The organism is Billgrantia bachuensis (assembly GCF_011742165.1).
Classification (GTDB): Bacteria; Pseudomonadota; Gammaproteobacteria; order Pseudomonadales; family Halomonadaceae; genus Halomonas; species Halomonas bachuensis.
Genome location: NZ_JAAQTO010000049.1, coordinates 55649 through 143505 on the forward strand (window position 1 = coordinate 55649; position 87857 = coordinate 143505).

Annotated in this window: 82 protein-coding genes (1 of these 82 cut by a window edge); 51 read left to right on the forward strand and 31 right to left on the reverse strand. The window is 64.0% G+C overall.

Features of this window, described 5'->3' with window-relative positions; translation table 11 throughout:
- Together HBJ55_RS17085 and HBJ55_RS17090 are read left to right on the forward strand one after the other, a co-directional pair.
- Positions 1-125, forward strand: partial view of a 2-hydroxyacid dehydrogenase gene (locus HBJ55_RS17085; RefSeq protein ID WP_167117724.1) — the final stretch only. It extends 886 nt beyond the left edge of the window; the window shows 125 of its 1011 coding nt (coding positions 887-1011); the start codon falls outside the window, past its left edge; the stop codon is at positions 123-125.
- Entirely contained in the window at positions 122-1288 is a 1167-nt protein-coding gene (locus tag HBJ55_RS17090) for an alpha-hydroxy acid oxidase (protein WP_167117727.1), read from the forward strand. Before HBJ55_RS17085 ends, HBJ55_RS17090 begins: the two co-directional genes overlap by 4 nt.
- Before the next feature lie 16 nt (positions 1289-1304).
- Here HBJ55_RS17090 and HBJ55_RS17095 read toward each other — a convergent pair whose 3' ends face one another.
- The gene (locus HBJ55_RS17095) at positions 1305-1526 is read right to left on the reverse strand and encodes a hypothetical protein (protein WP_167117730.1); all 222 of its coding nucleotides are present in this window, start codon (positions 1524-1526) and stop codon (positions 1305-1307) included.
- A 375-nt stretch (positions 1527-1901) separates the two neighbouring features.
- Between HBJ55_RS17095 and HBJ55_RS17100 the strand changes: the two genes are divergently transcribed.
- The 6 genes from HBJ55_RS17100 to HBJ55_RS22300 all read left to right on the forward strand — a co-directional run bounded on the left by HBJ55_RS17100 (position 1902) and on the right by HBJ55_RS22300 (position 7527).
- Positions 1902-3095, forward strand: coding sequence for an MFS transporter (locus HBJ55_RS17100; protein WP_167117733.1), 1194 nt, complete (start codon positions 1902-1904; stop codon positions 3093-3095).
- Positions 3096-3104: 9 nt separating this feature from the next.
- Positions 3105-4043, forward strand: coding sequence for a pca operon transcription factor PcaQ (gene pcaQ, locus HBJ55_RS17105; RefSeq protein ID WP_167117736.1), 939 nt, complete (start codon positions 3105-3107; stop codon positions 4041-4043).
- A 97-nt stretch (positions 4044-4140) separates the two neighbouring features.
- Positions 4141-4881, forward strand: coding sequence for a protocatechuate 3,4-dioxygenase subunit beta (pcaH, locus tag HBJ55_RS17110; RefSeq protein WP_167117739.1), 741 nt, complete (start codon positions 4141-4143; stop codon positions 4879-4881).
- 31 nt (positions 4882-4912) lie between these two features.
- The gene (locus HBJ55_RS17115) at positions 4913-5605 is read left to right on the forward strand and encodes a protocatechuate 3,4-dioxygenase subunit alpha (protein ID WP_167117742.1); all 693 of its coding nucleotides are present in this window, start codon (positions 4913-4915) and stop codon (positions 5603-5605) included.
- 410 nt (positions 5606-6015) lie between these two features.
- Positions 6016-6696 carry a hypothetical protein gene (locus tag HBJ55_RS17120; RefSeq protein ID WP_167117744.1) on the forward strand — a complete coding sequence of 227 codons (681 nt, stop codon included), beginning with the start codon at positions 6016-6018 and terminating at the stop codon, positions 6694-6696.
- A gap of 117 nt (positions 6697-6813) precedes the next feature.
- On the forward strand, positions 6814-7527 hold the full coding sequence (locus HBJ55_RS22300) for a hypothetical protein (RefSeq protein ID WP_206022731.1): 714 nt from the start codon (positions 6814-6816) through the stop codon (positions 7525-7527).
- A 141-nt stretch (positions 7528-7668) separates the two neighbouring features.
- Here the strand turns inward: HBJ55_RS22300 and HBJ55_RS17130 are convergent, their stop codons facing one another.
- A complete protein-coding gene (locus HBJ55_RS17130; RefSeq protein ID WP_167117747.1) occupies positions 7669-8562 on the reverse strand; it encodes a LysR family transcriptional regulator in 894 nt (297 codons plus the stop codon).
- 95 nt (positions 8563-8657) lie between these two features.
- On the opposite strand from HBJ55_RS17130, the gene HBJ55_RS17135 reads away from it, so the two are divergent.
- Entirely contained in the window at positions 8658-9824 is a 1167-nt protein-coding gene (locus HBJ55_RS17135) for an MFS transporter (RefSeq protein WP_167117750.1), read from the forward strand.
- A 391-nt stretch (positions 9825-10215) separates the two neighbouring features.
- Here HBJ55_RS17135 and HBJ55_RS17140 read toward each other — a convergent pair whose 3' ends face one another.
- A complete protein-coding gene (locus HBJ55_RS17140) occupies positions 10216-12435 on the reverse strand; it encodes a putative bifunctional diguanylate cyclase/phosphodiesterase (protein WP_167117753.1) in 2220 nt (739 codons plus the stop codon).
- 245 nt (positions 12436-12680) lie between these two features.
- Between HBJ55_RS17140 and HBJ55_RS17145 the strand changes: the two genes are divergently transcribed.
- A complete protein-coding gene (locus HBJ55_RS17145; protein ID WP_167117756.1) occupies positions 12681-14411 on the forward strand; it encodes a PilZ domain-containing protein in 1731 nt (576 codons plus the stop codon).
- Positions 14412-14830: 419 nt separating this feature from the next.
- Here the strand turns inward: HBJ55_RS17145 and HBJ55_RS17150 are convergent, their stop codons facing one another.
- Positions 14831-15574: an SDR family oxidoreductase gene (locus tag HBJ55_RS17150; RefSeq protein WP_167117759.1), complete on the reverse strand. Its 744-nt coding sequence runs from the start codon at positions 15572-15574 to the stop codon at positions 14831-14833.
- 177 nt (positions 15575-15751) lie between these two features.
- Positions 15752-16135, reverse strand: a complete 384-nt coding sequence (locus tag HBJ55_RS17155; protein WP_167117761.1) for a DoxX family protein — start codon at positions 16133-16135, stop codon at positions 15752-15754.
- A 128-nt stretch (positions 16136-16263) separates the two neighbouring features.
- Here HBJ55_RS17155 and HBJ55_RS17160 point away from each other — a divergent pair, with 128 nt between their 5' ends.
- A complete protein-coding gene (locus HBJ55_RS17160; protein ID WP_167117764.1) occupies positions 16264-17175 on the forward strand; it encodes a LysR family transcriptional regulator in 912 nt (303 codons plus the stop codon).
- Here the strand turns inward: HBJ55_RS17160 and HBJ55_RS17165 are convergent.
- Positions 17144-18043 (reverse strand): LysR family transcriptional regulator, encoded by a 900-nt coding sequence (locus HBJ55_RS17165; protein WP_167117767.1) that lies wholly within the window; start codon positions 18041-18043, stop codon positions 17144-17146. The two genes, HBJ55_RS17160 and HBJ55_RS17165, sit on opposite strands and share 32 nt — an antisense overlap.
- A 105-nt stretch (positions 18044-18148) precedes the next feature.
- Between HBJ55_RS17165 and mdlC the strand changes: the two genes are divergently transcribed.
- The 3 genes from mdlC (at position 18149) to HBJ55_RS17180 (ending at position 22336) form a co-directional block, all read left to right on the forward strand.
- A complete protein-coding gene (gene mdlC, locus HBJ55_RS17170) occupies positions 18149-19729 on the forward strand; it encodes a benzoylformate decarboxylase (RefSeq protein ID WP_206022732.1) in 1581 nt (526 codons plus the stop codon).
- Between the two features lie 42 nt (positions 19730-19771).
- The gene (locus tag HBJ55_RS17175; RefSeq protein ID WP_167117770.1) at positions 19772-20791 is read left to right on the forward strand and encodes a TRAP transporter substrate-binding protein; all 1020 of its coding nucleotides are present in this window, start codon (positions 19772-19774) and stop codon (positions 20789-20791) included.
- A gap of 93 nt (positions 20792-20884) precedes the next feature.
- Positions 20885-22336, forward strand: coding sequence for an aldehyde dehydrogenase (locus tag HBJ55_RS17180; protein ID WP_167117773.1), 1452 nt, complete (start codon positions 20885-20887; stop codon positions 22334-22336).
- A gap of 48 nt (positions 22337-22384) precedes the next feature.
- Here the strand turns inward: HBJ55_RS17180 and HBJ55_RS17185 are convergent, their stop codons facing one another.
- Entirely contained in the window at positions 22385-22843 is a 459-nt protein-coding gene (locus tag HBJ55_RS17185; RefSeq protein ID WP_111414999.1) for a MarR family winged helix-turn-helix transcriptional regulator, read from the reverse strand.
- A 337-nt stretch (positions 22844-23180) separates the two neighbouring features.
- Between HBJ55_RS17185 and HBJ55_RS17190 the strand changes: the two genes are divergently transcribed.
- A complete protein-coding gene (locus tag HBJ55_RS17190) occupies positions 23181-25019 on the forward strand; it encodes a feruloyl-CoA synthase (RefSeq protein ID WP_167117776.1) in 1839 nt (612 codons plus the stop codon).
- Positions 25020-25185: 166 nt separating this feature from the next.
- Here the strand turns inward: HBJ55_RS17190 and HBJ55_RS17195 are convergent, their stop codons facing one another.
- On the reverse strand, positions 25186-26103 hold the full coding sequence (locus tag HBJ55_RS17195; protein WP_167117779.1) for a LysR family transcriptional regulator: 918 nt from the start codon (positions 26101-26103) through the stop codon (positions 25186-25188).
- 132 nt (positions 26104-26235) lie between these two features.
- Here HBJ55_RS17195 and HBJ55_RS17200 point away from each other — a divergent pair, with 132 nt between their 5' ends.
- The 6 genes from HBJ55_RS17200 to HBJ55_RS17225 all read left to right on the forward strand — a co-directional run bounded on the left by HBJ55_RS17200 (position 26236) and on the right by HBJ55_RS17225 (position 33417).
- Positions 26236-27237, forward strand: a complete 1002-nt coding sequence (locus HBJ55_RS17200; protein ID WP_240936169.1) for a TAXI family TRAP transporter solute-binding subunit — start codon at positions 26236-26238, stop codon at positions 27235-27237.
- A 183-nt stretch (positions 27238-27420) separates the two neighbouring features.
- Positions 27421-28419, forward strand: a complete 999-nt coding sequence (locus HBJ55_RS17205; RefSeq protein WP_167117782.1) for a porin — start codon at positions 27421-27423, stop codon at positions 28417-28419.
- A gap of 260 nt (positions 28420-28679) precedes the next feature.
- A complete protein-coding gene (locus HBJ55_RS17210) occupies positions 28680-30632 on the forward strand; it encodes a TRAP transporter permease (RefSeq protein WP_167117785.1) in 1953 nt (650 codons plus the stop codon).
- Between the two features lie 17 nt (positions 30633-30649).
- Positions 30650-31405 carry a sulfite exporter TauE/SafE family protein gene (locus HBJ55_RS17215; protein WP_167117788.1) on the forward strand — a complete coding sequence of 252 codons (756 nt, stop codon included), beginning with the start codon at positions 30650-30652 and terminating at the stop codon, positions 31403-31405.
- Between the two features lie 93 nt (positions 31406-31498).
- Positions 31499-33079: a sulfatase-like hydrolase/transferase gene (locus HBJ55_RS17220; protein WP_167117791.1), complete on the forward strand. Its 1581-nt coding sequence runs from the start codon at positions 31499-31501 to the stop codon at positions 33077-33079.
- 179 nt (positions 33080-33258) lie between these two features.
- Positions 33259-33417, forward strand: a complete 159-nt coding sequence (locus HBJ55_RS17225) for a hypothetical protein (RefSeq protein WP_167117794.1) — start codon at positions 33259-33261, stop codon at positions 33415-33417.
- Between the two features lie 117 nt (positions 33418-33534).
- On the opposite strand, the gene HBJ55_RS17230 is transcribed toward HBJ55_RS17225, so the two are convergent.
- From HBJ55_RS17230 to HBJ55_RS17245, 4 genes are all read right to left on the reverse strand, one after another.
- Positions 33535-35097, reverse strand: a complete 1563-nt coding sequence (locus HBJ55_RS17230) for a sulfatase family protein (protein WP_167117796.1) — start codon at positions 35095-35097, stop codon at positions 33535-33537.
- Positions 35094-37052, reverse strand: a complete 1959-nt coding sequence (locus HBJ55_RS17235; protein WP_167117799.1) for a TRAP transporter permease — start codon at positions 37050-37052, stop codon at positions 35094-35096. Before HBJ55_RS17235 ends, HBJ55_RS17230 begins: the two co-directional genes overlap by 4 nt.
- A 22-nt stretch (positions 37053-37074) precedes the next feature.
- Positions 37075-38100 (reverse strand): TAXI family TRAP transporter solute-binding subunit, encoded by a 1026-nt coding sequence (locus HBJ55_RS17240; RefSeq protein WP_167117802.1) that lies wholly within the window; start codon positions 38098-38100, stop codon positions 37075-37077.
- 138 nt (positions 38101-38238) lie between these two features.
- Entirely contained in the window at positions 38239-39513 is a 1275-nt protein-coding gene (locus HBJ55_RS17245) for a LysR family transcriptional regulator (RefSeq protein WP_167117805.1), read from the reverse strand.
- 214 nt (positions 39514-39727) lie between these two features.
- On the opposite strand from HBJ55_RS17245, the gene HBJ55_RS22470 reads away from it, so the two are divergent.
- Complete coding sequence (locus HBJ55_RS22470) at positions 39728-40024, forward strand: glutathione S-transferase N-terminal domain-containing protein (protein WP_240936170.1); 297 nt, start codon at positions 39728-39730, stop codon at positions 40022-40024.
- Positions 39997-40350 carry a glutathione binding-like protein gene (locus HBJ55_RS22475; protein WP_240936171.1) on the forward strand — a complete coding sequence of 118 codons (354 nt, stop codon included), beginning with the start codon at positions 39997-39999 and terminating at the stop codon, positions 40348-40350. The genes HBJ55_RS22470 and HBJ55_RS22475 overlap by 28 nt, the downstream gene beginning before the upstream one ends.
- Positions 40351-40354: 4 nt before the next feature.
- On the opposite strand, the gene HBJ55_RS17255 is transcribed toward HBJ55_RS22475, so the two are convergent.
- The 9 genes from HBJ55_RS17255 to HBJ55_RS17290 all read right to left on the reverse strand — a co-directional run bounded on the left by HBJ55_RS17255 (position 40355) and on the right by HBJ55_RS17290 (position 47383).
- Positions 40355-40825, reverse strand: a complete 471-nt coding sequence (locus tag HBJ55_RS17255) for a MarR family winged helix-turn-helix transcriptional regulator (protein WP_167117808.1) — start codon at positions 40823-40825, stop codon at positions 40355-40357.
- Between the two features lie 85 nt (positions 40826-40910).
- Positions 40911-41558, reverse strand: coding sequence for a maleylacetoacetate isomerase (gene maiA, locus HBJ55_RS17260; RefSeq protein ID WP_167117811.1), 648 nt, complete (start codon positions 41556-41558; stop codon positions 40911-40913).
- Entirely contained in the window at positions 41555-42262 is a 708-nt protein-coding gene (locus HBJ55_RS17265; RefSeq protein WP_167117814.1) for a fumarylacetoacetate hydrolase family protein, read from the reverse strand. Before HBJ55_RS17265 ends, maiA begins: the two co-directional genes overlap by 4 nt.
- A gap of 32 nt (positions 42263-42294) precedes the next feature.
- Positions 42295-43170, reverse strand: coding sequence for a gentisate 1,2-dioxygenase (gene gtdA / locus HBJ55_RS17270; protein WP_240936172.1), 876 nt, complete (start codon positions 43168-43170; stop codon positions 42295-42297).
- Positions 43157-43297: a hypothetical protein gene (locus HBJ55_RS22480; protein ID WP_240936173.1), complete on the reverse strand. Its 141-nt coding sequence runs from the start codon at positions 43295-43297 to the stop codon at positions 43157-43159. Before HBJ55_RS22480 ends, gtdA begins: the two co-directional genes overlap by 14 nt.
- Before the next feature lie 25 nt (positions 43298-43322).
- Complete coding sequence (locus HBJ55_RS17275; RefSeq protein WP_167117817.1) at positions 43323-44513, reverse strand: 3-hydroxybenzoate 6-monooxygenase; 1191 nt, start codon at positions 44511-44513, stop codon at positions 43323-43325.
- 30 nt (positions 44514-44543) lie between these two features.
- Positions 44544-45803, reverse strand: a complete 1260-nt coding sequence (locus tag HBJ55_RS17280; RefSeq protein WP_167117820.1) for a TRAP transporter large permease — start codon at positions 45801-45803, stop codon at positions 44544-44546.
- Positions 45804-45806: 3 nt separating this feature from the next.
- Positions 45807-46361 (reverse strand): TRAP transporter small permease, encoded by a 555-nt coding sequence (locus HBJ55_RS17285; protein ID WP_167117823.1) that lies wholly within the window; start codon positions 46359-46361, stop codon positions 45807-45809.
- Positions 46362-46366: 5 nt separating this feature from the next.
- Positions 46367-47383: a TRAP transporter substrate-binding protein gene (locus tag HBJ55_RS17290; RefSeq protein ID WP_240936174.1), complete on the reverse strand. Its 1017-nt coding sequence runs from the start codon at positions 47381-47383 to the stop codon at positions 46367-46369.
- 260 nt (positions 47384-47643) lie between these two features.
- Here HBJ55_RS17290 and dctP point away from each other — a divergent pair, with 260 nt between their 5' ends.
- The 6 genes from dctP to HBJ55_RS17320 all read left to right on the forward strand — a co-directional run bounded on the left by dctP (position 47644) and on the right by HBJ55_RS17320 (position 54739).
- Positions 47644-48777: a TRAP transporter substrate-binding protein DctP gene (dctP, locus tag HBJ55_RS17295; RefSeq protein WP_167117826.1), complete on the forward strand. Its 1134-nt coding sequence runs from the start codon at positions 47644-47646 to the stop codon at positions 48775-48777.
- 60 nt (positions 48778-48837) lie between these two features.
- On the forward strand, positions 48838-49356 hold the full coding sequence (locus HBJ55_RS17300; RefSeq protein WP_167117829.1) for a TRAP transporter small permease: 519 nt from the start codon (positions 48838-48840) through the stop codon (positions 49354-49356).
- Positions 49357-49361: 5 nt separating this feature from the next.
- Positions 49362-50660, forward strand: a complete 1299-nt coding sequence (locus tag HBJ55_RS17305; protein ID WP_167117832.1) for a TRAP transporter large permease — start codon at positions 49362-49364, stop codon at positions 50658-50660.
- Between the two features lie 123 nt (positions 50661-50783).
- Complete coding sequence (locus tag HBJ55_RS17310) at positions 50784-52346, forward strand: malonate decarboxylase subunit alpha (RefSeq protein ID WP_167117835.1); 1563 nt, start codon at positions 50784-50786, stop codon at positions 52344-52346.
- Between the two features lie 11 nt (positions 52347-52357).
- Entirely contained in the window at positions 52358-53548 is a 1191-nt protein-coding gene (locus HBJ55_RS17315) for a thiolase family protein (RefSeq protein WP_167117837.1), read from the forward strand.
- A 126-nt stretch (positions 53549-53674) separates the two neighbouring features.
- Positions 53675-54739, forward strand: coding sequence for a hypothetical protein (locus HBJ55_RS17320; RefSeq protein WP_167117840.1), 1065 nt, complete (start codon positions 53675-53677; stop codon positions 54737-54739).
- Positions 54740-54885: 146 nt separating this feature from the next.
- Here HBJ55_RS17320 and HBJ55_RS17325 read toward each other — a convergent pair whose 3' ends face one another.
- From HBJ55_RS17325 to HBJ55_RS17350, 6 genes are all read right to left on the reverse strand, one after another.
- Positions 54886-56670, reverse strand: coding sequence for an acyl-CoA dehydrogenase (locus HBJ55_RS17325; protein ID WP_167117857.1), 1785 nt, complete (start codon positions 56668-56670; stop codon positions 54886-54888).
- A gap of 172 nt (positions 56671-56842) precedes the next feature.
- Positions 56843-57628 carry a 3-hydroxyacyl-CoA dehydrogenase gene (locus tag HBJ55_RS17330; RefSeq protein ID WP_167117860.1) on the reverse strand — a complete coding sequence of 262 codons (786 nt, stop codon included), beginning with the start codon at positions 57626-57628 and terminating at the stop codon, positions 56843-56845.
- 10 nt (positions 57629-57638) lie between these two features.
- Positions 57639-58409 carry a crotonase/enoyl-CoA hydratase family protein gene (locus HBJ55_RS17335; protein ID WP_167117863.1) on the reverse strand — a complete coding sequence of 257 codons (771 nt, stop codon included), beginning with the start codon at positions 58407-58409 and terminating at the stop codon, positions 57639-57641.
- A 207-nt stretch (positions 58410-58616) separates the two neighbouring features.
- On the reverse strand, positions 58617-59639 hold the full coding sequence (locus tag HBJ55_RS17340; RefSeq protein WP_167117866.1) for a TRAP transporter substrate-binding protein: 1023 nt from the start codon (positions 59637-59639) through the stop codon (positions 58617-58619).
- A 35-nt stretch (positions 59640-59674) separates the two neighbouring features.
- A complete protein-coding gene (locus tag HBJ55_RS17345; RefSeq protein ID WP_167117869.1) occupies positions 59675-60643 on the reverse strand; it encodes a PDR/VanB family oxidoreductase in 969 nt (322 codons plus the stop codon).
- Entirely contained in the window at positions 60640-61722 is a 1083-nt protein-coding gene (locus HBJ55_RS17350) for a Rieske 2Fe-2S domain-containing protein (RefSeq protein WP_167117871.1), read from the reverse strand. The genes HBJ55_RS17345 and HBJ55_RS17350 overlap by 4 nt, the downstream gene beginning before the upstream one ends.
- A gap of 176 nt (positions 61723-61898) precedes the next feature.
- On the opposite strand from HBJ55_RS17350, the gene HBJ55_RS17355 reads away from it, so the two are divergent.
- The 4 genes from HBJ55_RS17355 to HBJ55_RS17370 all read left to right on the forward strand — a co-directional run bounded on the left by HBJ55_RS17355 (position 61899) and on the right by HBJ55_RS17370 (position 65592).
- Entirely contained in the window at positions 61899-62603 is a 705-nt protein-coding gene (locus tag HBJ55_RS17355) for a GntR family transcriptional regulator (protein WP_167117873.1), read from the forward strand.
- Positions 62604-62753: 150 nt separating this feature from the next.
- The gene (locus HBJ55_RS17360; RefSeq protein WP_167117875.1) at positions 62754-63782 is read left to right on the forward strand and encodes a TRAP transporter substrate-binding protein; all 1029 of its coding nucleotides are present in this window, start codon (positions 62754-62756) and stop codon (positions 63780-63782) included.
- Positions 63783-63785: 3 nt separating this feature from the next.
- Positions 63786-64313, forward strand: coding sequence for a TRAP transporter small permease (locus HBJ55_RS17365; protein ID WP_167117876.1), 528 nt, complete (start codon positions 63786-63788; stop codon positions 64311-64313).
- The gene (locus HBJ55_RS17370) at positions 64303-65592 is read left to right on the forward strand and encodes a TRAP transporter large permease (RefSeq protein WP_167117878.1); all 1290 of its coding nucleotides are present in this window, start codon (positions 64303-64305) and stop codon (positions 65590-65592) included. The genes HBJ55_RS17365 and HBJ55_RS17370 overlap by 11 nt, the downstream gene beginning before the upstream one ends.
- 51 nt (positions 65593-65643) lie before the next feature.
- Here the strand turns inward: HBJ55_RS17370 and HBJ55_RS17375 are convergent, their stop codons facing one another.
- Positions 65644-66561: a helix-turn-helix domain-containing protein gene (locus tag HBJ55_RS17375; RefSeq protein ID WP_167117880.1), complete on the reverse strand. Its 918-nt coding sequence runs from the start codon at positions 66559-66561 to the stop codon at positions 65644-65646.
- Positions 66562-66702: 141 nt separating this feature from the next.
- Between HBJ55_RS17375 and pobA the strand changes: the two genes are divergently transcribed.
- The 5 genes from pobA to HBJ55_RS17400 all read left to right on the forward strand — a co-directional run bounded on the left by pobA (position 66703) and on the right by HBJ55_RS17400 (position 72460).
- Positions 66703-67887, forward strand: coding sequence for a 4-hydroxybenzoate 3-monooxygenase (pobA, locus tag HBJ55_RS17380; protein ID WP_167117882.1), 1185 nt, complete (start codon positions 66703-66705; stop codon positions 67885-67887).
- A gap of 186 nt (positions 67888-68073) precedes the next feature.
- The gene (locus HBJ55_RS17385; RefSeq protein ID WP_167117884.1) at positions 68074-69060 is read left to right on the forward strand and encodes a Bug family tripartite tricarboxylate transporter substrate binding protein; all 987 of its coding nucleotides are present in this window, start codon (positions 68074-68076) and stop codon (positions 69058-69060) included.
- A 74-nt stretch (positions 69061-69134) separates the two neighbouring features.
- The gene (locus HBJ55_RS17390) at positions 69135-69635 is read left to right on the forward strand and encodes a tripartite tricarboxylate transporter TctB family protein (protein ID WP_167117887.1); all 501 of its coding nucleotides are present in this window, start codon (positions 69135-69137) and stop codon (positions 69633-69635) included.
- A 38-nt stretch (positions 69636-69673) separates the two neighbouring features.
- Positions 69674-71179 (forward strand): tripartite tricarboxylate transporter permease, encoded by a 1506-nt coding sequence (locus tag HBJ55_RS17395; RefSeq protein WP_167117889.1) that lies wholly within the window; start codon positions 69674-69676, stop codon positions 71177-71179.
- A 57-nt stretch (positions 71180-71236) separates the two neighbouring features.
- Entirely contained in the window at positions 71237-72460 is a 1224-nt protein-coding gene (locus HBJ55_RS17400; protein ID WP_167117891.1) for a CaiB/BaiF CoA transferase family protein, read from the forward strand.
- Between the two features lie 7 nt (positions 72461-72467).
- Here the strand turns inward: HBJ55_RS17400 and HBJ55_RS17405 are convergent, their stop codons facing one another.
- On the reverse strand, positions 72468-73184 hold the full coding sequence (locus tag HBJ55_RS17405) for an SDR family NAD(P)-dependent oxidoreductase (protein ID WP_167117893.1): 717 nt from the start codon (positions 73182-73184) through the stop codon (positions 72468-72470).
- Between the two features lie 184 nt (positions 73185-73368).
- On the opposite strand from HBJ55_RS17405, the gene HBJ55_RS17410 reads away from it, so the two are divergent.
- From HBJ55_RS17410 to HBJ55_RS17420, 3 genes are all read left to right on the forward strand, one after another.
- Positions 73369-73764: a GFA family protein gene (locus HBJ55_RS17410; RefSeq protein WP_167117895.1), complete on the forward strand. Its 396-nt coding sequence runs from the start codon at positions 73369-73371 to the stop codon at positions 73762-73764.
- Between the two features lie 173 nt (positions 73765-73937).
- Positions 73938-74561, forward strand: coding sequence for a LysE family transporter (locus HBJ55_RS17415; RefSeq protein WP_167117897.1), 624 nt, complete (start codon positions 73938-73940; stop codon positions 74559-74561).
- Positions 74562-74606: 45 nt separating this feature from the next.
- A complete protein-coding gene (locus HBJ55_RS17420; protein ID WP_206022734.1) occupies positions 74607-75218 on the forward strand; it encodes a class I SAM-dependent methyltransferase in 612 nt (203 codons plus the stop codon).
- Between the two features lie 19 nt (positions 75219-75237).
- Here the strand turns inward: HBJ55_RS17420 and HBJ55_RS17425 are convergent, their stop codons facing one another.
- Positions 75238-76140, reverse strand: a complete 903-nt coding sequence (locus tag HBJ55_RS17425; RefSeq protein WP_167117899.1) for a LysR family transcriptional regulator — start codon at positions 76138-76140, stop codon at positions 75238-75240.
- Between the two features lie 102 nt (positions 76141-76242).
- Between HBJ55_RS17425 and HBJ55_RS17430 the strand changes: the two genes are divergently transcribed.
- The 10 genes from HBJ55_RS17430 to HBJ55_RS17475 all read left to right on the forward strand — a co-directional run bounded on the left by HBJ55_RS17430 (position 76243) and on the right by HBJ55_RS17475 (position 86940).
- Positions 76243-77361 (forward strand): muconate cycloisomerase family protein, encoded by a 1119-nt coding sequence (locus HBJ55_RS17430; RefSeq protein WP_167117901.1) that lies wholly within the window; start codon positions 76243-76245, stop codon positions 77359-77361.
- Between the two features lie 15 nt (positions 77362-77376).
- The gene (gene catC / locus HBJ55_RS17435; RefSeq protein ID WP_167117903.1) at positions 77377-77667 is read left to right on the forward strand and encodes a muconolactone Delta-isomerase; all 291 of its coding nucleotides are present in this window, start codon (positions 77377-77379) and stop codon (positions 77665-77667) included.
- Between the two features lie 52 nt (positions 77668-77719).
- Positions 77720-78688: a catechol 1,2-dioxygenase gene (catA, locus tag HBJ55_RS17440; protein ID WP_167117906.1), complete on the forward strand. Its 969-nt coding sequence runs from the start codon at positions 77720-77722 to the stop codon at positions 78686-78688.
- A 110-nt stretch (positions 78689-78798) separates the two neighbouring features.
- Positions 78799-80181 carry a Rieske 2Fe-2S domain-containing protein gene (locus HBJ55_RS17445; protein WP_167117909.1) on the forward strand — a complete coding sequence of 461 codons (1383 nt, stop codon included), beginning with the start codon at positions 78799-78801 and terminating at the stop codon, positions 80179-80181.
- A 10-nt stretch (positions 80182-80191) separates the two neighbouring features.
- Positions 80192-80683 carry a benzoate 1,2-dioxygenase small subunit gene (benB, locus tag HBJ55_RS17450; protein ID WP_167117912.1) on the forward strand — a complete coding sequence of 164 codons (492 nt, stop codon included), beginning with the start codon at positions 80192-80194 and terminating at the stop codon, positions 80681-80683.
- 33 nt (positions 80684-80716) lie between these two features.
- Positions 80717-81760, forward strand: a complete 1044-nt coding sequence (benC, locus tag HBJ55_RS17455; protein WP_167117915.1) for a benzoate 1,2-dioxygenase electron transfer component BenC — start codon at positions 80717-80719, stop codon at positions 81758-81760.
- Entirely contained in the window at positions 81757-82533 is a 777-nt protein-coding gene (gene benD, locus HBJ55_RS17460) for a benzoate diol dehydrogenase BenD (protein WP_167117918.1), read from the forward strand. Before benC ends, benD begins: the two co-directional genes overlap by 4 nt.
- A gap of 68 nt (positions 82534-82601) precedes the next feature.
- Positions 82602-83855 carry a benzoate/H(+) symporter BenE family transporter gene (locus HBJ55_RS17465; protein ID WP_167117921.1) on the forward strand — a complete coding sequence of 418 codons (1254 nt, stop codon included), beginning with the start codon at positions 82602-82604 and terminating at the stop codon, positions 83853-83855.
- Between the two features lie 88 nt (positions 83856-83943).
- Positions 83944-85152 carry a benzoate/H(+) symporter BenE family transporter gene (locus HBJ55_RS17470; RefSeq protein WP_167117924.1) on the forward strand — a complete coding sequence of 403 codons (1209 nt, stop codon included), beginning with the start codon at positions 83944-83946 and terminating at the stop codon, positions 85150-85152.
- 81 nt (positions 85153-85233) lie between these two features.
- Positions 85234-86940: a DEAD/DEAH box helicase family protein gene (locus HBJ55_RS17475; RefSeq protein ID WP_167117927.1), complete on the forward strand. Its 1707-nt coding sequence runs from the start codon at positions 85234-85236 to the stop codon at positions 86938-86940.
- A 66-nt stretch (positions 86941-87006) separates the two neighbouring features.
- Here HBJ55_RS17475 and gfa read toward each other — a convergent pair whose 3' ends face one another.
- Positions 87007-87747 carry an S-(hydroxymethyl)glutathione synthase gene (gene gfa / locus HBJ55_RS17480; protein WP_240936175.1) on the reverse strand — a complete coding sequence of 247 codons (741 nt, stop codon included), beginning with the start codon at positions 87745-87747 and terminating at the stop codon, positions 87007-87009.
- Between the last annotated feature and the right edge of the window lie 110 nt (positions 87748-87857).

An 87857-nucleotide genomic window follows, 5' to 3' on the forward strand; every position in this document is an offset into this window, starting at 1 on the left:
GCGAGGCCATGGCCCAACTGGCGGTGGACAACCTGGTGGGCGCCCTGGCCGGCCGCGGTCCGCGCACCGCCGTCAACGAGACCGTCTTGCGACGGGCCACCGGTGAATCCAGGGAGGCACAATGATGTCGCGGCGTCTGGAGCGCATTCTGTGTCTCGATGACTTCGAGCGGGCGGCCCGCCGACACCTGCCGCGGCCGCTATTCGGTTATGTGGCCAGCGTGGCCGAGGAGGGCGGCACCGCCCGGGCCAGCCGTGATGCCTTCGATGACTACCGGTTCCTGCCAAGGGCGCTGGTGAACGTCGCCGAGGTATCTACCGAGGCCGAGCTCTTCGGCCAGCGCTACGCCTACCCCTTCGGCATCGCGCCCATGGGCATCAGCGCCCTGACGGCCTATCGCGGCGACCGGGTGCTGGCGCAAGCGGCGGCCGACGCCGGGATCCCCATGGTCGTCAGCGGCACCTCGCTGATGCCCATGGAGGAACTGGCGGGGTCGGGCGGCTCGGACTGGTTCCAGGCCTACCTGCCCGGAACGGCGGAGGAGATCGATGCCCTGCTGGCCCGGGTCGAGCGGGCCGGCTTCACGAAGCTGGTAATCACCGTGGACTATGCCGTGCCGCCGAACCCCGAGAACCACCGGCGTGCCGGCTTCTCGTCGCCACTGCGGCCCAGCGTGCGCCTGGCATGGGATGGCGTGGTGCGACCGCGCTGGCTGTTCGGGACTTTCCTGCGCACCCTGTGGCGCCACGGCGTACCGCATTTCGAGAACAATGCTGCGACCCGCGGCGTGCCGGTGCTGGCCAGGAACGTCAACCGGGACTTCTCGGGCCGCCGGCATCTCGACTGGTCGACCCTCGAGCGGGTCCGGGCACGCTGGTCCAGCACCCTGGTGGTCAAGGGCATCCTGCACCCCGAGGATGCCAGGCGGGCGGTGGCGGCAGGGGCCGACGGCCTGATCGTCTCCAATCACGGCGGGCGTCAGCTCGACGCCACCGTGGCGCCATTGACCATGCTGCCCGAAGTGCTGGCGGCGGTGGAAGGGGCCATACCGGTGATGATCGACGGCGGCTTCCGGCGTGGCAGCCAACTGCTGAAGGCGTTGTCGCTGGGGGCGAGCTTCGTGTTCCTGGGCCGCCCCTTCAACTATGCGGCGAGCATCGCCGGCGAGTCCGGTGTCGCCAGGGCCGTGACCCTGCTCGGCGAGGAGATCGAGCGCAATATGGCCCTGCTGGGCGTCACCAGCCTCGATTCGCTGGGCCCGCAGTGTCTGCGTAGGCAGAGTGCCTGATCCTGGAGTTCGAAATTCACCCTCCCAGGAAGGGATTTGGCTCGCTGTTGGTGGAGATATGTAGCAGTTTGATGGCGCGGGTGGCGGTTACATGGAGCAGAGCGCGCTCGTTGAGTTCGCGGTGGCATTTCTCCACCGTGTCTTCCGTTCGGCCGGTGTGCTTCTCCAGCAGGGCCTGGAGGCGACCGGACCAGCGGGTGTCCGGGCTGATCTGGGTGGTGAGGTGAGTCAGCACCATCAGGACGGTGAAGAGGCGGCGGGGGCACCCCTTCCCGCCTGAGGTGGCGGAAAATCGAGGTGTTTCGGCCAACTGGGCGGAATGGAGAGCTCGCGGTTCCATAGCCGGAAATGATGCGCACAGACATTTCTAATGACGGGGAGCCAATGAAGGGGGCGTACACCCGTGCAGTAACGTTGCTTGCTGCAGAGCGCTTTAGTAAAAGCTTATCGTGACGAAGGGCTATCAGGCTATTGGCAGCTCCCTTTCCTGGCCAGCTGTCTCTAGGACTTTCGTTAGAGTGCTAACAAGAGGTGCCGCATGGCATCATCCCGAACCGGCCTTTGGCCGGTTTCGGCTTTATGGGCTGGGCGTTTGCAATCAGGAGAGCAGGGCATGACTCAGGACACCACCACATCGCCGCCGAGCGAGTTGCGTCAGGCGCTGCTGGCCTACGGCCTGCTGTGGTGCCTGGGGCTCTACCTGCGCCTCACGGTGCTGGTGGTCCCGCCGCTGATTCCCCAGCTCAAGGCGGTGCTGGGCTTCTCCAGCAGCGACGTGGCGATTGCCACCAGCCTGCCGCTGGTCACGCTGGCCCTCGGTGCGCTGCTGGCCGGTTGGCTGCTGGCGCGGGTCGGTACGCGCTCAAGCATGCTGCTGGGGCTCGCCATCATGGCGTTGGGCAGCGCGCTGCGCAGCCTGCCGGAGGGTTTCCTGCCCTTCCTGCTGGCGACCGTACTGATGGGTACAGGCATCGCCTTCATGCAGACGGCGATGCCGGTACTCGCCAAGCTGTGGGCGCCCGGCCGTATTGGGCGCGCCTCGGCGGTGTACACCAACGGCCTGCTGGTGGGCGAGCTGCTGGCGGCGGGCGCCACCGGGCCGATGGCCGCGGCCTGGCTCGGTGCCCAGTGGCAGTGGGCCTTCGCCCTATGGGTCGCCCCGGTGCCGCTGCTGATGCTGGCGCTGATCGTCGGCTGTCGGCACCTGCCGGCCATGGCGAACGGCTCCCGCAGCGCGAGCCTGACCCTGCCGGACCCCCACGACGCTCGCACGTGGCGCCTGGTGGCCCTGCTCGGCGCGGCGGCAGCGCTCTACTTCACCGGCAACGTGTTCCTGCCTCCGCTGCTCGAGGCCAGCGAGCGCCTGTCGCTGCTGGCCCCCAGCCTCACCGCCCTCAACGGCGCCCAGATGCTCTCCTCGGCGCTGTTGATCTACTATGCCGACCGGCTTATGGGCCGGCCCCGGCCGCTGATCGGCATCACCGCGCTGGCGCTGCTGGCCCTGCCGCTGATGCTGTGGCTGCCGGGCGGCCACGTGGTGTGGGCGGCGGGCGTGTTCGGCTTCTTCACCAGCGCGCTGTTCATCTTCGTGCTGGCGCTGCCGGCCTGGCTGGTGCGCCTCGAGGCGCTGCCGCGGCTAATGGCCGGCATGCTGTTCTTCGGGTACCTTCTGGTATTCGGCATCACCGTGGTCGGCGGCTGGCTCAACGACCTTTCCGGCACCGTGGCGCTGGCCTTCCTGCCCACGCTGCTGATCAGCCTGGTGGCCATGGCCGTCACCCCGCGGCTGCTCGCATCCCGTCAGTAGGAAACCCGCATGCTTAACGCCCGCATCAAGCTGCGTCATCTGCAGGCCTTCCTCGAGGTGGCCCGCCAGCGCAGCTTCGCCCGGGCCGCCGAGCGCTTGGCGATCACCCAGCCGGGCATCTCCAAGGCCATTCGCGAACTCGAAGAAAACCTCGGCGCCGCGCTGTTCGAACGCACGCCCCAGGGTGTGGCGCTGACCCAGGCGGGCCTGACCCTGCTGCGCCACGCCGGGCCGGCCATGCGCGCCCTGGAGGAGGGCGTGGCCGCCGTCGGCGATACCCACCGCGGCGACCGCTGGCTGCGCGTGGGCGCGCTCTCCACAGTGGAGAGCCAACTGCTGCCCGAGGCCATCCGGAGCTGGCATGCCGAGCCCGACGGGCAGAACGACGTCGGTGTGAATGTGGTAACCGGCTCCAGCGCCTTTTTGCTCTCGCGGCTGCGCCGCGGCGAGCTCGACCTGGTGGTGGGGCGCATGACCGAGGCCCGCGAGATCAGCGACCTGGCCTTCGAGCACCTCTACTACGAGCCGCTGATGCTCAGCGTGCGCAGCGGCCACCCGCTGGCCGGCATCGCGCCGCTCGAAGCCGAACGACTGGGCGACTTCCCCTGGGTACTGCCGCCGCCCCAGACCACCCTGCGCCAGCAGGTCGACAGCTTCTGCGTGCGCCACTCGCTCACGCTGATGAGCCAGCGCCTGGAGACCCTCTCGCTGCCCGTCAGCCGGCGCTACACCCTGGAGAGCGACGCCATCTGGGTCGCGCCCGAGGAGGCCATCGCCGAAGACTTGGCGGCGGGGCGGTTGTGTCGGCTGGCCATCGACCTGGAAGCGCAAGGCGGCTCCGTGGGGCTCTGCTTCAATGCCAGCATGGAAGCCTCGCTGGCGCGGGAAGCCTTCTGCGAGGTACTGCGCGAGGTCAGCGCCAGGCGCGGCTTCGGCAGCGCAACATAACCCAGAGGTTATGAGGGCTGCCGAGTCGTCAATTGGCGCACCTGCGGCAAGGCGCCACACTGGGCGAGACAGAACCACTCTCCCAAGAGACGACACCATGCAAGATCACAACAAGCGCTTTGTAGAGCGCGACCGTAACTGGCACCCCCCGGCCTACGCTCCCGGCTACAAGACCAGCGTGGCCCGCTCGCCGCAGCAGGCATTGGTCAGCATGCAGCAGCCCAGCGCCTCCGAGCTCACCGGTCCGAGCTTCCGCCAACTGCGCATGGGCTCCCACGACAACGACCTGCTGCTCAACTACCGCGAAGACCCCGCGTTGGCAGGGGCGGTCGGCCTGCCCGTGGGCGAGCGCATCATCATGTTCGGCCGCGTCGTCGACCAGTTCGGCAAGCCGGTACCGCATACCCTGGTGGAGATGTGGCAGGCCAACGCCGGTGGCCGCTATCGCCACAAGAAGGATGGCTACCTTGCGCCGCTGGATCCCGGCTTCGGCGGCGTGGGCCGCACCCTGACCGATGAACAGGGCTGGTACCGCTTCCGCACCATCAAGCCCGGCCCCTACCCCTGGCCCAACGACCCCAACAGCTGGCGCCCCTCGCATATCCACGTCTCGGTGATGGGCCCCTCGATCTCCACCCGCCTGATCACCCAGATGTACTTCGAAGGCGACCCGCTGATTCCGCTGTGCCCCATCGTCAACACCATCAAGGATCCGGCCGCGGTCGAAACCATGATCGGCCGCCTCGACATGGCGCGCAGTAAGCCCATGGACTGCCTGGCCTACCGCTTCGATCTGGTGGTGCGCGGCGAACTGCAGACCTTCTTTGAAAACCAGTAAGCGGGTTCGAGAACCAGCAAGGGGCAACCAGATGAAACAGCCGAATTCCCAACCCTGCAGCGAGCTGATGCTGCGCGAGACCGCTTCCCAGACCGCCGGGCCCTACGTGCACATCGGCCTGGCCCTTCACGTGGCCGGCCTGCCCGAGCGAGACGAGGAGATCTGGAGCCGGATGGCCAGTCCCGAGGCCGAGGGCGAGCACATCGAGGTGGTCGGCACCGTGATCGACGGCAACGGCGACCTGGTGCGCGACGCCCTGCTCGAGGCCTGGCAGGCCGACAGCCAGGGCCGCTACCAACCCGAATTCGACCTCAAGAAGCCGTTCAACAGCTTCGGGCGTACCGCCACCACCGCCGACGAGGGCAGCGAGTGGTCACTGACCACCATCAAACCCGGCCGCGTGCGGGTCGACGGCATCGACGAAGAACACGGCGTCATCGACGACAAGGACTCCCACCTGGCGAATGCCCGCAGCGCCCTGAAGATGGCACCGCACATCAACCTGGCGATCTTCGCCCGCGGCGTGAACATCCAGCTGCAGACCCGCCTCTACTTCGAGGACGAAGCCGAAGCCAACGCTGAATGCCCGGTGCTCTCCCGCATCGAATCGCCGACCCGCCGCCAGACCCTCATCGCCAAGCGCGAAGAGGCCGACGGCAAGGTGCGCTACCGACTCGACATCAAGCTGCAGGGTGAGGGCGAGACGGTGTTCTTCGATTTCTGATCTAGCGCCACCGTAGCTAACCCGGTCCCGTTAGGGGGCCGGCAGCAAGAGAGCCAGCGCAATGCGCTGGCTCTCGTCTTTTTGGCTTACGTTGGCTTGGATCGCTGGTGCAAGCCTGCGATAGCGTATAGGCTGAGGTATGTATTTATTTGTAAGCGGATTTTGGCGAGCTTGATAGATAAGAGCCGAGGTTAACTGAGTGATGGTTGGTGGTGGCAAAGGGGAAGTATACCGGCCGCTAACGACCCAAAGCGGACCTGGCAGCAAAGGCGGCATGCTCGTTCATCCTTGTTATGCGACATGCGCGGTGACTGGTGTTATGTGGCCGAGGTACTCTTGAATGTGCATGCGTGTTCATCCGATATCAGACCGTGCGGTCTAATACCTGTTAGCCATAAGACGCCGTCGACATGACATTACCGATAGCCACGAACATTCCCGAAATTGACTTCAATATCGGAGGACTCAGAAGTCATGCCATCCTGAACATTTTTGTTCAAGAACTAGGCCTGTCCGCAGAAGAAATGAAGTTCCGCGGCTGGTTGCTGCATACGGTTTTCTCGGCTGCTCGGCATTATTCAAGCGCACGACAACTGGTAGTCCAACAGAATAATTCCGACCAACAACGAGATGGTGGTTTGGTTCTGCATTTATTGGATGTATCGGAAAATTTAGAGGGTTGCGTTACAGGTGTTTATCGATCATGCATGGCAGTGCGCAGAATGCACAGCAAGAGCGAACCATGCAGAGTTTTTGTTGAATCGTATAGTGGGAAAGTTGATAGCCTTGCTAGGCTTAGAAATCAGTTTGAACACATGCATGGGCAGATTGTATCGGGTGAAACAGGTGACGGTCCGATCTCAATTATCCTTTCAGGGCAAGGTAGGAGTTTAAGCTTTCGAAGGCTAAAGCTTGACATCACATCTTTGTATGATTTGATACATGGTTTATATCAGGTGGTTGCCAGTATGTATCCATCATTTTCGAGCAACGTTCCTGTTTCAAATAGACCATGGGAGCCCAAGAAGCTCACTATCTCTGCCTCCATGAGTGCAACGGTAATGAGAAAAGGAGAGTCCTCCGATGGCTAACCAGGCCAAGCACAGCGACAGCTTTTCCGTTGCGGCTTCGCCTCCACTACAAAGCTGCGCGTGTTGGCAGCGTTAGTGCGAATACTCGCTGCTGAAGGTCGGATATAAGGGGGAATAGTGGTCAAGACGGAAATCCTATCGGTCAGGGATCCGCAGTGGGTCGACGAGAACCGCACCGCGATCAACTGCTGGGTTAGAACGAACACGCTCGTGCAGGAGGTTCCCTTTACGGCTACGCCTTATGATCCGGAGCCCCACGGGAGAGAGCTTTTCGCGAGGTGCCTAGCTGGCGAGTTTGGAGATATTGCTGCGCCGGAGGCACAGCGCTTGCCTGCCCCCATGCCGCCGGCAGAGGTTCCCGTCCAGCTAAAACGGCTGGAGAGGTTTCTGAGCCACGCAAACCTCGAGAATGCTAGGAAGTCATTTCGCAGTGTCGTGATTGTTTGGGCGTCATTTCTCGACGGCCTTCTAGATGAGTTGCTAGAAATTGAGGCTTTGCGCGCTTCCGCTGCGGGCGAAGCAGTGGGAAAGCCGCCGCACACCTTCGATGACCGGATCAAGCGAGCCTTCGCCGCCGGATTAATCGATCAGGAAGAGACTGACAGGTGCCTCCACATAAGGCGTATACGGAATGCGGCGGCTCATGATTGGGAGCTTTCCCTTGAGACAGAAAGTGTACTGCCGGGTCTGCGAGCGCTCCATGAGGCGGATCACTCTGAGGTGTTGGTTTTTCAAGATGACTTAGATTATTTGCTCCAGCGGGTTTACAGTGCCTCTTGCGCCATGCTCATCATGCGGCTGCTTGAGCGCCTGCCAGTCGAGGCGGCGTAAAAGCGCTAACAAGTCCATTGAGCGAACGGACAAAAAAGCTGGCGTTTTTCGTCCGTCGCTTATGTCCAGCGTTACATCAGTATTTATTAAATGTCCGCTTATGGCCGAAAGCCATCACTCACCCTCGGAGCTATCGCCTGTTCACATGCGGTGATTCTCTAGTAGGAAGTCCACGAACAATCGCACCCGCGCCGGCATCGCCGAGCCACCCACGAACACCGCATGAATGGGTTCCCTATCACCGGGATTGAAGGCTTCCAGCAGCGGCACCAGGTCGCCGCGCTGCAAATCCTCGGCCACGCTGAATTCGCCGATGCGCGCGATGCCGGCGCCCACCCGTGCGAATTGCGCCAGCGCCTCACCGCTACTGCATTCGATATTGCCGCATACCTTGAGGGAGAATGCCTGGTCGTCGCGGATGAACGGCCAGTTGGGTTCAGCACGTCGGAAGTTGAAGCGCAGGCAGTTGTGTTGCAGCAGGTCTTCCGGTTGCTGCGGCGTGCCGTGGCGCTGGAGATAGGCTGGGGAGGCCACCACCACCTGGCCGGTATCGCCTATGCGGCGAGCGGTCAGTGGGCTGTCGGGCAGATGGCCAAAGCGCACGGCTACGTCGGCCTGGCCGCCGAGAATATCGACTACTTCGTCGCCCAGAGTGAGGTCAACAGTGATGTTCGGGTAACGCGCGCTGAATGCGGTCACCAACGGCACGATGGCCAGCCGCCCGTGGCCGAGCGCAGCACTTACGCGCAAGCGGCCTTTGGGCACGCCCTGGTCAGCAATGGCCTCTTCGACCTCGGCCATATCGGCAAGGATGCGTCGAGCACCACGCAGATAGGCCTCGCCTTCGGCGGTAAAAGTGATCGCGCGGGTGGTGCGCAGCAACAGGCGGGTACCGAGGCGTTGTTCGGTGCGCGCGATGATTCGGCTGACGGCCGAGGGTGTCAGCCCCAACGCTCGCGCAGCGGCCGACAGGCTGCCTTCCTCCGCCACGCTGGCGAACACGACCATTTCGCCTGACCTGCCGCTAAAGTCCATTTGTTCCTCTTAAGCAAAGGTGTTTGCCGTAAAGGCTATCTACCGCTTGCAATGTCCGAATTGTAGCATTCTCGGCATAGATGAGGAGCCTTTCCATGCGTATAAATCCCCCCCTTGTTGCGCTAGCCATCGGTGCCTTCGGCATCGGTGTCACCGAGTTCTCCCCCATGGGCTTGTTGCCGGGCATCGCGCTTGATCTCGGCGTTTCCATTCCTGCTGCCGGCCTGCTGGTCAGCGCCTATGCGCTGGGCGTGCTGCTCGGCGCGCCCCTTATGACTCTGACCACGGGCAGGATCCCCCGGCGTTACCTGCTGATCGGACTGATGGCCATCTTCACTCTGGGCAACCTGATGTCGGCGCTGGCGACTGACTACTACAGCCTGCTTGTCGCCCGGCTGGTGACCTCGCTTAATCACGGCGCCTTCTTTGGCGTCGGCTCCATCGTCGCCGCCAGTCTGGTCGCGCCGGACAAACGGGCGGGGGCGGTGGCGGCGATGTTCATGGGCCTGACCCTGGCGACCATCGGTGGCGTGCCGTTGGCAGCCTGGTTTGGCGAGGTGTTCGGCTGGCGCACGGCGTTCTGGGGCATTACCGCCCTTGGTGTGTTGACCATGTTTGCGCTGTGGTTCGCATTGCCCAATGTGCCTCTGCCGAAAGGCGGCGGCGTGCTGGCTGAAATTCGCGTGCTGGGTCGTGGCTCTGTGCTGGCAGCCTTGGCCCTGACCGTGATCGGGTCCAGTGCGATGTTTACCGTATTCACCTATATCGCGCCGATCCTCAGCAGCGAGACCCAGGCGTCCACCACCTTCATCACCGCCATGCTAGTGCTATACGGCATCGGCCTGACGTTGGGCAACATATGGGGCGGAAAGGCGGCGGATCGCTCTGTCGACCACACCCTGATCGTCTCGCTGAGTGCGCTGATCTTGGTATTGCTGGCGTTCACGGTGCTGATGCGCTGGCCGCTACCGGCTGCTGCGGCCATTCTGATCTGGGGTATCGCCAGCTTCGCCATTGTGCCGCCGCTGCAGATGCGGGTGATGGAAGCCGCCAAGGACGCGCCCAACTTGGCCTCGGCTGTGAACATCGGCGCCTTCAACCTGGGCAATGCGATTGGCGCGGCGCTGGGTGGTGCGGTGATCAACGTCGGCCTGGGCTACCCGGCGATTTCCCTGGCCGGTGCGGCGATGGCCATGCTGGGGCTGTTGATGGTGTTGGGGTTTGCCTGGCGTTCCAGGGCGGTGGCGGCTGCAGTGGTGTAAAGGCCGGCCTGTGTCAACTGGGGAAGCCACGGTTTGAATGAATCGTGGCCTGTCCCCGATTCATTGCTGGCCTACGGCGCATCCTTGCTTTCGCAGGCCTGAGCAGTCGCAACGGGGATTGGCCTAGCTAGCTTATGGCCTGGCGTCAATCGAGCCCATTGAGCGGCAGCTTCTGGCCGATAGCAGCTATGTACAATATCGTCGTTTTCTATCTCTCGCAGACCGCCCTCCAGGAAGCCTTGGTGGGCGGTTTTACGTAAAAAGGTTACGTTTGGCTTTCTACGTGTAGAAATCGCGGGTTTGCGCAGCATGAGCCAGACGGATCGATCGCCACGAGGAAGTCGAGAAGACCTTATACAGCCACGCGACGAGATCACTCGGCGAGTCCGCTCTAGGCCCACTCTAGGTAATGCTTACCCATCATCCGATACACTTCCTCCGCTGCGATGGGGTGCGATATCACATAGCCTTGCGCAGTATCGCAACCCAGCTCGGCCAGTGCCTCCAGGGTGGCTTGATCCTCGATGCCTTCTGCGGTCACCTTGAGACCTAAGGTATGGGCCAGTTCGATTGTTGATGCGACGATGGCATAATCGCGCCGGTTTTCACGCATATTCCGAATAAAACTGCGGTCCAGCTTGACCTCTTCGATGGGGAATCGACTCAGGTAGGAGAGAGACGCATAGCCGGTACCGAAATCATCGACGGCACAGTCGATACCAATTTCCCGCAACGTGGCGATGACCCTCTGGGTATGATCATGGTCTTGGATCACCCCGGTCTCGGTAATCTCCAGCCGTAGGCCCTGTAGGCTGGTCGTCCTCTTGTCGCGGAGGAAACCCACCAGACCGGCTCCATCGGATAAATCCTGGGCGGCTATATTGACGCTGATGCCAAAGTCGGGATCTCGTGTGCGACAGCGAGCCAGCTCCTCGATGGCTTCATCGATTACCCAGCGGGTGAGGCGGGTGATCATGCCGGCCTTTTCCAGGAGGGGGATAAAGTGACCTGGCGATATGAAGCCCAGCCGCGGGTGTTCCCAACGGATTAGCGCCTCGGCCTCGCGGATGCGGCCGCTGGCCAGATCCAGCTTGGGTTGATAGACCAGACGCATGTCACGAGTGCCATGCTGGCGAAAATCGTGCAGCAGGATCAAGTCTCGAGGATCGGGCTGTAACTGAGGCGTATAAACACACCAAGTGTTGCCCTTGGCGTGTGCCGAGGCATAAGCCGTGACAGCGCGGCGTAACAGCTCTTCGGCGTGAATGGAGGCGGAGTCTTTGCCACCGTCGCCGGCACGTCCGATGCTAATGCCCATTACGACCCCCGGATCGACATAGAGCCCTTCGATATAGAAGGAGGTAGTCAGTCGAGCCATCGTTTCTTCCGGGGAAAGCTCCTGCGGAGTGATGAGAGCAAAGGTGCCTGTGCCGAGATGGGATACCAGAGGGAAGCCCAAGTGTTCCACATGGTAGCCATAGTCTTTGATCAGTTTCTCGTGACCGGTGCGACCAAAAGTGCTAGTGACCGAATCCAGACTCTGCAACCGCAGGAAGACCAAGGTAGGTGACCAGTCGGGTGCTTCATTTAGCCTACGTTCCAGGTCGTCGATAAAGGCTTGCCGGTTGGGCAGGCCGGTCGCTGCATCATACTCCGCTTGGTCACGCAGCTGTTTCTCCAGGCGGCGACGGGACTGCAACTCCGTGGTCAGTTGACGAGTTTTCCGGGCCACCTGACGCTTCAGGACCCAGGCGCCAATCAGTCCGAGCAAGGCCAACAGCAGTATCGGCGCGATGATCCAGGCCAAGGTATTCAGATGATCGGCTATGGTCGGTTTACGCCACTCCAGCTCGGGGAGCCACTTCTGATAAATGGCGAAGTAGATACCGTCGGACTGCATGGCCGCGAGTTGAAAGTTCAGCCACTCCAGCAGATCGCTGTTGCCCTTGCGCACGGCGAAGACATAGGGGCGCGGCCAGAAAGGCGAACTGGTACTCCGCACATCGTAATCGGCGGCAAGGCGTTTGGCGCTAAGCGTAGCTTCAACGCAGGCATCGGCTTCCCTGGCATGTACTGCCAGAATGCAGGCCCGCTCGCTTTTCACGGGGTACAGGCGGATATCGGGATGCTCTTCTGCCAGTTGCTCCTGTGCATAGCCAGCCGTCGTGACAGCGACAGTTTTTCCTCTCAGGGCGTCCAGGTTGCTGAAGCGCTCACCCTCGGTATGAGAAAATATGCTGTGGAACTGGTGATAAAAGGGGTTGGTGAAATCATATTGCTGGCGACGGCGCTCCGAAGCGAAGAGAGCAACCGCATCGGCCTCACCACTCTCGACAGCATGCAAGGCTGTCTCCCACGCCGTAAGCCGATGCTCCGCCGTTACCCCACCCTGCTGTGCCATGGCGTCCTGCAGGTCGATAACAAACCCCTTGGCTTGCCCTTGGGCGTCGAGCCATTGGAAGGGCGCATAAGTGGCAGAACCCGCGAAGACGATATCTTCGCTCCGGTCGGGGTGCAGGTTTCCCAGCGCGCTCTTGGGGAGGAGCCCAACGAGAAACAGGCCGGCCGCTAGCATCAGGAGGCAAAGTAGGCCGGCACGGTTGGCAAGCATCAGCGTTCCTTGATCGCTAGAGAATTTTGTTAGTTTGTTAAGTACACTTTACCTTGCACAGTACGATCTACCAAGTGGCTCTAGGTCGGATGGGCGAGAAGCTGGCCGTCCTTCTTCCTAGCACTCCAAGGAGCAGATCTAGGTTTCCATGCCAAGCGAAGAAGGAGCTTGCCGGCAATCTCTCTGAGCTTAAAGAATTATTCTAAGATTTTCTTGATATCCTCCCGACGACAGCAGGAAACACCATGGTTACTCCTCGCTCTGGAAACCCCTCCGCACACGTGGTTCGGTCATTGCTACAACACCGGCATGAGCTATCGGTGTATTCGAAATATGCGCGCTATGCCCTGCCAGCGGAGGTCACGGAGCTGGATCTGGAGGCAGGCCACCTGGTGCTGGAGGCGGAGTACGGCGGCGCCGACATGGACCACTATATCAGCGATGGCTGCTTGAGCTTTGATATCGAAGCGCTCAAGGTCCCTGAGATCAGCGAGCGCGAGGTGTTCACTCTCAGCAACGTGCCGGTGAAAGTCCTGAAGACGGATAGCACGACCTATCGCCTGGAGTGTCAGCTGCCGGAGTCGGTCTTCGTGAAGGAGAGTCGCGGGGCGGTTCGCATCCCCTTTATCTTGGGGATGCAGGCGCGCGTTAGCGTCGAGGTGTATCTCCATGAGCTCAGCATCCCGGGACGGTTGCGGAACCTCTCCGTCGGCGGCTGCATGGTGGATATCGCGCTTGCCGATAGCATCGCTATTAGCGTGGAACAGATCGTACCCGGGGTCACCCTGGAGTTCCCCAACGGAGAGAGCTTCTTCGCCGAAGCCAGCGTTCGCCATATGCGCCCATTTGGTAACCATGGCTACGCCGCCGTGGGTCTACAATTCATCAACCTGTCAGCGACTCAGACGGAAGCCCTTTACCATTACGTGTCGGAAGCGGAGCGCGAGGCTGCTTATCGATCAGGCGTCAACGACAAGGTGTCCAGCCACTCCCCACTGTTCATTCCTGGAGCCAAGGAGACAAAAATCCTGCAGCGCGAAGAGCAGGAGCGCCAGAAGCGCGCTCATCAAACCCCCATGCAGCGCGGTGTCAAGGAAGTGGCTCATCAGCTTCAGGTTGGGCTTATGTACATGAAAACGCGTGACTTTTTTCCAGAAGAGACGCTGTACGATTGTGCAGACACGTTGCTGTACCTGGTAGGCCAGGATCGCAAGGGGTTCCTCTATGCACTGACCTTTCTGCGCGACGAGCCGGACTGGGTACGTCACGCCGTTCAGGTTGCCGGACAATTGGCCGACATGTTGCTGCTACGTGACCCCCACTCGCCCCAGGTACGTGAAGCTGTCTTGGGCGCTCTGCTACATACCATGGGCAAACCGCTATTGGTCAGCCAAGAGCTTCCATCGCTCAAGGTGCACATGAAGCCCCACCAGAAAGAAATTTTGAAAGGTCATGTGGGGGCGCTCCGGAAGAAATTACAGACACTTGGCTGGATGCCGAGCCCGACCTGTCGCGATGTGTTTGAGAATTCCAACGAACGGCTCGATGGATCCGGCTACCCAGCTGGCAGACGAGGTGATCAGCTTTCAGAAGTGGCGAAGCTGGCTTCGGTACTCAAGGCGGTGAATAAACTCACCCATGAACGCAACGGGATTCCTCCTCGATCACCGCTCGATGCCTACCGCTGGGTGAATGACGCTGCCGGCGCTTACGACAAGACGATACTCGTCGAGTACATCCAACACTACGGCCTCTATCCGATCGGCAGTCTGGCGAAGTTCTCGGGTGGCTTCCTAGCCTGGATCATGGACATCGATGCCAAAGGAATGCCTATCAAGGTAAACGTCGTCAAGAACCTATCGTTCAAAGACACGAATATCGATTATGTCTTGAGTGCAGGCGACTTCTCTCAAATAGGAAAGCTCGAAGGCGTAGTCAATCCAGCAGACTACGGTGTGCGACTCATCAAAGCATGACGCTAAGCCGATCGAGGGCACTCTGTCCGGACAAGGCTTGATTGCACATCATGTCTTGCATCCCGAAAGGAGACCCGGCCATGCGGCCGGGCCCATCCCGTTGGGGTGACTGATACGTCTTCCATGACGCACCTTTCCGTGTCCTTCATCTCCTGACCGTACAGACTGCCACGCAGGTGCTGGCCTGGTCAGGATGAAAATCCTGCCAAAGATGGCTTAGTAAGCTGCCTTCGAACGCTGTGCTGTCGATTGGCATGACAATCCGTTCAGGGCACTATGCAAAAAGAATGAAGGTTTCCGTGTCTGGGAAGCAGAGCAAACAAACGTCCTGCTCCCAACCTCACCTCCCTCTCACTCAATCACCTCATAATGCTCGCGCAGAACCAGCGCTGCGACGGGGAGCGGTGGAAACCCGGCAATCAAAGAGCGTTGAGAGCTTCGATGGCTTGGTCGAAATTATCATCTCTTTCCGCCCAGCGCAGGGGTCGCACTTGTCGTACGAGTATCTCCGCGGGGGTCGGTTTCTCGCTGAACAGTGCCATTGCCTCTTCAATGAACTCGTCGAGGGTCATAAACCCCTCGCGGCCCGACTGGCCGGGCTCGAGTTCGGTTTGAACCCCGGGAGGCGCGAGTTCGATCACCTCGACCTTGCCTTTGAGCTGTTCACGCAACGATAGCGTATAGGAATGGAGCGCCGCCTTGCTCGCGCAATAGGTCGGCGCCCAACTCAGCGGCACGAATGCCAGGCCCGACGTCACATTGACGACCGCGGCATCGGGCTGGTGTGCGAGGTGATCGATCAATGCATTAGTGAGGCGGATCGGTCCCAGGAGATTTGTGACGATCGTCTTTTCGGCATCGTGCAAGTCACGGGGCCTGGTCAGGTCCTCCCGGCGCAAGATGCCGGCATTGTTGATCAGCACATTCAGCGACGGATGATCGGCGAGGAGCTGCCGGGCGCACGCGGCAATCGCTTGCGGATTCTCCATGTCGAGCGTGATCGCGTGCATACCTTCGCGACCGGCGATCGTTTGCTCAAGCGCCTCCTTGCGGCGGCCGGCGACTATTACCGTGTTCCCGAGCGCGTGGAAGCGCGCCGCCAGTTCACGGCCGATGCCGGACCCTCCGCCCGTGATGAGAATCGTGTTTCCTGCGGTCTTCATTGTTCTTACTCCTTTTCCGGTAAAGCAACCTAGCGAATTCGCTGTTCGTGAATTGTTATGACCTGGGCAGGCTCAGGCGAGCCGCCCTTCGCGGCGCAGACTCGCGCCGATACGCTGAATCTCGGCTTCGCACTGCGCCAGCGCCGCTTTGTTGAGTGAAAAGAGCGAAGTGAAAGTTCAGCGCACTCCGCCCAACCGCAGGCTGGGGCGTAGCCGCCAGGCCACGAACGCCGACAGCAGGCCGAGCACCAGCGCCGGCACGGGACTGCCGCCAATCAGCAGCAGATGCGTCGCCGTGCCGCCAACCATGGTGGCGAACAGCAATAGGCCACCGACAAAGCCGAAGGCGGGAATCAGGAGCAGCACGGCTCCTGTGATTTCGACGACGCCGGTGACATAGCGAAACCACTGGCCGAAGCCGATGGCATCGAACACCTCGACCATCTGCGGTACACCGGCCAGCTTGGCGATGCCGGCGGCGCCAAACACCAGGGCGAGAAGAATGCGAACGGCCCAGACGATGCGGCGCTGGGCCAGGGAAAGTGACGAGGTGGTGGCCATGGATGCGATACCTTGTGACGAGAAGTGAGGGCTTGCGCCCGGTTGCCAGAAGGATAGGGTGGGCCTGATTGTTTGATTAGATGGTATGGTTGGATTGAATTCATCCAGATTTGGAAGTAATCGAGCCGATGCTGGACCTGAACGACATCGCCCTGTTTGTGCGGGTCGTGCGCCATGGAAGCTTTGCCGAGGCGGCAAGGCAGCTTGGGGTGCCGCCCAATACGCTGAGCCGGCGCGTCCAGACACTCGAAGCACGGCTGGGCACGCGCTTGTTGCAGCGCACCACCCGCAAGCTCACGCTCACTCATGCAGGCCTGGCGTTCCACGAACGCTGCGCGGCAGCGGTGGAAGGGCTGACCGAAGCCGGACAGGAATTGATGACCGGCAGCCAGGAACCCAGTGGCCTGGTCCGTGTTGCGGTGCCGGCTGATTTCTTCGACTTTTTCCAGATGAAATGGGTAGCGGAGTTTCTGGCTGCGCACCCACGGGTGCGGCTCGATTTCGTGCTCAGCGATGCCAAGGCCGATCTGATTGCCGAACGGATCGACGTGGCGTTTCGCAACGGGCCGTTGCAGGACTCCAGTTATGTCGGCCGCCAGCTTCTGGCCGCCAGCAGCGACTGTATGGTGTCGAGTCCCGCCTACCTCGCCACGCGCGGCGTCCCCGGCGCGCTGCAGGATCTGGCGAATCACGACTGTGTGGCCTTCTCCCACGCCAGCGGATACGCCACCTGGCGCTTTCTCAATCGCGATGGCAACGACGAAGAAGTGCAGGTTGCCGCGCGCTTCAGCGGCAACACGGCGCAGGCGCTGCGCAGGGCCGCGATGGCGGGGCTCGGCATCGCACTTCTTCCTCAGCTGATCGTTAGACAGGACCTCGAGGCGGGCCTGCTCGTGCCGGTACTGCCGCAATACCAACGCAAGGGCTATGGCATGCACGTGCTTTACCCGAGCCGGCGGCATCTCCCTTTGGCGGTGTCGGCGTTTATTGATCTGGTGGTGGAAAAGCTCACCCCTCCCTCTCCCCAATCGCTTCAATAATGCTCTCGCAGAACCAGCGCTGTGAGGGGGAGCGGCTAGCCTGGGCCTGCCAGTGCAGCGCGACTTCGAACTCGGGCACGTGAAAGGGAAGTTCGTGGATGGTCAGGGGCGAGCCTTCGGTGAAGCTGGCGGCGACCTGTAGCGGCATGATGGCGATCAGGTCGCTGTCGTGGAGTACCCGTGGCAGCACCGAGAAGTGCGGGATCTCGAGGCTTGCCTTGCGCTGGATGCCCTCCTGACGCATCACTTCTTCGGCCATGCCATGCCCGGAGGAGGAGGTCACGGCGACGTGGCGTGCGGCGATGAAGCGTTCGCGGGTCAGTGGGCCTTCCCCGAAGCGTTCCTGGTTGAGCAGGCACACGTAGCGGTCCCTCAAGAGTACATGGCGAGCAATTGCCGCACCCGTCAACGGTCGGCTGCAGATCAGCGCGTTGACCCGGCCGGCGGCCAGCCACTCCTCGGCATGCTCGATCTCCAGCGGTACCACTTCCAGCTCGGCTTGCGGCGCCTGGTCATGCAGGTGGCGCATGAGCTTCGGCAGCAGCGCCATTTCACCCAGGTCGGTCAGCGCCAGCCGGAAGCGGCGGGTGCAGGTCGCCGGGTCGAAGTCGCGGCTGCTCTCGATGGTGTCCTGGAGCTGCTGCAGGGCGTCGCGCAGCGAGGGGTAGAGCTGGCGGGCGGCAATGGTGGGTTCCATGCCCTGGCGGGTGCGCACGAACAGGCGGTCCTCGAAGAGGTCGCGCAGCCGGGCCAGCGCATAACTGACCGAGGGCTGGGTGACGTATAGCCGCTCGGCCGTCTGGGTGACGCTGCCGGTTTCGTACAGCAGGACGAAGGCGCGCATGAGGTTGAGGTCGATGTGATTCATCGCATAGACACGCTTTATTTTTGATAGAAAGAATATCGATTTGCTTGATTGTAGCAGCGACGACTAGCGTGAAGGCACGTACTGCACAAGAACAAGGAATCGAGCATGCCGAGCGTTCACGCCATCACCTATTCGCTCCTGCGTCGCCAGGGCATTACCACCGTTTTCGGCAACCCCGGCTCCAACGAGCTGCCCTTTCTCAAGGGCTTTCCCGAGGATTTTCGCTACATACTCGGCCTGCACGAAGGGGTGGTAGCGGGCATGGCCGACGGCTACGCGCTGGCCAGCGGCCGGCCGGCGTTCGTCAACCTGCACGCCGCGGCAGGTACCGGCAATGCCATGGGTGCGCTGACCAATGCCTGGTACTCCCACTCGCCGCTGGTGATCACCGCCGGGCAGCAGGCGCGCTCAATGATCGGCGTAGAGTCGATGCTGGCCAACGTCGAGGCGCCGCAGCTGCCCAAGCCGCTTGTCAAGTGGAGCTACGAGCCCGCCTGCCCCGAGGACGTGCCGCGCGCGCTGAGCCAGGCGATCCACAGCGCCTCGCTGCCGCCGCGCGGGCCGGTCTATGTCTCGATACCGCATGACGACTGGGACCGCGAAGCCGGCGACGATGCCGAGCTGGTGGTCGAGCGCGAGATCGACCACGCCGGCGTGCCATCGAGCGTGCAGCTCGAGCGGCTGGCGCAGCGGCTCAATGCCGCCGAGAACCCGGTGCTGGTGCTGGGGCCCGAGGTCGACGCCCGCCGGGCCAACGGGCTGGCTGTGGAACTGGCCGAACGCTTGAGTATGCCGGTGTGGGTGGCGCCTTCCGCCTCGCGCTGCCCGTTTCCCAACCGTCACCCGTGCTTTCGCGGCGTGCTGCCGGCGGCCATTGCCGGCATCGCCGCGCAGTTGGAAGGGCATGACCTGGTCGTGGTCGTGGGCGCCCCGGTATTCCGCTATCACAAGTACGCACCGGGACGTTACCTGCCCGAGGGTGCGAAGTTGGTGCATGTCACCGGCGACGCCAACGAGGCGGCCCGCGCCCCCATGGGCGATGCCCTGGTGGGCGACGTTTACGCCACCCTCGAGGCGCTGCTGCCGCACATCACGCCGAGCGAGCGGACCGTGCCCGAGCCGCTGCCCAAGCCGGCAGTGGTCGAGGATGGCGAAGGGCGCCTGGCCCCGGCGAACGTGTTCGATACCCTCGATGCGCTGGCCCCGGAGGACGCCATCTACGTCAAGGAGTCGACCTCGACGGTGGAGATCTTCTGGGAGCGCGTCGAGATGCGCCAGCCCGGCAGCTACTTCTTTCCCGCCGCGGGCGGGCTCGGTTTCGGCCTGCCGGCGGCGCTGGGCGTGCAGCTCGCCCAGCCGCAGCGTCAGGTGATCGGTGTGATCGGCGACGGTTCGGCCAGCTACGCCATCACCGCGCTGTGGAGCGCTGCGCAGTACCGCATTCCGGCGGTGCTGATCATCCTCAGGAACGATACCTACGGCGCCCTGCGCGGCTTCGCCCGCCACATGGCGGTAGACGATGCCCCCGGGCTCGACGTGCCGGGAATCGACTTTTGCGCGCTGGCCCGCGGCTACGGGGTCGAGGCGCGCCTGGCCGACTCCCGTGAGGCCTTGGAGGCTGCCTTGCAGGAAGGCTTCGCGATGGACCGGCCGCTGCTGATCGAGGTGCCGACCCTGCCCACCTGAGCCCCATCAAATAACCAATACAACGACAAAGAGGACACCGTCATGAAACACGCCATCTCACGCCTGCTGCTCGCCACCTCCGCGCTGGGGCTGTGCGCCTCGGTCGGCGCGGAAACCACATTGCGCATGGCGCATCTCTGGCCGGAGGGTTCGGCGGTCAACCAGGAGATCTACCGGGCCTGGGCGGAACGGGTGGAGCAGGATTCCGGCGGCGAGCTCAAGGTCGAGATCTACCCCTCGCAGACCTTGAGCAAGGCCGACCAGGCCTATGACGCGACGGTCAACGGCATCGCCGATATTGCCGTCACGCTGCAAGGCTATACCGCCGGGCGTTTCCCGCTCACCGAGATCGTGCAGTTGCCCGGGATCGTCAACAGCGCCTCACAGGGCGCGTGCATCCTGCAGACGCTCTACGACGAGGGCGACATCGCCGGTGAATACGACGACACCCGCGTGCTGTTCCTGTTCACCATCGGGCCGGCCTACCTGCATACCCGCGACACTGAGATCCGCACCCCGGCCGACCTCGAGGGGCTGCGCATCCGCCGCCCCAGCGAGGTGGCCGGCGAGATGCTCGCCAGCATGGGCGCTCAGCCCTTGGGCATGCCGGCGCCGGACATCTTCACCTCGCTGCAGCGCGGGGTGATGGATGGCCTGAGCTTTCCCTGGGAGGCGATGAAGGTGTTTCGCATCAACGAGCTGACGAAGTATCACCTGCAGGTGCCGTACTACGCCGGTGCCATCGTGGCGACGATGAGCCAGGCGAGCTACGAGCGACTCTCCCCCGAGATGCAGGCGGTGATCGACGAGAACAGCGGCATGGAATGGGCTCAGCAGGCGGGGCGGGTCTTCGACGAGCTGGACGAGGCAGGTCGCGAGGAAGCCGTGGCCCAGGGCGACACCATCCACGTGGTGGAGGATCCGCTCAACGACCCCGACTGGGCCGAGCCGCTCAACCAGGGCACCGAGAACTATCTCAAGCGGCTCGAGGAGCGTGGCCTGAGTAATGCCCGCGCCATCTACGAGAAAGCCATGGCATTGCGCGAGCAGTGCGAGGCGTAAGTGCTAGGCTCTGTTCGTAAAGTGCCTGCGCTCGGCCATACGGCGTTCAGAATCGCCACGAGAACATTCCACTACAACAATGAGGAGCACGCCATGAATACCCTGGACCTGCTGATCGGCGGCCAATCCCGGCCCGCCCACGAATCCACCACCTTCGAGCGCGCCAACCCCTTTACTGGCCAGGCCACGACCACGGCGGCGGCCGCTTCGGTCGATGATGCCAAGGCGGCGGCCGATGCAGCGGGGGCGGCTTTTGCCACCTGGTCGCAAACGGGCCCCGGCGAGCGGCGAATGAAGCTGCTCAAGGCGGCGGAGTTGATGGAAGCGCGCCAGACGGAGTTCATCGAGCGAATGGTGAACGAGACCGGCGCCACGCCGGGCTGGGCCGGCTTCAACGTGATGGTGGCCGCCGGCATGCTGCGCGAGGCGGCGTCGCTGACCACCCAGATCCAGGGCGACGTGATTCCCTCCAACGTGCCCGACAACATGGCCATGGGCGTGCGCGTGCCCTGCGGCGTGGTGGTGGGTATCGCGCCGTGGAACGCGCCGATCATCCTCGGCACCCGGGCCGTGGCCACGCCGCTGGCATGCGGCAACACGGTGATTCTCAAGGCCTCGGAGCAGTGCCCGGCGACCCATCACCTGATCGGCGAGGTGCTGGTCGAGGCGGGGCTCGGCGAGGGCGTGGTCAACGTGATCACCAACGCCCCGGCCGACGCGCCCGAGGTGGTGGAGGCGCTGATCGCGCATCCCCAGGTCGCTCGGATCAACTTCACCGGCTCCACCGCGGTGGGGCGCATCATTGCCGAGAAGGCGGCCCGCCACCTCAAGCCGGTGCTGCTGGAGCTGGGCGGCAAGGCGCCGTTCCTGGTGCTGGACGATGCCGACCTGGACGCCGCCGTGGACGCGGCGATCTTCGGCGCATTCTTCAACCAGGGGCAGATCTGCATGTCCACCGAGCGACTGATCGTCGATGCCTCGGTGGCCGACGCCTTCGTCGACAAGCTGGCCACGCGTGCCCGTGAACTCAAGGCCGGCGACCCGCGGGGGGAGGGCAATGCGCTGGGCACCCTGATCAACGCTGAGTCAGGCGAGAAGCTCAACGGCCTACTTGACGATGCCGTGAGCCACGGGGCGAGGCTCGCCAGCGGCGGCAAGGCCGAAGGAGTGGTCATGCCGGCCACGGTGGTGGATGGCGTGACGCCGCAAATGCGCCTCTATGCCGAGGAGTCCTTCGGGCCGGTGGTGGCGGTGATGCGCGTCGAGGGCGAGGAGGAGGCCGTTCGGGTCGCCAACGACAGCGAGTACGGCCTGTCGGCGGCGGTGTTCAGTCGCGACACGGCACGCGGGCTCAGGGTGGCCGGGAAGATCCGCTCGGGCATCTGCCACATCAACGCCCCCACGGTGCACGACGAGCCGCAGATGCCCTTCGGCGGCACCAAGTCGAGCGGCTACGGGCGCTTCGGCGGCAAGGCGGGTATCGAGGAGTTCACCGAGCTGCGCTGGATCACGATCCAGCTCGGGCCCCGGCACTACCCCATCTAGGCCCATTTAGCCGATCTGGCTATATCCGATGATGAAGGGAGGTGGGCATCAGCCTCCCTTGCGGGCCGCGATGATACGGTCGAGAAGGTCGAGTAGCCACTCGCGCTCGCCTTCTTTCATGAAGCTGTCGAAGTTGTCTTCGCCCGCGGCGACCTTGCGGTTGAGCCGCTCGGTGAATTCCTTGCCCTTGTCGGTGAGGTAGAGGGCGTAGGAGCGCCGATCGTTCTTCGACTTGCGCCGTTCCACCACCTCCATGCTCTCCAGCTTGTCGATGGCCGCCACCATGGCGGAACGGTCCACGTCCAGGGCGGTGGAGACCGCCGACTGGGTCAGCCCCGGGTTGTGGTAGATGATAGCGAGGATGCTGAACAGACCGGGCGTAATGCCCTCCTGGGCGCAAGCCTCGAAGAACACGTCGAAGTAGACGAGCTGCGCCCGGCGTAGCTTGTAGCCGAGGCGGGACTGCAGCATGGAGTAATCGATACCGTTCTGGTCGTCGTTGCTCATAGGTTGGTCGGCCCTGAGGTTGGGTGAGCCACGAGGCGGCAAGCAGCAAACAGCCTATCGGATAGCGGACGGCGAGGCCTGTCACGGTCTCCAACTTTAGTCGTGTCTCGGCCGTGAGAATCGTCACGGCGACACGACGTTATGAGCGTATCTTTTTGATGCTGAATGCTTATTCCGCCTTTCTTCGGTTCCCCGAGGATAATGTTATGCTGGCGAAATGTTTGACACGCCAACAATTTAAAAAAATACTGGACTCCATGTTACCAAGGCTCCCATGCCGAGGGTAGCGAGATGCCCCTTTCGATGCTGATAACGATCACAAACAGCCGGAGCGCCCATGTCTCACTCCTTTCGCGATGTCCACCTGGGCACCGCCACTGCCAAGCTGACTCTGCGCGATGACGGGACCCGACTTCTCAGCGTCGAGGAACCCCTCGGCGCCTATCCCGACACCTTGCTCGATTGCCTGGAGCGCTGGGCCCACGAGGCGCCGGATCGCAGCTTCGTGGCGCGCCGAGACGGCGCCGGCGAGTGGCAGCGCCTGAGCTATGCTGAGACCCTGACGCGGGTACGTAGCCTGGCGCAGGGGCTGCTGAACCACGGCCTGAGCGTCGAGCGGCCGCTGGCCATCCTCAGCGGCAACTCCATCGAGCACCTGCTGCTGGCGCTGGCGGCAATGTACGTGGGCATCCCCTTTGCCCCCGTATCGCCGGCCTATTCGCTGGTCAGCCGCGACTTCGGCAAGCTGCGCCATATCGTCGAGCTGCTCACGCCGGGCCTGCTGATGGTCGACAAGGCCGAGAACTTTGCCCCGGCCCTGGCGGCGGTGCAGCCCGCCGACTGCGACTGCGTGGCCGTGGATCCGGCAGGATTTCCGGGCGTGAGCGCCTTCGACACGCTACTGGATACGCCCGTGACTGCGGCGGTGGAGGAGGTCCGTGCGGCCGTCGGCCCCGAAACCATCGTCAAGTTCCTGTTCACCTCAGGCTCCACCGGCATGCCCAAGGGCGTCGTCAATACTCACCGCATGCTCTGCGCCAATCAGGAAATGCTGGCCTCCCTGATGCCTTTCATGCGCGACGAGCCACCGGTACTGGTGGACTGGCTGCCCTGGAATCACACCTTCGGCGGCAACCACAACGTCGGCATCGTGCTCTACAACGGCGGCAGCCTCTACATCGACGACGGCCGCCCGGTGCCGGGCGAGTTCGAGACCACCATCGCCAACCTGCGCGAGATCGCACCGACGGTCTACTTCAACGTGCCCAAGGGCTTCGAGATCCTGGTGGATTACCTGAAGCGCGAGGATGACCTGCGCGAGACCTTCTTCTCACGGCTCAACCTGATGTTCTTCGCCGCGGCGGGGCTCTCTCAGCACATCTGGGACGAGCTCGACCGCCTGGCCATCCGGACCCTGGGTTGCAAGGTGGGCATGCTGACCGGCCTGGGAGCTACCGAGACCGCTCCCTCGGCGATGTTCGCCTCGCTGGAGGAGTCCCGCTCCGGCGTGGTGGGCCTGCCCGCCCGCGGAGTGTCGATCAAGCTGGTGCCCAACGGCGGCAAGCTGGAGTGCCGGGTGAAAGGGCCCAGCGTGATGCCGGGCTACTGGCGCCAGCCCGAGGTCACCGCCAGGAGCTTCGACGAGGAGGGCTTCTACTGCCTGGGCGATGCGGTCAAGTTCATCGACCCGGACGACCCCCAGCGCGGCATGTGCTTCGACGGGCGCATCTCCGAGGACTTCAAGCTCGACACCGGCACCTGGGTCAGCGTCGGGCCGCTGCGGGCGCGCATCATCGAAGCCGGCGCCCCTCATGTGAAGGACGTAGTGATCGCCGGGATCGACAAGCCCTATGTCTCGGTCATGGTGTTCCCCGACTTGGAGAAGTGCCGCGAACTGGCTGGGCTGGGCGGCGCGGCCGATGCCGCCGCGGTGCTGGCAAGCGAGCCGGTGCGCGAGCGCTTCCTGCAGATGCTGCGCGACCTGGACGCCCACAGCACGGGCAGCTCCACCCGGGTACGTCGCCTGGTGCTACTCGCCGAGCCGCCGCGCCTGGACGCCCACGAGATTACCGACAAGGGCTCGATCAACCAGCGTGCCGTGCTGGAGAACCGGGCCGGGATCGTGGCTGAGCTTTACCGCGAGCCACCGCCTCCGAACGTATGGCGGTTCGACTAAGCGCTCATGGGGTATCACTTATGCTGACCCATGCCCACGCCGGAAAGCGAGTAGGGCGACTGCGACCACATCGACAACAACGTGGTGTCAGCTTCTGAGATGGGTGTTCATAGGAAGGTTCGACTAGCTTACTTCGGCCCGGCGAGTGCGCGACTCGCCGGGCTTTTTACGCTGGCTGAACCGCAGTGGCCGCTTCCAGTGTCGCCATGAAAGCACCAGCGACGGCGTCCAGCATGGCGTCGCCGGCCAGGGAGGGTGGGTGCCAGAGGTGCATGTTGCGCTCGCCGAAGTCGGCTTCCACGGGCAGGCTCTGCAGGCCGAAGCGTGGGGCGCCTATATCGGTGACGCGCTTGGGCATGATGCTGAGATAGTCGCCTGTGGGCAGGATGTTCAGGCAGATCATGGCATCGCCGGCCAAGGCGATATGGGTATTCACCTGCTTTAGCCCGGCCTTCTGCAGGCGCTCTACTGGCGACTCCTCGAACTTTGCATAGGTGGCGATATTAACCCAGGGGTAGCCGACCAGGTCGCCGATCTCGACGCGCTCCTTCTGGGCCAGGGGGTGATGCCGAGAGGCGAAGATAGCCAGGCGATCCTCGAAGAGGGTGATGCGGTCCAATTCCTGGCTCGCCGAGATCACCGTCGGGGCTACGGCGATGTCCAATTCGTCATCGTTGATCTGTTCGAACAGTCGGTAAGGGGTATCCACGCGGATCAGTAGCGAGAGGCTGGGGTAGTCGCGCATCAGCGCTTCGGTGACGGTGTGCATCAGCAGACTGGCCACCAAGGGACCGACTCCGATGCGTAGCTCACTCTGCATGCCCAGGCCGAAGCGGGTTGCGGAATGCTCGGCTGCCCATACCGATGTAGCAATGGCACGTCCCTGCCTGGCCAGCACTCCCCCCAAGGCCGTTTGTCGGACCCCGTGGCGGCTGCGGGTGAAGAGGCTTCCGCCGGCCTGCATCTCCAGCGTTTGCATGTTCTTGGTCAACGTCGGCTGGCTGATGTGCAGCTTGCTAGCAGCCTGACTGATGGAGCCACAGTCGAGGATGATAGCCAGCTGCATCAGGTGTTTGGCTTCCATGATGGTCCCGTTATTAATATTCAAAAATTTATTTCAAAGATATTAAAAAGGAATTTTTGGAATCGCAATGCCTGAGTCATGATACCCAAGGTGCACGCTACGTTTACTCATCAATAAATAGGTATTACAACAATGCGTATGAGAATATTTGGGGCTTCCCTGGCCCTCTGGGCCGTGACCGCCACGGCCCAGGCTCAGACCCTGCAGCTCGATGGCGGTGGTGTCGTCTCGATCACCGGCATCGTTCCCCAGGCCATGGCTACCCATACCCCCAAGGAAGGGATCAGTCTGCAGGTGATAACCGGGCAGACCCTGACCCGCTCGCTGATGCGCGTGGCCGCCGGCCAATTGGACTCCTCGGTGGTGCCCACCCCGGCATTCAGGGCCATGCAGGAGGGTGTCGGTCCCTACGAGAGTCACGGCGACCAGGCTCGCCAACTGGCCGGAAATGTGCGCGCCTTGAGTGGCCTGCCCGGCAGCACTTTCCATGCTATCGCCTGGGCCGACTCCGGTATCGAGTCTTGGGAGGACCTGCGCGGCAAGTCGGTTTACATCGGGCCGCCGGCCGGGATTGCCAGCCTGCAAATCACCGGCATGATCGAAGCGGCCTCCGGCCTGGTCGAGGGCGAGGACTACGAGGGGGAGCGTGCGCCCTGGGGCATCGCCACCCAGAGCTTCCAAGATGGCCATTACGACGTCCTTGTCATATCCGCCCCGGTGGGCCAGCAGTCGCTCAACGAGCTGAGCCTTCAGCGCCCCATTCGCATCCTGGGCATTCCCGAGGCGGTGGTCGACACACCGGCGTGGGATGCCTACACCGAGCGGGCCGGGATGACCTATTCCACCATCCCGGCGAGAACTTACGAGGGGCAGGTCAACGCCGACGAGGATCTGCTCACCGCCTCCAACGTCATGTTCCTGGCGGTACACAAGGACATGAATGAGGACGTCGCCTACCGCTACACCAAGGCCTATCGCGAGAATATCGACGCCATGAAGGGTTCCAACGCCCTGCTGCGCGCGGCCGAGACGAAGGATCCTTTTCTCGGCGTCAATGCCCCCTTGCACCCCGGCGCCGTGCGCTACTACCGGGAGCGGGACGTGGAGATTCCCGAGTCCCTGCTAGCCGAATAACTTCGGGCCCACCGTCTCCGCACACCATGCTGCTGGGGTGACAAACAACCGACTGTTAGCCGGTGCACTAGCATTTGCCTCCTTACTAACGGTTACACAGATTCCCGCAGCGATCTTTAGCTGAGGGAGCGGCCACTTGCAGTGCAAAAAAACATACAACATCAACAAGATTGGTAGCACACTATGACGACAGCGACACGACTGGCGCTCGCGCCTCTGACCCTCTCTCTTGCGGTAACCTTCTCCGGCGCGGTAGTGGCCAACGATCATCACGCCGGCCCGAATTTCTCCGGTACTCTGACGGGGGGCGTGCTGAACGTCCAGGATCGCGATGCCGACCTCTGGGCCTTCAAGGCCGAGGCTGGCCTGGGTGGGGTCTATACCGTCAATGATGGATTGCGCATTCGCTATGATTTGGTAGCCGATTTCGCCAATGCCATCAACTCCGTGGACGAACAGACCTGGACGCCGGGCGGCCATCGCCAAGATGACGGCGAAATCTACATGCGCACCGCCCGAGTTTTGCTGATGACCGATTACGGCACGATTGGCCTTCAGCCGCGGGTGCCTTCCGGCTTCTGGGGGCATATCTATCGCAACGTGGATGTCTTCGAGTACAACCGCTTCCACGGCCAGACGGGACAGAACGCCATCTTCGGGCAGGCCGAGCAGGGCAGCGACGTATTCTCCTACGGTTCCCCCCGCTTCGGCGGTTTCCAGTTCATCGGCGCCGTGCTGACCACCAATGCTCAGAACGACCAGGATTTCGATGTCGTGACGGGGCGCCTGGTCTACGACCAGGGACCGCTCAACTTCGGTGTCGGACATACACAGGTGCGCCGCCCGGGTATCGATGACCTGCATCGCACCTCCTTCGGTATCGGCTACGACTTCGGCATGATTCAACTGGGCGGGGTCTACGAGCACAACGACGATCGTGAGAACAACGAGAGCCCGGCCGACTTCGATGCCTGGGGCGTCAATGTTTCGGCCAGTCTGAGTGATGCCTGGTCGGTCTCACTCGGCTACGCCGAGAACGACAAGAATCTCGAACTCGACAACGACGCCTTGGTGGGCACTATTCGCCGCCACTTCAACCACAATGTCTATGCCTTCCTCGAGGCGGGCCGCTACGACCGTACCGACAACAACGTGGCGGCGGGCCTCAGCGTCAGCTTCTGAGGTCGGCTTCGCAGAAAGAATTCGCTAGTTTGCTTCGGTCCGGCGAGGTGCATACTCGCCGGCCTTTTTGCTACCAATCCTATTCAAAAACTTTTATTGGAGAATCCAAAAATGAATTTTTGGAATGGTAATGCTTGAGGCATTATGACCAAGGAGCACTTCGTTTATTTCTCGATATATAGGTTTACAACAATGTACATGAGAACTCTTGAAGTGACAGTCTCCGCCCTCCGGTCTTGTCGAGAGCGAGGGCGAAGCTCATGACAATCGATAACACGCGCTGGATAAAACGCCTCAGCAACCTGCTCTGGATACTCGGCGGCATTGTTGCCCTGCTAGGGCTCGCCAACGTCATGCCGAGCTATCAGATGCTGCCGCGTATTGGGCCCTTCTCCCTGGAGTGGTTCCGCCCCACCTTCTTCGCCTTCTGCGTGACCATCGCTATCGTTTACTGTTGGCGGGAGCGGTTGGTGAGCGGCCAGTCGCTGTCGACGCTGCGCATCGCGGGTGACCTGGTGCTGTGGGTGGCGGCGCTCTACAGCTGCTACCGCTACTACGAAGTCGGCATGGAGATGCTCTATTCCATCGTCTTCTTCGGCCTGCAGGATGCCGTGATCGCCATTGTCGGCGTGGCGGTGGCTATCATTACCTGCTGGCGGCTGTGGGGGGCACCGATCGCCATTATCGGCATCCTGGCCTTTCTCTACCTGGCCACCGGCCACTACTGGCCAGGCGCGCTGCAGACCAGCGGCGGCGATATCCTCGACAAGCTGGCCGAGAACCTCTGGTTCGGAGCCGACAACGGCGTGCTCGGTAGTATCTTCGGTATCATCCTCAGCACCGTGCTGCCCTTCATCATTCTCGGGGCCGTGCTGGATGGCTGTGGCGCCGGCGGCTCGATGATCCGCATCTCCTTCTCGCTGATGCGCGGGTTTCGCGGTGGTCCGGCCTATTCGGCGATTCTCGCCTCCGGCATGTTCGGCACGGTGTCGGGTAGTGCCGTAGCCAACGTGGTGGGCACCGGAGTGGTCACCATTCCGATGATTCGTCGACGCGGTTTCTCCGGCAACTTCGCCGGTGGCTTGGAGGCCAGCGCCTCGGCCGGTGGCCAGATCCTGCCGCCGATCATGGGCGCCGCGGCCTTGGTAATGGCCGACTATGTCGGTGTGACCTACTTGACGGTCATCACTGCCGTGTTGATTCCCGCCGTCGCCTACTATTTCAGCCTCTTCCTGGCGGTCTACTTCGAGGCGCGCAAGCTCGGCGTCGCGGCCAATGAGGATGAAGTGGCCGAACACGTCGAGCTGCAGGACTGGCTCAACCTGCTGCTGATCGTGGCTCCGCTGGCGATCATCGTCTTCCTGCTGATCGGCGGCGCCTCGCCGGCCGGGGCGTCCATCACCGCGATCTTCGCCCTGATCCCGCTGAGCCTGATCAACCCCAGCATCCGGCGGCAGCCCCAGCGCCTGGCCATTGCCATGGCGGAGGGCGGGGTCACCGTGGCGCGGCTGTCCATGGCGATCGCCGTGGTGGGCATCATCGTCGCCGCCCTGGCGGCCACCGGCATTCCTTCCAAGTTCGCCGTGCTGCTCTCGGGGGCTTCCAACTACTCGCTGTTCGCGGCGCTGGCGATTACCGCTCTGGGCTGCATCGTGCTGGGCATGGGCATGCCGACCCTTCCGGCCTACATTGCCATCATCGTGGTCATGGGTCCGACCCTTCAGGCCTTCGGCCTGGAGCTGCTCACCGCCCATATGTTCGTGTTCTTCTTTGGCATCGCTTCGGTCATTACGCCACCGGTGGCCATCGCTGCCTATGCAGCGGCGGCGATCTCCGGCGGCAAGCCGATGGCCACGGCAGTCACCAGCACGCGCATAGCGGCGATGATCTTCCTGATCCCCTTCGCCTTCGTCTACAACCCGATCATGTTGACGGTGGGGGCCGCCGGTGCCGACTTCAGCCTGGCCGCCTACCTGTGGATGATCGTGCAGCTGGCGCTGGCGATCTACCTCACCGCTTCGGCGCTGGCTCGCTTCGACCGGCAGCGGATCGCCCTGCCCGAGGCCGGCATACGCTTCGCTGCAGCCGTGGCCCTTCTTTCACCCTATCCACTGGTCAGCGTCGCCGGCCTGGTGCTCGGTCTCGGCATGATCGCGCTGCATGCCCGGTTGCCAGTGAAGCCCGGCGGCTGCCAAGCCGTGCCGGAAACCTGAGCCCAAGGAGTTTGCCGATGTTCGAAGTCACGGCCCTGCTGTTCGGCGTCCTCTGTGGCCTGCTGATCCTGCTCTCAGGGGTCGGCGCCGGTGTGATCATGGTCCCGGGCCTGATGCTGCTGTTCGGTGTGGCGCCCGCCACGGCGGTGGGCACCGCCAGCCTGGTCTCGGTGCTGATCAAGGTGGTGGCGACCTATGCCCACGGGCGTGACAGCCGCGTTGACTGGATGCTGTTCAGGCGCTTCTCGCGCTGGGCGGTGCCCTGCTGCCTGCTGTTGGCGCTGGCGATCACTCTGCTGCTGCGCACCCCTTGGGGGGTGGGCGTGCAGCATGGCCTCAAGTTGGCGGTGCTGGCCGCCGCCAGCTTCGCGCTGCTGGCCAGCTTTCGACCCCAGGTGCTGCAGCACATCGGCCAGTGGCTGGGTGGGCTGATGCCCTCGGCTTGCGGGGCCATGGTGGGCGCCACCGGGGTGGGCGGTGGCGTGTTGATCGTGCCGACCCTGAGCGCCATGAGTAATGCTGACATCAAGGTGGTGGTGGGCACCTCTACGGTCATTGGCCTGCTGCTATCGGCCTGCACCGGCTTGGTGTTCGGCGGCGGCGGGCATCTCGAGCCAATGCTCGCTCTGCTGGTGACCCTGGGCGGCGGCGTAGGGGTGGTATTGGGCCGGCCCTTGGTCGCTCGGCTGTCGAGCCGTGCTGTCAGCGCCCTTGTTTATACCCTGATCGGTATCTCACTGCTCAACATGACCTACGACCTCTTCCTGGTGTGATCAACAGGTTTTGTGCGCGAGGAGTGTGCTGAGAACTCCTCGGCTTGTCGTCAAGGCCGACACTGATTGGATTCGGTTTCACCGGAGGATTTCATGACCCGACCGCCCAACTTGCTATTCATCATGGCCGACCAGCTGCGCGCCGATTATCTCGGCTGCAACGGCCACCCAAGCATCAAGACCCCGCACATCGACGCCTTGGCCCGGCGCGGCGTCAACTTTACCCGCGCCTACTGCCAGGCCCCTGTATGTGGCCCCTCGCGGATGTCCTTCTACACCGGTCGTTACGCCGCCAGCCATGGCGCCAGCTACAACGGTGTGCCGCTGCGTGTCGACGAACGCACCCTGGGCGATTACCTGCGACCCCTCGGCTATCGGGTCGGCCTGGTCGGCAAGACTCATATGAAGCGCGACGACGACGGCATGGCCCGCCTGGGCCTTGACCCTGATTCGTCGCGTGGCGTGCTGGTCAGCCAATGCGGCTTCGAACCCTACGAGCGCGACGACGGCCTGCACCCCGATCAGTTGGCCAACCCCGACCTGCCCTACAATCGCTATCTGCGCGAGCAGGGCTATGAGGGCGCCAACCCCTGGCACAGCGTCGCCAACTCGGCGGAGGGCAACGACGGTGAGCCACTCAGTGGCTGGTACATGCGCCACAGCCACCTGCCGGCTCGGGTCCAGGAAGCGCATTCCGAAACAGCCTACACCACGAATCGCGCCATGGACTTCATTGAGGAGGCCGGCGACTCCCCCTGGTGCCTGCATCTCAGTTACATCAAACCTCACTGGCCGTATATGGCGCCGGCGCCCTACCATGCCATGTATGGCCCCGAGGACATTCTGCCGGCAGTGCGCAGCGACGCCGAGCGTGAGCGCCCGCATCCAGTGGTCGAGGCCTTCATGGGCCATGGCGAGTCGGTCGAGTTCTCCCGCGATGAGGTGCGAGAGCGGGTGGTCCCCGCTTATATGGGGCTGATCACTCAGCTTGACCACCATATCGGCCGGCTGGCCGACTTCATCGAGGCCAAGGGCCTGCGCGACGACACCGTGATCGTGATCACCTCGGACCACGGCGACTACCTGGGCGATCACTGGCTGGGCGAGAAGGAGTTGTTCCACGAGCCCAGCGCACGCATCCCGATGATCGTGGTGGATCCGCGCCGCGGTGCCGACGCCAGCCGCGGCAGTTGCGATGACCGTCTGGTGGAGGCCATTGACCTGGTGCCCACCTTCACCGACCTGGCCGGCGGCGACAGCCGGACCCTGGACCATATACTGGAGGGACGCTCGCTGACGCCACTGATACGCGGGGAATCGGTCGCCGACTGGAGACGCTATGCCTTTAGCGAGGCGGACTACGCTTGGCGCCCGGCAAGAATGGAGCTGGGATTGGCGCCAGACGAAGCCAGGGCCTTTATGGTCACCGATGGGCGCTGGAAGTACGTGCACTACGCCAATTATCCACCGCAGTTGTTCGATCTGGCACGCGACCCCGGCGAGATCGTGGACCTGGCCCACTGTGACGACTGCCGGACGGTGCGCGGCGAGCTGGAGGCAGCGCTCAATGAGTGGTTCCGGGCGCGCCGCCTGCGCACCACTATCAGCAACGCCGAGGTGGAACGCCGAACCGGCACGGCTCACAAGCGCGGCATTTTGTTTGGCGCCTGGTAGCGGCTGCTCGATAGTGGCCACACTTATCGTTCATCTATGACACACCGAGCCCCTGCCACGTCTGGCAGGGCTGGGTGTGTCGGCCATGCGGGATAAGCGACTAAAGGTTAATGTATTGGACTAAAGTCTAACTCCTGGTTATTCTATTAGCATCCTTATGAAATGACCGGGTCCATACCATGACTACCCACACGATTTCCTTTGAAGCGACCGCCACCGCTCCCAAGGCATCCTTGTTCAAGCGGATCGGCCTGGCCGCCTATCGGCTGCTCGAGCAGATGACCGAGAGCGCCTACCGCCAGAACCAGGGCCGTTTGCGCTACAACTTTTATATTTAACTGAAGAAATATTTAACGGAAGAGATTTCGCCCGCATCGAGGCGGGAGGGCAGCGCCATACAACGAGAAGAGCCAGCGCTGTGCGCTGGCTCTTCTCGTTATGGGGTGAGGGCTGGCTCAGGCGATGCGCTTGGGCCAGGGGCTAGTTTCGCTGGCAGTGAGCATCTGGCGCAGCAGCGCTTCGGTCAGGGCGTGACGCTGCTCCCGATAGTCGGGGTCGTCCCAGAGGTTACGGGTCTCGTGGGGGTCGCTCGGCAGGTGATATAGCTCACCCCATTCCTGGTCCTGGAACAGCGTCAGTCGATAGCCGTCCCGGAGCAGGGTGCGCGAGTGGGCCGGCCGTTCGAAGCCCCAGTGGGCGATATTGTCCTCATGTTCGATCAGCAGTGACCGCCGCTCCCAGGCCTCGCCGCGCAGCAGCGGCAGCAGGCTTTTGCCCTGGACGCCGTGGTAGGGCGTGATGCCGGCGCGCTCGAGGATGGAGGGAGCCATGTCGATCGCCGACGTCAGCGCCGTGGTTCGGCGCGCCTCTCCCTGCCCGGGCTCGGCCCAGATCAGCGGCACTCGGGTAATGCTGCGCAGCGGGGCGGGGCCCTTCAGCAGCAGGTTGAAGTCGCCCATGTAGTCGCCGTGGTCGCTGGTGAAGATCACGACGGTGTCATCGGCAAGCCCGTTGTCTTCCAGGCATGAGAGTAGGCGGCCTACGGCGTCATCAATCATGCCGATCATGCCGCAGGTCAGGGCCATGGCCTCGCGGATTTCCCGCTCGCTTGCCATGAAGGCCTTCTCGGTGCGCGCGTTGCGCTCCCCGCGGCGGTACTGCTCGGCGACGAAGCGCAGGTGCGGGGGGGGATTGTGGTGGGCGTCATAGGGCACCGCCACCTCGAAATCGTCGGGATCGTAGAGGTCCCAGTATTTGCCAGGCGGGCAGAAGGGGTGGTGCGGGTCGGGGAAGGAGACGAAAGCGAAGAAGGGCGCTTCCTCGCCCCGGCGGGAGGCTAGGTAATCGCAGGCCTTGAGCTCCACGTAGCGGGTGGGGTGCAGCTCCTCCGGCATGGCGGTGCGATAGGCCTGGGGACAGATGTAGTCGTGGGGCAACTGGTGCGCCGGGCCGCGCAGCTGTTCAGGGTCCTCGACTTGACGGCGCAGCCATCGGTCGTAGTGGCCGCCGCAGTTGTCGCCGTGCTTGGTAACGATGTCGGCATGGACGAAGCCGTAATAGGGCAGTTCGACGCGATACTCCGCCTCGCTACTCCAGCGCTCCGGCTCCTCGTTGCGCCAGTCCTCGTCGCTCTCCTGATGAGCATCCGGCACGCGAGCCCCGGCCGCGGGGTTCTGCTGGGGGACGTCGCGGCCGGTGAAGGGTTGCAGGTGAGACTTGCCGATCAGCGCCGTGTGGTAGCCCTCCAGGCGCAGCGCCTCGACAAAGGTACTGTTGTGTCGGGGCAGGTGCAGGCCGTTCTTGCGCAGGCCGTGGACGCTGGGATAGCGGCCGGTGACCAGCGAGGCACGGTTAGGCATGCACACCGGGCTTGCTGTGTGGAACTCCTCGAAGCGGGTACCCCGCGCTGCCAGGCCATCGATATGTGGTGTCTTGAGCAGCGGATGCTCCATGCATCCGAGGTAATCGGCGCGCTGCTGGTCGGTGATGATGAACAGGAAGTTGGGTCTGCGAGTCATGTCAGGGCTCCCTTCTTTAGGCTGGTTTGGCGGTGCACCACCAGCAGGGCGACACCAAGTAGGAAGGCCGGCCAGTGCATCAGCGGGAAGATCACCAGCATGGCGATGGCCGCAACCACCCGCAGTGCCGCCTCGACCAGTGACAGCCGGCAGCGGTCATGGCAGGCCAGTCCCGAGGTAATCAGCAGCACCGCCAGGGAGAGACGCAGCAGGATCGAGGCCATGTCGTACCAGGCGCCCGAACCGCCAGCCTCGGGTACCAGCAGAAGCTCCGGATAGAAGGCGAAGGTGAAGGGCAGCAGGAATATCACCAGGCCGATGCGGGTCGCCTCCAGGGCAGTCTTGAGCGGCGAGGCCTGGCTGATGGAAGCCGCCGCGAAGGCCGCCACCGCCACCGGTGGGGTGATCGCCGAAGCGACCCCAAAGTAGAAGACAAACATGTGGGCGACTAGCGGTTCCAGGCCCAGGCGCAACATGGCCGGGCCCATGATCAGGATGATGGTCAGATAGGCCGGCAGGGTCGGCATGCCCATGCCCAGTACCAATGCCGCCATCATGGCCATCAGCAGCGAGACCAGCAGGCTGCCCCCGGTGGAGGCGCCGATCACCTGGGCAAACTTGATCGGCAGGCCGGTGGAAGAGAGCACGCCGACGATGATACCGACTATGCCAACCGCGATCAGCAGCGTGGCGAAGCTGTTACCGCCCCGTGACAGGGCATGGACCAGCGTCAGGGGTGCGCAGCGGGTCGCCGGATTGAGCGTTAGGCTCAGCGGTACTACCGAGAAGAGTGCGAGGATGCCGGCGCCGGCTGGAGATAATCCGGCGATCAGCGCGACCACCACCACCGTCAGCGGCACGAAGACCATGGTCAGGTTGATGTAATCCTGACGCACGGGCCGGTCGGCCGGGTCCATGTCGACGGGTTGGCTCTCGATGCCCAGGCGGCGCGCCTCGTAGACGACGGCGGCGAACAGCGAGCCGTAGTAGAAGAGGGCGGGGATCAGCGCAGCGACGATGATGGTCAGGTAGGAAATACCGGTGAAGTCGGCCATCACCAGGGCCGCGGCGCCCATGATCGGTGGCATGATCTGGCCGCCGCTGGAGGCGGTGGCCTCGATGCCTCCAGCGAAGGTGGGGCTGAAGCCGCGCCGGCGGATCATCGGGATGGTGATCACGCCGGTGCCCACCACGTTGGCTACGGCGCTGCCCGAGACCGAGCCAAACAGCCCGGAGGAAAGAATGGCGGCGTGGGCCGGGCCGCCGCGGGCGCGCCGGAAGGCGTGCAGCGAGACCTTGATCATTGAGCCCCCGGCGCCGCTGCCTTCGAGCAGGGCGCCCAGCAGTATGAAGGGCAGAATGGTGTTGATGACGATGGCCAGCAAGGAGCCCAATACGCCGTTGGTGCTGTTGTACCAGAGGGTGTCCGCGGTGCCGTCAATGAAATCGATGGGGGCCATGCGGAACAGCCCCGGCCAGTGGTGGCCGGTGTAAAAGTAGAGCAGCGCCACCCCAGCCACGGCGGTCAGCGCCAGCCCCCACTGGCGCAGGCAGATCAGTAGCAGGGCGACTACGCCGGCCAGCGCTGTCCAGGCGTGAGCGGCGTCGAAGAAGAACAGGCCTCCCTTGAGGCGTTCCATGGTGACGTAGTAATCGTGCAGGGCATATATCAACACGGCCAGGACGATGACATCCACCAGACCGCCTGCCAGGCGCCAGGAGGAGCCTGCGTTCAATGGCTTCCTCAGCAGCGTCTGGCGGATGACCACCGTTAGGCACGCCAGGCCCAGCATCAGCGGATGCATGTACTCATAGCCAAAGGGCCCCAGGCGAGGGATCGGGCCGAAACTCGGCATGCTGTTGACGATACCCAGCAGGGCGATACCGAGGCCGACCGTGTAGGCCAGGACCTCCCTGAGGCGGACCTCGGAGAGCGGAAAGAGAGCGAAATTCATGTGGCAAGCCTGTCGAGTCGGATCAGGGGATCAGTCGCTCGGGCACCTCGACACCACGTTCTTGATAGTAGCGGTAGGCGCCAGGGTGCAGGGGAGCATCGACGCCGATGAAGGCATCCTCGATCGTCAGACCGGCGAAGATCGGGCTGGAGGCGCGGATCTCATCGATGTTGTCCCACACCGTGCTGGTCAACTGGTAGGCGGTCTCCTCGTCAAGGCTCTGATTGACCAGCGCCATCATGGTGAAGGCCAGCAGGGTGATGCTCTCTTCTTCGTTAACGGTGTTGGCGTAGGTATCGTTGGCAATCTCCACCGGCAGCATGCCGGGGGTGGCCATCAGTTCCTGCCAGGTGTCGCTTGCCAGACCCTCTTCGCTCATGCCGAGAAAGCGGATCGGGTTGACCAGCGAGTACTGCTCGATGGAGGCGGAACCGATCTGCGAGCCGCTCACCAGCACGTCCACCTGGCCGTCGGAAAAGGCCTGGCCGGAGCCGCCCCAGCCGAGGGTCACCGCCCGATAGCCTTCGTTGGGACGCATGCCGGTGTTGGCGTGGATCACCTGCTCGATGGCGGTGCTGGCGGCACTGGCGGCCGGCCCGATATAGACGTTCTTGCCGGCGATGTCGTCCCAGCTCTCGATGCCGCTGTCGGCCCAGGTGAAGACATGGTAGGCACCGTGGACGAAGCCGAACAGCGAGCGCAGGTTCTCTGCCGCCTGTATGGCTTGGTCGCTCATTTCGCCATACATGCGGGTGCCCTCTCCCATGTAGCCGTAGAGCTCAGTTGGAATCATCGTCAGGTCGATGCGCCCGGCGCCCAGCTTGACGCCGGTCATGGCCAGGTTCTGGCCGGTGCTGAGCTGGATGTCGAGGTCATGGTCTCGGCTGGCCAGAGTGCTCATCAAGGTGGCCAGTTGAGAATTGAAGGTGGCAGGGTTGCCGCTTTCGGCGCGCAGGGGCTCGGCCTGCGCTTGGGCGTTGGTGAAAGCCAGGGTTCCGGCCAGCGCGGTGGTGGTGAGGGTGGCGGTGAGTAGTGTCTTGAGCGTCATGGGGGCTCCGGGCGTGTCGTTGTGGGTTGTTATCGTCGCCGCGACCGGGTTAGCCGCCGGCGTCACGGTTGATGTCAGTCTGGTCTGGTGCGCTGGTCGGGGACCAATGACATTACACGGCTTGGGTATGCGTTTTTTCTATTGGGGGGTTGGCGAAAGTGCTCGACTGGCCATTATCAGGGCACTGCGCAGGGCACGCAGGGCCTGGCTGGGGGCGCTGTCCTCGCGCATGGTGAGACCGATGGCCCGGGGCGGGCCTTGCAGGCGCAGCGGCAAGTAGGCGAGATGCCCATCCTGCACTTCATAGTGCACTTGGTAGGGGGAGATCAGGGCGAGGCGGTCGCTGTCCCGCAGCAAGTCGCGGATGACCCCCAGGTTGCCGGCCTCCACCACCGGCGTCGGCGGGGTGATGCCCAGAGTATTGAATTGCTGGTCGAAGCTGTGGCGGGCAGGCGTGCCTCTGGGAGGGGCGATCCAGGGCCAGTCGAGCAGTGTCTCCAAGGTGAGGTCGGTGTGCTCCATCAGGGGATGATCGGGACGCGTCACGGCGACCAGTCGGTCGTGCAGCAGCACCTGCTGGCTCATCTCTTCCTCGGGATCGATACGGTGCAGTACCCCCACCAATACATCGATCTCGCCGCTGCGCAGCGCCTCGAAGAGGACGTCATAGGTACCCTCGTGAACGGTGACGGCAAGCCCTGGATACTCACGCAGCAGGGTGTCCACGGCGCGCGGCACCAACAGGGAACTGGTCAGCGGCAGAGCGCCGATGACCACCCGCCCCAAGGCCTCGCCGCGCCAGGCGGTGACTTCGTCCTGCAGCAGCGCTATCTCGCGCAGTGCCACCTTGACGTGTCGGGTCAGCAGGCTGCTGCCGGGGGTGGCGATCAGCCCCCGCTGGGTGCGCAGGAACAGCGACGTGGCGAGGCGTCCCTCCAGGTCGCGCAGGCTGGCGCTGACGGTGGGCTGGGTGAGGGCCAGGCGCCGGGCGGCCAGGCGTTCGTTGCGGGTCTCGGCCAGGGTCACCAGCACGCGAAGGTGACGCAGGGAGAGGCGCTGGGCCAGGCGTTGAAAGTGGCCGTCGAGCTGCAATTGGGTTAGCTGGCGCTCGGCGCGGTCGAACTGGTGGAGGACGCGGCGACAGCGATGGGCCACCAGCTCGCCCACCTCGGTACAGAGCATGCCGCCGTGGTGGCGTTCGAACAGCGATAGGTCGAGGGCTTTCTCCAGGTCGCGGATCGCACGCGAGACTGCAGGCTGCGAGAGGTTGAGGGATTCGGCGGCGCCGAGCACGCTGCCCCGCTCGACGACGGCAGCCAGGGCACGCAGGCAACGCAGACTGGGCAGGCTGTCCATGGTCTCAGCGGATGCGGTGGCTCGGGCCGAGGTGGGGATCTCTCCCGAGGCGATCATCTTCGCTGAGCTCCGGTAGCTGAACGAGGGGCAAGGCATTCAAGGCGCATTCGACAAAGTTTCGGGTGCCGGAGTGGGCGATGCAAGTCTGGAACGAAAGGCCTTTGAGCAGGGAACGTCGTCTTCGCTGGGTGGTGTCAATTCCTCAGGTTCCCGTTCGACTGGATCAAGAGTCAAGGAAACTGCGAATCCATGCCAATCGACGGAGCTGATAATGATCACACTCTACGGCACGCCTCCGACCCGCGCCCTGCGGGCCATATGGCTGCTCAACGAACTGGGCCTGGAGTACAGGGCGCGCCCGGTGGACCTCATGCAAGGTGAGCACCAACAGCAGGATTTCCTCTCACTCCACCCCTCCGGCAAGGTTCCGGTGCTGGTCGATGGGGATCTCGTGGTAACCGAATCGGCTGCGATACAGCTCTACTTGGCCAATACCCACAGGCGGGATTCATCCCCGAGGCCGTGGAGGAGAGAGCCCAGATGCATCGCTGGAATTTCTTCCTGGTGACCGAGATCGAGCAGCCTCTGTGGCGCATTGCGCGTCACACGTTCATTTACCCGGATGAGAAGCGATTGCCTCAGGATGTCGAGCAGGCGAGGCAGGAGTGCGTGGAGATGGTGACCGTGCTCGAGCGCCACATGAAGGAGCGCGAGTACCTGGTAGGCGACCGGCTCAGCGTAGCCGACTTCAACGCCGCCTATACCCTGGACTGGGCGAACGAAGAGGACATGCTCGATGATGCGCCGCGGTTGAGAGAGTTTCTGAAGACGATGTACTCCCGCCCAACGGCCCCACCCACCATCGCCGAGGCGTTCGCGGCGATGGTGAGCTAGCGCCTCAACCGGCGCTGCGGATCGGCACTCGGCTCAGGGCGTTGTTTTCGTCGGCCATGCGCTGCAGGAGGCCACAAAGGAGCTCGCGTTCCTCCTCGTTCAGGGGGCCGAGGATGTCGTCCTGGGCCTTGAGCACAGCGGCTTCGGCCTCCATGCGCAGGGCTTCGCCTGCCTCGGTGAGGGTGACCACCATCGAGCGGCGATCTTCGGGATTGCGCTGGCGGGTGACCAGGCCGCGCTCCTCCAGCTTTCGCACCACTACCGCTACGGTATTGCGGTCCAGTGCGGTGCAGCCGCCTAGGGTGATCTGATCCAGCGGCCCTCTCTCGTCCAGGGCGGCGAGCACTACGTACTGCAGCTGGGTGAGATTGTAGGCCTCGCACTGGCGCAGGAAGATCGCCACGCTGATCTGATGGCAGCGCCGCAGCAGGTTGCCGGGCAGCGAGTTGGCCTTGGTGAGGGGCGTTCCGGTCATGGTCACGGATCCTGAAATGTAAAATCATGAGCCGCGGCCAAGGGTTGGCCACGGCTCCATGGTAGCGGCAAGTGGTGCGGGAGAGTCACCCCGCGTGGGGGTGATTCTCCGGCAGCGCATCGACGAAGGCCGGCAGTTGCAGACAATTGTCATAGATGCCCTGAAGTGTCGGGTAGCGCGCCATGTCGACGTTGAAGCGACGATTGTTGGCCACCTGTGCGAATAGGCAGAGGTCGGCCAGGCCCGGCGCGTCACCATAGCAGAACTTGCCACGCCGGGCATCGCCGGCCAGCTGTTGCTCCAGGGGCGCGAAGCCCTCGTCGACCCAATGTCGGAACCATTCGTTCACTCCTGTCTCGTCGATTCCCAGCTTGCCGCCGAGATACTGCAGCACCCGCAGGTTGTTGACCGGGTGGATGTCGCAGGCAACGGCCTGGGCCAGCGAACGTACCCAGGCACGGTCCAGGGGGTTATCGGGGAGCAGGGCCGGCTCGGGATGGATTTCCTCCAGGTACTCGATGATCGACAAGGACTGGCCGAGCACCGTGCCGTCTTCGAGTTGCAGGGTCGGCACCAGGCCCTGCGGGTTGAGCGAGAGGAACGCCTGCGACCGATGCTGCTTGTCGCGCAGCACATAGGAGACGTGCTCGTAGGCCAGGCTTTTGAGGTTCAGGGCCGCACGGACCCTGACCGAGGCGGAGCTGCGGAAAAAGTTATGCAGGACCAGGCTCATAGCCCCTCCCGCGGCGCCACGATGGTGATCGAGTGATCGCCCACGCCGTCGATGCCGCCGGTGACCCTGTCGCCCACCTGTAGCGGCCCGACACCGGCCGGGGTGCCGGTGTAGATCAGATCGCCGGGGCGGATGCGCATGGTGTGGGAGAGGATCGAGACGATCTCCTGGACGTCCCAGATCAGGTCGGCGATGTCCTGGTCCTGCTTGATCTCGTCATTGACGGCGAGCCAGATGCGGCCGCTGGTGGGGTGTCCGATCGCGCTGGCCTTGCGGATCGGCGAGATTACCGCGGACTCGTCGAAAGCCTTGCCCCAATCCCAGGGCCGCCCCTTCTCGCGGGCCTCGAGCTGCAGGTCGCGACGGGTCAGGTCGTTGCCGACGGCGTAGCCGTAGATGTGTTCATGTGCCTTGTCAGTAGGAATCTGGAAGCCGGCCTTGCCGATGGCCACGACCAGTTCCATCTCGTAGTGAAAGTTCCGGGTCTCCGGCGGATAGGGCACCTCGCCGCCATCGGGTACGATGGCATCGGCTGGCTTGGTGAAGAAGAAGGGAAACTCGCGGCTCGGGTCACGGCCCATCTCGCGGGCGTGGGCCTCGTAGTTGCGGCCCACGCAGAAGATGCGGCGCACCGGGAAGCGCTGCTCGTCACCCTCGATGGCGACGCTGGTGACGGGCTGGGGGGCGAAGACATAGTCGGTCATGCTCGTTACCTCTCGGTTCAGGGGAGTCGTTATCAATCGGCGTCGCGTTGTTCGCGCCATATGCCAAGCTTCTGCTGGGCGACGCGGTCGGAGTAGCTGAACAGCACGGCATCCTCGTCGGCCTCGTGGACCACTTCATGCCAGCTGGGCACCACGAAGATGTCCTTGGGTTTCCACTCGAAGGTCTTGCCGCCGATGGTGGTGCGGCCGGTACCCTCGATGACGCTGAACACCGTGGCGTCGGTGGAGCGATAGCCGGCGGTCTTGAAGCCTTTGGGCAGCAGCTGCACGAAGGGGGCAATGGTGGGCATGGCCCAGCCGCCGTCCGCCGGGTTGACGTAGCGCATCTTGAGCCCGTGGCAGGGGTCCCACTCGTCGCGCTGGCGCATGGTCTCCAGTGCCTCGCGGGTGCGCGCATAGGGGTAGTTGAAGATCGGCGAGGCCAGGCCCTGCTTCTCGAAGTCCACCGGCAACATGTTGGCGCCGTAGCGGGCCAGGGAGTCGCCGGTGGGCTTGGTGATCTCCTGCATGTCCTCACCCAGGCCCTCGGCGAAGGAGGCGTCGAAGAACGAGAGCATGGGGATGTCCAGGCCATCCATCCAGATCATCGGCCGGTCTGATTCGTTGCCATGATCGTGCCAGGCCCAGGGCGGGGTGATCACGAAGTCGCCTTCCTGCATGATCGTGCGCTCGCCGTTGACCGCGGTGCAGGCGCCGCCGCCGTCCATTACGAAGCGCAGTGCCGATTGGCTATGGCGGTGGGCCGGGGCCACCTCGCCGGGCAGCACCAGCTGCAGTCCGGCGTAGAGCGAGGTGGTGATGCGGCTCTGGCCGCGCAGGCCGGGGTTCTCGAGGATCAGCACCCGGCGCTCGGCTTCCTTGGCGGTGATCAGCTCACCGGCTTCCATCAGCAGCTCGCGGGCCGGGGCGAACTCCCACAGGTGGGGAATGCAGGGCGCTGAAGTCCTGCCTGGTGATCTTCTCGTAGTAGGCCTCGCGCTCAGGCGAGCTCTGCGGCTTTTCGGTCAGTGACATGGATAATCCTCCTGTCGGGACGTGCTTATTGGGTGACGTTGCTCAGGCCACTGCCGCCGTAGAGCCACTCGATGCGGTCGTAGAAGTCCTCGGGCCGCATGGCGCGCATGGTGGCGTTGCGCATGGCAGCCTTGCCGTCGGCCGGGTGGTAGATGTACTCGCCCATCAGCCGTGAGTAAGTCTGTACGCGGGCGGTGCGGGCGAAACGGTCGTTGCGGTAGGCCTCGAAGGCTGCGGCGAGGTCGGCCTTGTGGCCTAGGTGATAGGAGAGGCAGACGGCATCCTCCATGGCCATGCAGGCGCCTTGGGCCATGTACTGCAGCATCGGGTGGGCGGCGTCGCCGAGCAGTACGACGCGACCGTCGATCCAGTGTTCGTTGGGGTCGCGGTCGCACAGCACCCACATCTTCCAGTCCTGGCCGTGCTCGATGATCTGCCGCGGGCGTTCGGCGATATGGGCGAAGCCGCGGTAGACCTCCTCCTTGGTCACCGGCTTGCCGGCCACCGGTTTGGGAGCATCGTTGTGGTAGGTCACCACCAGGTTGTAGACCTCGCCCCCCTTGAGCGGGTAGTGAACGATATGGCACTTGGGGCCGGCCCACAGGGTGGCGGCGTTCCAGCGCAGTTCCTCGGGCATCTGTGTGGTGGGGATTACTGAACGGTAGGTGGTGTGACCGGAGACCCGCGGGTCGCCGTCACCGACCAGCTTCTGGCGAATCGGCGACCACAGGCCCTCGGCGCCGATCAGGGCGCGGCCGGTAAAGCGTTCGCCGTCGGCGAGGATGGCAGTGACCCCTTCGGCGTCCTGCTGGTAGTCCTCGACCCGCGAGTTGGTGCGCAGTTCGACCAGCTCGTTGGCCTCGCAGGCATCCAGCAACACCCTGTGCAGGTCGGCGCGATGCACTACCGCGTAGGGGTTGTTGAAGCGCGCGCGGAATGCCTCGTCGAGTGGGATGGCGGCGATCCGGCGATCCTCCATGGCATCCATCAGCAGCAGGTTGTCGATGTAGACCGCCTTGGCCCGGGTCTCGTCGCCGACGCCCAGGTAATCGAAGGCGTGAAAGGCGTTGGGGCCGATCTGGATGCCGGCGCCGATCTCGCCGAGTTCTGGCGCCTGCTCAAGCACCAGTGAAGGAATGCCCTGGCGGGCCAGGCCCAGGGCGGCGGCCAGGCCGCCGATGCCGCCACCGGCGACGATGATGGTGTCGTTGTTCATGATTCACCTTATTGCGCGTGGTTCGGGCGTCTAGCGGAAGACGGTCACTGCCCAGGGGTTGAGAATGGTGGCGACGATGACCACACAGGCCGCCAGAATGAAGGGCATGATCCACAGGGTGATGCGCTGCAGGCTGACGTTGCTGATCGCCGAGGCCACGTAGAGCCCGGCGCCCACGGGTGGCGTCAGCAGTCCAAGAGTCAGCGTCATGCAAGTGACGATGCCGAAGTGGATGGGATCGATGCCGTAGCTGCCTTGGGCCACCGGCAGCAGGATCGGCACCAGGATGATCAGAGCGGCAATGCCGTCGAGCACCATGCCCACCAGCAGCAGCATCAGGAACACCAGCAGCATGAAGATCAGCGGACTCTCGGTGGCGCCCTGCATCAGCCCGGCTACCTGCTGCGGGATCTGGTTGTAGACCAGCACCCAGCCGAAGGCCTTGGCCGCGGCGATCAGGAACAGCACGATGGCGGTGTTGCGCGCAGTCCGGGCCAGCACTCCGGGCAGGCTCGAGGCCTTGAGGTCGCGGAACAGCAGCCCGCCGATGATTAATGCCAGCAGGGTGGCCGCCGCCGCCGATTCGGTGGGGGTCACGATGCCGAAGGCGATGCCGCCGACGATCACCAGCGGAATGCTGAGCGTCAGGATGGCGTTACGAGTAGCGAGCCAGCGGTCGATGGGTTCCCGCTCGCCCTGGGGCACCTTGTGGGCGCGGCGGGCGATCAGCGCGATCAGGCCGCTGATCAGCACGAAGAGCACCAGGCCGGGAATGATGCCGCCCATGAACATGGCACCGATGGAGACCTGGGCGATGACGCCGTAGATGATGAAGATCATCGAGGGCGGGATGATCGGCCCGAGCAGGCCGGCACCGGCGGTCAGGGCCGCAGCGAAGCCCTTGTCGTAGCCGTCGCGCTCAAGCTCCGGGGTCATCACGCGGCTCATGATGGCGATCTGCGCCGTGGCCGAACCCATGATCGAGGCCAGCATCAGGTTCGAGGTCAGGGAGACGTAGGCAATGCTGTGGGGAATCCAGGCGAACCAGGCACGGGCCGCCTGGATGATGCGTCGGGTGATCCCGCCCTCGTTCATGATCTCTCCAAGAAGGATGAACAGCGGGATGGCCAGCAGATCGAACACTTCCAGCGAGCCGAACAGCACCTGGGGGAGACCTTCCAGGATGCGGTAGTTGCCGGTGCTGAACACGAAGGCGAAGGTCGAGGCGAGCAGCACGAAGGCGATCGGCATGCCCAGCAGCATCAGCAGGATGAAGACGGCGAGTGTCATGGCTCAGGCCTCCTCGTCGTTGTCGACCAGGGCGAAGGTAGTGCGGGAGCGATCCGTGAGCCTGGCGAGGATATGGAACATCGCGGTGGCGCAGAAGATCGGCACGACCAGATAGAAGTGCCACTTGGGCCAGTCCAGCGTGAGGGCGATGTCATAAGTGACTGAGGGCGAACGAATCCAGCCCACGGAGTACCACAACAGGATGGCCAGCACCGCCAGGCAGACGAGTTCGGTGAGCCAGTAGCTGAAGCGCTGCCAGCGTTCGGATAGTTGGCCCGCCAGCATGGTCAGGCGCACGTGCTGGTCATGATGAATGGCCACGGATATAGCCAGGAATGCCATCCACACCAGGATGTAGACCGCCAGTTCCTCGGCGAAGAAGAGCGGCCTGCCGAACGCGTAGCGAGCGATCACGTTGACGATCAGCAAAACGCTGAAGGCGACGATCAGCAGGCCGCAGAGCAATTGCTCGAACTGCGCCAGCCGACGGTTGGCGCGGGTCAGGAAAGGTGTCTGCATGGCATTCACCCGCGTGTTGGGGAGGGAGGTCGTGGCCATGTGGCTCATTCGCCGTTGAGGCGGGTGGCGACGTCCTGCTGGAAGGCCTGGATGACGGGATGCTCGCCGAAGCGCACCTGGAAGGCCTGGTTGGCGGCGTCGAAGACGCCCTCGGCGTCCTCAAGGGTGAAGACGTCGATGCTCTCCTCCAGGTAGGCCAGGTTGCTGGCTTCCGCCGCGATCTGGGACTGCGTGGCCCAGACCAGGGTCTCCTGCATGGCCTCGTCGAGCAGCGTGCGCTCCTCTTCGGAAAGCGACGTCCAGGTGGTCTGGCTGATCACCGAGACGGCGGGGAAGGCCATGTGGCTGGTCAGGGTGAGGTGCTCGGCGACCTCATAGAAACCGGAACCGACCAAGGCATCCAGGTCGATATCGACGCCATCGAGCATGCGGTTCTGCAGGCTCTGGTAGACATCGGGCAGGTGCACCGGGGTAGGTGTGGCGCCGGCCTCACGCCACCAGGTCTGCATGGCCGGGATCGGAATGATGCGCACCTTCTCGCGACTCACGTCGTCGAGGCTTTCGACCCGGCCATCGCGCATCAGAATGTGGCGCATGCCGGCGAAGGTATAGCCGAAGGCGTGCAGCCCCTTGTCCTCGAGGCTGACCAGCATTTCGTGGGCGGCTTCGGTCTCGGTGGCGTCGGCGGCCTCGGCGACGCTGTCGAACAGGAAGGGAGTGAACCAGCCGACGAAGGCGGGCTCACGCTGGCTGGTGATGGCGGCGGTCATGATGCCCAGGTCCAGCAGGCCGGTCTCCATTTGGGAAAACATTGCCGGCTCGTCGCCCAACTGGCCGGCCGGGAATATGGCAATGGTCAGCTCGCCTTCGCTGCGCTCGGCGACTGTCTCGGCAAGGCGCGCGGCGGCTTGGGTCCAGATGTGCTGGGGTGGCGTGATGAGGCCCATACGCAGCTCGGTAGCCAGGGTAGGGGTGCTGACGAGTAATGAAATGCTCAGCAAAGTAGAAGTCAGCAGGGCGGTGGAGAACAAGGAGCGTGGCGTGCGTTGGACGTGCGTCATGGAGGTTACCTCGGTTGGCATCAGGTTATTGTCATGATCAAGATCAGTAATGATCACTATTGTGATGATCAGTATTGTGATCATCACAAGGGCTCGCAATTATCCTAAAGTCGTAATGGCGGAGCGAGCAGCGTTGAAGAATGCCTATACCAAAGTCGGGTATCGGGAGGGGTTGCTGACTGGACTATAATCGGCTCACAGATAGATGATATTCACTATTGTTTTGTACGCAAACAAATATAAGCCGCTGAGGTACCCCCATGACACGTCGTACGCTGCTCAAGTCCCTTGCCGTCGCCGCTACTGCCGGCAGCCTGGTGCTGACCGTCCAGGCCCAGGCCCGTGATCTACGCATGGCCCCCGGGGTGCCGCCGGCGCATCCCGCCTACGACCCGATGTTCACCGAATTCGCCGAGCGTCTGGCCGAGAAGACTGATGGCGACTTGACGGGCAACCTGCTGGGGACCGAGGTGGCCAACATCGGCAACATGCGTAACGCCATCCGCAGCGGCCTGGTGGAGGTCGGCCTGTTCCTGCCGGCCTACTTCCCGGCCGACCTGCCCGAGATCAACCTGGTCGGCGACCTGGCCTTCCTGGGCACCAATCCCCACGCCATGGGCGCGGCGGTGACCGAGTACATCGCCACATGTGACGAATGCCAGCAAGAGCTCAAGCAACTGGGCGTCGTCTATACCAGCTCCCATGCCTCGGATCTCTACCGAATACTGAGTACCGAGCCGGTACGCTCTCTCGACGACCTCCAGGGGCTTCGCATGCGAGTGGGTGGTCCCCAGTATTCTCGCTGGGCCGAATCGGTGGGCGTGTCGCCGGCTTCCATACCGGTGGGGGAGACTTACGAATCGCTCTCCCAAGGGGTGATCGAAGGCACCATCGCTTCCGTTGCCGACATCATCTCCTTCCGACTGGATGACGTGCTGAACTATGTCACCGATGTCGAGCTGGGCACGTTCCATAGCACCATTTCCCATGCAGTCGGCCAGCAGGCCTGGGACTCTCTCTCTGCCGAGCAGCGTGAGGCACTGGTGCATGCTTCGGTCGAGGCATCCGCCGCCATCACCCAGCGCTGGGGCTACGAGATGGCCGACGAGGCTCGCGAGGTCGCACTCGAAAACGGTATCGAGATTCTGGAGCCCGAGCCCGAACTGCTGGAGGCCATCGAGGCTTTCCTCGAGGAAGACCTGGTCTATGCCGCTGAACAGGCGGAGAGCCGCCACGGTGTAGAGGATGCGGCGGCCAAGATCGAGCGCTTCCAATCATTGGTGGAGAAGTGGACTGCTATCGTCGAGGAGGTCGGCGCGGACCCCGAGGCGGTTGCCGAGGCCATGAACCGCGAGATCTGGGACGGGGTGGATTTCTCCACCTACGGGACCTGATACCACGTCTCCGAATGCCGGCATGCCGGCATTCGGTAACGCCTCTCACGGAGACTCGTCATGGACGCTCTCTACCGCTTCACCAATCGGGCCGCCGTCGGTCTGGCCCTGCTGGGGACGCTCGGCATCCTGTTGATGGTGATCCACATCACCCTCGATGTGCTGCTGCGCGCCACGCTGTCCGTGTCGATCCCCGCCACCGTGGAGCTGGTGACCCGCTACTACCTGATCACCCTGGCATTGTTGCCGTTGGGGTGGGTGGAGTGGCGCCGGGAGATGATTGCCGTGGAGGCCCTGGAGGGGCTGATGAAACCGTGGCTGGTGCGCCTGTCCGATGTGCTGGTGTCGCTGCTCTCGACCGCGGTCTATGCCGTCCTGGCCGTGGCCACCTGGGGCAAGGCCATGGAGCAGTACGACATCGGCGCCTATGTGATGTCGCTGAACTTCCCCATGCCGGTCTGGCCGACCTATTTCGCCCTGCCCGTCGCCTTCGCCCTGGCGGCGGTGGTCTGCGTGGTGCGCCTGCCGTTCCTGCTCAGAGATACAGCCCCTCCTTCCGGTACGCCAGATGAAAGGTGATTTCCATGTCCGTTGACGTCGGCTTCTACGGCCTCGCCATCCTGATGCTGCTGCTGGCGCTGCGGGTGCCGGTGGCGCTCTCGCTGGTCGTGGTTGCGCTGGGCGGCATGACGGTGATGTTCGGCTGGAACACCGCCATCGGCATGCTCTCCTCTGCGCCCTATGAGTTCATCGCCAAGTGGACGCTCAGCGCGGTGCCGATGTTTTTGCTGATGGGCTTCGTCTGCTACCACACCGGCCTTACCAACGGCCTCTTCAGTGCTGCCAAGGTGGTGTTTCGCTGGTTGCCCGGTGGGGTGGCGATCTCCAGCATCGTGGCCAGCTCCGGTTTCGCCGCGGTGAGCGGCTCGAGCGTGGCCTGCTCGGCGGCCATGGGGCGCATCGCCATTCCCGAGATGGTCAACGGTGGCTACAAGCCGAGCTTCGCCTGCGGCACCATTGCTGCCGGCGGTACCATCGGCGCGCTGATTCCGCCCAGCATCCTGATGATCGTGTATGGCGTCTTCGCCCAGGTGTCGATCACCCAGGTGTTCCTGGGGGGCATCACCATCGGTCTGCTGACGGCGGTCAGCTACAGCATCGTGATCCTGATGGTCAGCTGGCTGCGGCCGGACATCGTGCCGCGGGAGGCCGTGGGGGCCCGCGATATCACTGCCCAGCAGGCGCTGCTCGACATCTGGCCGGTGCTGGTGCTGGGCGTGCTGGTGTTCGGCGGCCTGTTCTCGGGGTTCTTTACCGCCACCGAGGCGGGGGCGGTGGGGGCCGCCGGGGCGATCCTCATCGGCTTGGTGCTGGGGCGCCTGAATGGCCAGGCGATGAAGGCCGCGCTGCTCGAGACCCTTTCCACTACCTCGGCGCTGCTGATCATCGGCGTCGGGGCCAGCATGTTCACTCTCTTCCTGAGTCTGAGCGGCCTGGCTGGCTTTATCACCGGAGCGGTGACCGGCTGGGAGCTCTCCTATCTCGAACTGATGCTGGTGGTGGTGCTGATCTACCTCTTCCTGGGGCTGTTCATGGAGCCCTTCGGCGCCATGCTGGTGACCCTGCCCGTACTGCTGCCGGTATTCGAACTCTACGAAGTGAGCCTGATCTGGTTCGGCGTGCTGCTGGTGAAGCTGCTCGAGATCGGCATGATCACCCCGCCCGTTGGCATGAACATCTTCGTGATCAAGGGCGTGGCGGGACAGTACGCCTCGCTGATGGATATCTTCCGTGGCGTGTCGACCTTTCTGGTGGCCGACATCGTGGTCGTCGCGCTGGTGGTCTTCTATCCCCAGATCGTACTGGTGTTGACCGGCGGTTGATACGCAAGAGGGCGAGCGTCTGACGCTCGCCACTGGCGGGCTAAATTCGAATCAGTTTGTTTGTTTATATAACAATATATTGCATCTTCAATGATAAATGCCTCCCCAAGGAGGGCCGAGAGAGTGAACAAGATCATCGACAGCAGCACCGCGGCGGGCCTGATTCGGGATGACGACACCGTCATCTGGACGACCGCCGGCCTGAGCGGCTTCGCCGAGGCCGTGGCCATCGCGCTGGAGCGGCGCTTCCTGGAGACCGGCGCGCCCCGCGACCTCACCGTGGCGCACAGCTGCGGCTGCGGCGATGGCAAGAGCCGAGGCATGAATCACCTGGGCCATGCCGGCCTGGTCAAGCGGCTGATCAGCGGCCACACCGGCCAGGCCCCGCGCATGGGCGAGCTGATCCGCGAGAACCGCGTCGAGGGCTACCTGCTGCCTCAGGGTGTGTTGGCGCATCTGTGGCGTCACATCGCCGGCAAGAAGCCCGGCGTGATCAGCAAGGTGGGACTGGGCACCTTCGTCGACCCGCGCCTCGAGGGGGGCAAGGCCAACGCCGCCGAAGAGGAGCTGGTCAAGCTGGTCGAACTCGAAGGTGAGGAGTGGTTGCTCTATCGCACCTTTCCGGTGGACGTAGCGGTGATTCGCGCCACCACCGCCGACGAGCGCGGCAACCTGAGCATGGAGCGCGAGGCGCTGCTGCTCGAGCAGCTCTCCATGGCCCAGGCGGCCAAGAACAGCGGCGGCATTGTCATCGCCCAGGTGGAGTACCTGGCCACCCAGGGCAGCCTGCACCCCAAGCAGGTCAAGGTACCGGGCGACCTGGTCGACTACGTGGTGGTGGCCGAGCCCGAGCATCACATGCAGACCATCACCACCACCTACAATCCGGCGCTGTCCGGCGACCTCAGGATGCCGCTGGGCGGCATCAAGCCGCTGCCGCTGGATCCGCGCAAGGTGATCGCCCGGCGTGCCGCCATGGAGCTGGTGCCGGGGGGCATCGTCAACCTCGGCATCGGCATGCCCGAAGGGGTCTCCAGCGTGGCCGCCGAGGAGGGTGTCAGCGACCTGATGACCCTGACCACCGAGCTTGGCACCTATGGTGGTGTGCCCGCCAGTGGCGGCGACTTCGCCACCTCCTACAACGCTGAGGCGATCATCGACCACGGCTACCAGTTCGACTTCTACGACGGCGGCGGGCTGGACGTCTGCTTCCTCGGCCTGGCCCAGACCGACCACGAGGGCAACCTCAATGTCAGCAAGTTCGGCGACAAGGTGGTGGGGCCGGGCGGCTTCATCAACATCAGCCAGAACGCCCGCAAGGTGGTGTTCTGCGGCACCTTCACCAACGGCGGCGAGCTGGCGATCGAGGACGGCCGCCTCGCCATTCGCCAGGAGGGCCACCGCCGCAAGTTCGTTCAGCGCGTCGACCAGATCACCTTCAGCGGCCGCTATGCCCAGGAGACCGGCAAGCCGGTGCTGTTCGTCACCGAGCGCTGCGTCTTCGAACTGATCGACGGCGAAATCACCCTCACCGAGATCGCCCCGGGCCTCGACGTCGAACGCGACATCCTGGCGGCCATGGACTTCGTGCCGCGCATCGCCAGCGAGCTGCGCGAGATGCCGGCGGCGCTCTTCCAGCCCCGGTGGGGTGGCCTGCGCGAGCATCTGCACGCGACTGAGCATTGAGGAGAAAAGACATGTTCAAGAACGCCTACATTCCCTACGGCGGCTACTACACCACGCCTTTCTGCAAGTGGATGGGCAGCCTGGCCAACGTCAATGCCATCGAGCTGGGCGCGGCCACCAGTAAGCGCTGGTTCGCCAGCCGCGACATCGACCCCACGCTCATCGACTACCTCTACCTGGGGGTGTCGGTGGGGCAGAAATCGATCTTCTACGGCGCGCCCTGGGCCGCGGCCATGATGGGCGCCGGCCAGGCGCCGGGCCAGAACATCACCCAGGCCTGCGCCACCGCCACCACGGCGGTGTTCAATGCTGCCCTGGCGGTGGACGCCGGCAGCTTCGACACCACCTACTGCCTGCTCGCCGACCGCCCCTCCAACGGTCCGCATACCATCTGGCCCAACCCCAACGGGCCGGGCGGCGAGGTGATCGCCGAAAACTGGAACATGGACAACATCGCCGCCGACCCGGCCACCGGCAAGGACATGCTGACCACCGCCGAGAACGTCGCGCGCGAGCATGGCTTCAGCCGCGAGCAGGCCGACGAGCTGACCCTGCGCCGCTACGAGCAGTACGCCGAGGCGCTGGCCGACGACCGCGCCTTCCAGAAGCGCTACATGTTCCCCGTTGAGGTCGCGGTCTCGCGCAAGGAGACCAAGCTCGTCGAGGCCGACGAGGGCGTGACCGCGACCAGTGCCGAGGGCCTGGCCAGACTGCGAGCGGTGCAACCCGACGGCATTCATACCTATGGGGCCCAGACCCACCCGGCCGATGCCAACGCCGGCATCGTCGTCACCACCCGCGAGCGCGCCGCCGAGCTCAGCACCGATCCCCGACTGGCCGTCCAGGTGGTGGCCTACGGCCATGCCCGGACCAAGCCGGCCCACATGCCCATGGCGCCGGCCACCTCGGTCAAGCGTGCGCTCGAGCGGTCCGGCCTGACCCTCGACCAGATCAAGACGATCAAGAACCACTCGCCGTTCATCGCCAACGACCTGCACCTGGCCAAGGCGCTGGGGCTCGACGCCAACACCTTCAACAACTACGGCACCTCGCTGGTCTACGGGCACCCCCAGGCGCCGACGCTGGCACGCCTGCTGATCGAGGCCATCGAGGAAACCGCGCTGAAGGGCGGCGGCTACGCCCTGGTCACCGGCTGCGCGGCCGGCGATTCGGCGGCGGCCCTGATCGTCAAGGTGGGCTGAGTTCTTTCCGGTCATTCCAACCGGGAGCGCCCGCCGAGGGATCGGCGGGTGTGCAAGCAAGAGCGCAAGGGACATGAAGTAGAAAGCAGCATTTATCGAACTAGAACAACACGGAGACTGAACAAGATGATGAATAAAAAAAGACTGGCCATGGCGGTCGCACTGTCGACTATGACGGCACAGGCTTATGCCCTCGAGCTGGGTGAATTCGGCGGTGCGAATCTCAGCATCGGAGGCTATGTCAAGGCGGAGGGAATCTTTACCGATCCCGATGGGGGAGACAGGAACTTCGATGCGAGCGCTCGCCAGTCGCGCATCAACTTCAAGGTCGACAAGGACGTTCAGGGCCATAGCGTGACGGGCTTCATCGAGGGCGATTTCTGGGACAATGCGACGGATACATCGGACACCAGTTACGCCATGCGACTGCGCCATGCCTACATCCAGGTCGACGACTTCACTCTCGGTCAGACCTGGACCGGCCAGTTCTTTGCCAACGCGCCATTCGATGTGGAGATCCTCGACTTCTACGGTACCGGTGTCGGTACTGTCTCCGGCAGCGGCGCGGTCGTAAGGCCGGATCTGGTCCTGCACTATACCCCGGGTGGATTCCGCTTCAGCCTGCAGGACCCGGTCTACCAAGATGCCGACTTCCCGGACATGGTCGCCTCCTACACGCATCGCACCGAGGCGGGACACGCCTTCAATGCTGCCGTCACCGGGCGGGAGGTCGAGACCGGCATCGACGATTCGGAATTCGGCGCCGCGTTCTCCCTGGCCGCTAAGCTCAACTTCGGTGCTACCTCGCTTGCCCTGAGCGGCTACACGGGGAAAGGCAACAACGTCTACTCCGGCTGGGGCTACAACGGCGCGACGAGCCCTATCAGCATGGCTGCGAGCGGTGAGGTCAATGCCGATGGCGAGCTGGTGAGCACGACCGGCTATACGGCAGGGGTGAGCCACCGCTTCAATGAGCAATTCCGCGGCAATATCCGCTATGCCCAGGTGGAAGCGGACGAGGTGGCGCCGACCGTTGCTGACGACACGCTCGAAATGATCAACGTCAATCTGATCTATACGTACTTGCCCAACCTGGACTTTGGCATCGAATGGCGCGACCGCAATGCGACGACGATGCCGCTGCGTCCGGGTGGGCAGCAGGTGGAGTTGATGGCGATGTACAAGTTCTAGGGGAGCTTGTCGCCGGATCCTTCGCTCGGTTTCGATCGTTTCTTTGAGGCGAATCATCCTTCCTTCGATGATTCGCCTCTTTTCGTTGTGAGAAAGGCGGGAGTTCCCCTGCGAGTCTTGGAGCAGCCTCAAGCGCAATCGCGAGCCTAGAGTGCTGCTGCTGGGAAGCGGCTCAGCACTGCTCCGGCCTGGCGCAGGGTCTTGCCGTGGGCATGGGCCTGGGGCGCCTGGGTGGCCATATAGAAGCGCGACAGTTCGATCAGGCCCTGCAGATACTCGGCATCACCCTCTCCTTTCTCGTACCGGGCCTCGGCGGCGAGCGCCAGGCGGGCCATCTGCCAGGCGCCGCAGGCGATGCCCAGCAGGTGGAGCAGTGGCACGGCGCCGGCGTAGAGCTCGGCGGTGTTGGCCTTACGGGCCAGTAGCCAGTCGCTGGTTTCGTCTAGCAGGTTGGCCTGGTCGTGCAGGGCTTCCGCCAGATCACCGAGCCGTTCATGGCCATCGAGTTGCGTGGCGGTTTCGCGGAAGTCATTGATCAGCTCGCGCAGGGTGGCGGTGTCCTCGCGCAGGATCTTGCGCCCCAGCAGGTCGTTGGCCTGGATGCCGGTGGTGCCCTCGTAAATGGTGATGACGCGGGCGTCGCGGAACAGCTGGGCGACCCCGGTCTCCTCGACGAAGCCCATGCCGCCGAACACCTGGATGGCCTCGTCGCAGAGGTCGTTGCCCACCTCGGTGCACCAGCCCTTGGCCACCGGCATCAGCAGGTCGACGTAGCGGCGATGCTTGTCGGCGACCTCGGCATCGGGGTGATGGCGGGCGAGGTCGAACCAGCCGGCGGCGGTGTAGAGCAGGCCGCGCATGGCCATCAGCCGGGCCCGCATCGACACCAGCATGCGTTTGACGTCAGGGTGGGCGAGGATCGGTAGGCCGACTTCGCCAGTGACGATATCGCGCCCCTGAACGCGTTCCCGGGCGTAGGCAAGGGCGGCCTGATAGGCGCGCTCCCCGAGGGCCACGCCCTGAATGCCCACGTTGAAGCGGGCCTCGTTCATCATCACGAACATGGTGGCCAGGCCCTGGTGCGGCTCGCCCACCAGATAGCCCAGGGCGCCGCCGTCGTCGCCGTAGCTCAGGGTGCAGGTGGGGCTGCCGTGGATGCCCATCTTGTGCTCGATGGCGATGCAGCGGATGTCGTTCCTTTCTCCCGGCTCGCCGTGTTCGTCGAGCAGGTACTTGGGCACCAGGAACAGCGACAGGCCCTTGACCCCCGGCAGGGCGTCGGGCAATCGGGCCAGCACCAGATGCACGATGTTGGGGGTGAGCTCGTGCTCGCCGTAGGAGATGAAGATCTTCTGGCCGAACAGGCGGTAGGCGCCGTCGCCCTCGGGCTCGGCGCGCATGCGCGTAGCGGCCAGATCGGAGCCGGCCTGGGGCTCGGTGAGGTTCATGGTGGCGGCCCACTCGCCGCTGACGATCTTTGCAAGCCAGGTGGCCTTTTGCGTCTCGCTGGCGGCGATCATCAGCGCCTCGGTCTGGCCCACGTTGAGCTGGGGCAGCATGGCGAAGGCCATGTTGCTGGCGAACCACATCTCCCACACCGGGGTGGAGACCAGCTTGGGCAGCCCCTGGCCACCATGCTCAGGGGGCAGGGAGAGGCCGATCCAGCCGGCCTCGCAGAACTGGTCGTAAGCCGCCTGCCAGCCCTCGGGGGTGACCACCTGCCCATCCTCCAGGCGACAGCCCTGGCGGTCGCCGACCGGGTTGAGCGGCGCGAGCACGCCGGCGGCGAACTTGCCGGCCTCCTCCAGCACGGCGCTTACCAGATCCGGCGAGGCGTCCTCGCAGCCGGGCAGCTCGCCGATCCGCTCGAGACCGGCCAGCTCCTCGAGGACGAACTGCATATCGCGCAGCGGCGCCTGGTAATCAAGCATGATGCCCTTTCCGTATCTCACTTTGTGAAAAAGGGAACGCTGATTTATGTCGCGAGCGAAGAGAGGCTGGCCGCTGCCGGAGCGCAGCATCCGGAGTTGACTGACTGCTCAATGAGGATTGCGAGCACCGCCAGCGGCCAGGATATCGAGCGCAGTAATAAATCAGGTTTCCTTACCGAGGGGCCATGCGGATAGACCCATCCACCCGAATTGTCTCCCCGTTGAGCATGGGGTTGTCGACGATATGGCAGGCCAGGCGCGCGAATTCGCCAGGCTCGCCCAGGCGGTTGGGGAAGGGGATGGACGCGGCCAGGGACTGCTGCGCCTCTTCCGGCAGCGCCTCCATCAGCGGGGTCTTGAACAGCCCCGGGGCGATGGTCATGACGCGAATACCGTGGCGTGCCAGCTCCCGGGCGATGGGTAGGGTCATGGCGACGATGCCGCCCTTGGAGGCCGCATAGGCGGGCTGGCCGATCTGGCCGTCGAAGGCCGCCACCGAGGCGGTGTTGATGATCACCCCGCGCTCGCCGTCGGCCTGGGGCTCGCCCTTGGCCATGGCGGCGGCGGCCAGGCGCAGCATGTTGAAGCTGCCCAGCAGGTTGATGTTGACGATGCGCGAGAAGGCTTCCAGTGGCAGAGGCTCGCCATGGCGGTCGACCACCTTGGCGGGGTCGCCGACCCCGGCGCAATTGATCAGCCCCTGCAGACCGCCGAAGGTGTCCACGGCCAGCGCCACCACGGCCTGGGCATCGGCCTCGCTGGTGACGTCGGTGCGCCGGAACAGCGCGCGGTCGGTGGCACTCCTGGCGTTCAGTTCTTTCGCCAACGCCTCGCCGCGTTCGGCATTGAGGTCGGCGATCACCACGTTGCCGCCGGCATCGTGGAGGGCGCGCGCGGTGGCCTCGCCGAGACCCGAGGCGCCGCCGGAAACGATGAAGGTATTGTCCTGGAATTTCATGATGCTCTCCTCAGGTGCGTGGGCCCTGGCCCTTCTTCTTGAAAAAGTCCCCGATGCGTTCGGCAACCTCCGGGCTGGTCTGGGTCAGGGCGGCGGTGAGTGACTCGACGAACAGGCCGTCGTCGCTGGACATGTTGTCGATACGCGAGATGGCGGACACCATGGCCCAGTTGGCCATGGGGGCGTTCTCGGCGATGCGTTCGGCGAGTTGGCGGGCCTTGTCGAGACTCTCGCCCTGGCCGACCACGTAGTGGGAGAGGCCCAGACGCTGGCCCTCGTCGGCCTCCATGACGCGGCCGGTGAGCATCATTTCGCACATGCGGCCGGGGCCGATGATATTGGCCACTCGCACCGAGGCGCCGCCGCCGACGAAGATGCCGTGGCGCCCCTCGGGCAGCTGGTAAACAGTGCTGGATTCGGCCACTCGCACATGGGTAGCGGTGGCCAGTTCCAGGCCGCCGCCGATCACGGCGCCCTGCATGGCGGTGACCACCGGAATGCCACCGTTCTGCAGCCGATCGAAGATGCGGTGCCAACTGCGGGAGTGCTGTACCACGCCGAAGGGCTCGCGATGCTGGTGCTCGGCCAGGTCGAGCCCGGCGCAGAAGTGCTTGCCTTCGGCGGCCAAGATAATGACCCGGGTGGCCTCCGGTATGGCAACCAGTGCCTCTTCCAGAGCGCTGAGCAGGCGATCGCTGACGGCATTGCGCTTCTCCGGTCGTGCCAGCGTGATGGTGTAGATGCTGTCGTCCAGAGTCGTCTTGACGAGAGTTTCGGTCATGGGGGCCTCGGCAGTGGTTCGTCAAGCTGAGCGCTTGTTGTCCAAAAATACTGTTGTGCATATAAACAATATAGAGGCTACAACAGTTCTCCTGCCGGGTCATTCCTACTGGCCCACGACTTTAGTCTTGTGTTGGTTCTGGAGGCGTCAGTCGAGAAACAAAAACGGCAGCCCGAAGGCTGCCGTTCCGAGGGGAAGGAAAGGGGATCAGGCGGGACACTCTGCCTGTAGAGACATCGCGGCCTCGTAGATCTCGCCGGCCCTGCTGCCGGTTTCATCCAGGTAACCCTCGATGGTTTGCTGCAGCACGGGGCCCCATTCCGGGTGGTCGAGGGCGTCTTCGATGACCAGGAATTCGTGGCCGGCTTCCTCGGCGTCTTGGCGGCCCTGGCGGATCAGCTCGTCGTAGACGGCGGCGGCGCGCAGCGACCACTCCATGCCGCTGTGGTCGTCGATCACCTGCTGCAGATCCTCGGGCAGGCCGTCATAGGTGCGCTGGCTCATGGTGGCGAACAGCGACAGGTCGTAGAGCGGCACCTCGGTGTGATAGCTGGCCAGTTCGTTGAGGCGGAAGGTCTTCATGCCCTCCCAGTTGAAGCTCAGGCCATCCACTACGCCACGCTGCATGGCGGTGAAGACCTCCGGGGCGGGCATGCCCACCGCCTGGGCGCCGAGCCGGGTGAACATGTCGCCTACCACCGGTGTGGGGCGGCGCAGGCGCAGGCCCTCCAGGTCCTGGGGCGTCTCGATCAGGCGCTCCCGCGTGTGCAGGTAGCCGGGGCCGGTGGTGAACATGAACAGCGGCCGGGAATCGGCGTATTCCTCGGCGAAGTGGCCTTGCTCGTAGAGCGACTGAAGGATGCACGAGCCTTGGCGGCTGCTGGCCGAGACGCCGGGGAGCTCGACCACCTGAGTAAGGGGGAAGCGTCCGGCGTTGTAGCCCTGGGCCGAGGCACCGATATCGGCGACGCCGCTGATGGTGCTTTCGTAGGTCTTGTCGGATTTGGCCAGTGTCTGGCTGGGGTAGATCTCTACCTCGAGGCGGCCATCCGAGGCCGCTTCGACGCTCTCCCCCCAGGCCTGGAACAGCTCGCGGTCGATCAACGAACCGCCGGGCCAGACGTGGGCGATGCGCAGGGTGGTGGCCTCGGCCAGGGAGGGAGTGGCGACGAGTGCGGCGGCCAGTGCACTGGAAAGGGCAATACGGTTCACGGTCTTGCTGGGTGTCATGGGATCTTCCTCTTGTCGTTATGTTATTGAAACGCTTATAGGTCCAGCACCAGGACCTTGCTCTTGGCGCGTGAACAGCAGGGAGTGAACTGATCGTTGGCGGCGTGCTCGTCGTCATCCAGATAGAGGTCGCGATGATCGGGCTCACCCTCCAGCACCCGGGTCAGGCAAGTGCCGCAAACCCCCTGTTCGCAGGAGACCATGATCTCGACGCCGTTCTCGGCCAGTACCTGATACACCGTCTTGTCGGCGGGTACGGTGAAGCTGGCGCCGCTGCTGGCGATCTTGACCTCGAAGCTGCCGTCGTCGCTGGTGTCGGCCACGGCGCCGGCGAAATACTCGGTGTGCAGCCGTTCGCTGGGCCAGCCGCTGGCCTTGGCGGTCGAGAGCACCGCGTCGATGAAGCCGGTGGGGCCGCATACGTAGACGCGGGTTTCGGGCTCCGGTGTGGCCAGCAGGGCTTTCAGGTCCAGCTTCTGCTCCGGCACGCCGTCATCGAAGTGGAAGTGCACCCGCTCGGCGAAGCCGGAGGCGGCGATGCGCTGGCGAAAGGCGGTACGCTCGGCGGAGCGGGTGCAGTAGTGCAGTTCGAAGTCGGCGCCGGTGTGTGCCAGGCGCTCGGCCATGCACAGCAAGGGCGTGATGCCGATGCCGCCGGCCAGCAGCAGGGTGCGCCCGGCCGGTTTGAGCGCGAAGTGGTTCTTGGGCGCGCTGATCTGAACCAGCTCGCCCACCTGGATCTCCTCGTGCATGGCTACCGAGCCGCCCCGGGAGGCGGGGTCGCGCAGTACCCCGATCAGGTAGCGGTCGCGCTCCTCGGGATGATTGCACAACGAATACTGGCGGATGACCCCATCCTTCACCCGCACGTCGATATGCGCCCCGGCGCTGAACGCAGGCAGCGGCCGACCATGCGGATCGGCCAGTTCGAAGGTGACGATATCCTGCGCTTCATCGTGACGCGCCTTGACCTCGACGATCAGCGAGAGGGGCGTGCCGCTCATGCCGTGGCCCCCTCTTTATCGGCTTCCTGCTCTTCGACGAGGAGCCGGTCGATGATGCGCCGCGCCTGGACGCCGCCGCCGTCGATGTTGAGCTTGAGCAGCTGGCGCTCGGGGTAACGCAGCAGGTTGCGCTGCTGGGCCTCGAGCATCTCCAGGTCCTCGGAGAATATCTTGCCCTGGCCTTCGCGGATCTTGGCGGTGAGTTCGGCGTCCTCGGGCTTGAAGTTGCGCGCCATGCCCCAGAAGTACCAGATCGAGGTGTCGGTCTCGGGAGTGATGAAGTCCACCACGATGCTCGACGCCTTGACCTCCGCCGGGGCGTCATAACCGCCGTTTCCGGCATGGGCCACCCCCACGTCGATGTGCACGTGGCTCGGCGGCGTGAAACGACAGATCTGCCAGCGGTCCACCGGCACGTCGTCGGCCAGGCCGCAGCCGCGCAGCGCCGCCTGCCAGAAGGGTGGGGCCGGAATGTTCTCCATGTGCCGGCTGGTGATGACCTCGTCGCCGTCGACGCGGGTCTCGGGAGCGGCTTCCTCGATCTCCGGCTGGCCGATGCTGGAGGCGTGCACGTAGGTCTCATGGGTCAGGTCCATGAGGTTGTCTATCATCAGGCGGTATTCGCAGCGGACGTGGTAGAGCCCGCCGCCATAGGCCCAGTCGGAGCTGTCGGCCCAATGCAGTTCGGGGATCAGGCTAGGGTCGGCCTTGTCCGGGTCGCCCGGCCAGAGCCACACGAAGCCGTGGCGCTCCTCCACCGGGTAGGCGCGAATGCTGGGGAAGCCGCGCACCCGCTGGCCCGGCATGCCGGCGCACTTGCCGTTGCAGCCCATCTCCAGGCCGTGGTAGCCGCAGACCAGCTTGCCGTCGCGTACGAAGCCCAGCGACAGCGGAGCGCCGCGGTGGGGGCAGAAATCCTCCACCGCGGCCACGCGGCCTTCGTCGCCGCGGAAGAAGACGATCGGCTCGTTGCAGATGGTGCGTCCCAGCGGTTTGTCCTCGATCTCGTCCGGGGTGCAGGCGACGTACCAGGTATTCTTGGGATAGGGCGCTTGGGGATAAGAGGCTTGATGAGTCACGGTTCTTCTCCTCGGGAGCGGTTCATGGTCATGGCATGAAGTGGCGCTTCCTCTGTGCTGAGAATGTTATGTTTGGATCCAAAGTAGAGCTCCAAGGCGTATAATTGGTCAACTTATGCTTTAGTTGGATCCATTGCTGCAAGTGACAAGAATCGCAACGACATCAGGGAGTTCGCGTGAGCAATAGCGACAAGAGTGTGGTGAGCCGGCTGCGCAAGCTGATCGGCGAGGGGGCCTACGGGCCGGGCGAACGTCTCGGTGAGGTGGCGGTATCGGAGCAGTTGGGCGTCTCACGAACCCCGGTGCGCCTGGCTTTCCGCACCCTGGAGCAGGAGGGGCTGCTGCAGCGGGCCGGCAAACGCGGCTTCATGGTGCGAGAGTTCACCGAAGCCGATGTGTTCTGTGCCGTCGAGGTGCGTGGGGTACTGGAGGGGCTGGCAGCGCGGCGTCTGGCCGAGCAGGGGCTTTCCCAGGCGCTGGATGCCGAGCTGGAAGTTTGGATCCAAACAGGGCGGGAGCTATTGGCCAAGGGTTTCCTGGAGGAGCGCGACGTCGACGCCTGGAGCGAGCTCAATCGTCACTTCCACGAGGCCATCGTCGGCTCGGCCGGCAGCCCGGTGATTGGCGATGCCATCGCTCGCAACAACCATCTGCCCTTTGCCGCCGCCGACTCCATCGTCATCGACAGCGAGGCGCTGGATCGCGAATTCCGCAAGCTGCAGCTGGCCCAAGTGCAGCATGAGCTGGTGGTCCAGGCGCTGCGCCAAGGCGAGGGCGCCCGGGCCGAGATGCTGATGCGCGAACACGCCTTCATCGGGCTGCGCTATGGGGAATTGCTGGGGCTGGGGCCGGGGATCGGCCACGAGCGTCGAGGCCGTTGAGCCTGCTCTCATACGAAGGTCGATATAACGTGCTACCAAGGCTTGGTGTAAGTTGTACACTTATACGAACATAGGTTCGCATTGCGAACTTATCGCAGCCCAGCATAATAACCAAGGCGCCAACGAGAGCGCCGAACGAGGATAGCTCCGATGAAACGTACTCTGTCCCGCTGCCTGTTGGCCGCTTCCATTGCCAGTCTCACCGTCGCCTCGGCGCAAGCCGCGACCACCCTGCGCATGGCCCATTTCTGGCCGGGCGCCTCGGGCATCAACCAGAATATCTTCGAGGCCTGGGCCGATACCATCGAGGAGGAGTCCGGCGGCGAGCTGCGCGTCGAGATGTTCCCCTCCGGCACTCTGGCCAAGCCCGATGCCATCTACGAAGCGGTAGGCAACGGCATCGCCGACATCGGCGCCACGGCACAGGGCTACACCGCCGGTCGTTTCCCGCTGTCGCAGATCGTCGAACTGCCGGGCGTGGCGGGCACTGCCACCCAGGGCGCCTGCGTGCTCCAGACCCTCTACGACGAAGGCCATCTCGACGAGGAGTATGGCGATACGCGGCCGCTGTTCATGTTCACCACCGGGCCGGGCGGGATCCATACCATCGACACCGACGTGCAGGTGCCGTCCGACCTCGAGGGCCTGCGCATTCGTCGCCCCACCGCCGTGGCCGGCGAGATGCTCGAGAACATGGGCGCCAACCCCGTGGGGATGCCGGCGCCGGAAATCTATACTGCCATGCAGCGCGGTGTGGTCGATGGCCTGAGCTTCCCGTGGGAGGGTCTAAAGGGCTTCCGCATCAACGAGCTGGTCAACTATCACACCGAGGTTCCGTTCTACACGCTGATCTTCGTCGCCACCATGAGCCAGCGCACCTATGACGGCCTGAGCCCCGAGCAGCAGGCGGTGATCGACGCCAACTCCGGCATGAAGTGGGCCGAGAACGCCGGCGCCGTCTTCGACCGGCTCGACGTCGAGGGCAAGCAGGAGGCCAGGGACGCCGGCCACACCATCCGCGAGATCGAGAACCCGCTGGAGAATCCGGACTGGCAGGGGCCGCTCCAGGAAGGCATCGAGAGCTACCTTGCCCAGGTCGAGGAGCGCGGACTTCCGGCGCGTGAGGTCTATGAAGCCGCGCTCGTCGCCAGCGAGTCCTGCGCGGGCAATCAGGGGTAAGCCATGCGGGCTTTCCTCGAACGGGCCAGCCACTGGCTGGCCCTCGTCTGTCGCGTCGTCGCTGGCGTCGCCCTGCTGGCGCTGCTGACGGTGACTATCGCCGATGTCGGTACACGATACCTTTATCGTCTCACCGAGGGCGCCATCGCCCTGCGCGTCTCTGGCAGCGTGGAGCTGGTGAGCTACCTGATGCTGTGTGCGCTGCTGGCCGCCATGGCGGCCAACGTGGAGAAGAGCCAGGTGGTGGTGGAGGCTTTCTCCCATGGCCTCGCGCCTGCCATCAAGAACCGTCTGCACGGCTTTTATCTGCTGGGCTTCGCGGCTCTCGGTCTGGTGCTCTTCCTCGGCCTGCTCGAGTCGGCCGTGGCGGCGACCCGTCACGGCGAGGTCACTCAAGACCTGCGTCTGCCCATGGGCCCCATCTACCAGGCGGCCGCGGTGCTCAGTCTGTTGCTCGGCGTGCGCAGCCTGATCCACGCGCTGCTCGGCACTGTCTTCGGCGCCGAACAGGAGGTGTCCCATGGGGAGTGAGATGATTGGCGCCATCGGGCTGGGCATGCTGCTGGTGCTGATGGTGCTGCGAGTGCCGGTGGCCTTGACCATGCTGATCGTCGGGGTGGTGGGCTTCGCTCAGGTGATCAGCTGGGATGCGGCTATCGCCCAGGTGAAGACCGTGCCGGTGGAAGTGCTCTCTAACTACAGTTTCAGCGCCGTGCCCATGTTCATCCTGATGGGCGTGCTGGCGGCGCATTCCGGTATGGCCGGCAAGCTGTTCGACTCTGCACGCAGCATCTGCGGCGGCTGGAAAGGCGGGCTGGCAATTTCTGCCATTGGCTCCTGCGGGGTCTTCTCGGCGATCTCGGGTTCGTCGCTGGCGACGGCCAGCACCATGACCCGGGTCGCGCTGCCGGAGATGGAGCGCTACGGCTACAGCCGGGGACTCGCCACCGGCGCGCTGGCCGCCGGCGGCACCCTGGGCATCATGATTCCGCCCTCCATTGCGCTGCTGATCTACGCCATCCTCACCGAGCAGTCGGTGGGCGACATGTTCATGGCCGGCCTGGTGCCGGGGCTGATGGGGCTGGTGATGTACGCGCTCACGGTCAGCGTGGTGATGCGGCTCAAGCCCTCGCTGGCAGTGGCCGGCGAGCCCACACCGTGGAAGGAGAAGCTGCTGTCGATGGGCGGGCTGGTGCCCTTCTTCGCGGTGTTCCTGGTGATGATCCTGGGTATCTACTTCGGTGCCTTCACGCCCACCGAAGGGGCCAGCGTCGGGGCGTTCGCCACGCTGCTCTATGCTCTGTTCAAGGGGATGCGATGGAGCGGGCTGTGGCACAGCGTGCAGGAGACCCTGGCGCTCTCCGCGGTGGTGTTCTTCATGCTGGTGGGGGCCGAGACGCTGGGCTACTTCATCTCGGTGTCGCGCATCTCGTTCTCGATCAGCGACTTCCTCTACGGCGCGGATCTGACCCCGATGGTGGTGGTGCTGTGCATTCTGCTGCTCTACTTCGTGCTGGGGATGTTCATGGACTCCATCGCCATGCTGGTGATCACCGTGCCGGTGGTGTACCCGATCATCCAGTCGCTGGGTATCGATCCGGTGTGGTTCGGCATCATTACGGTGCTGACCGTGGAGCTCGGGCTGATCACCCCGCCGGTGGGCATGAACGTGTTCGTGATCAAGGCGATGGCGCCCCACGTAGGGCTGGGCGAGATATTCCGCGGCGTAGCGCCCTTCATCGTCTCGGATTTCATCCGCCTGGCGCTGCTGGTGGCGTTCCCGGTGCTGACGACGCTGTTCCTGCTCTAAGCACATCGCACGAAGACTCCGCCCCCGGCTCAGCTCGCCTGTCCGGGGGCGTCATGTTTCTGTGCTTTCCGCTGCATGCTGTCGCAGCCGAAAGTCCCGCGGCGAGAAGCCCGTATTGCGCTTGAAGAAACGGGTGAAATAGGCCGGCTCGGAAAAACCGAGGCTATCGGCGATCTGGCTGATGGTCATGTTGGTGTAGGTGATCTGACGCTTGGCCTCCAGCAGCAGGCGTTCGTGAAGCAGTTGCAGTGCGCTGCGGTCGGCCAGGCGCCGGCACAGGGCGTTGAGGTGGGCGCTGCTCATGCCGAGCTGTTCGGCAAGCCGCTCGATGCTGGGCTGCTGGCGGTACTGCGCCTCGATCAGTGCCTGGAAGTTTGCCAGCCGTTCGTGCCCGCGGTCGCGCTGGTGCGGGCCGGGAGCGGAGCCGTGCAGGCCGTGGGGATCGGCCTGCCGTGAAAGCTCAACCGCCAGGGCCTGGACCAGCGCGCCCAGCATGCGGTCGCGCCCAGGCGCGGGCTGACGGTACTCGGCATCGATCTGTTCCACCAAGGTAGCCAGACGGCGGGCCTTTCGCGGTTGCGCGAGCAGGTGGTAGTCGGCATGGCGCAGCACGCTGGCTTGCTCCTCCAGCCGCTGGCCAAGCTGCTCGGCCAGCGGCTGGGCCAGGGTGACGATGTGCCCCTCGATATCCTGCGAGAAGCGAAATCCATGAATCGTCATGGCCGGTACCACGATCACCAGCGGGCCTTGAAGGGCGTGCTGGGAGCCCTCCAGTTCCAGCTCTACCTGCCCGCTGGCGACATGCAGCACGTGCACCAGGTCAGCATGCCGGTGGGGGCGTATGTACCAGTCGTGCAGCCGGCTACGCTCGGGTATCGACTCGCAGTGCAGTAGGTCCGGTGTCGGCCAGTGGCGGGTTTCGCCATAGAGCTTGAAGACGGGTACCTGAGAAGTGGGGACAACGCTCATGACAGCCTCGTCGGGGTTCGACCAAAGTCGGCAGAGGAGTTGCCGAAAGTCCAATTATTCCTGTCGATCATGCCTTATCTCGCCTCCTGGTTCATTGAAAAATACAAGTCAATGAATGAGCGTAGCGCATGAGAGGATGCCATGAAGACCCAGGTTGCGATCATCGGTGCCGGCCCCTCCGGGTTGCTGCTCGGCCAGTTGCTGAGCCGCCAAGGCATCGACAACGTGATTCTCGAACGCAAGAGCGGTGACTACGTGCTCAGCCGCATCCGTGCCGGCGTATTGGAGCAGGGCATGGTCGACCTGCTGCACGAGGCCGGCGTCGAGGAGCGCATGAACGCGGAGGGCCATCCGCACAGCGGCGTTGAACTCGCCTTCGACAACCGTCGCGTGCGGGTCGACCTGGCCGGGCTGACCGGCGGCAAGACAGTGATGGTCTACGGCCAGACCGAGGTGACCCGCGACCTGATGGCGGCGCGCGAGGCCAGCGGCGGCACGACGATCTACGAGGTCGACAACGTCCGGCCCCAGGCTCTCGAGTCCGATAGTCCCTATGTCACCTTCGACAAGGACGGCGAGACGCTGCGCCTCGACTGTGACTACGTGGCCGGCTGCGACGGCTTCCATGGCGTATCGCGCCGGTCGATCCCCGCCGATCGCCTCAAGGTGTTCGAGAAGGTCTACCCGTTTGGCTGGCTCGGCGTGCTCTCCGATACGCCGCCGGTATCGGACGAGTTGATTTACGCCCGCCACACGCGCGGCTTCGCCCTGTGCAGCATGCGCTCGCCGACGCGCAGCCGTTACTACGTCCAGGTGCCGCTCGACGAGAAGGTCGAGGAGTGGTCCGACGAGCGCTTCTGGGAGGAGCTCAAGCGGCGGATTCCTGACGACGTGGCCGAAAAGCTGGTCACCGGCCCCTCGATCGAGAAGAGCATCGCCCCGCTGCGCAGCTTCGTGGTCGAACCCATGCAGTACGGCAAGCTGTTCCTGGTGGGTGACGCCGCGCACATCGTGCCGCCCACTGGCGCCAAGGGGCTCAACCTGGCGGCAAGCGACGTGAACACGCTCTACCGGCTGCTGGTCAAGGTCTACCAAGAGGGCCGCACCGATCTGATTCCCAACTATTCCCGTACCTGCCTCAAGCGCATCTGGAAGGCCGAGCGCTTCTCCTGGTGGATGACCTCGCTGCTGCACAAGTTCTCCGACGAGGAGGACTTCGAGACCCGCATGCAGAAGGCCGAGCTCGACTATCTCACCTCGTCGGAAGCGGGCCTCAAGACCATCGCCGAGAACTATGTCGGCCTGCCCTACGAGTCGCTGGAATAACGAATTCCCACGCTTCCTGCTTGCCCGGGCGCGATGGCTGTCCCGGGCTTTTTACATGCGGAAGAGGAGTAGCAGGTACGACTAAGGTCGGGTTTTGGAGCCAACTCGTATCGCAGTACTCTCGATTCATCACGAATATGTGTGCGCTAAGCGAACAAATCCAATTCCACGACAAAAGGTGGCGTGATGACGAGCTTGCTCAGGAAGGCATGCCTGGCCGCATGCAGCGGTGGTCTGGCTATCGCGATGGCCGTTTCGACGGCCCATGCCAACGAGTGGCCGACCGACGATATACGTCTTGTCGTCCCCTATGCCCCGGGAGGCACCACCGACGTGCTGTCGCGTCGCGTTGCCGATCTGCTTCAGGAGGAGCTGGACGCCAACGTGGTGGTCGAGAATCGCCCCGGTGCGGGCTCCACCGTGGCTACCGGCCGCCTGGCGCGCGGCGGCCGCGATGTCGATCACACTATCCTGATGGCATCGCCAGGCCACACCATCGGCGCGGCGATCTATCCCGATCTGGCCTACGATCCGGTCGAGGATTTTGTCTTCCTGCAGAACCTGATCGACATTCCCAACGTGATGGTGGTGCCGGCCGATAGCCCTTATGACAGCGTCGATGAGTTCGTCGAAGCGGCGCGTGAGCAGAGCATGACCTTCAGTCACAGCGGCGTAGGCAGCTCCATCCACATGTCGGGCGAGTTGTTCAAGTCGCTGACCGAGACCAATCTGACGGCCGTTCCGTTTGCCGGCAGCGGCGCGGCTCTGCCGGCACTGCTGGGCGGAGACGTCGATGTTTCTTTCGAGAACATGCCGACCGTGCTCTCGCACATCAATTCCGGCGACCTGAAGGCTCTGGCGGTGACCTCCGCCGAACGCTCCGAGCACCTGCCGGACGTACCCACACTGGTCGAGGTCGGTGAATACAACCTCGACCAGTTCGTGACCACCGCCTGGTTCGGCTTGATCGCGCACGAGTCCTTCCCCCAGGAGGCGCAGGACGCCATGCGCGAAGCGCTCGACGCCGTGATGCAGCGCGAGGAGTTCGTGAACTTTGCGAATCAGCTGGGCGCCGAGCCGGGCCAAGTGGCCGGCGAAGAGTACAAGCAGTTCATCGCGCAAGAAGTCGAGCGCTGGCAGGGTGTTGCCGAACAGGCTGGCATCAGCCAATAAGCGAATGGGCCGACCACAGCAATGCTGAGGCGAGGACATCATCCTCGCCTCGCTCGTGTCCGTGGAGGGGTGTCATGTCGACCTCGTTTCCCAAGCGTATCAGGGCGCTCCGCGACCCCGGCGATGTTCTGGCAGGGTGTATGCTGCTGGCTGCCTCCGCCGTACTGCTGTTCTATCTGATTCCGAACTACATCGGCGAGCCGCCTATCCTGCAGAACCCGATGATGTCGCCACGCTGGCTGCCACGCATCGTGGGCTGGCTGATGCTCGGGTTCTCCTGTCTGCTGATCGTACAGGGGCTACTGGTCGACAGCACCGACAAGGAGGACGGTCGGCGCATCGAGAAGGGCCCTCGGCTGCGCTTCGCCATGATGGTGGTGGCCCTGGTCGTCTACGTGGGCCTGTTCGAGGCGCTGGGAGCGGTGATCAGCGGCATCCTGGCTACCCTGATCCTGTTTGCCGCGCATCCGGTCAGGACCTGGTGGGTGTATGGCCTGGCGTTCGTATTTCCCGCTGCCGTCACCTTCCTGTTCGTGAAGATCATGAACGTACCGCTGCCGCTGATGCCGTTCTGATGACAGGCGCTCGCTCTCACCCCCGCCTTCGGTGACTTATGGATATGTTGTCGGAAGTCCTCGATCTCTTCCTCAGCCTGGATAACTTTCTGGCCATTGCGCTGGGCGTCGTCATCGGCGTGGTGGTGGGCTCCATTCCCGGCCTGACCGCCACCATGGCGGTGGCCCTGGCGCTGCCGTTCACCTTCTCCATGCAGCCGGTAGCGGCCATCCTGCTGTTGGTGGGCATCTACAAGGGCGGCATGTACGGTGGCTCGATCACCGCCATCCTGATCCGCACGCCGGGCTCGCCGGCTTCCGCCTGCACGCTGCTCGACGGTTACCCCATGGCCCAGCAGGGCCATGCCAAGAAGGCGCTCAAGACGGCGCTCTACTCATCGGTGATTGCCGACTTCATCTCCAACATCGCGCTGATCTTCTTTGCCGCCTACCTGGCCAAGATCGCGCTGAACTTCGGTGCCCCGGAGTTCTTCTGGCTGATCTGCTTCTCGCTGACCATCATCATCTCGCTGGCCAGCGGCTCGATGATCAAGGGCCTGCTCGCCGCGCTGATGGGCATCCTGCTCTCGCTGGTGGGGCTGGACGAGGTCTACGGCTCCCAGCGGCTGACCTTCGGCAACTACAACCTGATGGACTCGATCTCGTTCATCCCGCTGCTGATCGGACTGTTCGCCATCCCCGAGATCATCGAGTTCTATCGCAAGAAGGCGCTGCCTCACCTCAAGGCCAAGGCCAGTGGGGTGGGCATGACCCTGGTCGAGCTCAAGCGCTGCCTGAAGAGCATCATTCGCGGCAGCCTGATAGGCGTGCTCATCGGTGCCATTCCCGGGACCGGGGCCACCGCCGCGGCCTTTATCTCCTACAGCGATGCCCGTCGCCGCTCGCCCAACCGCGACAACTTCGGCAAGGGCGAGTTGGAAGGCGTGGCCGCGGCCGAGGCGGGCAACAACGGCGTGGCCGGGGCGACCCTGATCCCGCTGCTGTCGCTGGGCATCCCGGGCGACGTGATTACCGCCATCATCCTCGGCGCCTTCATGGTCCATGGCCTCACGCCGGGCCCGATCATGTTCCAGGAGAACCTGACGCTGATCTATGCGCTGTTTATCGGCATTATGTTCAGCTCACTGGTGTTGCTGGTGGTGGGCTCCGGGGCCATCAAGTACTTCTCGCTGATCGCCGATATCCCCAAGGCGATCCTCTTTCCCATCGTGCTGATGTTCTGTGTCTACGGCGCCTATGCCGTGAACAACGACACCTTCGATGTGTGGCTGATGCTGGGCTTCGGCGTGCTGGGCTATATCTTCAACCGGGCGGCGATTCCGGCGGCTCCCTTCCTGATCGGCTTCATACTCGGGCCGATGTTCGAGGACAATCTGCGTCGCTCGCTGTTGATCGGCCACAACGATCTCGCAATCTTCGTGCGCGGCCCGATCACCTGGTTCTTCATCGCCCTGACGCTGGGCTCGATGCTGCTGGCGCTCTATCGCTACGTCACCTCGCGTCGCCAGCCGTCAACCAGCGACACGACGCAGGAGACGCCGTGAGCACCCTGCACGGGCGGAACCCATAAGGGTGGGACCACAGCGAGCGGAGGCAATGATATGGCGGGACCGCTGACAGGCCTGCGGGTGCTCGACCTGAGCCGCGTGATGGCCGGCCCTTGGTGCACCCAGATACTCGCCGATATGGGCGCGGAGGTGATCAAGGTCGAGCGCCCGACGAGCGGCGACGACACGCGCCACTGGGGGCCGCCCTGGCTCAAGGACCGCGACGGCAACGAGACCAGCGAGTCGGCCTACTACCTTTCAGCCAACCGCGGCAAGCACTCGGTGACCGTGGATATCGGCAAGCCCGAGGGCCAGGTGCTGATCCGTGAACTCGCCGCCGAGAGCGATATCCTGGTAGAGAACTTCAAGAGTGGCGGCCTGGCGCGCAAGGGGCTCGACTACGCTACCCTCGAAGCCATCAACCCGGGGCTGATCTACTGCTCGATCACCGGCTTCGGCCAGACCGGGCCGATGGCCGCCATGGCCGGCTACGACTACCTGATCCAGGCTCAGGGTGGCCTGATGAGCATCACCGGTGCGGCAGACGGCGAGCCGGGCGCCGGCCCGCAGCGGGTCGGCATGGCGGTAGCGGACCTGACCACCGGCATGAACGCCACCATTGCCATTCTCGGCGCGCTGCACCATCGCCACCTCACTGGCGAAGGGCAGTACATCGACATGGCACTGCTCGACGTGCAGGTGAGCTGGCTGGCCAATCAGGCGCAGAACTATTTCTGCAGCGGCACGCCGCCCATCCGCACCGGCGAGTACCACCCTAACCTGGTGCCCTACCAGCCTTTCCCCACCGCCGACGGAGAGAAGGTGATCATCGCCATCGGCAACGACGGCCAGTTCCAGCGTTTCTGCCGGGCGGTCGGGCAGCCCAAGCTGGCCGAGGATCCGCGCTTTGCCACCAACCCCGAGCGGATCCGGCATCGCCTGGAGCTGGTGGCGTTGATGGTCGAGATCACCCGCACGCGCACCAGTACCGAGTGGATAGCGCTGCTGAGCGAGATCGCGGTACCCTGCGGGCCGATCCAGAACATCGCCCAGGTCTTCGACGACCCTCAGGTCAAGGCACGAGAGATGAAGATCGAGCTCGAGTCTCAACGCGGGCAGATTCCCGGCGTGGCCAACCCGATCAAGTACTCGCGCACCCGGATCGAGTATTGCAAGGCGCCGCCGGCGCTGGGTGAGGATACCGAGGCCGTGCTGGCGCGGCTGCTGGGTAAGGCGACGAAAGAGATAAACGAACTGCGCCAGCTTGGTGTGATCTAGCGCAACGTCAGCCGACGCTGACGCCGCCGCAGACGAACAGTGTCTGGCCGGTGACGAAGCCGCTGCGCGCGTCGCAGAAGAAGCTCACCGCCTGGGCCACATCCTCGGGCTGGCCCAGGCGCTTCACCGGGATGTTGTCGATGATGCGCCGCGCACGCTGCGATTCCGGCGGGTTGTTCTCCCAGAAGGCTGTGGTGGCGATGGGGCCGGGGGCGACGCAGTTGACCGTGATGCCGTCACCGGCCAGCTCCAGCGCCCAGGTGCGGGCCATGGACTGCAGCGCGCCCTTGGTCGCGCTGTAGAGGCTGCGCGCCTCCTTGCCCAGCACCACGCGGCTGGCATTGATCACGATACGGCCGTGGCGGCGCTCTCGCATGCCCGGCAGCAGCGCCTGGGTGCAGACCAGCGCCGAGCGCACGTTGAGGTGCATCAGGCGATCGAAGTCTTCCACTCGCGTCTCGTCGAGCAACGCGGGCGCGACGATACCCACGTTATTGACCTGGCACTCCACGGCATGAGTCTCGACGATCTCGGCGAGCGCCGCCCGGGTGGCCTCTACCTCGGCGAGGTCGACCCGGCGCGCATCGGCCCTGAGCGACTCGGCCTCGGGCTCGACGATGTCCAGCACGATGGTACGGTAGCCGTCCTGCTGCAGGCGCAAGGCGATCGCCTGGCCGATATTGCGAGCGCCGCCGGTGACGATGGCGCAGGGTGGTTCGGTCATGTTCGGGCCTTGGTAAGCGGGAGCGTGAAGTGCACCTAGCGTACTTTAGTTCGCTAGATGGTTGCGCTCCAGCACACGCGCCGCAACCCGACCTTGGTCTGGAATGGGCCGGGGTTTTTACAGGAGAGTTGTAAAGGCAGCGCCTGTTAAACTCGGGCTAATCCAGAAATGTTTAGGCAGGGACATGATCAGGAACGTCGGCAATACCGAGATACGGCTCAAGCACAAGGCGACCTGCCACTGTGGCGCGGTCGAACTCGAGTTGACGCTGCCCAATGGAATCGAGAACCCGAGACGCTGTGACTGCTCCCTCTGTCGGCGAAAAGGCGCCATAGTTGCCTCGGTGAGTCTCGATGGGCTGCGCGTCGTCAAGGGTGAGGATGTCCTGAGGCTCTATCAGTTCAAGACCATGACAGCGAAACACTATTTCTGCGCGAACTGCGGGATCTATACGCACCATCAGCGGCGTTCCGATCCCAATGAATATGGCTACAACGTCGGCTGCCTGGAGGGCGTCAATCCTTTCGAGCTGGGCGAGGTGGCGGTATCGGACGGCGTCAACCATCCCGCGGACCGCTAGGGCAAATGACAATCCGTCCCTCTCGGAGGGACACGAGTCGCCTTGCGGCGGCTGCAAGTCGCCAGTGCGTTCTGCTGCTCGTTGGCCACATTCCGTTCCCTCGTAAGGCAAAGAGTGTCGAGCTGGTCCAGAATGCGCTTATTGCGCCCAACAATAATTTAACGAGGTAGCCCATGGAACTCCTCTTGATTCTGGTAGGAGTCGGCGTTGCACATCTACTGGCCGTTGTCAGCCCGGGACCGAGCTTGCTCGTCGTGGCCCGATCAGCGATCTCCACCTCGCGGAATGCGGCAATCTGGACAGCACTCGGCATTGGAGTTGGATCGGTGATCTGGGTGCTTGCCGCCTTATTCGGGCTCCATCTGCTGTTCGCCATGGCCCCCTGGGTCTATACCGGCGTGAAGATCGTCGGTGCTGCCTATCTTTTCTATCTCGCGTTTCAGCTATGGCGACATGCCAAAGTTCCCATGCAATTCGATGCCTCAGTTGCCAGGCCAGCCGTTTCACCATTCAAATCGTTCCTTAGAGGGCTGCTGGTACAGTTGTCGAATCCGAAGGTGGTGGTTTTCATGGGTTCGATCCTGATCACGCTGTTGCCGCCACAGTCTTCGAATGGCCTGATAGCCGCGCTTCTGCTGGTCGTTTTTCTGGATGAGTTCGTGTGGTTTTCCTTTGTCGCTTGTGCCTTCTCCATCCCGCGTTTTCGAGAGGGTTACATGCATTTCAAGAGTATTATCGACCGGGTGACAGCCAGCTGCCTGGGAGGTTTGGGGCTACGGCTCATCGTGGGCCGATAGCACTGGTTCACCGGTGCGACGCCTCCGTTCTGCTGAGATGCATCCATGATTCGAAGCCTGCTCTACGACACCTTGATCCTCAGGCTCACCGCGCGCTGGTACGCCGAGGTGCTGAATCGGCTGCCCGATGAGGCCAGACTGCTTGATGTGGGTATTGGCACAGCCGGTGCGCTGCTAGCCAATGCCGAGCGGGTACAGCAAAAGCGTTTGCACGTGACCGGCATCGATATCGACGGCGACTATGTCGCACGCGCCCGGCAACGGCTTGAAGATTCGCCGCTTGCCGAGCGAGCCGAGGTGCGTCTCGAGTCCGTCTACGATCATCAGGGCGGGCCCTACGATGCCGTCTACTTCTCCGCCAGCTTCATGCTGCTGCCGGAACCCGAACGGGCCTTGCGTCACTGCATCGGGCTACTGAAACCGGGCGGTCGACTCTACTTCACCCAGACTATCCAGCAGCAGCCCTCGCGTTTCATGGAGCGCTTCAAGCCCATGCTCAAGCGGCTCATCAGTATCGATTTCGGCCAGGTGACCTACGAGGATGCCTTCAAGTCGCAGCTCGCTGCAGCCGGCCTGGCGCTGGAGGAGTTCACGCTGCTGTCACAGCACGGCGGCCGGGCGTCGTGCCTGGCCGTGGCGAAGCCCCTCGACAGATGAGGCTCCGCAGGCTGGCCTGTCACGGATAGCGACCGCTGCGGCGATTCTCCACCAGCACCTCGAGGATGGCGTTGGCCTCCTGCATGATCGGCGAGGGGGCCTCGCCCTTGCGCCGGCTGCAGATTACCGGCGAGGTCAGGCCCGGGTCGGCGAGGTAGACGTAGACGATGCCGTCGCGGCGGACGCGCTTGACCTGCTCCGGCACCAGGGTGATGCCCAGGTCCGAGGCGACCAGGCCGAGTGCGGTTTGCAGCTCGTTGGCCTCCTGCGCCACAGTCACCTTGAGGCCACGACGGCGGAATAGCCCCAGCATAATATCCGCCAGGCTCGGCCTCGGCTGGGCCGGAAACAGCACCAGCGGATACTCGGCGAGCTGGGCCAGCGTCGGGGTGGTATCGGCCAGTGGGTGGCCTTCGGGCAGCGCGGCCATCAGCGGCTCGTCGAACAGGTTCTCCTGCTCCACGTCGGGGTCGTCGATGCGCATGCGACCGAAGCCCATGTCGATGCGCCCGCTTTTGAGCGCTTTCACCTGCTGCACCGTGGTCAGCTCGGCCAGCACCAGCTCGACGTTATCCTTTTGTCGTAATTCCCGCACCAGCAGCGGCAACTGCCCGTAGAACACCGAGGGAACGAAGCCGATGCCGAACATCACGCGCTTGCTGCGCGCCATTCGCTGGGCGGCAGCAACGGTGGTGTCGATCTTCTCCAGTATCTGCAGGGTATGCTCATGGAAGAACTGTCCCGCCGGCGTCAGGCGCAGGCCGCGTGCGCTTCGCTCGAACAGCTCGGCCCCGATTTCGCTCTCCAATTGCTTGATCTGCCTTGATAAAGGCGGCTGGGCCATGTGTAGCTTCGCCGCCGCCCGGGTCAGGTTCAGCTCCTCTGCCACGACGCAGAAATAGCGTAGATGTCGCAGCTCCATGATACCTCCAGGGTATGGCTCGGGACCTAAACGATATTGGTTCGGCCGCGCCGGGGCAATCAGACTGCCAAGGTATCGAAACACCGAACCGCCGGAGCGCGCATGTCATCCGTGATCGAGTCCATCGAAACGCTGCTGGTCGACCTGCCGACCATCCGTCCTCACAAGCTCTCCATGGCCACCATGGCCTGCCAGACGCTGGTCATAGTGCGACTGCGCGACAGCGACGGTGTCGAGGGCCTGGGTGAAGGCACCACCATCGGCGGGCTCGCCTATGGCCCCGAGAGCCCCGAGAGCATCAAGCGCAACATCGACGCCTACCTGGCGCCGCTGCTGATCGGCCAGCCGGCGGGTGCCGTCGCCACGCTGCGCGCTCGCCTCGACCGCCACGCCCGCGGTAACGCCATCGCCAAGTCGGCGCTGGAGACCGCGCTGCTCGACGCCCAGGGCAAGCGCCTGGGGTTGTCCATGGCCGAGCTGCTCGGCGGCGCGCGCCACGACCATCTGCCGGTGCTGTGGACCCTGGCCAGCGGCGACACCGGCCGCGATATCGACGAGGCCTTCCAGCGCCTGGAGCAGCGCCGCCACTGCGACTTCAAGCTCAAGATCGGCGCCAACGCCGTGGACGACGACGTGCGCCATGTTGCCGCGATCAAGGAGGCGCTGGGTGAGCGGGCAAGCGTCAGGGTAGACGTCAACCAGGCCTGGGACGAGCGCACAGCCGTGCGCGGCATTGCCGCCCTGCAGGCCGCCGGCATCGAGCTGATCGAGCAGCCGATTCCTGCCCGCGAGCATGCTGGCATGGTGCGCCTGGCCAACCGCTTCGAGGTGCCGATGCTGGCCGACGAGGCAGTGGCCGACGCGCGCGACGGCTTCGAGCTGGCCGCGGCCGGCTTCAGCGGCGCCTACGCGCTCAAGATCGCCAAGGCCGGCGGCCCGCGCGGTGCCCTGGCGCTGGCCCAGGTGGCCCGGGCGGCCGGCATTGGCCTCTACGGCGGCACCCTGCTGGAGGGCACCATCGGCACCGCCGCCTCGCTGCACGCCTGGGCGACGCTGCCCGAGCTGGCCTGGGGCAGCGAGATGTTCGGCCCGCTGCTGCTCAGGGACGACATCGTCGCCGAGCCGCTGGCCTATGGCGAATTTGGCGTCGAGCTGCCGAAAGGCCCGGGGCTGGGAGTAGCCCTGGATGAAGACAAGCTTGCCCACTTCACACGCAAGTAACCGGAGGACGCACGCATGCTTTTTCAGGTGGAAATGACCGTCAAGCTGCCGCCATCGATGCCGGCCGAGGAGGCTGCCGCAATCAAGGCGCGCGAGAAGGAGTACGCCCAGGAGCTGCAGCGCCAGGGCAAGTGGCGCCACCTGTGGCGGGTCGCCGGCAGCTACGCCAACGTCAGCATCTTCGACGTGCGCGACAACGCCGAGCTGCAGGAGCTCGTCGCGGGCCTGCCGCTCTTCCCGTGGATGGAGATCAGCGTCAAGCCGCTGTGCCGCCATCCGTCATCGATTCGCGACGACGACAGCTGATCAAGCAGCACGCCAGCCCCACGGGGCAGCCAATGACAACGAGGACAGACCCATGACCGTGAAGATCCATGACACCCCCGACGTGCAGAACTTCCTGAAAGCCGTGGCCGGCTTCGACGAGCAGGGCGGCAGCCACCGCGCCAAGCAGATCCTGCATCGCCTGCTCTCCGACGTGTACCGCCTGATGGATGACTTCGATGTCAGCCCCGAGGAGTTCTGGTCCGCCGTCAGCCTGCTCAACGAGCTGGGCAAGGAGAGCCAGTTCGGCCTGCTGGCCCCGGGGCTCGGCTTCGATCACTACCTCGACATGCGCATGGATGCCGCCGACGAGCAGGCCGGCCTGACCGGCGGCACGCCGCGCACCATCGAAGGCCCGCTCTATGTGGCCGGCGCACCGGTGGCCGAGGGCGAGGCGCGCCTGGACGACGGTAGCGACGAAGGTGCCGAGGTCATGTGGCTGACCGGCCAGGTACGCGACACCCAGGGCAAGCCGATCCCCGGCGCCCAAGTGGAAATCTGGCACGCCGACTCCAAGGGCAACTACTCCTTCTTCGATCCGTCGCAGTCGGATTACAACCTGCGCCGCACCATCCTCGCCGACGCCGAGGGGCATTACCGCGCGCGGAGCATCATTCCCTCCGGCTACGGCGTGCCGGCCGGCAGCCCCACCGACCAGGTGCTCAAGCTGCTGGGTCGCCACGGCCAGCGCCCGGCGCACATCCACTTCTTCGTCTCCGCGCCCGGCCATCGCCATCTGACCACCCAGATCAACCTGGCTGGCGACGAGTACACCTGGGACGATTTCGCCTTCGCCACCCGCGAGGAGCTGGTGGTTGACGCCACCCGCATCGAGGACGCCGCCGAGGCCGCCAAGCGCGGCCTCGAAGCGCCCTTCACCGAGGTGGTGTTCGACGTTGAGCTGGCCTCGACCGCCGACCCCGAGCTGCAGACCCGCCACAAGCGTCCGCGGGCACTCGAGGACGAGGCGGCACCGAGCCAGCGCGAGCCCGCCGAGGCCTGATCGCCGCTTCCGACGCACGAACTTGACGCCATGAAGAGCTCCCCCGCTGGCCTGGGCCGGTGGGTAGGGGAGCCTTACGACCCTGACAAGAGCAACGAGGAGTTGGAGCCATGACCGCACAGCTTGATCGTCTCGAGAAGCGCGTTCGCGGTGCCGTCGTCGACGACCCCGAGAACGGCATCTTCCGCTGCCACCGCAGCATGTTCACTGACCCGGCCTTCTTCGAACTGGAGATGAAGCACATCTTCGAGGGCAACTGGCTGTTCCTGGCTCACGAGAGCCAGGTTGCGGAGCCGGGCGACTACATGACCGTCACCATGGGCCGCCAGCCGGTAATCATCACCCGCGACAAGCAGGGCGAACTGCACGCGCTGATCAACGCCTGCGCCCACCGCGGCGCCACCTTGTGCCGCAAGAAGCGCGGCAACAAGGGCACCTTCACCTGCCCGTTCCACGGCTGGTCGTTCAAGAACGACGGCAAGCTGCTCAAGGCCAAGAACGAGAAGACCGGTGCCTACCCCGAGAGCTTCAAGCAGGAGGGCTCCCACGATCTCAAGCGCGTGGCGCGCTTCGAGAACTACCGCGGCTTCCTGTTCGGCAGCCTCAGCGCCGACGTCGCCCCGCTCACCGAGCACCTTGGCGAGACCACCAAGATCATCGACAACATCGTCGACCAGGCGCCGGAGGGCATCGAGATCTTGCGCGGCACCTCCTCCTACACCTTCAACGGCAACTGGAAGCTGGGCGCCGAGAACGGCGCCGACGGCTACCACGTCAGCACCGTGCACTGGAACTACGCCTCGACCATGGAGCGGCGCAACTACGACGCCGGCGGCACCAAGGCGGTGGACGCCAACGGCTGGTCGAAGAGCATGGGTGGCTTCTACTCCTATGAGAACGGCCACATGATGCTGTGGACCCGCCTGCTCAACCCCGAGGTGCGCCCGGTCTACTCCCAGCGCGAGCGCATCGAGCAGGAGCTCGGCGAGGCACGGGCCGACTCCATCGTCAACCAGACGCGCAATCTCTGCCTCTACCCCAACGTCTACCTGATGGACCAGTTCTCCACCCAGATCCGCGTCATCCGGCCGATCGCCGTGGACAAGAGCGAGGTCACCATCTACTGCTTCGCGCCCAAGGGCGAGTCCGCCGAGAACCGTGCGCTGCGTATCCGCCAGTACGAGGATTTCTTCAACGTCAGCGGCATGGGCACGCCCGACGACCTGGAGGAGTTCCGCGCCTGCCAGAACGGCTACGCCGGGCTCGACGCCGAGTGGAACGATCTCTCCCGCGGCGCCAAGCAGTGGATCGATGGGGCCGACGACAATGCCAAGGCCATCGACATGAAGCCGCTGCTCAGTGGCGCCTCGCCCGAGGACGAAGGGCTCTACGTGCTGCACCACAAGCACTGGGTCGAGGAGATGCTGCGCGCCATTGCGAAAGAGCGCAGCCAGTTCATCGCCACCACGCCTGTTGCCACTAGCGAATCCTGAGGAGGGCATCATGAGCATCGACTTTCTGGCCATCCAGGCCTTCGTTCATCGCGAAGCCCGTCTGCTCGACGATCGCGAGTGGGACGAGTGGCTGACCTGCTACAGCAAGGACGTCGTCTTCTGGATGCCGGCCTGGGACGACGACGACCGCCTGACCGAGGACCCCCAGAGCGAGATCTCGCTGATCTACTACCCCAACCGCGAGGGTCTTGAGGACCGCGTCTACCGCATCAAGACCGAGCGCTCCGGGGCGACCAGCATCCCCGAGCCGCGCACCACCCACCAGGTCACCAACCTGGAGGTGCTCTCCCAGCAGGGCGACACGGTCGAGCTGCGCTTCAATTGGCACACCCTGAGCCACCGCTACCAGCAGACCAGCGCCTACTTCGGCACCTCCTTCTACACCCTGGACGTGTCCGGCGACACACCGCTGATCACCTACAAGAAGGTGGTGCTCAACAACGACTACATCCACCAGGTCATCGACGTGTATCACGTCTGAACGATTGCGAACCCGGTGGGGGAGGAGACGAGCATGAGCTACACGATAGCCCTCAACTTCGAAGACGGCGTGACCCGTTTCATCAGCTGCAAGGACGGCGAGACGGTGCTCGACGCCGCCTATCGCCACAAGGTCCACCTGCCGATGGACTGCTCCGACGGCGTCTGCGGCACCTGCAAGGGCACTTGTGAGCAGGGCGCCTTCGACCTGGGCGACGAGTACATCGACGAGGCGCTCTCCGACGAGGAGGCCGCCGAAGGCAAGGTGCTGACCTGCCAGATGGTGCCGTCGTCGGACTGCGTGGTGCAGGTGCCGGTGGCCTCGACGCTGTGCAAGACCGGCGTCGGCGAGTTCCCCGGCCGGGTCGCCGAGGTTTCGCGCCTCTCCGAGGACAGCTTCGAGCTGGTCGTGGATCTCGACGAAGGCGAGGGGCTCACTTTCCTGCCGGGCCAGTACGTCAACATCCAGGTACCGGGCAGCGACGAGACCCGCTCCTATTCGTTCAGCTCGCTGCCCGGTGAACGGCGCGCCTCGTTCCTGATCCGCAACGTGCCGGACGGACTGATGAGCGGCTATCTCACCGGGACGGCGAAGCCCGAGGATGCGCTGACCCTGACCGGGCCGATGGGCAGCTTCTACCTGCGCGAAGTCGAGCGCCCCGTGCTGATGCTGGCCGGCGGCACCGGCCTGGCGCCGTTTCTGGCCATGCTGCGCCAGCTGCAGGAGCGCGGCTGCGATCAGCCGGTGCGCCTGCTCTACGGCGTCAACATCGATGACCATCTGGTCAAGCTCGACGAACTCGACGCCTTCGTCGAGGCGCTGCCCGACTTCGCCTACACCACGGTGGTGGCCGACGCGGCGAGCGAACATCCGCGCAAGGGATACGTGACCCACCACATGGCGCCTGAACTGCTGCACGACGGCGCCGTCGACGTCTACCTGTGCGGGCCACCGCCGATGGTAGACGCGGTGCTCACCCACTTCCGCGAGCAGGGCATCGACCCGGCCAGCTTCCACTACGAGAAGTTCACCCCGAGCCTGGCCCCGGAAGAGGCTAAGAAGGAGGCGATGGCATGAGCGCGCGTTTTGAAGGGCAGGTGATGGTGATCACCGGCGCCGCCCAGGGCATCGGCCGGCGCGTCGCCGAGCGCGCCGGGGCCGAAGGCGCCCGGCTGGCGCTGGTGGACCGCGCCGAGCACGTCGAGCGGGTGGCGATCGAGCTGCGCGACGCGGGCATCGAGGCGATCGCCCTCATGGCCGACCTGGAAACCTGGGAAGGCGCGGAAAGTGTGATGCGCCAGGTGCGGGAGCACTACGGCCGGCTCGACGTGCTGATCAACAACGTCGGCGGCACCATCTGGGCCCAGCCCTACGAGCACTACGGTCCCGAGCAGATCGAGGCCGAGGTGCGTCGCTCGCTGTTTCCCACCCTGTGGTGCTGTCGCGCGGCGCTGCCCTTCCTGCTGGAGAGCCGGGGCAACATCGTCAACGTCTCCTCGGTGGCCACCCGCGGCATCAACCGGGTGCCCTATGCCGCCGCCAAGGGTGGCGTCAACGCCATGACCGTGGCGCTGGCCTTCGAGTATGCCGAGCACGGCATTCGCGTCAACGCCACCGCCCCCGGCGGCACCGAGGCGCCGCCGCGGATCACGCCACGCAACAGCGCCCAGCCCAGCGAGCAGGAAAAGGCGTGGTACCAGCAATTGATCGACCAGACCCAGGCCACCAGCTTCATGGGGCGCTACGGCACCCTCGACGAGCAGGCCGGCCCGATCCTGTTCCTGGCCTCGCGCGATGCCAGCTACATCACCGGCAGCGTGATGCCGGTGGCGGGAGGTGACAGCGGCTGATCAGCCCGTGCCACGTTCACCTGTACGCACCACTCACTCAACGATAACAACATCCCCTGGAGTACACCGTGAAACATATCGAGAAAGGTGCCGGCCTTGTCACGGCGCCACGCGACTTCATTCGCGACCTCAACGCCGACAACCTGAGTGCCGGCCTGGTGGCCGGGATCTTCGGCCTCAGCGCCGGGATCATCCATATCAGCGCCGGCACCGCGGCGGGGCTCCCCCAGGAGTTCACCCTGCTGTGGGTGATCAGCTACCTGATGATCAACGGTCTGTTCGGGCTCTTCCTGCCGGCCTACTACCGCTTGCCGCTGCCGATGGCCAATTCCATCCCCGGTGCGCTGCTGTTCGCCGCCATCATCCCCGTGGTGGGGCTCAACGAGGCGCTGGGTGCCACGCTGATGGCGGGGGCCATCGCGCTGGTGGTGGGTCTTGCCGGGTGGATGAGCCTGGTCATGCGGCTGATTCCGATGCCCATCGTGATGGGCATGGTAGCGGGCATATTGCTCAAGTTCGGCACCAATATGGTGATGCCGCTGCAGAATGCGCTGCTGCCGGCATCGGTCATGATCCTTTCCTTCTTCTTCGCCGCGCGCTATCTGCGCCGGGTGCCGCCGCTGGTAGTCACGCTGCTGGTGGGCGTCGGCTACATGGCCCTTTCCGGCGCCGATTTCTCGAGTGTGACGTTCTCCTTCAAGCTGCCCGAGTTCATCATGCCCGCCTTCACTCTGGAGGCCTTCCTGGCCTACGGCCTACCGCTGGCGCTGATTCTCGTTGGCATGGAGACACCCGCCGGGGTGGGGCTGGTCAAGGGCATGGGCTACAAGAGCGCGCCGGCCAATGCCATCACCGCGCTGGGAGGCTTCGGTACCATGATCTCGGCCTTCTTCAACCTGCACAGCACCTGCATCGCCGCGCCGATGACCGGCATCTGTTCGGGTCCCGAGGCCGGCAGCCACGACAAGCGCTGGGTGGCGGCGGTGATCGTCGGCATCATCTTCGTCACGGCAGCGCCCTTCTACGGCTTCGTGTTCAGCCTGATCGAGGCGATGCCGAGCTACTTCATCGCCATCATCGCGGGGCTGGCGCTGCTGCGCGTGATCGGCTCGGCCATGCAGATGACCTTCTCCGGCAAGCACGAGGTGGGCGCGATGTTCTCTTTCCTGATTGCCGTATCGGGAATCCAGATCCTCGGCATCGGTTCCTCCTTCTGGGCGCTGGTACTGGGGGCGGGGCTCTCCATGCTGGTGGAGTTCCGCGACTTCGACTTCTCGCGTGAGTCCGCCACCTCCCGCCGTTCCGCCGCTTCGGCGCGTTGATCCGTTACGCATGAATCCTCCTTGGCCTGAGACCGCGCTGGTCCAGGCCTTTTTTCTCGCAGGCAGATACCAGCCAAGGCCGTTGACCATGTCGCTACTCAAAGATGCTTCCCTACCCGCGCTCACCGCCGGCTTCGTGGCGGTGTTGATCTCCTATGCCGGTCCGCTGGCGATCTTCTTCCAGGCGGCTCAGAGCGCGGAGATCTCGAATGCCATGATGACCTCCTGGGTCTGGGCGATCTCCATCGGTGCCGCTGCCTCCGGCATCCTGCTCAGCCTGTGGCTCAAGGTGCCGGTGGTCACCGCCTGGTCGGCGCCGGGCACGGCGCTGCTGGTCAGCCTGTTTCCGGAGCTGTCGCTGGGCGAGGCCGTGGGGGCCTACCTCTCCGCGGCGGTGATACTTTTCGTGGTCGGTATCACCGGTTCCTTCGACCGCATCGTCCAGGCGATCCCGCCCGGCATCGCCAGTGCCATGCTGGCCGGCATCCTGTTCCAGTTCGGCGTAGGGATCTTCGTCGCGCTGGAGTCGGTACCAGCGCTGGCCATCGGCATGATCGTCGCCTACCTGGTCTTCAAGCGGCTCAACCCGCGCTACAGCTTGATCCTGCTGCTGATCGTCGGTGTGGTACTGGCGGTGGTATTGGAAGGGGCGAGTTTGCGCGGCGTCTCGATCCAGCTGGCCGAGCCCCAGTTCATCCGCCCCGAGTGGACCTGGAACGCCACCCTGAGCCTGGCAATTCCGCTGACGCTGGTCAGCCTCACCGGACAGTTCCTGCCGGGCATGGCGATCCTGCGCACTTCGGGCTACGACACGCCGGCCAAGCCGATCGTCACCATCACCAGCCTGACCTCCTTCGGCACCGCCTTCTTCGGCGGCATTACTACCGTGGTGGCGGCTATCACCGCGGCCATCTGCACCGGCAAGGAGGCCCACGAGGACCCCGGCAAGCGCTACGTGGCCGGGGTGGCCAATGGTCTCTTCTACCTGATCGGTGGCACCTTCGCCGGTACCATCGTGCTGCTCTTCACCTCGCTGCCCGGGGAGTTCGTGGCGGTGCTGGCCGGTTTGGCGCTGATCGGCGCCATCACCAGCAATGTCAGCGCCTTCGCCGCCCGCAAGGATCACCTGGAGGCCTCGGTGATCACCTTCATCGCCACCGCTTCGGGCATCAGTTTCCTGGGGCTGGGTTCGGCCTTCTGGGGTGTGGTGGTGGGATCCCTGGCCTACCAACTGCTGCACCGTCCCTTCGTGCTGTCGGACCGACGGAAGGCTTCTGCCGCCGGCGAGAGGCAGTGATTGCCCCGCGCGAGAAATTCGGCCAATGTCGAGCATGACCGCCGACCATCGGCCTGAAACCTCAGCACGTGCGTGGCACTTATGCTTGATCGAGCTGCTCCCGAGTACTCGGCTTGGAACCCCGGCCTCGAGGCCGACCTGCCCAGGCGCTACCGGCCCCTGGAAACCATTCATCGCCCCGAGAGCGTCTCTTCCGACTTGGCCGAGATCCCCGAGCTGAGGGCGCTCACCGGGCTCGAGGAGGAGGAACTGGTCGCGTTCCGCGCCGAGCGCCTGGTGCTGCACGAGCTGATCGTGCGGGTGACCGCCGACATCCTGGTGCACGAGGGCGAACAGGAAGAGGTGTTGGGGCATAACTTCCGCCGCATCGTGCTCAAGATCCTGGCCGACTACCTTTCTCCCCAGCTGTCGGCATTCCAGCGGGCATTCGACCGACTCTGCGCGTCGATACAGGGCAGGGCGGGAGAGATCCTGGAAGCGGCCTTCGCCCCCGAACCGGAGACGGGCGATCCCGAGCCTGTCTCCTTCCTGGCTCGCTGGCTGGGCAAGCGTTCCGCTCCGCGCCCGCAGGATCGCCGCTCGTTGGAGGAGCGCCACCACGATGCGATTAAGAGCATCAAGCAGCAGGGCCTGGCTGCCCGGGACGAGCTGGAGCAGGCCGTCTACAAGAGCGCCTACCGAGTGCTGAGTTCGATTGCCGCTGCCCAGGGCCATATCGGGATGGATCGCGAGGTCCTGGCAAGGTTGATCACCCGACATGCCTGTAACGACTATGGCAGCCGCGTCATCGGCCGCCTGCTGGCTCCCCACGTCGAGCGGGCCATGCAGCAGGAGGGCTACGATCGGGTGCCTCTTGCCGACGAGCCGATCCTGATCAGTCTCAAGGGTGCCTCGGCGGCCGGTAAGAGCTCCTTGCGACACCTGCTGAGACATACGTTGCAGAACCTGGGCCTGCCACCGGATCAGTACGGCACCATCACCCCCGATATCTGGCGGCGCCTGCTGCTCGACTATGAGGGGCTGGGGGAAGCCTATAAGTATGCCGGTCGCCTGGCGGGCAAGGAGGTCAAGCTGATCGACGCCAAGCTGGACCGCTACATCCGCGACAAGGCGCAGCGGGACGGGACCATTCCCCATCTGCTGATCGACCGCTTTCGCTTCGACAGCTTCTCCACCGAGACGGTGGCGCGAATCCTCGACGACACCTATGCCAAGTACGTCGCTACGATGCACATGTACTTCATCATCACCCCGCCGGAGGCCACAGTGGAGCGGGGCTGGCAGCGGGGGCTGGAGCGGGGACGCTACAAGGCGGTGTCGGACTTCCTGGGTCACTGCGTGGAAGCCTATGACGGCATGCCCAGAGTCTTCTTCAAGTGGCTGGTCAGTCCACGGCCGCGCTTCAAGTACGTCTTTCTCGATAACAGTGTGCCCAGGCATACCCCGCCCGAGGTCGTCGCCCACGGTACCCGCGACGCGCTCCACATCCTGGCGCCCCTGGGCTTGGTCGACATCGAGCGCTACAAGAAGATCAACACCTCGGCGACGTGCCCGGAAGAGGTCTATCCCGGCGGCGACGTGCTGGCGGTGGCCAACAACTGCACCTTCCTCAAGCAGTGCATCGCCAAGGTGCCGGAGGTCCGCTTCATCGACGCCACGAGCGGCAAGACGTACCTGTGCGCCAGCTCGGGCCGCTTCGCAGTAGAAGACCCCATGCTGCTGCACGCCAAGCGGCAGAATCCCGAGCTGGCGGCGCTGTTTGCCGAACTGGGAGTACCCGAGCATTAAAACGACACGGGTCCGCACATTGTCGGACCCGTGATGTGATATTTCGCCTCTCTTAACGTCTTTTGGTCAGAGCACCCCCTTGGCCTTGGCGGTATGCGTGGCGATGGCATCCATCAGCGGCGGCGAGAGGCAGTCGTAGGGCGGCAGGCCCAGCTCCTGGAGTCGTGAGCGCACGCTGCTCATGTCATCAGGGTTGGCGCCGGACTCGATGATCGACGAGACGAAGGCGGCGAACTCGGGGCCGGCCCAGCCTTCGTCGTACGACAGCTCGGTGTGGATGAAATCCAGCCCGTGAAAGGGATGGCCGGTGTTCTCGATGCGGCCGTACATGTGCACGCCGCATTCACGGCAGGCATGGCGCTGGATGGCGGCGGCCGGATCGACCACCTCGAGTTTGTCCTCGTTGGCGGTGACTCGGAGCTGGTCGCGGGGCACCACGGCCACCATCGAGAACAGCGCACCTTCGGGTTTCCAGCACTTGGTGCAGCCGCAGACGTGATTGTGGGCGCACTGGGCGTCGACCGTCACCTCGACCTGGTTGCTGCTGCAGTGGCAGTAGAGCTTGCCACCGGTGAAGCTCTCGCTGCCGCGCTTGACGCCGTCGTCGACGGCGGGATGAATGTGAACGCTGTGGTGGCTCATGGTGGGCTGACTCCCCTGTGTTGTCGTTGTCGAGGGCTTCGCCGCGGGAGGCGGCGTACGGGGTGTGCTCTGTGGCTTGGTGGTTCTTGTGCTGCCGCCATGTGCAGTTCTCGGCGGGGCGGGCTTGCCGCCGAACCAGCGCTGGATCATGTCCATCAGGCTCATGGTTGCCTCCTTGTCCCTTGGACGCGTCAATACCGAAGCACGGTACGAATGCTCTTGCCCTCGTGCAGCAGCTCGAACGCCTCGTTGATCTTCTCGAACGGCATCTCGTG

What these genes read in the sequence shown, in the direction of transcription:
- HBJ55_RS17090 (WP_167117727.1), top strand. Translation starts at nt 122, where the DNA reads ATGATGTCGCGGCGTCTGGAGCGCATTCTGTGTCTCGATGACTTCGAG.
- HBJ55_RS17095 (WP_167117730.1), bottom strand. Translation starts at nt 1,526, where the DNA reads ATGGTGCTGACTCACCTCACCACCCAGATCAGCCCGGACACCCGCTGG.
- HBJ55_RS17100 (WP_167117733.1), top strand. Translation starts at nt 1,902, where the DNA reads ATGACTCAGGACACCACCACATCGCCGCCGAGCGAGTTGCGTCAGGCG.
- pcaQ (WP_167117736.1), top strand. Translation starts at nt 3,105, where the DNA reads ATGCTTAACGCCCGCATCAAGCTGCGTCATCTGCAGGCCTTCCTCGAG.
- pcaH (WP_167117739.1), top strand. Translation starts at nt 4,141, where the DNA reads ATGCAAGATCACAACAAGCGCTTTGTAGAGCGCGACCGTAACTGGCAC.
- HBJ55_RS17115 (WP_167117742.1), top strand. Translation starts at nt 4,913, where the DNA reads ATGAAACAGCCGAATTCCCAACCCTGCAGCGAGCTGATGCTGCGCGAG.
- HBJ55_RS17120 (WP_167117744.1), top strand. Translation starts at nt 6,016, where the DNA reads ATGACATTACCGATAGCCACGAACATTCCCGAAATTGACTTCAATATC.
- HBJ55_RS17130 (WP_167117747.1), bottom strand. Translation starts at nt 8,562, where the DNA reads ATGGACTTTAGCGGCAGGTCAGGCGAAATGGTCGTGTTCGCCAGCGTG.
- HBJ55_RS17135 (WP_167117750.1), top strand. Translation starts at nt 8,658, where the DNA reads ATGCGTATAAATCCCCCCCTTGTTGCGCTAGCCATCGGTGCCTTCGGC.
- HBJ55_RS17140 (WP_167117753.1), bottom strand. Translation starts at nt 12,435, where the DNA reads ATGCTTGCCAACCGTGCCGGCCTACTTTGCCTCCTGATGCTAGCGGCC.
- HBJ55_RS17145 (WP_167117756.1), top strand. Translation starts at nt 12,681, where the DNA reads ATGGTTACTCCTCGCTCTGGAAACCCCTCCGCACACGTGGTTCGGTCA.
- HBJ55_RS17150 (WP_167117759.1), bottom strand. Translation starts at nt 15,574, where the DNA reads ATGAAGACCGCAGGAAACACGATTCTCATCACGGGCGGAGGGTCCGGC.
- HBJ55_RS17155 (WP_167117761.1), bottom strand. Translation starts at nt 16,135, where the DNA reads ATGGCCACCACCTCGTCACTTTCCCTGGCCCAGCGCCGCATCGTCTGG.
- HBJ55_RS17160 (WP_167117764.1), top strand. Translation starts at nt 16,264, where the DNA reads ATGCTGGACCTGAACGACATCGCCCTGTTTGTGCGGGTCGTGCGCCAT.
- HBJ55_RS17165 (WP_167117767.1), bottom strand. Translation starts at nt 18,043, where the DNA reads ATGAATCACATCGACCTCAACCTCATGCGCGCCTTCGTCCTGCTGTAC.
- mdlC (WP_206022732.1), top strand. Translation starts at nt 18,149, where the DNA reads ATGCCGAGCGTTCACGCCATCACCTATTCGCTCCTGCGTCGCCAGGGC.
- HBJ55_RS17175 (WP_167117770.1), top strand. Translation starts at nt 19,772, where the DNA reads ATGAAACACGCCATCTCACGCCTGCTGCTCGCCACCTCCGCGCTGGGG.
- HBJ55_RS17180 (WP_167117773.1), top strand. Translation starts at nt 20,885, where the DNA reads ATGAATACCCTGGACCTGCTGATCGGCGGCCAATCCCGGCCCGCCCAC.
- HBJ55_RS17185 (WP_111414999.1), bottom strand. Translation starts at nt 22,843, where the DNA reads ATGAGCAACGACGACCAGAACGGTATCGATTACTCCATGCTGCAGTCC.
- HBJ55_RS17190 (WP_167117776.1), top strand. Translation starts at nt 23,181, where the DNA reads ATGTCTCACTCCTTTCGCGATGTCCACCTGGGCACCGCCACTGCCAAG.
- HBJ55_RS17195 (WP_167117779.1), bottom strand. Translation starts at nt 26,103, where the DNA reads ATGGAAGCCAAACACCTGATGCAGCTGGCTATCATCCTCGACTGTGGC.
- HBJ55_RS17200 (WP_240936169.1), top strand. Translation starts at nt 26,236, where the DNA reads ATGCGTATGAGAATATTTGGGGCTTCCCTGGCCCTCTGGGCCGTGACC.
- HBJ55_RS17205 (WP_167117782.1), top strand. Translation starts at nt 27,421, where the DNA reads ATGACGACAGCGACACGACTGGCGCTCGCGCCTCTGACCCTCTCTCTT.
- HBJ55_RS17210 (WP_167117785.1), top strand. Translation starts at nt 28,680, where the DNA reads ATGACAATCGATAACACGCGCTGGATAAAACGCCTCAGCAACCTGCTC.
- HBJ55_RS17215 (WP_167117788.1), top strand. Translation starts at nt 30,650, where the DNA reads ATGTTCGAAGTCACGGCCCTGCTGTTCGGCGTCCTCTGTGGCCTGCTG.
- HBJ55_RS17220 (WP_167117791.1), top strand. Translation starts at nt 31,499, where the DNA reads ATGACCCGACCGCCCAACTTGCTATTCATCATGGCCGACCAGCTGCGC.
- HBJ55_RS17225 (WP_167117794.1), top strand. Translation starts at nt 33,259, where the DNA reads ATGACTACCCACACGATTTCCTTTGAAGCGACCGCCACCGCTCCCAAG.
- HBJ55_RS17230 (WP_167117796.1), bottom strand. Translation starts at nt 35,097, where the DNA reads ATGACTCGCAGACCCAACTTCCTGTTCATCATCACCGACCAGCAGCGC.
- HBJ55_RS17235 (WP_167117799.1), bottom strand. Translation starts at nt 37,052, where the DNA reads ATGAATTTCGCTCTCTTTCCGCTCTCCGAGGTCCGCCTCAGGGAGGTC.
- HBJ55_RS17240 (WP_167117802.1), bottom strand. Translation starts at nt 38,100, where the DNA reads ATGACGCTCAAGACACTACTCACCGCCACCCTCACCACCACCGCGCTG.
- HBJ55_RS17245 (WP_167117805.1), bottom strand. Translation starts at nt 39,513, where the DNA reads ATGATCGCCTCGGGAGAGATCCCCACCTCGGCCCGAGCCACCGCATCC.
- HBJ55_RS22470 (WP_240936170.1), top strand. Translation starts at nt 39,728, where the DNA reads ATGATCACACTCTACGGCACGCCTCCGACCCGCGCCCTGCGGGCCATA.
- HBJ55_RS22475 (WP_240936171.1), top strand. Translation starts at nt 39,997, where the DNA reads ATGCATCGCTGGAATTTCTTCCTGGTGACCGAGATCGAGCAGCCTCTG.
- HBJ55_RS17255 (WP_167117808.1), bottom strand. Translation starts at nt 40,825, where the DNA reads ATGACCGGAACGCCCCTCACCAAGGCCAACTCGCTGCCCGGCAACCTG.
- maiA (WP_167117811.1), bottom strand. Translation starts at nt 41,558, where the DNA reads ATGAGCCTGGTCCTGCATAACTTTTTCCGCAGCTCCGCCTCGGTCAGG.
- HBJ55_RS17265 (WP_167117814.1), bottom strand. Translation starts at nt 42,262, where the DNA reads ATGACCGACTATGTCTTCGCCCCCCAGCCCGTCACCAGCGTCGCCATC.
- gtdA (WP_240936172.1), bottom strand. Translation starts at nt 43,170, where the DNA reads ATGGAAGCCGGTGAGCTGATCACCGCCAAGGAAGCCGAGCGCCGGGTG.
- HBJ55_RS22480 (WP_240936173.1), bottom strand. Translation starts at nt 43,297, where the DNA reads ATGTCACTGACCGAAAAGCCGCAGAGCTCGCCTGAGCGCGAGGCCTAC.
- HBJ55_RS17275 (WP_167117817.1), bottom strand. Translation starts at nt 44,513, where the DNA reads ATGAACAACGACACCATCATCGTCGCCGGTGGCGGCATCGGCGGCCTG.
- HBJ55_RS17280 (WP_167117820.1), bottom strand. Translation starts at nt 45,803, where the DNA reads ATGACACTCGCCGTCTTCATCCTGCTGATGCTGCTGGGCATGCCGATC.
- HBJ55_RS17285 (WP_167117823.1), bottom strand. Translation starts at nt 46,361, where the DNA reads ATGGCCACGACCTCCCTCCCCAACACGCGGGTGAATGCCATGCAGACA.
- HBJ55_RS17290 (WP_240936174.1), bottom strand. Translation starts at nt 47,383, where the DNA reads ATGACGCACGTCCAACGCACGCCACGCTCCTTGTTCTCCACCGCCCTG.
- dctP (WP_167117826.1), top strand. Translation starts at nt 47,644, where the DNA reads ATGACACGTCGTACGCTGCTCAAGTCCCTTGCCGTCGCCGCTACTGCC.
- HBJ55_RS17300 (WP_167117829.1), top strand. Translation starts at nt 48,838, where the DNA reads ATGGACGCTCTCTACCGCTTCACCAATCGGGCCGCCGTCGGTCTGGCC.
- HBJ55_RS17305 (WP_167117832.1), top strand. Translation starts at nt 49,362, where the DNA reads ATGTCCGTTGACGTCGGCTTCTACGGCCTCGCCATCCTGATGCTGCTG.
- HBJ55_RS17315 (WP_167117837.1), top strand. Translation starts at nt 52,358, where the DNA reads ATGTTCAAGAACGCCTACATTCCCTACGGCGGCTACTACACCACGCCT.
- HBJ55_RS17320 (WP_167117840.1), top strand. Translation starts at nt 53,675, where the DNA reads ATGATGAATAAAAAAAGACTGGCCATGGCGGTCGCACTGTCGACTATG.
- HBJ55_RS17325 (WP_167117857.1), bottom strand. Translation starts at nt 56,670, where the DNA reads ATGCTTGATTACCAGGCGCCGCTGCGCGATATGCAGTTCGTCCTCGAG.
- HBJ55_RS17330 (WP_167117860.1), bottom strand. Translation starts at nt 57,628, where the DNA reads ATGAAATTCCAGGACAATACCTTCATCGTTTCCGGCGGCGCCTCGGGT.
- HBJ55_RS17335 (WP_167117863.1), bottom strand. Translation starts at nt 58,409, where the DNA reads ATGACCGAAACTCTCGTCAAGACGACTCTGGACGACAGCATCTACACC.
- HBJ55_RS17340 (WP_167117866.1), bottom strand. Translation starts at nt 59,639, where the DNA reads ATGACACCCAGCAAGACCGTGAACCGTATTGCCCTTTCCAGTGCACTG.
- HBJ55_RS17345 (WP_167117869.1), bottom strand. Translation starts at nt 60,643, where the DNA reads ATGAGCGGCACGCCCCTCTCGCTGATCGTCGAGGTCAAGGCGCGTCAC.
- HBJ55_RS17360 (WP_167117875.1), top strand. Translation starts at nt 62,754, where the DNA reads ATGAAACGTACTCTGTCCCGCTGCCTGTTGGCCGCTTCCATTGCCAGT.
- HBJ55_RS17365 (WP_167117876.1), top strand. Translation starts at nt 63,786, where the DNA reads ATGCGGGCTTTCCTCGAACGGGCCAGCCACTGGCTGGCCCTCGTCTGT.
- HBJ55_RS17370 (WP_167117878.1), top strand. Translation starts at nt 64,303, where the DNA reads ATGGGGAGTGAGATGATTGGCGCCATCGGGCTGGGCATGCTGCTGGTG.
- HBJ55_RS17375 (WP_167117880.1), bottom strand. Translation starts at nt 66,561, where the DNA reads ATGAGCGTTGTCCCCACTTCTCAGGTACCCGTCTTCAAGCTCTATGGC.
- pobA (WP_167117882.1), top strand. Translation starts at nt 66,703, where the DNA reads ATGAAGACCCAGGTTGCGATCATCGGTGCCGGCCCCTCCGGGTTGCTG.
- HBJ55_RS17385 (WP_167117884.1), top strand. Translation starts at nt 68,074, where the DNA reads ATGACGAGCTTGCTCAGGAAGGCATGCCTGGCCGCATGCAGCGGTGGT.
- HBJ55_RS17390 (WP_167117887.1), top strand. Translation starts at nt 69,135, where the DNA reads ATGTCGACCTCGTTTCCCAAGCGTATCAGGGCGCTCCGCGACCCCGGC.
- HBJ55_RS17395 (WP_167117889.1), top strand. Translation starts at nt 69,674, where the DNA reads ATGGATATGTTGTCGGAAGTCCTCGATCTCTTCCTCAGCCTGGATAAC.
- HBJ55_RS17400 (WP_167117891.1), top strand. Translation starts at nt 71,237, where the DNA reads ATGGCGGGACCGCTGACAGGCCTGCGGGTGCTCGACCTGAGCCGCGTG.
- HBJ55_RS17405 (WP_167117893.1), bottom strand. Translation starts at nt 73,184, where the DNA reads ATGACCGAACCACCCTGCGCCATCGTCACCGGCGGCGCTCGCAATATC.
- HBJ55_RS17410 (WP_167117895.1), top strand. Translation starts at nt 73,369, where the DNA reads ATGATCAGGAACGTCGGCAATACCGAGATACGGCTCAAGCACAAGGCG.
- HBJ55_RS17415 (WP_167117897.1), top strand. Translation starts at nt 73,938, where the DNA reads ATGGAACTCCTCTTGATTCTGGTAGGAGTCGGCGTTGCACATCTACTG.
- HBJ55_RS17420 (WP_206022734.1), top strand. Translation starts at nt 74,607, where the DNA reads ATGATTCGAAGCCTGCTCTACGACACCTTGATCCTCAGGCTCACCGCG.
- HBJ55_RS17425 (WP_167117899.1), bottom strand. Translation starts at nt 76,140, where the DNA reads ATGGAGCTGCGACATCTACGCTATTTCTGCGTCGTGGCAGAGGAGCTG.
- HBJ55_RS17430 (WP_167117901.1), top strand. Translation starts at nt 76,243, where the DNA reads ATGTCATCCGTGATCGAGTCCATCGAAACGCTGCTGGTCGACCTGCCG.
- catC (WP_167117903.1), top strand. Translation starts at nt 77,377, where the DNA reads ATGCTTTTTCAGGTGGAAATGACCGTCAAGCTGCCGCCATCGATGCCG.
- catA (WP_167117906.1), top strand. Translation starts at nt 77,720, where the DNA reads ATGACCGTGAAGATCCATGACACCCCCGACGTGCAGAACTTCCTGAAA.
- HBJ55_RS17445 (WP_167117909.1), top strand. Translation starts at nt 78,799, where the DNA reads ATGACCGCACAGCTTGATCGTCTCGAGAAGCGCGTTCGCGGTGCCGTC.
- benB (WP_167117912.1), top strand. Translation starts at nt 80,192, where the DNA reads ATGAGCATCGACTTTCTGGCCATCCAGGCCTTCGTTCATCGCGAAGCC.
- benC (WP_167117915.1), top strand. Translation starts at nt 80,717, where the DNA reads ATGAGCTACACGATAGCCCTCAACTTCGAAGACGGCGTGACCCGTTTC.
- benD (WP_167117918.1), top strand. Translation starts at nt 81,757, where the DNA reads ATGAGCGCGCGTTTTGAAGGGCAGGTGATGGTGATCACCGGCGCCGCC.
- HBJ55_RS17470 (WP_167117924.1), top strand. Translation starts at nt 83,944, where the DNA reads ATGTCGCTACTCAAAGATGCTTCCCTACCCGCGCTCACCGCCGGCTTC.
- HBJ55_RS17475 (WP_167117927.1), top strand. Translation starts at nt 85,234, where the DNA reads ATGCTTGATCGAGCTGCTCCCGAGTACTCGGCTTGGAACCCCGGCCTC.
- gfa (WP_240936175.1), bottom strand. Translation starts at nt 87,747, where the DNA reads ATGAGCCTGATGGACATGATCCAGCGCTGGTTCGGCGGCAAGCCCGCC.